Source organism: Pedobacter suwonensis (assembly GCF_044762335.1).
In the GTDB taxonomy this organism is placed as follows: Bacteria; Bacteroidota; Bacteroidia; order Sphingobacteriales; family Sphingobacteriaceae; genus Pedobacter.
In genome coordinates this window covers 230,686-346,028 of record NZ_JBIWEB010000002.1, presented here as the reverse complement: position 1 = coordinate 346,028, position 115,343 = coordinate 230,686, and the positions used below count along the sequence as shown (strand labels likewise).

Genomic DNA, 115,343 nt, shown 5'->3' with positions numbered 1-115,343 from the left:
CAATGCCATAGCAGAACAAATGCAAACCAAACCTGCATCGGTTACAGACATGATCAAAAAACTGGCAGAGAAGGGCCTGATTGATTATGTTAAATACCAGGGCGTTACCTTAACTGAAACAGGAAAAAACACAGCGATAGATATTGTACGTAAACATAGATTATGGGAAGTTTTTTTGGTTGATAAACTAAATTTTAAATGGGATGAGGTGCATGATGTGGCTGAAGAGTTGGAACATATCAAATCAGTTGAACTGATTGAAAGACTAGATGAGTTTTTAGGTTTTCCCAGAGCAGACCCTCATGGCGATCCGATTCCCGATAAAAACAGACGATTTGCCAAAACCCAGTTTATTAAACTTATTGAATTAAAAACAGGCGATTCTGGCACCATTACCGGTGTGAGTCAGCACAGTTCTCCTTTTTTAAAACATTTGGAAAAATTAGGGCTTACCCTCGGCAAACAAATCCAGGTTAGCGATGTTACCGATTTCGACGGTTCGGTTGAGATCCGGATATCCGATAAACAAGTTAATATCAGCAGAGAAGTTGCAAAACATATTTTAATCAGCAGTAATGGCAAAAACTGAATCGCTAAGTGAAGTACATCAAAGCGTAAATACCGATAAAAGGAAAGGCTGGCGTAGAATTCTGGCTTTTATTGGTCCGGCTTATTTAATCAGTGTGGGTTACATGGATCCGGGGAACTGGGCGACAGATTTGGCAGGTGGAAGTAAATTCGGTTACCAGTTAATCTGGGTATTACTGATGTCAAACCTCATTGCGCTACTTTTACAATCGTTAAGTGCCCGTTTAGGTATAGTGAGGGGATTGGATTTGGCGCAGGCTTCTAAACAAGCTTATCCGCGTTGGGCCAATATTCCATTGTTTGCTTTGGCACAAACCGCAATTATTGCCTGCGATCTTGCCGAAATTATCGGGATGGCCATTGGTTTGCAGCTGCTTTTTGGTTTGCCACTAATCTGGGGCATTTCCATTACTATTTTCGACACCATATTGTTGCTGTTTTTGCTCAATAAAGGCATGAGGGCCATGGAAGGTTTTATCGTTTCGATGGTCTTTATCGTGGGTATTTCCTTTTTGGTGGAGATGTTTATTGTAGAACCCTCCCTTAAAGAAGTAGCCAAGGGTTTTGAGCCCTCTATACTCAACGGCGATGCGCTTTATATTGCCATTGGCATTATTGGTGCAACGGTAATGCCACACAACCTCTACCTTCACTCCTCTCTGGTACAAACCAGGAAAATTGAACGGAGCAACCAAGGAATTAAAGAAGCCTTAAAATTTAATCTTATTGATACCACCGTTGCATTAAATCTCGCGTTTTTTGTTAACGCAGCCATTTTGATTCTTGCTGCCGCAGCTTTTTATAAAAATGGTTTACATGAAGTGGCAGAAATTCAGGATGCGCATAAATTACTTTCGAATATTTTTGGCAATGTAGCGCCGACCCTGTTCGCCATCGCGCTGATTGCTGCCGGGCAAAGCTCTACTGTTACCGGAACTTTAGCCGGACAGATTATTATGGAAGGGCACATCAATTTAAGGATTCAACCCTGGTTACGAAGGCTGATTACCCGATTACTGGCCATCATACCTGCGTTTTTCACCATATTGCACTATGGCGACGATGCACTTGGCGGTTTGTTGGTGCTGAGCCAGGTGGTGTTAAGTTTGCAGCTGGGCTTTGCGATCATCCCTTTGATCCATTTTACATCAGATAAAAAACTGATGAAAGATTTCGCCATTAAACCGTGGGTAAAGGTTTTAGCCTGGACAAGTGCCGTCGTGATCATCGCACTCAATGTGAAACTGGTGATGGAAGAAATAAGCGGTTGGGCAAAAGAAGCGAATAACTGGTGGATTTATGCCATTGTAATTCCTGCTTTAATCCTTATTGTGCTTCTCCTGCTCTATGTGTTCTTCCATCCCCTGTTGGAACAGCAAAAAAATGCATCCAGACAAATTGTGCCACATGGTGATGCGCTGGACATTGGCAAAATTGATAAGATTATCTATAAAAAAATTGGAATTGCGGTAGATTTCTCTAAAAATGACCGGAACACCATCAGGCATGCTTTAATTCAGGGGGGCAAAGATGCGCACTATTACCTGATCCATATTGTAGAAACGGCTGCCGCACGCTATCTGGGCAAGGAAGTAATGGACCATGAAACGCAGAGCGATGCGGTTAACCTGGAGCGTTACCGAACCAACCTGGAAGACCTTGGATATGATGCTACACCATTTATTGGCTTTGGAAACACAGGAAAAGCCATCGCCGATATCAGTAACCGAAACGGAATGGAGCTCCTGGTGATGGGTGCACACGGACATAAAGGTTTAAAAGACCTTGTTTTTGGCACTACAGTAGATTCGGTGAGGCACAAAGTGAATATCCCGGTGTTGATTATCAGGTAGATTGTTGAGCGTTGGATTATAATCAAAGCACAGATATGACTGGCGTGTAGCTGTGATTGAAATGATTATTTACCAACTACCGTCAACATTTTTTTGATACCACCATCGCCGGATTGGTACATTAGCAATTTGCCGGCAGGCGAGTATAAATACATTGCCGGATATTGTTTAGGTAAAAATGTTGGAATAAATATCCTTTTTTTATCCTGCAACACCAACACATTTGGTTTTGTATTCAAGCCTTTGGCATACGAATTAAAAAACTGTGGAATGATATAAGCTTCATCCATTGTGATCATATAGATATTAACATCCTTGAACTTGGCATAATTCGCGTTCAGGTTTTTACTTTCCCGCTGGCAGTGCTCACAGGTACAATCAAACAATATAAATAGGTTCTTTTTTCCTTGTTTAATATCGCTGTTTGAAAAAGGTTTTCCATCCAGTTTATAAAAGGTAAACTGCGGCAATAGTGTGGGCTGCTGTGCATTTACCTGAAAAGTTACGGCTAACAATAAGATTAAAAGTAAGTTCCTGAATTTCATTTTAGATATTTTAAGTTCAAACTTAAACCAATAAATACGAACATAACAATATATGCCCTAGCTTTTACAAAGAGATGAATATTTTTTCCAGGAGAAGTCAGATTTTAATATACATTCGCTATGAAACCTGACTTCTCTCTGATGCCAGCACTGTAAATAGAAAATGAAAGCCGGTTTTTTCATGGTTTTTACAAAATAAATTCAGCCTAACGATCGCATTAAGCCCGAAATAAATTAAAACTAAATTATCACACCAATTTTTAAGATATTTGCAGCTGTTAACTGCGAATTACATTAACGGCCTTCATTCCTGGACAGATCGTGATCAGATTTAGTTCAGGAGCTTATAAAAAGATACTGAAACAAATTGAGCATGGTGAGGCGCATTTATAGTTTAAACATTTTGTTTTACATACCGTTGTATATACTACAATAATATACTTATTAAAATTTTGAAAAACGATATCAACATCAAGAATAAAAGAGCATATTTTGATTATAATCTTTTAGATAAATACATAGCCGGGATTGCGCTTTTAGGAACAGAAATAAAAGCAATCAGACAAGGTAAGGCCAATATGACTGATGCATTTTGCATGTTCATTGGTGGGAATCTCTATGTTCGCAACCTCCATATTTCTGAATATAGCCACAGTTCTTTTTACCACCATGATATAAAACGTGACCGGGCATTACTCCTTCAAAAGAAAGAAATCAGAAAACTAAAGCTGAAAGGCGAAGAAAAAGGTTATACCATTGTTCCTTTACGCATTTTTATCAATGAAAGGGGTTTTGCCAAAATGGAAATTGCACTGGCCCAGGGTAAAAAAGAGTTCGACAAACGCGATAGCATTAAAGATAGAGATACCAAGCGTGAGTTAGACAGAGCGATGAAAAGATAGTTTGGAGTTGGGAGTTAAATTGACTCCAAACTCCTATCTCCAAACTCCCAACTGATCTCACCATGCCTGGTCTCCAACCAATGGTACAAATCTAAAAGTATCCAATACAATTTTGTCGTAATCTGTTTCGCTTACACGGATCACCGTAACCATTTTCTGGGTTTTCTCATCACCGACCGGGATCACCAGAATGCCACCAATTTTTAATTGTTTTAATAAAATTTCCGGAACCATTGGCGCACCAGCGGTCACGATTATTTTATCATATGGTGCATGGGCGGCAATCCCTTTGGAACCATCACCGCAATAAAAAGTAGGTCTATACCCCATCCCAGGTAAAACCTGAATGGTTCTGTTGTAAATATTCTCCTGTCTTTCGATGGTAAAAACGGTAGCGCCCAACTCCATTAAAATGCAGGTTTGATAGCCCGATCCTGTTCCGATTTCGAGTACTTTATCTCCTTTTTTAATGTGGAGCAATTCACTTTGGTAAGCAACCGTATAAGGCTGAGATATGGTTTGTCCATCGCCTATGGGGAAAGCAATATCTTTGTAGGCCTGGTTCCAAAACGTTTCGTCAAAAAAGAAATGACGTGGAACTTTACCTATGGCCGCTAATACATTTTCATCTTCAATTCCACGGGACCTTAACAACTCAACCAGTTTTTTTCTAGCTCCACGTTCTCGGTAATTATCAACAAATTTATATGCCATGAGCTTCAAAATTAGCTTTTTTTAACGGTGATTCAAGGTTAAAATAAGAGAATGATTAAATTTGTGAATGGATTGGCTGAGTTTGAGAATGATACATTATCCACATAAAAAGGATTGAAGGAAAGATTGAGAGAAGGATAGAATGAGGGAATCATTGAATGACAGAATTACGGAATGATTGAATTGTAGAATGAGAGATTTATAGAATGAGAGACTGAAAAACCATTCACTTATTCAAAACTTAATCATTCAATCATTTCTAGTACGGATCTACATCTATTTGCGTAAAAATCCCCTTAAATTCTTTAGTGGCATTAAACTGTGTAAGCGTTTCCCTTAACGCATCCTTAACTTTTTGAATAGCGGTGTGCTTATCGGCCTTAATAATGATCTGTTTGATGTAGAGATTACGTACACGGCTTACGAGTGGTTGTTCCGGACCTAAAACACGCTTACCGAATTTTCCTTTTAAAATATTGGCCAGGGTAAGTGCGGCGTGATCCAGAACATGAGAATCTTTATGTTTGATATATAAAAAAATCATCCGTGAAAACGGCGGATAAAGGAATTTCTCGCGCTCCAAAATCTCATCGTTATACATCCCCTCATAATCATTGTTCACTACCTGTTTGATAATCCGGTTTTCAGCGTCATAAGTCTGGATACAAACATTGCCCTGATCGGCTCGTCTGCCTGCCCTGCCCGCAACCTGTGCAAGCAGCTGGAAACTCCTTTCGTAGGCACGAAAATCGGGATAACCTAAAAGCGTATCGGCATTAATTACACCAATCAGGTTCAGGTTGTCGAAATCCAGGCCTTTGGCCACCATCTGCGTACCGATTAAAATATCGGTTTTCTTTTCCTGGAAATCGTTTAAGATCTGCTGTAAACCATTTTTGGTCCTCGTACTGTCCATGTCTAACCGGGCAATAGTAACATCTGGATAAAGTAACCTGAGTTCTTCTTCAATCCGCTCGGTTCCAAAACCTTTTTGCTCTACGTGTACCGATCCACAGGCCGGACAAATATTTATACTGCTCTGCTGGTAACCACAGTAATGGCAATGCAGTTTACCGCTGCTTTTATGATAGGTTAAACTTACATCGCAGTTCACGCATTTTGGAGTATAACCACAGGTAGCGCAGATTAAAATTGTAGCGTAGCCTCTCCTGTTCTGAAACAATACAATCTGCTCTTTTTTTGAAAGAGCCAGATCAATATCTTTGATCAATACGCTCGAAAAATACGAGCTCATTGTTTTTTTCTTCGTTTCTTCTGCAATGCTCACCACCTGTTGGTTAGGAAGCTGAACCCCGCCAAAGCGCTCTTTCATTTCTACAAGGCCGTATTTGCCGTGCAGGGCATTATAATAGCTCTCCAGGGATGGTGTAGCTGAGCCTAAAATAACCTTGGCATGATGCAGATAACCGAGATATATGGCCGCATCACGAGCCTGATAGCGGGGAGCCGGATCATACTGTTTGTAAGAAGGTTCGTGTTCTTCATCAACCACAATCAGTTTCAAGTCTTCAAACGGAAGAAAAACTGCCGAACGCGCACCAAGAATTACTTTATAGGCACCTGTTCTTACCTTGTTCCATATTTCTACCCTTTCGCTATTATTAAACTTAGAATGGTAAACCCCGATAGCATTGCCAAAATAACGTTTAATACGTTCTACAATCTGCGTGGTCAAGGCAATTTCGGGCAACAGAAACAGTACCTGTCCATCTGTATTTTGAATAATTTCTTCAATCAGTTTGATATAAACCTGCGTTTTTCCTGACGCGGTTACGCCATGTAGCAAAACAACTTCTTTTTCCTCAAAATACCGGTTAATCTGCTCCAATGCTTTTTGCTGACTTCCGTTCAGTTCAAAATTGACGCTAAACTCTTCATCATGGGAAGCCAAACGGCTAACCGGCCTTTTCATCACCACAAAAATATCTTTGTCTGTTAAAGCTTTTAATGCCGCCGGCCCACAACTGCTTTCTGCTAAAAGCTGCTCTTTAGCAATGGGCAAATTTGTTTTTCGCAATTTCAGGTAAGCCAATAAAGCGTCTAACTGTTTAGGTGCCTTTTCCAGAACATTAAAAAGCTGCTTCAGATTTTCTTCGTCATTATAAAAATCATTTAAAATAATAAACGATTTGAGCAATGGTTTATATTTCTGTACCACCTCTTCTGCCACCAGCACCAATTCCTTATCCAATAGCTGATTGATGATTGGATATACTGTTTTCTGTCCGAGCAGTTTAGAAACATCATTAACAGTAAGTTTCTGTTGCTGTTTAAGTGCATTGATAATGATTTCCTCTTTATCGGTAAGCACAGACGCCTCATTATAATCATCGCGAAGAACCAGGATGGTTTCACTGGCCAATTTTAAACTGGCCGGCAGGGCAGCCGACATGACATCCCCTTCGTTGCACATATAATAATTGGTCATCCATGTCCAGAATTTAAGCTGCATGGGTGTAATTACAGGCTCGGCATCTACAACGTCAATAATGTATTTAGCCTCATAAACCGTAGGTGGCACCTTGCTGATTGCACTAATTAAAGCCGTATAAATCCGATGCTTTCCAAATTGTACCACTACACGTTTTCCAATGGCAATCTGATCATTTAAATCGAAAGGTACCCGATATGTATAGTTTTTTGCCAACGATAAAGGCAAAATAACTTCCACAAAAAGTGTTTCTCTTTCCGAAAAAATATCGTTTTCGAAAGTATTCATTACTTATCTTTAAATGCTGCAAAAAAGAGCATTATCCATCCCAATACAAACAAAAGCCCACCAATTGGCGTTACCGGACCAATAAATTCGGTAAATCCTAAATGCGTGATGCTTCGCGTAGCCAATAAATATAAAGATCCTGAAAAAAGAATAATCCCAAATGTAAAGCAGAAATATGCAATATTAATAAGCTTGTTCCGATAACGGGCAAAAGTAGAAAGGTATAATAAAGCAAATGTATGATAAAACTGGTAGTCGACACCTTTTTGCCAGATTTCTAATGACGGTCCATCAATTAAAGCTTTTAGTCCATGGGCACCAAATGCCCCCAACAAAACGGCAACAGCACCAAAAAAAGAAGCAGTAAGGATTATTCGTTTATTCATAGTTATTTGCAAGTAGCAGTCGCTAAATTAATAAATTGGCAAAGAACTTCTCACTAATCAATGTAATAAATTAAATTTGTTGCTTAGCAAATGAAAAAAATCGTAATTCTAACAAGTGCATTATTTTTAGGTGTAGCCTTTATGGCATACCTCTATTTTTCGAAATTAGGGATTGATAATGATGCAAAAGACCTGGCGCTGCAGTCAGCAACCAATAATGCAGCACTGGTATTTTCTTTTCGAAACGACAAGGGTTTCTACGATATTCTGGAAGGACAACAACTGATCCAGCAGGTTTTAGGCAAAGATAAAATGAGCCTCTTGAAACAGCTAAAAGCAAACATGATTGATGATAATCTGCTTAACAGGTATCTGAAAGATCAGCAGGTTTATATTAGCTTGCTACCTGACTCCAATAAAACACTTAACTTCCTCATCACCCTACAGATTCAGCCAGAAAAAGACATCAAAAAATTTCATGAACAGTTAAAATTAAAACGGTTAATTACCGAAAATTCAAAGGAACTTTACACCGTTAAGATAAATGATAGCTTACAGGTTTATTTGGGCGTACACAATCAGGTATTAACCGTTTCAACTTCTTTAAAACTAATTAATGATGCCAATATCCGTTTAACTGAAAATCCTTTCACAGAATACATTAAAGAGAATAACCGCGAGATTAAAAACGTACTGGCTAACATTTATATTAATTTTAACCAGGCTCCCTTATTACTAAAAAATATTATTGCGGGTAACATTAATGGAGAAATTGCCCTATTTAATCATCAGAACAGTTATGCTGTACTCAATTATAATTTTAGTAAGGAAAAAATTCTTTTTAACGGGAGTACTGAAATAAAAGATCAGCACAATTACCTTAAGTTATTTGAAAATACCGCTGCACAAAATACATCTATTCAAAATATCCTGCCCGATAATACCGCAAACTATGCATTATATGCTTATGATGATTATGAAAAATGGTTCAGGAAATTAAATGCATGGCAGGAACAGACGAAAATACTTTCAAAAACAAATGCGGTAATCAAAGCAGTAAAGGATAATTACAGAACAGATTTAAACTCCATATTTACTACGTATAGCAAGAATCAGTTTATTCTTTTTCAACTAAGTACGGGCGAAAAACTAGGCGCGGTCTCATTATCGAATGGCGAAAAGACAAAACAGTTATTGTTTGACGTCAGTACAAATTATAACGAAGAAATCAAACTTTTTAAATCAGCCGATATTTTATACAGTTATTTTGGTGAGCCCTTTAAAAAATTCGAGCGGCCTTATTATGTTATTATCGATAATAATTTGGTTGTGGCCAATAATGCAAGTACCATACAGTCATTTTTAAATAACTACAAAAAGAACAGGCTTTTAATACAAACACCTCAATATTTAGCTGCGGCGAACGAGATTTCTACCACTTCTAATGTAAGTTATTACATCAATACCCAAAATTCGGCAGATATTTTCAGGCATAATATTCAACTGAGTTTCTACAGACACTTACGGGCCGACAGTGGTTTAAAAAGTTTCGATACGTTTTGTTACCAGATGACTGCAGATAAAAACAAATTCATTACTAACTTGCTTCTAAACAAATATATACAACCAAAAATACCAGATTCATTAAGTAACCGTTAATAAGGAAACCATCCCAATAAACCCTTTACATGAAGAAACTTTTACTTGCGTTACTGGCAATAGCCAGCTTCGGGATTGCAAATGCACAACAATATGCACTCTATGGCACCAAAACCATGTTCGATGCATTCGAAAACCCATCTCAGAAATCTTTCACCCTGGATTCATCCAGAAAATTTTCTTCCAATTTCTTCTTACCTTATTTCGGAACGAATGCAGCTAACAAGGGAAGTTCTGAATTTGCCGTTAGAAAACTAGCTCAGGAAGGCGTTTTTGATACCAGAAGTTTACCCATTGGCACCGGCGAGGTTAATCATTTTTTTGAAAACAGTAATATCTATTTAGCAACATTCAGGCTTTTCAAATCTTATAAGTATCAGGAAGAAATGGGCTTTTCGTGGCAGATCAGGTCTGATGCCCATGTTGATTATACCAACGAAACTTTGGCCATTTTTGATTCCTTCGAACGGTTTGATAGCAACAAGCTATATACAGGAATTTTTGACACCAAAGGTTACCAGCAAAGTTACCATCAGCTTAGCTTTACCTACCGCGAAAACTGGAACAAAAGGCTTGCATTTGGTTTAAAAGCCAGTGTATTAAGTGGGATACTTTACAATAAGTTAAATATTTATGATTCTAAATTATACATCGATCCTGAGACGGATGCCTTGTTAATTGGCTTGAACGGAACCTACTCGGCCAACTTCTCCGATTTTAATGAAATAAATAAGAAAACCTTCTTTCCAAACTTTAAAAACCCAGGCTTGTCATTTGGTTTTGGGACCAACTATACCACTAAAAAAGGTTTATTTTTAATGGCCAATATCAAAGACTTGGGATTTATCTGGTGGCGCAGCAATACCCAACATACTACCATCGATCAATCAAAAACCATTGAGAATATAGAAAACAACCAATCGAATACCAATCAGAAAATACAAGATATTTTCTTGCAGGCAGAGGAACCCAAAAAATTCCTGGCTCCAACAAATGCTAAATTTGATTTTTTTATGTCTAAAAGTTATGGTTTTTACAAACCTGCTTTGGCCGTTTCAAAAAACCTGTTTTATAAAGGTGGTGATGTTGCATTCGTAAATACTTTTATCGTTAACGATTTTTCAGGAAGCGTAACACCTTTATACAATTTAAATGGTGTTTTTATGGTCGGGCTGCAAGGAAAATACCAGACACCTAACTTTGAGTTGTTTATGGGTACGGATAATCTGGTTTCTACAGGTTACCAAACTTATGGCCTAATTAAAAAAAATGCCTATACAGGCAGGGGGCCTAACGGAGCCTCTTTTTATATGGGCGTAGGTATCAAATTCGGAAATGTGGTGAATCATCCCCAGTTTGCTGACATAATACCGGGTATTAATGATAAAAGTGACGGTGACGGTTTTTTCAAAAGCCTTTTTTCGATTTTTAGAAGAAAGTAGATTTATGCCTGCTGCTTTTTAGATTGGGTAATTACAAAATCTTTAAGGTAAAAAGGCTCAAAGTAGGCTACATCTTCAAAATTGCCGTTATCAAACGCCTCGTTAGCCAAACGCGACATATAGGTAGCAGAATTGAAATTTTCCGCATCAAATTTTGCATTTTGATGTGTTAAAACGGCTGCGCATTTGGCTGCACCATCGCCTAAGAAGGTAATGACGTGATTGGAAAGAAAATTATTAAAACTCGTGTCATCAATAATTTTAGCTTCAGTGGGTATGGATACATTTAACAACGGATCAAAAACTGTTGTATATACTTCCATCCTTCTGGCATCAATCATAGGACAGATTAATCCTGAATAAGCCGGATTTTGAGACAAAAAACCAGCGGCCATCATTTCCAATGTTTCAATCGCGATCAAAGGTTTATCCAGGGCATAACAAAGTCCTTTAGCGGTTGAAACACCAATACGCAGGCCTGTGTAAGATCCAGGGCCTTTACTTACCGCAATGGCATCTAATTCTGGATAGCTTAAGCCTGCTGTTTTCACTACCTCATCAATAAACAGCGTCAAATTTGCTGCATGCAGGTTCTGCCCTTGCTCCTCTTTAAATGAAATTGTTTCACCGTTAACAGATAACGCCACAGAGCATATTGCCGTAGCGGTTTCTATTTGAAGTATTTTAGCCATGGAACAAAGATAAATAAAAATGGAAGATGTAAGAGGAACTATGGAAAATGGGTCCTGAATAGTCCGCAGTCTTGAGTAACGGGTCAATTATTACTTAGAAACGTACCTTCCTGAGCGGAGTCGAAATTGATAGCATTATGCCGTCATCCTGAACGCCATGAAAGGATCTTTATAAAATCGAAACTTGGCCAAATAGATTTCTCTCCTGAAAGTTCGGGACTGCACTTCAGCTGAAAGGTCGACCGCGATTAAGATTGGCGCCAGGAACCGAAAATAACTAATCAACCTATAACAAATGAACCTTACTATGGAACCGGGTCGTGCCCGTGTTTACCCCATGGATGACAACGGCCAATACGTTTTAATGCCAGCCAGCCACCTTTAAACGGACCGTGCTTTTTAATGGCTTCAATGCCATATTGAGAGCAGGTTGGCGTAAAACGGCAATTTGCACCCAACATAGGCGAAATGCCGTATTGATAAATTTTGATCAAACCTAAAAATAACCATCCAAAAATTTTATTGATGAATTTCATTGGGCTTGATTAAATTTTGGAAACGCTTAAAGGTAGCGATCAGTTTCTTCTCGATAAAAGCAAATTCATACTTATCCTTTCCCACAAACTGGATGGAAAACAATAGCAATCCGCGGTCTGCAGGTAAAGAAATGTACAACTGATTCTGTTTATTTAGCCGATAAGCTTCACGGATGCGACGCTTGAGCAGGTTACGATCTACGGCCCGCTTATATCTTCTTTTAGGTACATTGATTACCACCTGCGCTTGCACATCGGTAACAACGTCAACAAAAAGATAAGAAATCCGAAAAGGATATAATAAAAAAGAAGAACCGTTTTTAAACAACAGGTCTAAATATTTCCTGCTGCATAACCGTTCTTCTTTCCTGAATGTGTACATATATTTTTGATTGATAACTGCAGATTTTGATCTGCCAATCCCGAATTAACGGAAAAGCAATCAAAAATTATGCTTTATGCTTGCGTTCGTCAGAAACTGTTAATCTTTTTCTTCCTTTAGCACGACGTGATGCTAATACTCGTCTGCCGTTAGCTGTTGCCATTCTTTCGCGGAAGCCGTGTTTATTTCTTCTCTTTCTTTGCGAAGGTTGGTATGTTCTTTTCATGACTGTATATTATCTATTGTAAAATTAAGAGGTGCAAATATAAAGCGATTTCTCTACAAATGCAAGCGTGACTAATTATTATTTTATATTTAATTGCAAAGCTAAAGAATCTTTTGAAAGCAAGTGCTGAGAAAATACTTTTTGTGAGCCTGAGGGATAATGGCTGATGCTATGCCATTGCAAGACGGAACGCAAAACTAACCATAAATTTAGCTGTTGATGCTTGCCAGATAACCAGCTCAAAGCCCCAGCGCGACCTTCAATTTCACATACCCTGTGTTGCTTACCGGAAGCCAGATATCAGACTTTAACAACACCACATAGCTATCTTTTTCTTTTAGTTCTATTTTAGTTACCTGTGCCAGGTTAATGATGTATGATCGGTGTATCCGGATAAACTGGCTACTATCAAGGGTTTGTTCAAAATAAGCCATGGTTTTGTTTTTATAGAAAGCACCGTCAACAGTACTTAATTTCACGTAATCATCATCAGCCTCTAAGTAGTTAATATCGGCAACCGGAATGATTTTAATTACACCATCTTTTTTAACCACTACCCTATTGTTTTGGGCCGGGCTTAAAGCTGCCGCATCCAGAACAGCTTCTGTATTTTCGGCCTGGTTTAATTTGCCGGCTATTTTTTTGATGGCGGCATCGAAGCGCGATTTATCAATCGGTTTAAGCAAATAATCTACTGCATTAACCTCAAAGGCTTTAATGGCATACTCATCAAAAGCAGTGGTGAAAATTACGGCAGGCTTATCTTCTACCAGTTCGAGCATTTCAAAGCCACTAATTTTAGGCATTTGTATGTCTAGAAAAATTAAATCGGGCTTATGCAAGGTAATGGCTTTCAAACCTTCAAATCCGTCGCCACATTCGGCTACAATTTCTATTTCTGCATGATCTGAAAGGTAATATTTTACAATATCTCTCGCTAAAGGCTCATCATCAATTAGTATTGTCCGGATCATTTTTTTGTGGAATTTTTAGGGTGGTAATATATAAATTATTTGCCTCAATATCGGTTTGTAATAAATGGGTATTTGCAAATAACAGATATAACCTGCGTTTAATGGCACTTAAACCGAATCCTGTCCCGCCTGCAGCTTTCATTTCCGGATCGAAAGGATTTTGAACGCGCAATTGTAAAATATTATATTCAACAGTAACGTCAATTTTGATCGTGATGCCGGCTGAAGTATTATAAAGTCCAAATTTAATGGCATTTTCCACAATAGGTTGCAATAATGTGCCTGGCAAACAAAGTTTTAAAGTATCTTCAGCAACATTTACTTCTACATTTAATCTATGGCTGAACCTCACTTTCTCTATATCAAGGTATAATTGAATATATTCCATTTCTTCCTCTACCGAAACCCATAATTCATCGTCGCGTTTTAGAGTGCCGCGCAGAAAAGAAGCTAATTTCGTAATCATCACGCCAGCTTCTTTTGGATTAACCATGGTGAGTGCAAATACCGAATTTAAACTGTTAAAAAGAAAATGCGGTTGCAACTGGTGCCGGAGCTTATTTAACTCAGCCTCTTTAGCCAAACTTTTCGCTGCAGATAGTCGCTCGTGCGTTTCTGACTGTTCTTCCAACCTATACCATAGTATATTGGCTAATGCGCACCAACCTAAGCACATAAAAGAAATCAGCCCCCTAAAGGCAAAAGAAAAATTATAAAAATCTTTATATTCTTTATAATCTGTAAAGATATAAAGCAAGCCATATTTGGCAGTATAGATAATCACTAATGTGAGCGCCAGTGTAATAATCAGTACATAGAGAATACGTTCATTTTTTGGCTGATAATAACCCAGCATATTGCTTACTCCTATACAGGCCAATGCCAGCAAAAAATTACTGGTTAAGCTATCAGTTATGGCTATCCACCAGGAAAAATTAACTACATAATGTAATCCAGCGGCACAAATTATCGTCCATAGGACTGCTATGGCCAATGATACTTTCTGTATTTGCGGAACGGATAAAGGTCTAGTTGTCAAAATGAGTTTGATTAGTTAATGAATTATTGCGATACGCCAGCTCTTCCAGATATCGTGCAACCGAAGTAGGCTCAACAATTCTGGAACTTACTTCTGCACCATCTTTAAGTGCTGCAACTTCAGATATCCCACCTACACCTAAAAACTTCCATACTATTTTATCTCCCTGGCAATTGTTAATAGAAGAATTAAAATGCATGGCATTCAAATTAGCCTTGCTTAAGGCATGCCTGATACCATCTGCCTGGATTAAACGTATCTGCTCGTTAAACTGTGGCGTATGTTTGCCTTCACCGCAAATTACCTGATAGATACAATTTACTGCAAACCATTTCATAAGGCGTTATTTATCATGAATATTTAGAAACTTTTAATTTCAATTCCACCAAATAAAGCCGTGCCATCTAAAATCAATGTCTTTTTCAGCTCCGAAACCGGTATCACATGCGATCTTTTATCTTCAACACTGCCAAATAATGCTGTTACATTTGATTTTATTGCCCAGTTTTGTGGTACAATCAATTTAATTCCGCCAAAAACGGCCGTTACATCGAGCGATACAGCTTCAGGAAAATCAGCCTGGGTCATTACAATATCTGCGCCTCCAAAAACGGCTGTAACATTTCCACCCTGGAAGTTTTTAGTATATACCGTTTGATGACTACCTCCAAAAACAGCCATTACATCAATCACATCATTGTTATTTATGTTATCCTGGTCTGCAACACTTTCGAATTCAAAATCAGCCTTTTTCTTATCTTTCTTCTTTAGAGACGAGCAATGCTTTGGTTTGATAATTAAAAAGCTACCTACAATCACTAAACCAAGGCCTAACGCATATTTTGACAAATCGATGTCCAGGCCAGGTATACGAATTAAGGTATTATAGGCACCGACTAAAATTAAGACCAGCCATCCTATCCCCTTAAAGTTACGGCGAACGCCGATAAATACGCCCAATAAAATTAAAAAATTAGACCAGCTGAATATCCAACCCGGAATATCTAATCCTATATTGTTTAACAAAAATGCAAGCCCAATAATGATGATGATGAAACCGCTCCAAACCCGTCCTGAGTTGTTAAGCTGGTGATTCTGGTGATTGTTATGATTTAAATTTTCCATTTGTGCTCGTATTTAATAATCCAAAAGTATTGATCAGGTCCCGATCGCCACATAAGCCACATGTAAGAAACCGGCAAACGGCGGTAAGCGACCTTATTTTGTCGGTGAAAATTATTTTGTTATTTTGAAAGCATGAAATTTATACTATTTGTGTTTGTTTTTGCTATTTCTACCGGCCTGTATGCGCAGGAAATAAGCAGCCATTACAAGATCTATCATGTAAAAAAACAAAAATCGATCTCAATAGACGATATTATTGATGATATGGAACATGCTGATGTTTTATTTTTTGGCGAAGACCATAATGATTCTGTAGGACACCACCTAGAAGCGGAACTTTTCAAAAAACTCGATTCAAAATATCCGCGGAAAGTGGCGTTATCCTTAGAGATGTTCCAAACCGATGTACAGCTTGAGGTAGATGAATACTTGGCAGGATTAATCTCAGAAAAGAACTTTGTTAAGGAAAGCAGAGCCTGGGGAAATTATAAAGATTACAGACCTTTAATTGAATATGCCAAACAAAACAGTTTGAAAGTTATCGCGGCAAATGCGGCAGCACGTTACAGCAACGCTGTTACACTTAATGGTTTAACGGTGTTAGAAAAGTTCCCTAAAGCATCGTTCGGCTTTTTACCTCCATTGCCTGTTGATACCGCGCAGGGTAGGTATTATGAAAAATTCACAGCAACCCTGGGCGGGCATAACATGGGCACGATGAAAATTTACCAGACGCAAAATTTATGGGATGCGACCATGTCCTGGTCTATCAATAGGTTTATTAAGGTCAACAAAGGCATTAAGGTTTTACAGCTGAACGGTCGTTTCCACAGCGATGAAAAGCTTGGTACAGTGGCCAAACTCAAAAAACTCAATCCAAAACTGGCAATTTTGAATATCTCGTCGTTTTCTGATGAAAGTTTTGACAATCCCGAATGGGAAAAATTTCGTTCGCTTGGCGATTACATCATCATTACCGACCCAAGGGTCAAAAGAAGTTATTAAAACGAAAAAGCTCCGCATCTGGGATTGGTGAGCGGAGCTTTGTGTTTATGCTTTTGCTTTTAGCAAATCTCTGATTTCTGTTAAAAGCACTTGTTCTTTGGTAGGCGCAGGTGGTGTGGCAACAGCTACTGCTTCCTCTTTCTTTTTCATTCTGTTAATGGTTTTCACCATAATAAAAACAATCAGGGCAAGTAAAAAGAAATTTATCGCAACCGTAATAAAATTTCCATATGCAAATATAGCGGCATCGGGTGCAGCTTTTTTCGCCTCAGCTAATGATGCACCCTTCGGAATTAGCTCTGATCCTTTACCCATGGCAAAATAAATGCTGCTAAAATCGGGTTTGCCAACCATAGCAGCCACCACAGGCATAATCAAATCTTCAATTATACTGGTCACAATCTTACCAAAAGCCCCGCCAATAATAACTCCGACTGCTAAATCGAAAGCATTGCCCTTAATGGCAAACTCTTTAAATTCTTTTACAAACCCCATATTGTATTAGCTTAGTTTTATTTATTTGCTAAAATAGCAAACATAAAACTTAATGCAAACGTTTAGCAAATAATTTTAAAAACCGAACATATCAATAGGCATTTGGGTCAAATCAGCATAATATCTGAAATCTATTGTTTATTTTTGCGCTATTCTTTTTTTATTTACTATGCTAAAACAACATCTACAACAAAAATTATTACAAAAGTTATCGCCGCAACAAATACAGTTTATTAAATTGTTGCAGGTGCCAACCGTTGCTTTAGATACCCGCGTAAAAGAAGAACTTGAAGACAATCCGGCGCTGGAAGATCCAAGTTTAATGACTCAGGACGAGCCAAAAAGCGAATATGATGACTTAAATGATAGTCCTGATGATTACGAACAATCATCAGAAGACACCAGCATGGACGAATTTAATGTAGATGATTATTTGCAGGACGATTCGGCGAACGATTATAGCACCAACTATAATAATGGCGACGACGACGAGGAGAAAAAAGAAATGCCAATTGCCATTGAAAGCACCTTTTTTGAGAGTTTACAGGAGCAATTAGACCTTATACCCTTATCCGATCAGGATTTTATTATCGGTAAACAGATCATTGGCAGTTTGGATGATGACGGCTATTTACGCCGTCCGTTGGGTTCCATGATCGATGACCTTGCTTTTTCTCAGAATGTAATGGTTGAGGAAGAGGATGTATTGGAAATGTTAAAACTGATCCAGGGCTTCGACCCTCCGGGTATTGGCGCAAGAGACCTGAAAGAATGTTTATTGATCCAGTTAAAAAGAAAAGATACAAACAATCCGATTATAGTTAAAGCAATGAATGTTGTAGAAAACTATCTGGACGAGTTTACACGCAAACATTACGATAAATTAGAAAAAAGTTTAGGCTTGGATAGTGAAGAGCTTAAAGATGTAGTAAATGAAATTTTACGTTTAAACCCTAAACCTGGTGATGCCAACCAGGTAACCACAAAGCAGATGCAGATTATTCCTGATTTCCACATCAGCAATAATGATGGTGTTTTGATTCTGACTTTGAATTCAAAAAATGCCCCTGAGCTGAAAGTGAGCAGATCTTACCAGGAAATGTTTGAGCATTATGACAAAACTTCATCTAAAGATAAAAAGTTGAAAGAGGCCGTTCAGTTTGTTAAACAAAAATTAGATTCTGCAAGGTGGTTTATTGATGCGATTAAACAAAGACAACAAACTTTGTTAAAAACAATGAACGCCATTATGCACTACCAGTATGAATATTTCTTAACAGCTGATGAGCGTAAAATGCGCCCGATGATTTTAAAAGATATTGCAGATAAAATCGATATGGATATCTCAACCGTATCGAGGGTGGCAAACTCTAAATATGTACAAACCGAATTTGGTACTTTCCTGTTAAAATCTTTCTTCTCCGAAGCGATACAAACCGAAAATGGTGAAGAAGTTTCGAATAAAGAGGTAAAAAAAATATTAGAAGACTGTATTGGTAACGAAGATAAACGCAAACCTTTGGCAGATGAAAAACTGACCGAAATTTTAAAAGAAAGAGGATATAACATTGCCAGAAGAACAGTTGCCAAATATCGCGAGCAAATGAATATCCCTGTAGCCAGGCTAAGGAAAGAACTTTAGTACAGCTTGGCAGTTTCCGGTTTTTAGTTGACAGCAGATTACCGATTAAAGCTAAACTTGTCCGCCAAATTGCACTACAAAAGAAAAACTTATCATTGTTGATTTGGAAATGAACGGTCCTGTGTGTTTGGCCGCTTCGGACCCGCTTTCCATTCCAAGTCCGCACTCGTTCCTCGCTTACGGGCTTTACATTGCAATCGGGTTTAGGTACAAAGTTTCTGCGTTCTGCAACTCCAAAAGATAACGACTGCCCAGGCCATCTAGCCCCGGCTGCAGCATTACCCTGCAGCAACGAGGTACGAGGAAGCGTAAAAGCGAAAAACGGGAAGATACTTCCTATTTTATACAGGTTTTGCGCTCCAATCAAAAAGCTGAATATTATAGAAATCTGAACACCATTACCACATCTTAATGTAAGAAGGTACTTTATAAATGTTATTCAGCATCAAGCCCAATACGATCTCGTGGCTACCGTTGCTTACCTGGTTCAACTGCGAGGTGGTAAAATCGTAAGAATAAGTCAGATTAACCATCTTTCCAATATTGAAACCTGCCATTGCAGCAAAAGAATCGTCTTTACGGTAGCTTCCGCCTAACCATATTTTATCTTTAAAAGCCAGTTTCAGATTAACATCTACAGAAACGGGGGCAGGCGATACATATTTTACCATAACCGACGGAATGGCTGAAATTTCGTCATCAACAAAAAATTTATATCCTGCGGTAGCGAAATAATGCGGCACCTCTTTACCTAGATTATAATTGTTATCGCCTGTAAAACTTAACTTTTGAGGCAAAATTTGCTGCACAGAAACACCTGCAAACATCCTGGCCCCATATAACCATAATCCTACACTCAAATCAGGTTTAACCTGGTTAATCAATGCCCTGTTCATAACCGGATCTATCGGTGTATCGAAAGTAAGTGCATTTGCATCTAATGCAATACTCGAAATACCTGCTGCCACCCCGGCCGAAAGGTTAAAATTATTACTCAGTTGTAAATGATAAGCATAAGTAACATTGGCATCCAGCCTTTTTATCGGACCGGCTTTATCTAAAACAGCGGTAACTCCCATTCCATGGTGAGGTGGAGACGACATATAATTTTGCGTATAATTCCTGTCCATGGGATTCCCCGTTTGCTCAGGAAAAGCAGTTAAAGCATTGCTCCATAACTGGTTATCGCCCAAGGCCCAGTGTGCTGAAACAAAAGATGTTTGAGGAGCATCTGTAATGCCCGACCATTGCTTACGGTAACCGGCTTTAAAATCAAGGTAGTTCTCAATTCCGGATAACGCCGGATTTAGCAGGTATTGATTAAAAATGTATTGCGTATACTGTGGCTTTTGCTGCGCAAAAACGTTAAGTGATACGAAAAGTGCAAATATGGTGATTAGGTTTTTCAATTTATCTGATTATGGTGAGTGGTCCTGTTATGGTTTTACGTCCATTCTGTGGATTGATAATGTAATAATAAACGCCAACTGGTAACGGTTCATTCTGGTACGTACCGTCAAACGGAACTTTATAACCTTTACTCGAAAATATTTTTAGGCCATTTCTGTTGAAGATATCTACCGTAGCATTTGGGTAAGATTCTAAATATTTAATCATCCAGGTGTCATTGACATTATCGCCGTTTGGCGTAAAGGTGTTAGGTGGATTTAAGGCCTCCAGAACTTTTACCAATACTTTCGAGGTAGCTGAACAACCGTTGGGTTGCGTGGTTGCAGTTAAGGTATACTCTGTGTCTTTATCTGGTGATGCAATCGGATTTAACACATCTGTTTTATCCAAACCGGTTGCCGGCGACCAGCTATATTTCAGATTTATTCCTTCAGCAGTTGCCGGAATTTCAATCTGTCCACCAGCCAGTATGTAAATCAATGTACCTGCATTAGCCACAGGAGATGCATATACCTCGATCGTTTTACTTATTGAAGAAGAACAATCGTTAGCGCCTTTAAAAGTGTAAGTAATGATATGTGATCCAACACCGGCAATTTTCGGATTGAAGGTACCGCCTGCCTTTATGCCATCTCCAGAATATTCACCACTACCTCCCGCCAATTCTTCTCCGGCTTTCTGCCTGGCTTGTGTAATGAGTACCGTTCCATCTGCTTCGCAAACAGCTGACATATCATCAAAAACCAATTGTGGAACCGGTTTTAAGGTAACTCGTTTCTCTACTTCTTTAGCGCATTGTTCTCCGGAATAAGCCACTAGTCTAACATTAAAGCTGCGATCTGAGGTACCTCCAAAGGAATTGTACTGAATTTCTATATCACTATCATCCGGATAAGGAATGGTTTTATAAATACTGGTTTCATTTGGATAATCCCTGTAAATTTCAATTTTCGTAATCCTGCCAGCAAAAACGGTAGATGTATTTTTGATGATGACCTGATCACTCACACAAACATTATTTTTTACAATATCAAAATCTGCCGCGCTAACTTGATCGTTAACTGTGAACGTTAGCACCTTTGACATTTCACAGCCATCTCCATTTTTCACAACCAGAGCTACATTGTAATCACCAGTTTTAGCAGGAGAAAAATAACCATCAAAATCGCTTGATGTTGCGACGGTACTGCCGTTATAAGTAAAGGTCCACTGTGCGGTTAAACCTGTTATGCTTCCATCAGCATTTTTGGATGTATTTTTAAATCTCGCTACACCATCATCCAGACAGAAATCAGGTAATTCAAAATCAGCAGATTGTGGGTTAATTACCGTTACATTTTTGCTTTTCGTTTCGCTTACACATCCTTTATCGCTTTCGGTAGTCAGGGTAATGGTATAAGAACCTGTTGCAGTGTATTGATGAATGGGATGCTTTTCAGTGAAAGGTGCGCTTCCGTCGCCAAAGTTCCAGGTCCACTTTACAATGCTACCCGGATTTTCAATCGTGGAATTTTCGGTTAAAATAATTGGTTTGCCCACACATAAACTTTTCACCTCAAAATCTGATAAAGGTTTCGGGTGGATTAAAATTGGAAATGCAGCAGATGTTGCTGAACATTTTGAATCTGTTGTGGCCGTTAAAACCACGTTGTAAGTACCTGGGCGTTCATAAATATGAATAGGATTCTGCTCTGTTGAAGGAGTACTTCCATCGCCAAAATCCCATAGCCACTGTGTAATGCTCCTGGAGTTTGAATTCGATTTACTCTTATCAGTAAACTGAATGCCGCTTGACTGACAGCCGGTGGCCGGATAGTCAAAATCTGCAGTGGGCTGATTATCAACTGAAAAATCAATAATCAATTCTTCAATGTTACCACAATTATCTGCAGTGGGTTTAGTCGCCACAACTTTAAACTGATAATCGCCGGGGTTAGGATAATTTAGTTGGTTAGGATATTTATACGTGTAATAAGTGTTATTATCATTTGGTCTGGTAAAAGTATTTACAACATCAGGATTTGGATCAATAAAACGCTCTGCGCCCTGAATTTCCCAATCCAACTTTGTGGCCTTGTAGGGTAAATTTATGGTTAAGCTGATGGGTTCTCCCAAACATCCATTGGTTATAGGTTGCGCGGTAACTGTACTGATAGGCTGAAAGGTAAAATTCTGAATGTTGGCGCCTGCAAGATAAGCATATGATTCTACTGATCCATAACCATACGAAATGGCAGAGAAACCGCCGGCAGCTGATAACCTGTGTTGGGGCTGCGTGTCGGTAACGTCAATCACGGCATAGCTAAACACATTGTCAATAGCAACAAAATTACTTACCGGATTACCGTCGAGTCTAAATGAGGCTATGTCTTTGGTTTTAATGATGACATTTAAATAGTATTTTGAAATTTGTGTAGGAACTCTTACCGATTTCAGATCTGAAAAAACGGTAATATTATTTAATGTTTGCTCGACAGGATTAAGCACAGTTATTTCAGGATCGCCTAAAAATGGGCCTCCCTGCCTTGTATCTTGTGCATTGTTTGGGTTGCAGGTTTGTGAAGTCTGGTATTGTGCAACAGAAATAGGCCTGGAACCAGAAATGACATTGGCCTTAGTAGAGAAAAAAGTAACCACCGCACCCTTATTATAAGGGTTAGAAAGTGGAGTGCCATTGGCATCAGTTACACTTCCATTAACGGTTAATGTTGTATTATCTTCGGCAACAATTATCCTCATAATATCAGTATTACCATTTAGGGTATTGTAAAATGGCGCGGTTACAAAATTTCTTCCCCATGCAGCAACCGGAAAAACTTGTTGATAGAGGTTATCTCCTCCACTTGGTGTACGGTTGTTGCCCTCATTACAAAATGCTGCCCAGGTATTTCCTGAAAATACGGCTATCGGACTACAATTCAGAGCTTTAATGTGGCTTCCTGTTAAGTCGCCTACTGATTGATATTGATAAATATCACCTTTATTTAAATTAATAGTGAAGGTCGTATTGGCAGTTCTTGCCCCATTTCTTTCATTCTGTTTGGGCGTAATTTCTATATCTGTATTATCAGCTGTGGCTACAATGGTAAATTGTGAAAACCCTGATTGATTTCCATGATTTTCATAACTGAAGGCATAATATTCCTGCCCAAGTGTATTTGTTGGCAATACCAGGGTACCACCCGTACGGGCATTATTTGAAATAATACTATATAGCGAGATTGCTTTAGAGGTAACTACGTTTATGGCTTTATTGCGCTCAACTACATTCGAGCTGCTCATTAATACGTTGTATGCAGCTGGATCAATTACAAACGGCAGGCAGGTATTGGCTGATATCGTTGCGCCAACCGGAGATACCAGCACTCCTCCAATATAAACTTTATAATCAGTTGCCTGATCTGCTGATAAAAACAACGTTAATCTGGAGTTGTTGCCATCAATATGGCCAGCATAAGGAACATAAAAATCTTTTCCCTTGTTCGATGTATTTTGCGCTAAAGAAAAGAGGCTGGCAGAAAGCAAGAAAAACAAGACCAATAACCAATGCTTATTCATCACCTATCAGCCTAATTTAAAAACGTCACACATGTTTGTTTGATTAGATATGCAATATACTACTAATCAAACTACATGAAAAAAAATTATTGAATTTTAAACATTTTTAAACAGAAAAACCCTGTTTTGTGTAATAAAACGAAGGCTTAGTGTAAAAAATTTTAGGATTCAAATCATTTATCAATGCAACTACATAATAAATAGTCAGTCATTACTTTGATCGGACTGGTCTCCGCTTCCATATTTTTCAGAAAAATCTTTAGCCTTTTCATCTGCCTCAACATCGTTATGGGCTTCAGGCTCCAGATTATCCTCTAAACGGTCGTTCCAATTGTCAAGTCCTTGATCAGGATGTTTGGCATTTTCTTCAGTGAAATTAGATTTTGGCAGATCTTGTTTTTGATTTTCCATCTTGCAACATTTATTAATAATACAGTACCCACAACGGAATGTTTTATCTAAAAAAATTATTTAACAGGTGGCTCATCTTTAGCATCCTTAAATTCTTTAACGCTTTTCCCTAGCCCCTTCATTAATTCGGGTAGTTTTTTACCACCAAAAATAAGGAGGATAACCACTCCGATTAAAATAATTTCCATTGCAGACATATCATGATTTTTTTCACAATATACGTGAATTCTTTTGAATTGGATTGTCAGGATATTGGTTTATAGGAAGATCCTGAAACACGTCCAGGATAACGGAACGAGAAAGAGGACGCTCTTAAAAAACGTTTCTAAGACCTTAAGGAATCCCCTAATGATTATAATTATTTACTGCTTTAAGAATGAAGATTACTACGCCTTTTAAACCAGCAAGGCATTTAAAGTTCGTTTTTTAATTTTTGGTACAGCGCCGTGCCTAATAAATTCGGCAAAACCTTTTAACTGTTTAATAGCCTTAATGGATTCATAGCCCTCATATGATGTTCTGATTTTGTTCAAAAGCATGGTATCCGTTTTAAACAGATCGCCTTCAACCAATATGCCCTTATCCAGAAATCGCTTAATCAGTTCGGCCATTTTTCCATTGGCATATAAATGAAGGGGTAAGTTAAACACATCATCGTTCAGCTTCTCGAAAGCTTCATTAATCCAAGCTACTTCACTTTCTGCATTCACTGCTACTTTACCATCTTTCAGAACAACAGCATTTAAAAATTCGCGGGCGCGCTGACGGGAAATCACCCCAGCATGAACACCATCACGTAAAGTATAATCTAAACGATCGGCACAGAGTGCTGGCAAGGGCTGTTCTAAAATATCAAAGGTGCCATGCAGAATCTGGCCGACATCATATCCATATTTCAACAGTACACCGGGTACTTCCGACTTACATAAAACCTCGGCAAAAACCTTTTCATGATAGTCCTCTTCCGTATTGCCGAAAACATAATCGCCCACATGCGAAAAAGCTGTATGCGAAATATCGTGCAACAGGCCTGCAACCTGTTCCAGTTCTGAACCGCCTAGCATCCTGATCAGCATGGTCACCCCGATGGCATGCTCCAGCCGCGAATGACAGATATCTGGATTGACCAGGAATATCGCACCGCTTTGATGGATCCCACCCAACCTCTTTAAAGCATCGGTATTCAGCAGGTCTGAAAATAACGTAGGCAGTTCCATTTTACCGTATAAAAAATCGTTTATCTTGATCATATTGGCGTGTTTTAACTGATAGGATTATAAAAAACAAAAATACCAAAAAAATTAGCTTTATTACAATAAATTTCCAATTCACTAATCCGTTTAAGCTAAAATAATTAGCCAAGTAATAACTTTCAATTATTTTGAAAGCTATTATTACAATTTCATGATTAAGAAAAAACAGGTCAGCAGAACAAGGCATTTAATTAAACGTTATACTTGTAAAAAACAGCTAATATGGCAACTGCTCAACAAATTAGAAAAGGGTATTTAGATTATGTTTTAACGAATGATGAAAAGCCGAAGTCGGTTTACATTTTTGTAAAAAAACTCAAAATTACTGAGGCCGATTTTTATCAGTTTTTTTCTTCTTTCGAAAGTATCGAAAAAGCGATCTGGTTTGAACTCACATTCGAAACCATTACTAAAATCAAAGCTCAGGAAGTTTGGCTCCAATATACGGCGAGAGAAAAAATGCTTTCTTTCTTTTATAGTTATCTGGAAAATCTGAAGAATGAGCGCAGTTTTGTAATTTATAGCCTAAAGCATCACCGTGGTAAATTTTCTACACCTGACGTTTTGACCGGAGTAAAACCTATTTTTGAAAACTTCGCACAGGAGATTATTGAAGAAGGTTTGGATAGCGGCGAACTTGCGGAACGTCGTTTTCTGAGTAAAAGATATAAAGATGCCTTGTGGGTGCAATTCGCCTTTATTCTAAACTTCTGGATCAATGATGATAGCGAAGGTTTCGAAAAAAGCGACGAAGCCATTGAAAAAGGCATCAATGTTACTTTCGACCTTTTCCAGCATTCGCCAATAGATAATTTATTGGAGTATGGCAAGTTTTTATCAAGGAACGGGAAATTTGCAGAAAAGATGAGGTTTTAAACACCAAATGAAGACACAAAAAACTATTCCGACCACCAAAGTTGAGCGTTCGGCAAAATTCGTTAAAACCGGCATCCAAATCGGCGGTAATTACATTAAACATTATTCAAAAAAACTCTTTAATCCTGATCTCGATCGTGAACAGCTTAATGAGGATAATGCGACCGATATTTATAAATCGCTGAGCGAGCTAAAAGGAAGTGCCTTAAAAATTGCACAAATGCTGAGCATGGATAAAAATATCCTGCCCAAATCCTACGTAGATAAATTTAGCCAATCGCAATACAATGCGCCTCCTCTTTCAGGTCCGTTAATTGTTCGTACCTTTACTAAAAACTTCGGTAAAACTCCTGAAAACATTTTTGATAGTTTTAATTTAAATTCCAGCAACGCGGCCTCTATAGGGCAGGTGCATCAAGCTACGCTTAACGGTAAAAAATTAGCTGTAAAAATACAATATCCGGGCGTTGGCGATAGCATTTCATCTGATTTAAAACTGGTTAAACCTTTTGCATTCCGTTTATTGGGTATGTCTGAAAGGGAATTGAATATTTATATCAAAGAAGTTGAGGAGCGTTTACTCGAAGAAACAGATTATGAACTGGAAGTTAAGCGTTCCATCCAGTTTTCTGAAGCCTGTAAAAACCTTAATCATGTGGTTTTCCCAAAGTATTACCCAGAACTATCGGGAAAGCGCATCATCACGATGGATTGGATTGATGGCCTGCACTTAAAAGAATTTTTGCAAACCAATCCACCTCAGGAACTTCGGAATAAAATAGGCCAGGCATTGTGGGATTTTTATAACTTTCAACAACACCAACTTAGAGCGGTGCACGCAGATCCGCACCCTGGAAATTTTATGATCACGCCTGATGAGAATCTTGGCGTAATTGATTTTGGCTGTATTAAGGAGATGCCGGATGATTTTTATTATCCCTTCTTTTCACTGATTTCTACAGATGTGATCAATGATAAGCGGAAAACAATCGAAGCTTTTAGGAAGCTCAATATGATCCATGCAGACGATTCTGCCGATCAGGTTGAATTTTATTATAAATCGTACAGGGAGATGATCAGTCTTTTTGCCAAGCCTTATACCAGTAAATCATTTGATTTTAGTAAACCTGAATTTTTTGAACAGCTTTATGCATATGGCGAAAAGATTTCTAAAATGCCGGAATTTAAACAAGCCCGCGGGGTAAAACATTTTATCTATGTTAACCGGACTAATTTTGGGTTATATCAGATTTTGCACGAGCTAAAGGCTATTGTACATACAGACACCTATCAACCAACATTACAGAGGTAACGATATGGACAACTAATTTAGTTAGCCGTTAATCGCTATAAAGTAGCGACTTATTTTTCAGGCAAAAACAATATTTAAGGTGCGTTATGTTGCTTAGTTTAAGCAGAGAGATCATGAAGTAAATTTATCTCTCGGGTTTGTGCTGGATTACAGGTATGGGCGATGCTCCGCAGACAGTTGATCATGCGGAGTCTGCTTTACATCTTTAATGCATAACAGAGTTTAAATTAAATACAGCATTAATTACACAAAGCACCGGCAAAATCTTTCGATGCATAAGCGTTGAATATATTTTTTGCAGTTGCTATTGACTCACTCGCTTTTGAATCTGTTTTTATAATCCTTTTTCCATCCATTGATTTTAAAATGCTGCCATCTTTGATATAAAACCGGTATTCTTTTTTAGTCACGTCGCCGATCGCAGGTCCTCCGGTAATTGTTTCAAAACAAAAGATGACCTTGCCAGATTGATAATAATATTCATTTACCCAACTGCCATCGCCTATTGAACCCGACTCTACAATTTTAACAACGGCTTTTCCGTCGAAATAGTAATCCACTACCCCATCCTCCACGCAGCCATCAGCTGCATACGTATGGTGTTCCTTTTTTAGTTTCTTTGAATTGGTATTTTGCACAGCTTCTCTAATCGATAGAATGGCTTGGTCAGCCATTTGTTTGTCCGATGTTAAATTTTGCTGCGATAATCCGGGTTTCCTTATTTGCGCAAATGCCCCGGTTGTTACATTAAAAGACAGTGCAATTAAAACGAGAGTTTTGTAAAAGGTCATATATGTATTTAAATTAACAAATCTTTTGGTAACAAACAATCCGGTAGCCATTAGGTTTACCGTAAAATAAATTTCGCTTCCGAAAGTCCCACAAAAACATGAAGCCTTACTTATCAACCAGTTAAACTATCAATAAAAAGTGTTATTTTTTATGTCAATAAAACAATCTTTATACTTTGATGTTGATTCGTACAAATCAGGTAGCAATATCTCCTCATAAGACATGACTTTTAGAATCACAAATTTCTTTCCAAAAATCTTTATTTTTCTCGGTTTTACACTAATACTTTCTGGTTGCAAAAAGGAGAACGAAGTTTCGCAACCGGATAAGCTCACTTTGCTCAAACAGCAAGTTTCCGGAGAGTGGGAACTTACCGGTGGAGTGTATATCATGTATGATGAGACGGGAAAGATTTCGTACACGGAGAAGCTTCCTTTTGAATCTCCTGCGCCATGGTACGACTTTAGAAACTCGGAAACCCTTTATCTGTCAGACCGATACGGAAGGCAGGCACTTGCATACAAAATTTCTATTGCAGACGACAAAGTGCAAAGAATGGACATTGCCGCTACAGATTTTGATATTGCCAAAACCTTTGAAATTACCAAGATCAATGAAACGAGTATGACCTGGGTAATCGACCAGCGATATGATCATCCCGGACCCGGTTTTGCTTCGCGCGTTTACACGGAATATAACTTCACCAAACGGTAGAAAAATCAACTTTAAGGCCTCATAAGAATATTAACCCGGTTAAGCTTGTAGTAGAAGCGACTATTTTATAAGTGTGAAGGCTAAGCATTTTTCTTTACTATATCTACCATGTGATCGATATCAAATGGTTTTTCGATATAATCATCAGCTTTGCAATCTTCTGCCTGTTGGGGCAAGTTATTTGATGTTGATGTGAGTACGGCAGATACATCTTCTGTTTTGGGATCAGATTTAAGTTCTTTAATTACTTGTGACCCCTTCTTTTTACCTTTAATGTGATCATCCACGATCACCACATCGGGTTCAATTTCATCTATTTTTTCTATAGGCTCGGTTGTTAAAGATGGGGTAACGTCAAACCCCTCCTCTGCTAATACCTCATCCATTATATCAAGGATATCTTTATTATCCTGAACAAGCACAACCTTTTTCTTCATAAATAAACAACCAAATTCTCATTAAAGATAAAAAAAAAGCGCAATCCAAAAATACATCTTAAAATATTTTACAAACCGTTGGTAAATATTTCAGTCATTGGTCTTGAATAAATGTCTGTTCGTCGAATATTATCCATGGCTTGTATAAAAACGCATTTTGGCCTGCAACGTATTTTTATTTCACAACGTCTTATCACCAGAACAACAAATAAAACCTAAATATTTTAAAACCAAATAATTAACATTTAAGCATTACATAAAATATTATGAAAACCTCTATCAAAACCCTGCTCCAAGTTTCACTTACAGTCCTCATTTTGTCTTCAATGATATTTACTTCCAACGTTTATGCCATAAAAAAAGGAACAGATACCAAAATCAAAACATCGGCTTTTAAAAGAATTTATGTAAAAGGCAATATTGAAGTAACCATCATTCAGGGAGGAGGTTATGGTATTTCTTATCCTGATGATGACATGGGAGCAGCAAAAGTTGTACAAAATGGCTACGATTTAAAAATAACCTCAACCGGTACTGAAAAAGCAAAGTTAACGGTATATGTAAATGATTTCTACAGAATTGAAGCTTCAGAGAATACCATTGTTAAAACAGAGGGAAAACTGAATACCAAATATCTGCAAATCTTTTTAAGAGGGAATGCCCAGGCAGAGATCAATACCATTTCAGAAGGTTTGTATACGGTGATTTCAGATCATGCTGATCTAAAATTAAGCGGTTCTACAGATTGCCATACATTGGTAATGGGTAAATCACAAAAATTAACCATAGATAAATTTGCTGCCTTAAAAACCAACATCAGTTCGACAGAAACCGCTGCTTTGGAGCAGGAGTTGGCTGCAATTAAATAAATATAAAAAAACACGCAAATGAAATTAAGGCTTCCTGATTTGATCAGGAAGCATTTTTATTTCCAGGGGATTTTTGGCAGCATAATATTTCGAAAGGTCGTCATTCGTTGAAAACGTAAATCCTAATTCGATAGGACGGCAAATAAGTAAGTCTCTACCAATTCTTTAGATGCCCATCCGATAGCTTATAGGATCAAGCTGAGTATGACACACCGTCAACTTTAATTCTTTTGCCAGCGCTAAATCTGTTATTTGATACAGCCTTTTAAACAACCTGTTTAATGCTGTAATACATTAGCAATTTCCTTTTCGATTGACTTGATCTCTTTAGGCTTAAGTTTTTTAGCCGTATCTGTTTTAGTTGCCGCTTTATCTTCCAGGTACTTTACTCCTACCCTTAAGGCTTTTAAACCTGAAACGCCTTGAAGCTCATCCAATTCAAGCTGTTCCAAATCATCGTTCAAATAACCCTGAACCTGCATGTATTTAATATATTCAATATATTCCTTTGCTTCTTCAGGATTAAAGTAAACCATCGAAATTTTATGCGGCTGGGTTAAACGCTCTGTTGTACCTTTTATCAGCACCTTATCAATACGCTTTTTAACCACTTCATAACGGATGTTATAAGCTCCTTCCACATCGAAGCGGCGCTCATCGTTTCTGAAACTAATATCAATAGCATTTGAATGGATAAAAATCAATTGCGTGGTTTCGAGCGTGCATGGCATCTCGGCAATTAAACTTTTTGACAAACGGGCAATATCAACCATTGAGGTAAGCTGCCACAAACGGATATTTTTCAGGTAAAGCAAATCGAACGGTTTTTCGGGTGCAATATCCTGACCAATGTAAATATCGTATTCTACGCCATCTGTCCTGAACTTGGCAAAATAGCAAGGATAAGAAGCCTGGAGTTTCGACTGCGATTTTTCCAGGTATTGGCTAACTTCGGTATTAATCAGCTGCATAGAAACTTCAAGCTGCCTGCGGTTTTCGAATGCGGCACCGGTTTCTGGCACCACCACTTCGAAATACTGATCTATGAACGCTGTAGTATCAGGATGGTTGGCTTTAATGATAGACAGGAAAGGATAAACCTCCACTTCCAAAAATTCATTCAACTGGCTTTCTTCATTGGAAGAAGCAAAATCGCCTATTCTTTTAATCCAGTCTTTACAGTTGAAAATCAGCTTATCAATAAGCGCTAAAGAAACATTTTTACTAATAAACTTTAAAGTATCAATCAGGGTATTTAACTGTACTTCCAAATCATTTTTTAGCGCCTTGTTACGCTCGGTAGTAGAATTCCGGATATCAATAGCCCCAAAAAGCGGATAAAGATGCCTAAATGTAATGGTTTCGATTTCCTTCAACTTATGATAACCATTATTCTGTTGTAGGAAATGCCAAACGGCCTCGTTAAATTTCCATTGAACCGAAGGCTGCAGCGCAGTAAATTTATCCATCAGGATTTCATCCATCTTGGCATTAAATTCTTCAATGCTGTACTGGAAGAGCTGACCAATCAAAGGCATAGCCGGACGCAACCTTGATAACAACTTATCATCAACGGCTACTTCCTCTTTAGAATATACTTCCAGCACGCCCGCCAACTCTTTATTGTAATAGACAGGCAAAATGGAATAAGAACTAACGCCCGCAGCTTTTAAAACCTTTAAAAAGGGATCTCTTTCTATCTGTTCTTCTTTTATGGCACTTATAAAAATAGAACGCGGGTTTTCCTTGTATTTATCAACCAGGGCATAAAAAACTTCTTCTTCTAAATTAGAAGCTTTTGCTGAATTGATAAGCATGCTTTGAGAAAACTCCTGGTTATCAAATACCAGCTTATTATTAACCGTTAAAAAAGGCATTAAGCCAAATTCCAACTTACTGTTACCACTTAATGTCTTCAGTGCATGTATAACATGGCTGTAAGCTTCTGTTTGATAGTTATGATCAACAAGTGCATCACGAATACCGTCAATAGCGTGCTGTAGTGTTACATCGGTAATAGAAATAATGCTGAAACCTTCGAAATGAAAATCACTTAACGGAAGGTTTTCCAATAAATATTCCAGTTCCGTTTCTTCCTGGAAATGTTTGCTCAAAGCTTCAAAATTAAGTTCAGGCAAATCGCCTTTGTGCATAATTTCGACAAATTTGGTATCTGTTTGGATATTGTAATACTGCGTTAATTTAGTTTCCTGATTAATGTGCGCATAAATAATCTCATTTTTCAGTACTGATGTAAAATTGTAAAAACGACCAAGAATGATGTTGTAAATAAACTTAAGCTGTTTTTTCTCAACAGGCTCGTTATCCTTAGTCACCTTATTTTTAGGATCGTGATCCTTAAAAAAATTATAGAATGCATTGGTACTAAAGAAAATCTGATCTGGAATCGGTGTACTTAATGCCCAAAACAAATCATTTTCATTATCCATTAAGGGTGTTAGGATAGTAAAAATTAATTCTAAGGTATCTTTATATTGAGACAGATCCTCTGGGCTGATGTTGCCCAGCAGCACATCGTCTTTTTCAATTTTTTGAAGTAAAAACCTGTAAAATTCAGATTTAACCGATTTTTCTGTTTTCAGCCTGCTTTTTAAATACTCCACAAGGGGGCGGAAAGACAGAGAAGACTCTACCTGGCAATGTATACATTCGTTTTTATGTATTTGTATGACATTGGTATTCATTGTATAAGTTCTGCTATAGGATAAAAATTATAATTTTCTAATATGTTACTAATCAACTGCAAAGATAGCTACTGCCACATGGGTTGTTAGTCTGCTGAACGTAAATACTTCAGGCAAACATCCATCATACTGTCATTACAAATTTAGTACCTAAAATTGATTGAAACGTATGGATACCAGCCATCTGTTGAATGTCCCATCACAAATCGTACAACTGTGAGTGATGCAGGGGCAAAATAAACCCCGGCTCCTACGCCATGGTGCCATAAATTTGATTTCTCATCACGTTTCCACACCCTGCCCACATCATAAAAACCGAGCAAGCCAACTTGTCCGGGTAAAACATAACTTACTAAATCGCCAAGCTTTGCCCTGAGTTCTAAATTGTTGTAAAACATATGTTCACCAGCGAACCTAAATTGCCTGTAACCTAAAAGATTGCCTTGTCCGCCTAAAAACAAAGCCTGGTAAAATGCAGGTTTACCTATGGTTACACCTCCGCCAAAACGATCGGCAAGAATAAAATTCTTTCTTCCGTCCAGATTTTTATATAATGCTATACTTGCTGTGAACTGTCCATAAGAGTTAGAATACTTATTTACGCCTTTGTAGCCCAAAAGCTTAAAATCTACAAAGCTGCCTAAGGTTGGTAAGAGATCATTATCGCGGGTATTATTGGTAAAGTTTACAAATGCACCGGCAAACATCTTTTCATTTCTAACGGTAAGAGAATCAGAAGAATGCAATAATGATGGGTTTTCGATAAAACGGCCATTGTTATCTTCCTGATTATATTTATAATACTGATATGAAGGACCAACGCTAAAAGTCGATTTAGGGTGGCGCCAGCGGATGGCAGCATCTACCTGATACAGATTAAAGCGTGCACGGTAATACCTGATATTCTCATCGTCGTCGCGGCGTTCGTCAAATGGGGTTTCATTACCTAAACCAAAGAAATTTTGCGTATTATTCGGGGCGAAAGCATCTGCCTTCAACACAAAATCACCTTTACCCAAAGCTTTTAACCATTCCCCTTTATAATTGAACCTAAAGGCTTTTGTAGAGAATGAATGCAGAAAAGAAATGGTTTGCGAATTGCCATAAGGTTGCTTTCTGAAACCAGGGTTGGTCTGTTTATAAATCAAACCCAATAATATTCCGTCATCCTGATTATAACCGGCATTTAATAACCAAGAATTCCGGCGGTACATATCTTTAGGGATGTAGCTGAAATTTGACGTATCGTTTGAAATAATTTTCCGGATCTTATCCTGGTCGCTACCCATGTAAGTTGCTTTGGTGGTCCGCCCGTAAAGCTTTACTGTGCCATTGCTGTTTGCAAAATCGTAAACTTTATTACCCTTGCCACCAATAATCCGCAATTTAATGTTCGAGTTTTTATTATCCAGTATCAGGCTATCATTACCGTTATGCATATATACCCTGATCTCTTTGGTTACCTTAGGATCAAATTTCCGATCAAAAAGCTCATCCTTGATATTACCCTCCTTAGATATTTTATTGATTTTTACACGCAATCCGTTATTAGGAGCATCAGTGATCTGAATCAATTCATTTTTGTTAGTCACCTCAATATCTACAATTCGGTTGAAGAAATGGTAATATTCGTTCATTAATTTTGGCAGCGTAGCAATCCGGTTACGCAGCTGGGCCATAAAGGCATCATGATGTAATGAATAACTAGGTTCTGGCAGTTTTCTCAACGCTTTTTCAAAAACTTCATCGTTATAGTTCGCGCAGAAATCTTTTACAATTTTATCGAATTCCTCCTCGTTTATATTGGCAGTCCAGCGGCTGCTGATTTCTCTTCCTTCCCACAAAAACCAATTGATATCTTTTATGCCACGTTCATAGCCCTGCATCATAGGCAATAAAGAAGAAGATTGCGTGTAACGTTGCAAAAGCCCGTCTGATCTGAAAAATACCTGGTCACGATCTCGTGGCACCGGAGAATAAAGCGAACCATCTTTAGTCTTGGTTTCCTTCCACCGCCACTGGTCTTCATGCCTGTCCCAATCGCCCAATAACACATCAAACGCCCTAGCCCTTACCCAGGCCGGCCCATCTAATCTATTATCGTTATCTTCTGTCAATTTTTTATCCATTTTAGGAGAATTGTCTGATTCTCCCGTAGGTTCCCTTTCTTCAAACAAACACAACGTGTTGGCAAACGCAGGTTCAAATTCGCCCAGGTTATCATCCGGAGAAACCCAACCGATAATGGGGTTGCTATGTGCAATGCCGCCCGCTTCAGCAAGTTCCGGAACTACCAGCGCTGAAAAAGGATGCTGCGCAGACATATTATCTTTTAAAATATCTTTAGCAAAAGTTTCGCGCAATGCTGCAGGCAACAATACCTCCGGAAATTTTTCTACGCTGCGCAATACATATTCTTTACCATTTTTATCTTCTAAACGCAAAGATCGCGATTGGTTACCTCCACCTCGTTTTGTTGCTTTTAAGCCTCCCATCATCTGGGAAATGCGCAGCACAGGTACTTTGGTTTTCGCAGCATATTCCTTGCGGTAATTTTCGCCAAAAATAACGCGGTGAAAACGACCAACGCTATCATATTCCGGCTTTACACGAACAAAAATACTGTCAGCCGTAATCGGTTTATCCCTATTTCGTATCGTTTTAGGTATGGTTTCGAACTTTTTGATGTAACTGTAAACTTTTTTAACACTTGTATCTGAATAAATATAATATTCGTAGCGCATATCGTTGTTATTCAATTGATCGGCCACCACATAACCTTGCTGCATTTCGTGAAACAACGACGTTTTGCCTTCTTTATTTGGTGATACTTTTGACCCTGAACCACTGATTACCTGCAGTTGTTTTCCTTTGATCAACTGAAGGCCATGTTCATGCCCTGCAACATAAGTTACGTTTGGATAATCGCCAAATACCCCGGTAACCGATTTAATCATATCCTTATAAGCCGGATGGTTTAAATCTTCGGGGCTTAATAAAGTAGAACGTAACAAAGGGTAAACAGAACCCAAACCAGGCAAAGGGATGTAAAGATTTTTATTTAAGGAAGTTAACGGGAAAAGATGGTTCCTCAAATTAAAGTAACCACCATGCGGGCCATAACTCTGAAAAGGATGGTGTGATGCCAGCAGGATTACCTTATCTTTGTTTTCAGCCAATAACTCGTCCATTTTTACCAGCACCTCGTCTTTCGTGTGGCAATCACAATCGTCATTTGGATTGGTTTTGTTATATGGAAATAACCACCATTCGCTATCATAAGCAATGATGGTGAGTTTATCTGTTAATTTAATGGCTATTGGATCGGGGCAGCCATTATCTGGGATAAGTTTAAGCAAAGGGTCATTCTGTTCCCTTAGATAATCGCCCTGCGCTTTTATTTTGGCCAGCCCTTTTGGCCCGGATTTATCCCAATCATGGTTGCCGGGAATAAAATAAACCGCAGCGCCCATTTTACGCATCGGTTCGAACTGCGAGCGCAGAATCTTTTTGGTTTCTTCTTCTTCTACACTTCCGGGTAACCCCATCCCGGTTGGATAAATATTATCGCCCAGATATAAAACGGTGGTTTTTTGGGGAAGAATCTGCTTAGCTGCATTTTTTAAATCCTGCATTTGGGCAGCGTTCATCTCGCCTGCATCGCCAAAAAGAATTACACGGTATTTTACATCATCCTGCGCAAAGGCAATGAAGTTAATTAAAAATAAGATGGTAAAAAGGGTAAATCTTTTAATCATAGACTCGGCATTTGTATAAAGGTAGTTATTTTAAAATTTAATTTTTTCCTGGAAATCATTCGTTATGCTGATCCTGGGGCTATCGGATTTATTTCAGCATCTATATAGAAGAAAAGATCCTGAAATACATTCAGGATGACGATCTCCTTAGGATACCACTACCGAAATTTATTTTTTCAACTTAAACATTAAAATATTTCCTGCAGATAGCGTTCCGCCCTCGTTGGAGATGTATAGATTATTATCGCGATCAAAAGCGATGCCTTCTGGCTGGTTAAATAACTGCGGATCCAGGGGATATGTGGCTTTAACCTTGAAATCAGCATCTGTAACGACCAATAGTTTATTTACGGATGAAAGGATGTACCACTCGTTAGTTTGGGGATTTTTAGCCAATGCAGATGGACGGAACCGTGATTTTGAACTTCCGGATGCTTTTTCGATTGCTTTATGTGAGAGGCTAAATTCTCCGGCTGCTGTTAACGAAGCATCATCAGCAACTTTAAACCCATAAATACTGGATGCTTTTGCTTTAGAATCAGCTTTACTATCCTTGGTCAGCACATAAATCATATTGTTTTTTTCATCTGCAGCCAAGCCTTCATATTCGGCTTTTGGTACCAGATCTTTGGTTTTGGTTACATTGCCGGCTTTTGGCTTGCCTAATTCAGCAATTGGGAAGGTATGTAGCTCACCATTGCTTTTTAACACAACGAAATATTTTTTAATAATGGTTACATCTTCATAATCGCCTTTACCACCAAATTTGGTAAATTTTGATTCTTTATCGCCCAAACCCAGATGAAAAAGGTCTCCATCTTCATCCTGAATGGCAAAAACTTCCCTGGGATCGCCATTATGGAATACAATACCTGAAATTTCAAAAAGATTTTGCGGCATATTATATTTTACCGGTTTTGTTAAATCGTAAGGTAAATTCGATTTTTCTGCTCCGCTTACTGATGCAGTTGTACTGTCTGAATCCTTTTTTTTATCCTCGCGGTTACTATTCACACAGGATACGCTAAGAAAAGCTGAAGCGATTAAAAGACCTGAAGCCAAAAGAGTTTTATTGTATTTCATAAGGGTAAAATTTAATGGTTATGTGCCATGGTCTGTGTCCTCACAGACCATCGGTAAAATTACATTATACTAACTTAATCAAGTGGTCTGTGAGGACACAGACCCCGAAGTAGGGGAAAATTTAATTACTTTTTATTTATCCCGTCATTCCCAGCCAAAATTGTCATCTCGACCATCGTGTGCCTGCCCGCACTGGCGGGGAGAGATCTATTATAGTCACCTATCGCCAGGCAGATTCTCCATTGCGCTACGCTTCAGTCGAAATGACGACCTTATCGAGATGACACAGACCCATGCGCATTATGATTTATTTTTCAATAATTGATAAATATCATGTTGAGAGGAAACCAGAACCCCACCAGTTTTTACAGGTATATTATCCATGTTTTCAGCTATACAAACCGCCTGCACGTTATCTTGTTTTTGAATTTCGATAATATCCATTATTTCTTTCTTAATCTGCTCATTGTAAACCGGAAAACAAACTTCAATTCTTCGGTAAATATTCCGGTTCATCCAATCGGCAGAGCCCAAATAAACATCATAATTACCCAGGTTATTAAAAATAAAAACACGTCCGTGTTCCAGATAACGATCTACAATCCGGGTAACTTTGATATTTTCGCTCATTCCTGCTACCCCAGGAATTAGGCGGCAGATGCTCCTTACGATCATGTCGATTTTTACTCCAGCTGAAGAGGCTTCGTAAAGTTTGTTGATCAATACTTTCTCTTCCAGATTATTCATTTTAATGGTAATGCCTGATGGTTTGCCTTGTCTGGCGTGTTCAATTTCCCGATCAATAAGGTTGAGAAAAACCTGCTGTAAGTTAAACTGGGCCACCAGTAAATGATCGAATTTAATCTGATCAGGAGATGAAGGCTTAACCCGTTTAGCCAGAAAAATGAAAAGCAGTTCTACTTCCCGCAGCATTTCTTTATTGGCCGTCATTAAGATGTGATCGGTATAAAAAGCAGCGGTGCTTTCGTTAAAGTTTCCGGTAGCAAACAAACCAGCGTAACGCATTCTATTCCCTATCCGGCGTTTTACAAGGGCTACTTTTGCATGCACTTTAAGCGCGGTGACACTATAAATAATATCAACGCCGGCATCTTTCATTTTTTTTGCCCATTTGATGTTATTGGCCTCATCAAAACGGGCTTTAAGCTCAACCAGAACGGTAACTTTTTTACCGTTCTTTGCTGCGCTGATTAAGGCATTTACAATTTTAGAATCGCTGGCCACACGATAAAGCGTAACATAAATCTCCCTCACTTCGGCATCAATGGCAGCTTCATTAAAAAACCGCAAAACACTATCATAACTCTGGTAAGGCGTGTGTATAATGATGTCGTTTTTATAAATGGCTTCGGTTAACGATCCGTCGATCCGGTCGGTATTACAGATCTTTGGCCAGTTTTGGTTGGACAATTTTGGTAAACTCACCGGAAAGGCCATAAAATCTTTCAGGTTATGATACCGTCCTCCTTCTATCCTGTTTGCCTTTTTCAGGTTAAATAGTTTTTTAAGCAGTTCGAATACATTGTCAGGAATACCGGGTTGGTGAAGAAAACGTGTGGCCAAACCCAAATCGCGTTTCATCAATTGTTTTTCGAGCTGTTCTGATAAATTACCGGGGTATTCATCTTTAAGATCTAATTCTGCATCTCTGGTAATTTTAAAGCTATAACATCCGGTTACTTCCGCCTGCGGAAAAACGCGGTCTAAATGAAAACGTACAATATCATCCAGAAACACCACAAAAGTTTGATCTCCTGATTCTACCTTATAAAAACGCGGCAACTGGCTGGAAGGGATATTTAAAATCACTACTTCGGCATCTTCTTTCGTTTTTAATGTAATCAGAAAGTAAAGCTCATTATTGGAAGGGAAAAAATCGGAGCTGGCATTTAAATACACCGGCTGCAAAAAGGCCATCACCTGACTTAAAAAATACCTTGTAGTACTTTTCTGAATGTCTGACGGAAACGGCTCCCCGTAGATTAAGTTTATTTGATTTTCTTTGAGCAATGGGATCAGATCTGACTGAAGTACCTTACCATAGCGCTGTTGCTGATCAGAAATAAGCTGATTGGCCGCAGTCAATAAATGATCATCAATCCTGATGTCGTTATCTTCTTTGTTGCTCAATTTTTCCAAAGCGAGCAGTACCGGCATCCTTACCCGATAAAATTCATCAAGATTGGAAGAAAAGATAGCTAAAAATTTAATCCGTTCCAGTAGCGGAACGGTGCTTCGCTCTGCCTCCATCAGAATGCGCTCGTTAAACTTTAACCAGCTTAAATCCCGATTAAAAAAAGAGGTTTCTATCAACTGTTCCATTAAAGTTTACCGTAAGCTGCGTAAGCAATTACAAATGCCAATACCGCTGCAATTAAACCAAACATGAAAATATTATAAGCCAGGCGGATAAGTTTATATTTCCGGCCTAATACCACCCCTTGCGAGTATACATCCGTAATTAAGGTGCCGTATAAAAAATCTTTATCGTTCATCACCTTAATCATACCATCGGTATAACTCGGCAAACTCATTTTGTAGAAATTGCCAAAAAACAGGAGGTTTACCTTTTTCTTATCCATATCTTCCTGCGTAAATTCTCCTTTTGGTATGGATGGACGGGTTGATAAAATGGAAACCACTACGCAGGTTAAACTCACCAACAATAAAATAAATGTCGGGATAATCAGGTTGCCATGATCTTCCAGTCGCCTTAACAATAAACTCACGATTAAGGAAAGCATAATTGAATTTACTGTAATGAGGATATGTGCCTTGTTATCGGCCATATCGCTCAACCTCTGGTTATTGGCCGAGGTAATCCTGAACATCGTTTCAATTCCCTTATCTGGTCTGTTGTCTTTATCTTTTTTCTTTTTTTCAGTAACAATAACCGGTGCAAAGTTTTTTGGTTCCTGAAGCTCAGTGTTGATTACTTCCTGTGCCGTTAGTTTGCTTTTCAGTTTTTCGATGTTTTTTTGTTTCTGATCGCTTAACAACAGATTGGCATAATCGGTATGGTAATGGTGCGCTTCCAGAAACTGGATGTCTTTTTTGCGCCAATCTGATTTACTGATATCTTTTTTGTAGATCCGTTCATTTTCTTTATGCATCAACTTCCCTTTTGCACGAAAATCGGCCTGACCTAAATGAAATAAATCTGCATCACAAAGGATTTTATCAATATCATTTTTAGGATTTTGAGGGATTTTGGTAGCCAGTATTGCACTTTTAACCTGATCGCGGATTTCCTGGTTCACCTGATGGCTGGCCAGAAAATCATCTGCCAATTTTGCTCCTTTTGCTTCGTGGTTTAACGCGTCTTCAAAATATCCGGTATCATGAAAATAGGCAGCAACCATTACTGTAAAAAAATCCTGTTCGTTTAACTGGTAGTGATTGGCTATCTGCTGTGCGGCATTTACCACTTCTTGCGTATGTTCCAGGTTGTGATAAACCAAACGCGGATCGCTATGGGTATGGAAATAATTAACCACATGCTTTTCTACATCTTCCTGTAGTTTTTTATAGTTCATGAGCGTATTGTGATTGTGATGATTGGATAGGATGAAAGAAATGCATTTTCTTAAAAATATTTAAAACTGAAAACCTGGATATCATTTATAGAGATAAAATTAAGTTATTTTTTTAAAAACGATACAGATCGGCGCTCAACAATAATAATGCCCTGTTTATTTTACAATCAGATTAAAGCCGCAGCATACAAACCATGTTTTTTATCGTCCAACAGTAAATTCTTAAACAATAAACTTTAGCAAAGGTAGGTGTTCTTTCAGCATGTTACCCGATACATATCTGGTGCAAAAATGCAGCTACTTTTTAATGACGATAATTTTGTGAACCAGTGCCGATGCTGATCCATCGGTAAGTTGCACTACACTACCATTTTTCCAATACTGGGTTACTCCGGATTTTCCATTGCTCCCGTAATAAAGCTGTTTGTAAATGCTGCCTCATATTCTGATTTTATTTTGAAGTTCAACAAAAACAGGTGCATATAGTTTTTCGGTGTTATATATTTATTTTTGGCTAAACGGGGCTTAACTTATTTAATTGTAGATAGCTCATTACGATACGTAAAAACCTGAACTCAATAATTATTTAATTAAAATACTGCCTAATAAACGCCCCATCCCTGGCCGATTCGTAATTACGCTGTCTCAGAAATGATTTTGGAGATTTTTGGCAGAATAATATTTTGAAAGGGCGTCATTCCCATGAAAACAGGAACCACAGAGTGCTCAGTGAAGCTAATCTTAATGCGATAGAACAGCAACTAAATAAGTCCATACCAAAGCATTAAGATGCCCAGTCAAGCTGAGCATGACGACATACCCAAATTTAATTCTCCTGCTATTATTTAATCTGTTATTTTGAGACAGGCTCATCTTTTTAGCTGGAAAGACACTGATATGAATTACCTTCGGTGAGCTCGCAAAGGCTCGGTTCAGGGTGACGGTCTCTTAATCAAAAGCTGATATAAGCTATTTGTTTAACCTACCAAAAAGTAATATTAACGATCAAAATAGGTGTGGAGTATTTTAAATAAAAAACGGAGCGGTTATCCAACCAGCTCCGCTCATCATTAACTAAAAATTAGCAATCTATTGCTATATCTATTTTCTATCTGCAGAAATGTTTTGTTCAATAAAATATTTTGCGAAATAAGCCCGCATTCGTTTTTCGAAATAAAACTTCGCAGCGCCTTCATAGTGGTGATCCTGTCCGGGCAGCACCATTAAATCAAAATCTTTATCGGCCTTGATGAGCGCATCGACCATCCGGTAAGTATTGGCAGGATTTACATTTTCGTCCACTTCGCCGGTGACCAGCATTAAATGGCCTTTCAGATTTTTGGCCAGATCTTCATTGATCGGCATTTTCTTTTCCAGCCCCTGGTAAGTTTCGCCCCAGGTGCGGTTGTATATTCTATTATCGTGGTTTCCTGATGAGGCTACGCCTACTTTATAAAAGTCAGGATATTTACACATGGCGGCCACCGTCATCATGCCCCCACCCGAATGGCCAAAAATGCCTACCTTGTTCAGGTCGATATAGGAAAACCGCTTTGCCAGCTGCTCAATTGCATACTTATCATCGTCTATTCCGCTATCACGAAGGTTACCATAGCCAAATTTGTAATATTCGGCATTGCGTATGGGCGATCCTCCCCTATGGCCAACCGCCATCACGATAAATCCCATTTGTGCCAAAGCGGCATTATTATATTTATCGAGTACGGTAAAATCGTTCCAAACGGTTTCTATCTGAGGACCTGGATAAACCTGCGAGATAACCGGATATTTTTTAGCCGGATCAAAATCAAAAGGTTTCCAGATCAATCCATACAGGTCGGTTATGCCATCTTTAGCTTTTACGGTAAAGGGCTCTGCATTTTTCCATCCATAAGCATATAGATTGCTTACATTTGGCTTTAATACTTCGGCTATCTGTTTCCCGTCAATTTTACGCAATGTAGTTACGGGAGCCATGTCTATACGAGAATAATTATCGACAAAATATTTTCTATCTGGCGAAATATATACCTGGTGGGTGGCATTTTCAGGTGTTAGCAAACGTTCATTTTTGCCACTTAAAGCCACTTTATATAGCATAGCATAGTAAGGATCAATATTTCGTTCCTTACCATAACCATATAGATAAATATCTCCCTTAGCGGTATCGATGGCAGAAATTTTTCCGGCCGTAAAATTGCCTTTGGTAATGCGGTTGAGTAAATGGCCCTCACTGTTGTAACGGTAGTATTGGCCCCAACCTGCTCTGTCGCTCCACCAGATAATTTCCTTTCCTCCTTTTATAAATGAAACATTGAAAAAATCTTCGTTAATAAAGGGTTTGCTGGTTTCCTGTATAATGGAACGAACATTCCCCGTAGCCAGGTCTACTGCACAAAGTTCCATTTCATCCCTGCTGCGCTTACGCCTGATTACGTAAATCTCTTTCGTATTTCCCTGAGCCTCTAAAGTTTCCACCTGCTGATCAGGCCAGCGTTTGAGGTCTACCTTTTTGAAAGAACCGCTCTCGGCATTGCCAATATAAAGTTCATATTGTGCTACGTCCTTATCGCCCGGTAATTCATATTTATAGGTAGATACCCGCGGTCTTGGCGTTACCGCCGAACTGATTACAGACAGGGTAGCTACTTTCCTGGTATCTACCCGTAATGCATAAAAATATTTAGTGCCTAACCATTTTGCATTAGAAGGGTAAGCTTTATCTGTAGTGTATGCACCTTTTTCATCTACACAAAATGAAAAATTAGGTTCTGCATCAAAGCTTAACTGACGTTCTTTTTGCTTATTTACAGTTGGGGCGATGTACAGGTTATGCGCTCTGGCGTAAAGTTCCCAGTTACCATCAGCAGAAACACCAAAACCAACTGTTTTTTTTACCGTACTTTTAACTAACTGTAAAGTAAGCTCCTTCGTTTCATAGTTATAATTGTAAGTTTTTGTACCGTATTTTACCAACACGCTTTTTCCATTGTCTGAAAAATCGGCCCAATACAAGATTTTCTTCTCGTCAACCGCTTCCTTGCTAAGTACTTTCAACTGCCTGATAATTTCAGATTTATCAAAAAGTGCTTGTTTTTTACCCGTTAACATATTCACGATGTAATGCGTGCTTTTCTTGCTGGCGGTTATAACTGAATCGCCTGAAAAACTTATCTGTGCTGTAGTTGAACCGGGTTCATCAGCTATAAACCAAAAATAATTACTGTTTTTAATAAAAAAAGGAATCACCTTGGTTGTGCCAATAAGCTTAGCCAGATTGGGGGCATCAAATTTTTGCGCAGCTTTATAGTTGGCTTGCTGTGCAAAAGCCGCTGCACAGCAAAACAAGCAAGCACACCATAAACTAATTTGCTTTAGGCGCATATCTTTCTTTTAAAGACTGAAACTGTTTAACTAAGTAAGGATTGCTTGAACTTTTCGAGATTTCGTCAGAAAGTACTTCAATTTCTGGAAAATCGTAACCCTTGATTGTTCTGGCGAAAGTATAATAATCGAAAAGGATATGACGGTTATCTTCAGAGAAAGAAGCGAGGTGTTTGATAAATAAATCTGTAACCTTATTAATGTCTTTCTCTCCTGCTGCCATAGCAATGTCCATCATCACTAACAATTGCTTTTTATCTGGCATCTCCATTTTTTTAAGCTGCGATTTGTACACTTCGTATGTTGCTTTATCATAAGGTTTCACCTTTACATAAAATCCATTAAGTGTCCAGGAAACGATCTGCCTGTAAACTGATGACAGCTTTTTATCTACCGTATCTTTGGTATTCTTTGCGGCAAAATCTTTCCAGTTATCCGCCAGGTATTTAAAATTAGGACTAAATAAATCAGAGAGATACATGGTATATCTATTTTGTCCGAATAAGAACCAATTCTCCGGACTGGCTTTTTGTTCGGGCATGAGTGTGGCCATGAATTCGGCATTCAGCTGTTTGGCCTTCGAAATTTCCATCACTTTAATCTTATGCCTGATGTAATTTCTCATAAATTCGGGCGAACGATCTCCACTTTCATACATTGCATTTAACCTTGCCTCTTCACTTGTTCCCAGTCCTTTTCTGGCGTTAGCTATAAAATCTTTCGCCGGCATGCCGCCCACAAATTTGTTTTTGATTTTTCCTTCCACATCTAATACCAGATAGGACGGATAGGCTTCTATCGTAAACATTTTTTTTAGTGCAGGGCCTTCCGCTTTTTCCATATCAACTTTAATGTTGATGAAATTTTTATTGTAAAAATCAGCAACACTATCTTGTGTAAACACATCGGCTTCCATGTGTTTGCAAGGAATGCACCAGGTGGTAAAACAATCTACAAAAACCAATTTGTTTTCAACTTTAGCTTTAGCCAAAGCTTCCTGAAAGGTTAAATGTTCGAAAATGATTTTTTTAGTTTGAGCTTTCGTTGTTATGCTTAATGAAAGCAGTAATAAACCTATAATTAAATTTTTCATTATTTTGCGTTTAGGTCGTTATCCATTAACATCTTCATCAATTGAAAATGATCTTTGCTTAATTGGTTGGTATGAGATTTGGCAATAGCGTCGATGTGTTTGCTTAATGAAGCCATATAACTATTCAATACCACGCTAACTTCATTAAGTCCGGCACTTACTTTATTTTTTCCGTTCAATGCCAGTAAGCTTCTGATGAATGTGGCCTGTATATTACGCTGATAGCTACTTAATGCTATTTTCGAATCGAAATTCATGAATAGATAACGGTCTATATTATCAAAGAGATCCTTCGTTCCGAAAATGCCTTTTTGCCCAGAATTTTCTGCTTCAATTAAATTTTTAATTAAATCGACATTGGTTAAGTAATTAACTACTTTAACTGCAGTTTTTGTCACTAAAGTTTCTGTGTTGGAACCATCGGTAAACTGTGCTCTGTCGTTCCGGGTCCAACTGGGTACTGCTTTCAATACGTTTTGATATAAAAACTCAAACGTGGCCTGCTGCCTTGCTTTGGACACATAACGGATAGGCACATCATTATACCCCTTCATTACGGTATAACGTTCTCTACCGCCAATATTAGGCAACACACTGGTCACATATTGATCGTATGCCATAATAAAATTTGCAGCCAATAACATATAGGTATCTGGTGTATCATCATTCATCTTTGCAGCGATACCATCTAATTCAGGATAAAAAGCCATCAGTTTAGCAATGCCTTTTTGTGCAGCCTCGATATTTTGAGAAGATAGGTCTTCAGCCTGTGCAAGGGGGTTGCTTTTATCTTCTGCAGTGTAAAAGAGCGCAAGGTCAATCTTGCCGTCTTTTAGAAAATTAGGTTTGATCGGTGCATCAGGGAATTGTCTATAGGCCCAGTTGATCGCAAAATGATCGTAAGCGCCAATACCGGGGATAAACAACTTACTGTTAAAACCCTTTGTAGGCACCATCAAGAAATTAAAGTTCAATTCATCAGTGATTGAAGAAGTGAAACCATGGGTCAACACCCATTCTGGACTACTGATCTGCGCTATGTTATAAGCAGTGCTACCTGCGTAATTAGGCAACATACCTAGTGCCTCGGCCATCGCCTGACCCAGCTTAAATTTTAGGATATCAGCCCTTACTGCTGATGAATTGGCATCTTTTTGTATACGTAGATCATATTTACCACATTGTACAAAATATTTTTGTAGTAAGTTGTCAACTACCCGGTCAGAAAAAGTAATCTTTGCCGTTTTAATCTCACCGGTGCGTGGATCTTCGACCGTTTCTACCTCTGGCTTAGCAGCAACGCCACCCCAGGCGATCATGATGGTTCCTTCTTCCATTACCTGCTGCCTGGCCTGCTCCGGAAGTACGACTTTGATGACCTCTTTGAATCCGGCGGTTTCGAAGCATTTATTCCAAGCCAATGCACCTTCCTTAAATGAATTGATCAAAAACTTAGGAACAGATGGGTGGATATAAACGATTATAGGTCTTTCGGGTGCCACCAACCGACTAGACTGATACTTAGCTAAGTCACCAGCAGCAACTTGAACATTCCATTTTCTAATGATGTTCACCTTTTTAGCCGCATAACCGGTTAATCCAAAATCGGTAAAAGATTTGGTGCTGAACCCAATTCTACGGTCGCTGATGCGGATAGGCATATTCTGCGCCGAAAGCTCTTGAAATACCAAAGAGATCTGAAAGGTAAAAGCCTGATCAATAGGCTTGCCATTGTAATCTCTGGAAGATGCGTTTTGAGACCTGTAAACGTTAAACAGTACACCTTTACTAATGGGCACTACTTCTTCTACGGCCGATCTTGAAGGATCTGGATTAGCGATTAAATTATAATTTTTAAACGAAAACAGCTCTCCGCCCTCAATCAACTGCCTCGTAATATCAATGATGTAAGATCCGGAGTCTTTGCCTAGTGCTTCTATTTTAAATGTAGAGCTAATTGGCTGTAAGGTAGAACCAGTTAATAGATTCGCCATAGATTCGTTAGCCACTGCTTGTTCACTATAATCGCTTTTAGTTACAAATAAATTATCGGCATTGCCCTTGCTAAACTGCAGTATTCCTGATGATTTGGCAAGGTTTGCCCCACCATATCGGATGTCGCCCACTACTAGGATATCTTTATTAAATTGCTGCGTGTTAATTTGTAGATAGTACTTATCGTCAAGCTGATAAATTGGGAAGGATCCCGGAATAACTTTCATGTTTTGTTTAAAGAATTTATCAAAGCTTAACGGGCTGCCTGGTTTATTGGTTTGAGCAATCAGCTGTATACTAAAAAGCCAACCCCATACGACTATTGCGAATATTTTTTTCATCTATTTCTTTTTTAGTTTAGGCTTTAAAGCCGCCAAGGCTCTTCGTTTAATGTCTAATCTCACTAAGTTAAATCACTATAACTTACTGCTCATCTTCTTATCAACTGACGGTATTGATCATTTTACTGATAATGACCGAAGATTATTCTGTTATTTTTTTCCCTTCCATTGTGAGATCATGTCTGCAATAGCATTGAGGTGTTCTCTGGAGTTTTTATCTGTTTTAACTTTAAGGGATATCTCACAAGCTGCTGCAACTTTATCAATTTGTTGCTTAATCAAAACCGCTACATCATTTTCATAACTTGCCGGGTTATAAACCGCCGTTAAAAGCAGGCTCACATAGCGTTGTTGTAACATCCTTCGGTATGCAGAAATAGCTTCAGAACTATTTAAATTTGAAAAAAGACCTGTATACATGTCATCGAAAAATTCTGCAACAGTATAGCGTTGTTCTCCTACCATACGTTGGTTTCTGCCGATGGCCGAAAATTTGTAAAAAACCCTGCCCATAAAAGCCCCGTAATCTGCTGCTACTTCGCCCGAAAAAATAAACCTCGTTTTATCTGTGATTTCTTTCGGGAAAAGCCATTGAGGCTCATTGAAATAATAATCGTTAATAAAGGCCATTGCTTCTTTCTGTAAATCTCTGCTTACAGGAACATAATTTGATCTTCCCTCTTCTGTTAGTGCATTATCAGCATATCTTCCACCAATATTTTTTAGTACATGAGCTAAATATTCATTATATCTACTGGCTACGGCGCTGTGCATGCGCTTCATCATGGTATAATTGTCGTCATCATTATCTTCAAGCCATACCGCTAAGTTTTGCATCATTACCTTTAAGTTCTTGATGGCTAAGGTTCCCGCTTTCATCGCGTTGCTGCCCATGTCTTCAGATTGAATTCTTGGATCAAAAAAGTCTCCTTCCGGGAAGTATAGGAATCGGGGATCTTTACGCATTTTGCTCACCCAACGTTTCAGTACTTCTGCATCCTGTTCTGCATTTTGATGTTTAGGAAAAATTTTATAGCCCCACTCAATAGCAAAATCGTCATAAACGCCAATCTTTGGCAATAGTTCTTCTGCTTTGAAACCATCTTCTGGCTGCGCTACATAGTTAAACCTTAGGTAATCCATAATCGACGCACCAAAACCATTTTTAGCAACGAATGAACGTTTACGCACACTGTCTACATCATAGCTGTGGCTACCTGCAAAGTCATGTCGAAGGCCAAGTGTATGCCCCACTTCATGGGTAATTACCATTTGTGCCATTCTGCCCATAATCTCTTCTGACAGCGGTAGTTTTCGGGCTGCAGGATCATTTGCTGCACAATTAACGAAGTACCATCGTTGCAATAAATCGGTTATATTATGAAAAACGGCCACATGTGAGCTGAGAATCTGTCCAGAACGTGGATCAATCACCATCGGTCCGTAAGCATTAGCTGTAGTAGAGGGTTTATAAGAAATGACCGAATAGGCAGGGTTATCTATAGAAAAATCGGGATTTTCTTCCGCAGTTGGCTCCATTTTAGCCACAATGGCATTTTTAAAACCTATCCGTTCAAAAGTTTTCTGCCAGGCATTTACCCCTGCAATAAAATAGGGGCGTAAATAAGCTGGGGTATTTTTATCAATATAATAAACGATTGGAGATGCCGGCTCTACCAGTTCACCCCGATTAAATTTATCGATATCTTGTGGCTTCGGCTCAATTTTCCATCGCGTAGCATAATTTCTGTCCTCAATATTATTAGGATTTTGTGCATAATCTCTGATAGCACGTGCAAAATAACCAACACGCTTATCTGCAAAACGTAACCGCATAGGCTTTGCCGGCAGCAAATACCAACTGGCTCCTACTTCCCAGAATGTAGGTCCGGTCATTTGTTGGGTGTTACCTTGATCTGAACCTTGTTCCGGGGAGCCCATTGCATTTGGTTTAGGCGTCACCGCACCAGCACCATACGCCCTAACAGAACGAAAAACTAAACTGTTAGCAAAACCAGCTACGCCTATAGGACGAGATAGGTTACTTTGGTATGGCCCTAATGATAATTCATCTTTTGCACCGCTGAGCGATAAGAATGGCATATCACTATTCAGTGTATTTGTAATATCGATCAGTACAGCTTTGACATCCTTCGCCACTGGATTAAAAGCTACGATAATTGACGCCACCTTGTTTTTCAAGCTAGCTTCATAGGCACTCTGCTTTGTTGGCTCAATATAGAACTGTGCTTGCTCCATGTTCAGGGTTTCTCTAAATCCTTTGTTAAATTTGAAAACCGCTTCATGTACAACGTCGCCGGCAAAGCCAAAGCGCTTTGAGGGATCTCGCGATACCTGCGCAGAGCCTTTATTAATAACAATCATGGCCAGGATATCTCTGTTAAGCAGAGAATCCGGAACTTCCAGGTAATATTTGTCATCTTGCAGGTACACGTTAAATACACCGGTATATTTAGATGCATTGGATTTGACAAACTTTTGGATTGACGGAAGCTCTGGCATTGTCTGTGCTATTATCGATGCACTTACAAAGAGCTGTCCGATTAGCAACAATTTTTTTAGTAGTTTCATTCACTTTTGTTAAAAGCACTGCCTGTTTTAGGTTGAGCAGGCAATGCTTAATTTATATTAGGTTAGCTTAAAGGCCCCTTGTTGCATTACCGATCGTCTGAAGATCGACACCATATTCATTGATAAAATAGTTTCTCACGATGTTATATCGTCTTTTTATCTGGCCTGCAGTATCTTTAGTAGCATTTAGCATTCCAGCGGGCGTACTATCTGTATTGGCCACCGAAGCATTTAACTGGGGGGTAGAGTAGCTAACCATTGCAGTGATATAGGCGTTCCAATCCAGCTGAGCCGAAATATTTGAGGTACCCATAATTATCCCCCTGGTATAGGCTTGTGCAAGTGTAGTTACATTGCTCATGTAATCGGCACTACTGGCAAAATCTGAAGTTGGTGCAGATAATCCCCTGGCAAAAATGCTTTGCATAAAGATTAGGTTAACCTTGTAAATAAAAGCCCGTTGTTCAGCAGCAGTCATGGAATTTACCGTTGCGTCACCATAATTCACCTGAATGTTGTCATAATTATAAAACGCCGCTATTTTTTTTGTTCCTTTGGTAGCCATGAAAGTCGGCGTAAAAACATAAGTGGTAGAAACAGAATCGACTTTTTTACAAAGCATGATCTTAACCGGGAGATACTGTTTTAGAAATTTATCTGAATAAAAGCCAAACCACTTGCTTTTAATCAGCGCGAGTTGAGATGCGATATATGCCGGATCAGATGCATCCACTTCTGCACCAGCAGACCATACTCCGTTAGTTGATACCGGTTTTTTCCAGCCGGTTGGCGTCCAATACACATCTTTTTCAGAAAACTTATATAGCATATAAGTTCCGTAGTTATTGTAATAATCTGATATGGTCTGATCAAATGCATTATTACCCTGAGGAACTTTATAGGTGTCATCTATACCAGATGGAGCAAGTTGCTCATTTTCTTTTTTACAAGAGGTGATCAGAGTTGCCAGCATCAGGGCAAATAAGATCAAAAAATTCTTTTTCATCATTCTTCTATTTTCTTAATGAGTGCTATTTAGGATTTTGAGAAAGGTCCGGATTATTATTTAAGGCGTTAAATGGAATCGGAAGTGCATAAAGCAAACTGTTTGCAGATAGTGTATAAACAGTAGATACGCCATCGGCACCTGTGAAGCTATGCGTTACCGGAATGGCCCATCTTCTGATATCCTGCCATCTGCAATTACTCTCTAAAGCCATCTCCCTCCTACGCTCCTGCTGATAAAAAGTCAAAAGCGCTTGTGCGTCGGTGATTGATACGGGAACATACGCCGTATTTCTGGTATCGTAGCGATTACTTCTTAAGTAGTTAAGATCGGCAAGCGCTTTGAGCCGATCGGCATCATTCCCAGTTAATATGAATCGCCTGATTAAAGCTTCTGCCCGGTTGAGGTATACTTCAGACACCCGGAAGCCGGTACTTCCACCAACCGAATTTGCAGAAGATTTAGCCGATGCGTACGGTGCGGAACCATTCTTCGTAAAATACATCTGATAGCGTAAATCTCCATAATTGGAGCTGTTCGGTCCCTGTTCATAAAGTGAAATTAAAGACTGTGATGCGCTATATGGAGTTGCAGATCCTCCAGTTATAGTTGGAAAATACGTTCCATCCAATCTGGAATTCCCACCGTGTACCCATAAAACTTCCACATTTCCCGGATCGAAAATACCTGTACCTGAAATCGCATTGTTTGCCGTGAAGAATGATGTTAGCGGTGTTAGCGTACTCTTTTCTGCCAATACCAACTCTGCATAACGAATCACCTGATCCAGGTCTTCATTTCTACCTTTTAACAGATAAAACCTTGATAAAAAAGCATTTGCTGCTGGCGCCATAATTCTATATGGGGTGGTGGCTATGGCATTGTTTTTTAAAAGATCAGCAGCTTCCAGCAAATCTTTTTCAATCTGATCATAGGTTTGTTTTAGTGTTGGCCGCGTAAGTCCGCCATCCCTTATCTGACTGTTTAAAATCAGTGGAACACCCAATGCAGTTTCTGGATTGACACCATTGCCGCTATAGGGTAAGCTGTAGGTGGTAACCAATTTAAAAAGGTAATAAGATCTTAGAAACAAACACTGTCCTTTAATTAAATTCTTTGCTTGCTCCGTACCAGAAACATTTGCCAACTGATCAAGCACAACATTACATCCTTTAATTTTACTATAACAGTTCTCATACAAGTTTGCCCCACCAGGTATGATACTGCCAGCATCAAACATAGCCGGACTAAAGGTGAACATTGCAATGCCATTGTTAAATGGCGTTACATAATTGGCAACAGGTATACCATTTGTAGTGGCCAGTCCATTACTTTGTACATCATCGGTTAGCAGATCCAGATTATCCAATCTTGTGCTGTACGGGTATGCATCGCTGTACATTAGTGCTGCAAGATCATTAGTTGTACTCGGACGCATCTCATCCTGACTATACTCTGTTAGAAATTTTTTACATGAACCGAATACTGCACACAACAATATCAGGAAATATATCATCAACTTTTTCATATACATGCTATAAACTTAAGTTCAAATTAAAAGTAAATGTTCTGGTTCTGGGTTGTTGTCCGATAGCCACCTCTGCATCAAGGCCATTGAAATCTTTACTATTAATGGCAAAAACATTAGATATACCCGCACCGATATTAATGTTCTTGGTTTTTAACCGTTGCACTACAGAAGCGGGAAGCGTATAACTCAAATTGATATTATTGCAACGTAATGCAGTGGCACTAACTACCCGGGCAGTACTATAATTGTACATTTCAAATGGTGTTGGAGCCGTTCCTCCGGAATTAGCTGTTTTTCCTGGCAACATTACTGAAGGAACTGAACTATCCGGTAACCGTGGTACGCTACCATTTGGATTAGATGTAGACCAGCGATCTAACAGCTGACGGGATAAGTTCTGATATTCTGTTGGCAGATTATTTACGAGTGTATATAGCGGAGACAGAAACTTCTTGCCTCCAACCTGCAGGTAAAAGCTCGAACTTAATGTTAACGTTTTATATCGAAAATTCATCCCTAAACCAGATGTAAAATCAGGATCCAGCTTACCTACATACTCCATATAAGACGTTGGATCCTGAGGATCAGCATTTGGCTTTAGAGAAAGATCGAAAGTTGGATAGCCATTTGATGGATCTATACCGGTATATTTAAATGCGTAAAATCCAGATACAGGCCTATCAAGAGCCGTTAGTGTTCCGGTAACCGCTGTTCTCCAGCTCACCAGCTGAGGGCTTACTTTTACAACACTGTTCATATTTTTTGAAGTGTTCAGTGTTACATTCCAGCTGAAATTTTTAGTACGTACCGGAACGAAGCTGGCCGCCACTTCATAGCCTTTATTATTGATTGCTCCACCATTAACAAGCGTATTGGCAACACCGTATTCTAAAGGTACACTCAAACTGGTAATCAATTCGCGCCCACGTTTGTTATAATATTCGAATGAACCTGATATCTTATTGTTAAAAAGGCTAAAATTAAGCCCTAAATTCATGCTTGCATTTTGTTCCCATCGCAAGTCTCCATACGGTAAGGAACTAATGGTAAGTAAACTTTCACCTGTAAAGGTATCGGTCCCACTAGCTGTTGATCCTGTAGGTGTTTTAATAATTAAATCAGGGCTTACATTTGCAGCGATGTTTCTTTGATAGCCAAAGGTACCACTAACGCTCAGGTTGGATAGCCAATATGATTTGTTAAACCATTTTTCATTGGCTATGTTCCATCTCACTCCTCCAGCCCAAACCGGATTAAATTTTTCTCCGGCAAACTGTCCGAAACGGTTTGAACGATCATTCCTTACACTGGCATTTACCACATAACGGCCATCAAAAGTATAACTCGAAGTGAGGTAAAGGCCCATGGTATTCAACAGCCGGTCTGTTATTTTCGGAGAAAATTTGGTCAGGAAATCGTTGTTTGTAACAATTGTACCAACGGAAAAGGTTGTTGGTATAGTTGCAAATGATTTTCCACGATCTCTGAGATATCCTAAAGTAGTATTGGTATAGCCCAGGTATTTTGTGCTGCTCAACTCGTGGCCAAACATGAAGTTAACCACATGTTTTCGGTTAAATACCCTACTGTATGATATGCTATTTCTCCAATTCCATACGGTATTGGTTGCCTGGTCAATACTATATTCACCTCCTACCGGTAACTTACTCTGCCTGTAGCCGGCATCAGTCGGTTTAAAAGTCCCGTAGTTATTATTTCTATAGGTACGGGCTACATATTCTGTTTGCTCTGTGGCATAAGATTCGCCAACGGTAGAGCTAGAACTGTAGCTGTACAGAGACTGAAAATTAAGCCCCTCAATGATCTTATAATTAGCATTAACAAATGAATTAACCGTTAATACCTTATTAGTATTACCTGTCTGGTCTCTTTCATTAAGAATATTATAGGCATAACCAGAAGCATTCGGATAAAACACCAAGCTTCCATCTTGATTTTCAGCTCTTATTGCTCTGTTTGTACCCTTTGCATAGCTATATGGGTCTATCTGGTAAAAGCCATTTGCCTGATTTTTTGATGTTGAAAGGCTAGCATCAATTGTTATTCTGTCTGAAAGCTTAGTACTTAACGAAATTTTTCCGGTTATTGCGGTAGCATCATTCCCCCTGGCTGTTCCAGACGAACTGTTATATCCAAAAGAGGAGTAATAGCGCGTATTTTGGCTGCCACCTGAAATACCGAAATTATGAGCGTTACTAAATGGCACCCGATAAAGTAAATCAAACCAATCGGTGTTGACTGTTTCCATATCTCTCACCCTCGCATTAAACTCATCGGCAGATATCGATTTTTTAAATAAATAATCGTTCAAGGCACCCGCATAACCTACTGTACTGTTCACGTAAGTAGCGGTTAAACCATTGGTAAAGATTTCTCTTGATACTGCTACCCGCTCTTTTGAATTCATCAAGTTTAACTTGTCTGCGGTTACTTTTTCAGTTGTACTAAAGTTTGTTGAGTAATTAATTACAGGCGGCCCTACCCTTCCCTTTTTAGTCGTAATTACAATTACCCCATTTCCTGCCCTGATACCATATATTGCGGTGGCAGAAGCATCTTTTAATACGGTAACGTCTTCAATATCCATCGGATTTAACCAGCGGATTGAATTACCAACGAAGTTTCTGATAAAATCAATGTTATCAGAATTGATCTCGCCATTACTGTTAAGACTTTGCGCCTTAAATGGAAGTGGTTCTTCCTGAATTACTCCATCAACTACCCATATTGGCTCCTGAGAACCTGATAAGGTAGAAGTTCCACGAACACGTACGGTCTGTTTGGTCCCGATAAGGCCACTGGTGTTGGTTACTACCAAACCGGCTAGCTTACCCTGCAAGGCCTGTTCAATAGTATTTACACCGTTTAAATATAAATCTTTAGCGTTTATGGAAGCTGTAGACCCTACTACATCCGATTTTTTCAGGGTCTGATATCCGGTAACTACCATTTCTTCCATTTCTTTAGCCGCCATGGAAAGCGTTACGTCTATTACAGATCGGTTGTTTACAGCTACCTGTTTACTTTCCATACCGACAAATGAGAAGATCAAAGTGGCTGGTTCCTGACTGATTACATCAATTCTATACCTACCCTCTTTATCCGTTGCAGTTTTTACATTTAACTCTTTTGAAAATACAGTAACCCCAGGAAGTGATCGATTTCCGATATCGGTAACCCTTCCCGTAACCAAAAGGTATTTACCGCCTGGTTTCGTTATTGAAGGCCCTACTTCCTGCATAGGTTTGGATTTAATAACAATCGTTTTATTCTTAATGGAATAACTTAGCGGCTGGTCTTTAAAACACGCTGCCAATGCAATTTCGAGAGAAGCATTTTTTACATTTATGGTTACCGGTGTCGTTTCGCTGATATGACTTGAAGTATATACGAAATCGTATCCCGTCTGTTTTCTGATTTCTTTGAAAACATCGACAATTTTGGCATTATTTTTTGAAATAGTTACTGTTTGCGCTTTACTGATACGCAACTGAAAGACAAAAATGGTAAACAAAAGTACGACTACCTTTGCTATAAAGCCCATATTTAGCCCAGTTCGACAGGCGCATGGCCTATCGTACAATGAAATGGATTTTTTCATACATTTGAATGGAATACCACATGCGGGCGCAATGGTATCCTGGTTTGTTTGGTTGTTTGGTTTAGTTGAATATATTCTTCATTATACCGCTCCAAATTTACTGCCGGGGGTGCTTCATCTCACCTCCGGTTCTTATTTAGAACGTAGCGATGTAAAATTTTATGGCATTACAATTACCCTCCTTCCTTCTATTTTAAAACGTACTCCGCCTGTTTCTTCCAGTGATGAAAGCACATCCTGCAAGGGTTTATTTCTGGAAATGGCCCCGCCGAAATTTTCCTTAGTAACCGGCCCATCATAAACTACTTCTATATTATACCAGCGGGCAATATCCTGCATAATCCGTTCAATCCCCTCATTGCTAAACTGAAAATTTCCGTTCTTCCAGGCAATGGCCTCTTCAACATCCACTTTATTGATATGAATAAGTCCATTAATAACAGTTGCCTGCTCGCCGGGAACTATTTTTTTAGCAGTATTACCATCTACCACTTTTACGCTGCCCTCCAGCAATGTTGTTTTAAGTGATGGTTCGCTACTGTAGGCCCTGACGTTAAAATGTGTACCCAATACCTCGATCGCTTTATCGTTAACCGTAATGACAAAAGGCTTTCTTTTTTGAACACCATTAACAGAGGTCTTTACTTTTGCCACTTCAAAATAAGCCTCGCCCTGTAACTTTAAATGCCGCTCAAAGCTGGATGAGAAGTTTGCAGGCAGCACAACACTACTTGAAGCATTAAGCCAAACTTTTGTACCATCTGGCAGTTCTACCTGATAAGTACCGCCATTTGGTGTTTTAATCTCCATCGCTTTGGTCACAGCACTCGTTTTATCTAAAACAATTCCACTTCCATCCATATATTCCAGATCAGCGGAATCAATTTTTAAACCGAGCTTACTGCTGCTTAACTGCAAAATTTTACCGCTTGACAATTTTAACGTAGCTGTATTTGTTCCGGGTACAATCTCCATATTGGCTGGATCAGCAGATCTGAGAAAGCTCAGCCAACCCGATTGGTAAGCCAGAAAGCCAAAAGCGAAGACCAGTATGGCTGCCGCACTTGTAAACCAGATGGGGAAAAATTTAGATTTTAAAGGTTTTATTTCTTCTTTAATCCCAATACCTATTTTGGAATAAATACTTTTTTCCAGCTCATCAAATCCGGTGTAGCTGGTTTCCCGAAGATCGAGTTCTTCATCATTAAATGAAGCATACCATTGCTCGTAGAAGGCTTTTTCTTCAGGCGTAGCAGTTCCTTGTTGCCACTTAAAGGCAATTTCTGGTATGGAGTAGTTTTTGTCGCGTTGATCCAATGGTTTGTTGATTTAACATATAGTCACATCAACAAGGCCTAACCCTACATTAAATTTAAAATAAATTTTATTTTGATAGCAGATACAAAATAAAGGGCAGCCCGGCACCTAATTTACCCCTTAAAATTTTTAGTGCCCTGGTGATGTTGGCTTCGACAGTTTTTTCAGATACATTTAATTCTTCAGCTATTGCGGCGTTAGACTTATAGTCTTCCCTGCTCATTTTAAAAATTAAACGGCATTTGAGTGGGAGCTCATTAATGTGCCTATCCAATTCCTTCCTGAGTTCCCTTTCTGAAAACCATAATTCCGTAGTATCTACACCCTGCTCTGCAATTTCATCAAGTGAATTTTTTCTGCCCTCATTAAAATATCCCCTGCTTTGCTTGTTAATGACCTGGTATTTAGTGGCTGTACTTAAATAAGTATGCAGGCTATACCTGATCTGCAGATTGGCACGCCGTTTCCAGAGACTTAAAAATACTTCCTGTACCACTTCTTCGGCCTCGGCCTGATTAGCCAGGCGATGATAGGCTACCGCAAATACTTTATCCCAAAACCTGCGGTATATTTCCGTAAATGCACCTTGATCGCCATGCTGCAAATGGGAAATTAGCTGGGTATCCGAAAAAGATTCATAGCTATTCATAACCTTAGGGAAAGTTTAAGCAAATTAACTTATAAAACATCAAAAACCAACATACAGCGCCATTATTTCGGCAAAAGTATAGTAATGGCAGAAGAAAACCGGGTTTATGCTAAAAACTTCATATCTATAGGTTTGAAACAGGATTCATTTTATATTTTCCACAGCCCAGAATTACATATCAATGATATGCTAAATTTGCTTTAGGCCTGGTGAAACGACCAGATTAAATTTAGACATTCACATCAATAATTCCTTAAAGTTGCGTATACTCCATATGTCTGGTTACTGATCTCATAAAGTGGGCGCAAAGTAAAGGTGTTATCAGCGTTACGAAGTTTAAAAACATCACTCCCCTCAGGGATCAAATTTTTTAGGATTTCCTGCTTAGTTCCTTTTAAAATAAATTCTGTATCCGTTTCTGCTGCCAAAAGTGTTGGTCCATAAAATATAGCAAATACATTTTCATCATCAGGCATGGTTTTAAGGTAAAAACGGTAGTGAAAAACCAGCTTAATTTGGTCGCCAGCTTTCCAGTTGCGGTTTATGGATAAATAAGTACCCGCACTTGGGCTGTCAGCTTCAAGTTTTCCATTGATATAAACCGCTGTTCCTTCAGCCCAGCCCGGGATAAGAAAATTTAATTTTAAGGCCTTGGCTTTAGCAGATTTAATGGTGAATGTAACCGTAGAATCGGCAGGGAAGTTACCTTCCTGCTGAAGTATAAATTTATGCTCCTTCCAATTTAAAGTAGAAGGCACGTATAAGTTGATCCATACTGCAGCAGCATCATGATAATAAATTCCCTTATTTAGCGATGCAAAAGCTTCAATGGAAGTTCCGTTACAGCACCTGAAGTCGTCATCTTTTAAAAATTTCTTTTCTCTTGGCGAACCAAGCGGCAAGTGGTACACTACCGCGCCTGTATTTCCATTTTGCAGGGCCATTACGGCATTATAAAACGTATTCATATAAGTTTCGGCGTAAGCAGGTTGCTGATCCTGGCAAAACAGGTAACTGGTTAGTTTTTGACTATTATGCGATACACATGATTCTGCAATCTCTTTAGTCATGGTATTGCTTAAATGATCTGGAACGCCCCAATGTTCTGCCGTAAGTGATGTTGGGCTGGTTACATTTGGCCGCGGACCGCTGCTAGAGCCATTGGCATAGGCATGATGGTGCATCAGCATATTCCAGAAGTTTTTCGCCGCATCCAGATACACACTTTCGCCCGTAGTAAACGCACGCTGTGCAAAACCGTTTACCAGAACGAGATGGGTATTGGAGTGCAGCCCCGAAAGGATATCCTGATTTTCGGCCAGCGGACGGAAAAACCAGTCCCTATCAAATAGTTTTGCCAGTACGAGGTGTTCAGGCTTATGAGAGACGTGATACAGGTTATACATCACCTCATTCATCGGACCTACTTCATTGGCCGGATTAGCACCAACCGTGTATAAGATCTTTTCAATGCTTTGTTGATCCAGCCGTGCCATTCGATTTTGCACATAACTGGCCATTTGATTAACCATATCGTAAGCCTTTTCGTTTCCGGTGTGCGTGTAAACATCTAAAAGCCCCTGCATAATTTTATGGTAGGTATAATACGGAGCCCATACATTACCAAATGTTTTTTCGAGGGTATCAAAGTCACGTTCCGGAAAAGCACTCAGGTAACCTTTACCTAAAGCCTGCTGGCATTTATATAATTCATCAACTATATAAATTAGTCTTTGGCGCAATAAAGGGTTTTTATGCTGTTCTACCAAAAGTGCAACTGCAGAAAGGTAATGGCCGGTAAAATGCCCGCGAAGACCGATGTCTGGTGCCTCCCATCCACCTAAAGGCTTTGACTGTGAAGTTAGCCCCGCATTGATTTTAAAATTATGCAAAAGGCGATCGGCATCAAGCGTTAAAAGATAGCGGGTATTCAGTTCTTCACGGCTTTTTATCCATGAAGGGTCTAATCGAACATCATTAGCCTGAAATACAGATACGCCTGGCGCATGATAGGTCGTTTGTGCGCGGATATATTGCGACTGAAATAAACAGGCCATCGAAGAGATGATTATTCCGGAACGTATTTTTTTTACAAACCTTTTTTTTAGAGATATCATCAGCAATTAAAATTATGTTTCTTATTAAACGCGGTTCGATTCTTAAATATTCAGAAAGGTTCGCCGTCAAAGTTGTATCATCAGCATAAAATTGTTATCCCGGGGGATAATTTATTATATACGAACCAATATGAGTGATAGTAGCATTAATGGGAATAAACCTCTACGGGGATCGTCATTGTGAGGTGGCTTTTTCAGCCGCCGAAGCAATCTTTATAGCCAGGATTATTAGCTTGAAAGATTGCTTCGTCGTTCCTTCCCGCAATGACGACTTTTTTAGGGACTCTGTCAATAGTGGCTCAATATTTTATTCTACCACCGCTACAAAACCACCACGTGGCAAACAATTAATTTTAAGCACCTGTCCTTTATGCCATAACTGTGTTTGTGTGTTAAAAGATTTATCATTTTCACCATCCTGGATAATGGTGATATTTGCCTGTTTCTTATTTAAAAAATCTAAACTAAATTGCAATACTTTGGCATCTTCCTCTCCGTTTAATCCGCCGATGTACCATTTGGTGCCGCGTTTTCTCGCCATCACCACATGTTTTCCGGGGAAACCACTTAATAAATGGGTTTCATCCCAGGCGGTAGGCACGGTCTTTAAAAAGTTTTTCGGGGCTTCCGGCAGTGCATAGTAAGCTTCAGGACGGTCTGCAAAATGCTGTAAAGCCGATTCAAAGACAACCGAAAGGGCCAGTTCATGACCGTAAGATGTAATATGTGGATGCTGACTGTTAGAAAAAGTAACCGGCGTATAATCCATCGGGCCAATTACGTTTCTGGTAAAAGGCAAAGTAGCGTTGTGTACCGCAGCTTTGTTGGTCATCACATCTCCGTTATTGTACCATTCAGCGCCAAAAACTGCCTCCACGCTCATCAGATTCGGATAGGTTCTGGACCAACCGCGTGGTATGGTTGCACCGTGGAAATTGACCATCAGGTGGTGGTCTGCGGCATCTTTCAAAATATCAAGATACAACTTCATCATGTCTTGCTGATCACCCGCAAAAAAATCTACTTTGATGCCATAAACCCCTATTTTATTTAACCACTCAAATTCTTTAAAGCGTTTATCGCGTGTACGCATTCTATCAATCGGTGTAGCAGTACACCAATCTGTAGTACCAGAATTGTACCAGATCATGGGTTTAATCCCTTTAAATTTGGCATAGTTAACGGCATCTTCCAGTTTTCCGCCATTGCCCATCGTATCCCATTCCCAATCGATGAGTACGTAAGGCCAGTTCATGGTTTTAGCCAGATCAGTATATTCTACTGCCTTTTGATAATCTTTAGAGCCGTGGTTGTAAGCCCAGTAAATCCAGGCAACAGCTCCCGGTTTGATCCAGTCTTTTTGTGCAATACGACTTGGTTCACTAACATCAGTAATCAGGGTAGATTGTACCACAGTTGCCAGGCTTCCGATCATTACAGTATGCCACTGCGACTTCCATGGCAGCTTACTCACATCACCTTTTTGCTCAAAGCCTTTTCGACCGGCAGCATAGCTCACTTTATATTCATTTAAATCGGCTTTATTGTTCAATTTGGAGGCCGCATTAAACGCACTGTTTCCTGCTTCAGAGATTAAGTACCACACCGGTGCCTGCCTGGATTTAAACAATGCCGGATATGACCACTCCTGCCCTTTTTCACCTTTTCCACTGGTGCTATAAGGATAAAAGTCTTCGTATCCCGGATCATAAGCCTGCGCCCAACGTTCTGTTTGAGCGGGAATATTAAAAGTGGTATATTCATCTTTAATGTTAACGGCTTGATTAGACCATTTGGGCAAAACATACCTGAATGCGATACCATCATTGTAAACCCTGAAAACGATATTCAATAGCTTACCATTAGCGTTTGAAAAAGAAAAGGTACCCTCATTAGCATTATTTTCACAAAGTTTGCGTTTTCCGCTCACCATTTCATAGCGGGTATCAATACGTTTTATTGTTCCGGTGATTTTCAGCGTCAGGTTTTTAAATTGTTCCTGGTCTGTGTACAATCCTAATTGATTATTGGCCATAATGCCCGACCATTTTCCATTGTTTTGGTAATACACCTGAAACCGCGCAGAAGCGGTGGTATCATCCGCGCCTTGTGACTGGTAATCCAAAACCAATTTGATTTTTCCATTAGGAGAAAGAACCGGAAAAGACTGTTTTTTTTGAGCAAATACCACTGTGTTGCCACACCAGGCTAATATGCTACAAAGGATGATAATAATTTTTTTGATCGGAATTCTCATGATTTGTACAGGTTCGTTTGGTGTTTAAATTATTCTGTAACCAGTTGCCAACTGAAAACGGTGCCATCTTTTCTATTGGGTGAAGTACCTGGCCAGTCTGCACCGTATAATTCTCCCGTTTTGGGATCTAGCCCTACAAAGCGGTTGGTTTTTAAGGATAGCAACATACATTGTCCCCTTAACATATCCTGCCACATGAACAGACTGCCCGGTGTTTCATCTTTCATCAAGCGGACATCTGCTGATAAGCCTAAACTGGTAATGGTCAAAAATCCGGTTCCATTAAGCGCCTGAAGGGCAACTTTCCCCTGTCCACGATCCAACACACGGAATTGATAAGCGACATCCAGGTCGTCATTATAAACGCGCCCCGGGCAAAGCATGCCGTGTGGATTTGCCCACAGCTGACGTCTATCAGCGAGATTGGTTAGTGTAATCACTTTCCCCAGCGGCAGATTTTTTGATCGGTCGGCCAAAGGTTCTGTTAACTTAAAATGATCAAATTCGGCATAACCACCCTCTTTTCCTTTGGTGTTGTAAGCAAAAAGCGCATACCGGGTACCTTGAAAGGTTTTAAGTTGATAAGGCATACGGATGCTGTCACCTACATTCTCGAAGGTTTTGCCATCTGTACTGTAACTCAACTGGGCAATATCTTTATCAAAATTACCAAAGGCGCGTAGATAAATACGTGGAGATTTTAATGGTTTATCAATTGTTTTTTGCTGATACTGATCAAACATCCTGAAAATAAGTTTATTCCCCTCGCGGATGATCCCCATCCAGGCATAGGGAATATTCATTAAACCCAGCCCGGCCAGATCGCCATCTTTTAAGTGCTGACCATTCAATTCTACCGTAGCCTCTGATTCTGGCCCTACCCCCCGCTGGGTCAGGGTATTTCTCGCCAAAAGGAAATCTTTTGCCGGTAAAGTGTGCAGGCGCAGGCTTCCCCCCTTCAACTGCCATTTGCGGTCAACAGGATTGTGGTTCCATTGCCAGGCAGAAGCTAACTGCGGTGCGTCGAAATTGTCATTGCGTTGGTAAGGTACCTGTGGAAGATCAGGTTTGGTTACATTGGGTTTAAACCAGGTTCGTGGCGACCTGCCCAGGTTGCCTTCAATGCCATAAAAAGGCCAACCTCCTTTCCAGGTAACAGGCGACAGAAAGGTGGTACGGCCTACTGAACGAAAATCCATCATCGAAAAACCCCACCATTCGCCATTTGGCAGATCGACAATTCCGCCCTGATGCATGGGTACCGAAGCAAAAAGCTGATCACTCTGTTGTACCATGCTCAGTTTTGCATCGGCCGCAGGTAGCGCAGAATCTAACCACATATTTTGGGTAAACCATCCCAGTGAGGTCCCCATGGTTTCTTTCGCACTCACTACCGTAGTTTCATAAGGGCCAATGATATTGGTAGCTCTGGCGCACTGCAACCGGCCATTGTCGGCATTGGTAATGTAATATTTACCGTTGATTTTGTACAGGTGGTTTCCCTCGCCCATGGCATTTCCCTTCGGAATGATTACCCGATCGCTGCCCTCCACAAAACCGCTGAGATCATATTTCAATTCAATTAGCTTAATTTCGCCAACGCCATAAACCACATAGATTTTATCATTTTCAAACAAGACCGAAAGGTCGTAAATATGGCGTTTAAGCTGGTGTTGTTTCCATGGCCCGGCAGGATTTGTAGCCGTAAAAACCTGTAATCCATGTTTATTTATATTGGAAAAAATATAAAAAACACCTTTATGGTAGCGGATACAGGGTGCCCATATGCCTTGGCCGTAAGCTTCTTTTCCGTCTGTAAGATTAAATTCTGCGCCCTGCTGAAAACGATCCATTGCATAACTGATCACTTTCCAGTTAACCAGGTCTTTAGAATGCAGCACCGGTAATCCCGGTACACTGTGCATGGTGGTACCGGTGAGGTAAAAGTCATCCCCTAGACGAATCAGATCCGGATCAGAGAACTCGTCATAAAAAAGCGGATTGGTATAGGTACCATTTCCATTATCTGCCGTCCAGGATTGTGCGTTCAGCATTAGCGACCACAACAAGCCCAGGAAAGTTAAAACATAAATTCGCAACAAGTTTTGTGATCCAGAACGAACCAACCAACCTAATACGGCCTGGGTATCCAGATACATCGTTTTGCTATTGTCCATAATCATAATGAAGATAATCTACATCAATATAACCTCCCTTAGCTAAAGGATTAAAATTATAAATGGCTATCCGGTCGCCGCGGTAAAATCCCCACTGTAGTTGATAAGGCTCACCAAAAGTTTTGAATACTTTACCATCCGAACTGTAACTAAATGTACTTTTACCATCCAGGCCCCAAACCGATCGCAACCAGATATCATTACCTTTAATTTCAGGGCCAGGCATAGCTTGATTTTTAGTGCCGAATACCAGCTTTTTTACCTGACCAGCACACTCGAAACCGAGCGTTGCATATTGAGGCGCACCAAAATGCGACAAACCGGCTTTTTGGCCATCGGCCATTCCACGCAAATCAAACTTTACGGTGACGGTATTTTTAGATGTGCGGTAAACCCTTTGGGTTAAGGTATTGCCAGCAAAAAGAATATGATCTTTTAACGGTTTAAAGGAATGCAGGCGCAACCAGCCTTTTCTTTCGGATAAAGACCATTGATCTTTTTTTGGCTGATAGTTCCATTCCCATTGTGGCTGAATGGTTTTGGCATCAAAATCATCACTACTTTGCGGATGTGTTTTGCGGGTTGATTTTACCGGCATAGGCGCCGACCATACCATTTCTCCGATACCATTGGCATTAGGCTTTCCGATTACCGGCCATCCTTCCATCCAGGTTACAGGAAGCAGACTTAGAATCCTTCCGGACCAATCGCCCGAACCATGATGGGTTAAGAAGTACCAGCCTCCGGTTTGGGTTTGTACCAATCCGCCCTGATTGGGTTCGTTAAACTCAGGTTGCCCTTCGCTCAGCTGCCTAGGCGCTTCATAAGGTCCCCAGATGTTTTTAGACCGTTCCATCATTAAAACGCGAACGTTATTGCGTACCTCACTAAAAAGGTGATAATAATAGCCGTTGATTTTGTACAGCTTATTGGCTTCACTCCCATTAGATTGGTAAATTACTTTATCTGAATCTTTGATCAATGATTTGCCATCGGCCGTCATTTTAAAAAGATGAATTTTATAGCCATCAGCAAAGTGGGTTCCGATCAGATAACCCTGGCCATCTTCATCCCAGAAAGGGCAGCAATCATCCCAACCTTTTTCGGCCCATACCCGGTGTAAAGGTTCCCATGGGCCCTCTGGCTTAGCTGCAGAACTCATAAAATAACCTTCATCCGGATCGCCAAAATAAATCCAGAAACGTTTGTTGTGATAACGGATGGCACCTGCCCAGATTCCTTTCCCATAACGGTTCATCTGGGTATAATTCATCGCAGGCGAAATTGTACTGATATCTTTAACAGCATGCCCCAGTATCTGCCAGTTTACCAGATCTTTCGATTTCAGGATCACAAACCCCGGTGAATATTGAAAGGTGGAGGATACCGCATAATAGTAGCCGCCAACACGGATGCAATCTACATCGCTGTAATCGCCAGGTAAAATTGGATTGCGGTAGGTGCCATTGCCCTGATCTCCCCATTGTGTCCAGTTGCCCCAGGCGGGTACAGCAACCGGAGATTGTGCGAAAGTAAAAGTATATAAACATAGCGTAACAAAAAGCAGCGTAATTACATGCTTTGGTATCACTTCATTAGCAACCATATAACGACTTGAATTAGTCATTCCTGCACCAAAACGGTATATGAATGATGTGTTTTAACAATTTAATGAGTAAGAATGTGGTCAGGCTCCCTTCATTTCAGCATGAGAGCTGCCAATTCACTTCGCGAGCCTAATATTATTTATACAATAGCTCCATGAATTTTAAATACATAGGCAATAGCGCCTGGTGCCTGTTCAGGAAGCTTAATTTTTAATCCCTCAGCGGTTTGTTCAAATTCAATTGATCCGGGATAACCCAATAAACTTACCTTTTGTATTTTATTGACTTTATTTGATGCGAGGCTTTCTATAAAAGCTGTCCGATCTGAAGGCCAGCCCAGCATAGCCGCATATAAATCTTTACCTTTTGTGGTAAAACGGAAATCTTTAGGCCCAAATGCGGCGCCACCTTCATTAAAACCTTGCGCACTTAGTGGCTTAGCTGATGCAATTGCCGGGCCTTCGCCGAACGAAGTCCATGGGCGGCTACTGTAAATGCATTCACTGTTTCGCTGCATCCAATCGGCTATGCCTTCTACTATAGCACGTTCTTTTTCATCTATTGAGCCATTACCCCTTACCGGGATATTCAGCATCAGATTACCATTTTTGCTTACCACATCCAGTAGCATATGGATAACCGTTTTAGCATCTTTGTACCAATTGTTATCGTAAAAAGCACGCTCGTAATGCCAAGTACCAATGCAGGTATCGGTTTGGAAAGGTTCTGCAGCGATAGCATTGGTTTGTCCACGCTCAATGTCCCATACCATACATTTACGTTGTTGCTCGTCTAATACCTTACCGAATAAAACCGCTTCCAACTTGCCGTATTTCTTGATGCTTTGATTGTACATGTGTGCAGCAATCCGTAATCCAACATCGCTGATCGGATATAATGGCAATACGGTATCGTCAAAATAAATCACATCCGCCCCATATTTATCTAAAAGTTCAATGGTGCGTTTATAAAATTTTTCGCAGTAGGCTTTTGAAGGTATAGATGCGCCATTTCCCCATGCCCATTGACTATGAATCATCCCATTATCTTCACTGTTTTTACTCAGCGGATGATTCTGTTCATAAAGCTCCTGAGGGTCGAATCCTTCCCACCATTTTCCTTTGCCGTCTGCCTTGGTCACTTTTCCATCGTAAGGAATGCCTGCCATCGGCCCATGTTTATCCGCACGTTGTGCGGTTTCCATCCAGCTCCAGGCATGGGCTGCGTGCACACTTACACCAAAACGGAGATCATTATTTTTAGCTGCCTTTGCCCAACCGGCGATGATGTCCTTTTTAGGACCGATCTTTGTTGAATTCCATTTTTGATGTGTGCTGTTAAACATATCAAAGTTATCATGGTGGTTGGCCATAGCCATAAAATATTTGGCCCCTGCTTTTTTATATAAACTAACCAGTTCTTCAGGATTCCATTGATCTGCTTTCCATTCGTTAATCACATCCTTAAAACCAAATTTTGAGGGGTGTCCATATTTTTTAACATGAAAATTATATTTGGCACTACCCTCCATGTACATTTCACGGGCATACCAATCGCCGGCTTCAGGTTGGCACTGCGGTCCCCAATGTGCCCACATGCCAAATTTGGCATCGCGAAACCATTCAGGTGTTTTATATTGTGCAAGTGAATCCCAGGTAGGTTTAAACGGGCCAGCTGCATAAGGTGCGTTAAGCAGTTGCCCTGCGTAACTTTTAGACAAGTATAGCGATGATAAGCTCAAAGCCATGCCTTTAATTAAGGTTCTTCTTTTCATATTGTGTTGTGTTGTGTTGGTTTTTTTGAATAGCCCTATTCAGCAACCATAAGGCTCTGCTAATCGGCTCGATATATCTGGTTAAAAAATGAGGTATCATAAGATACCTGTATACCAACCAAAATTAGTTGACTTTGAACTAAAAAAATTAAATAAATAAGACTTTTTTTTGTACAAATCCGACATTTTAAATTTTACAGCATTACTTTAAATGCAATTTATTTGAAGAATCGTCTGAAATTCGGTCAAGAAACCCGGTTAAAACGCAGCTTTGTCTTTTATCGTTTACGAACAAGTTGGTTACCGGATAAATTTGATAATCTTGACCTTGCGATTGAATACTTCCCTTTGATGAAAGAGTATATGATAAATATATCCTGCTTTTAGCACACTAACATTTTAAATTGTAGAATAGCGCCAAATCCGTAAAAGTAAAGTACATTTGTACAGTTAAATCCGTATAATTGCAGTTGGCTACAGGCATATCATCCACATTTGCAAAAAAACACCTGAAAATATTAAATGGTTACCTGATCAACTCTCTTCATTACTAACAATAATCGATGTCAACACCTTTATTCGCCAGCGACAATGATCTTCTAACGGCTTTAAAAGCGGGAAGAAGCGGCGCGTATAAGGAAATTTATGACCGTTACTGGCAATTACTATACCGCTTCTCGCGTAAGATGCTGCAGGATGAAAATGTGGCCAAAGATGTGGTACAGGAAGTTTTTACCATTTTATGGGCCAAAAGAGAAAGCCAAAATGCAAACGTACCACTTGCCGCCTATTTATATACGCTTACGCGAAACCGGATTCTTGATCTGGTAAAACGCACAAAAGTAGAAAACAGGTACCTGGAATCTTTAGCCAGTTTTATACAGCTTAATCATGCCACGCCTGACCGCCTGTATATTGAAAAAGAACTTTACGACCAGATTGAGCGCGAAATTCAGCACTTACCTGAAAAGATGCGACGGATATTTGAAATGAGCCGCAAGGAATATAAATCCAACCAGGAGATTGCAGATGAACTGCAGATTTCAAATAAAACAGTTAAAAATCAGCTGAGCACTGCTTTAAAAACCCTCAGAAACAAGCTGGGCGATTCCATGAACACCTATCTTATCTTTTTTTAATTTTTTTTTCATTTTGCATGGGACTTTCGTCCTACTTAGTCGTTAAGCCAGTATCTACTGACCAAAAATGACTGAAGACCAAACTAAATATACTCAGGAGCTGCTTGACCGTTATAATGCGGGTAACTGTACAGCAGAAGAGGAAATCCAGGTAGAAGCCTGGTTTAATGCCTATGCCAATACCATCGATGATGTTGAGCAACCGGAAGATATGGAACTTATCGGACAGGAAATCTGGGCGAAACTTCCGGCAACCCAGGTTTCAATAAAGCGGAAGTTATGGCCAAAATTTGCGGCAGCTGCTGCAGTAATCCTGGTGTTGATAGGTCTTTTTAAGCTTTATGAACGCAACTCAAATCAGGAGCTGCAATTGGTGCAAAACAAAAAAGAACAAATTGCGCCAGGTACTTTTGGCGCTACTTTAACGCTGGCCGATGGAAAGCAAATCAGGTTAAGCCAATTAAAAAACGGTGTTTTTGCCGAAGAAGCTGGTGTAAAAATTACGAAGACAGCCAAAGGCGAGTTGATTTACCAGATTAAAGATGAAACTTCCAATGCGTTAAAAACAAATACCCTGACTACGGCAAAGGGAGAAACCTTTAAGGTTGAACTTCCTGACGGATCTTCTGTATGGTTAAATGCAGCTTCCAGCCTTACTTACACCACCAACCTGGCTAATGCAGCAATCAGGAAGGTTAAACTCAGCGGAGAAGCTTATTTTAAAGTGGCTCATGATCAGGAACATCCCTTCATCGTAACTACCCGGGGGCATGATATTAAGGTATTGGGAACAGAATTCAATGTGAGTTCTTATGAAAATGACGATGCGGAAATAACCACCTTGGTACAGGGAAAAATTAGCATGAATACTTCCAAAGATCAGGTTATCCTGACACCAGGCGAAAAAGGGACCGTGCGCAATGGAAGCATTGAAAAGGCTACCGCCAATATTGAGGCCGCAACTGGTTGGAAAAATAACGAATTCGTATTCGCCAGTCAGGATATCAGGTCCATTATGAAACTTATCGCGCGGTGGTATGATGTAAACATTATTTACGAAGGTGAAATACCATCAGAGAAAATCAGTGGTAGCATATCAAGATTTGCAGACATCCATAGTGTATTCAACATCCTTCAGGCTACCGGAACCGTTAAGATCAAAACCACAGGTAACCGTGTAGTGGTATCGGCTATGTAATAAATTTAATTTAACTCATGAGAATAAAGAATATAAATATACAACATATGATAAAAAGCTAACCAAAAGACCAGCATCCTATTTTTTGTAAACTGTAAAAATTTATAGGATCAAACTACGAATCAACCCATTCAACTAACAAACCAAAACTAACTTAATGAAGACCAATAAAATGGCCGTGCATCGTGTTGCATGTCCCAGAATTATGCGGGTATCTACCTTGTTCCATTTCCTGCTCATCCTATCTTTTTTGCAGGTTAGCGCTTACACCTTTGCACAACGGATTACACTAAGCGTTTCAAACCAACCGCTTTCGGAAGTTTTCCGGATGATTAAAAGCCAGACTGGCTATAACTTTGTTTATTCTGATAAAATCATCTCAGATGCTAAACAGATCAGTGTAAATCTGAAAGACCAATCCATTGACATCGCACTGAAATCTATTTTAGGTCCACAAGGTATTACCTATACCATTCAGGATAAAACCGTTATACTCACCAGTAAAGTGCAGCAGAACGATGAAATCGACGGCGTAGTTAGAGACCGTAAAACAGGCAATCCATTACCAGGTGTAGTTGTTTCTATAAAGGGTACTAAATTCCAGACCCAGACAGATAACAATGGCCGTTTCAAACTCAACATGCCCGCAAATGCGAAAGCTCTGGAGTTTCGGTATATAGGTTATAAAATAGCCGAAGTTGAAATCAGGAATGAACGACATTTTATAACTTTTTTGGAAGAACAGGCCGTAAGCTTAGATGAAACTGTGGTTAACGGTATATTTACGCAACGCAAAGAGAATTTTACCGGTGCAGCAAATACCCTAACGGGTGCAGAACTTAAAAGGGTAAGTGCCAACAGCGTATTTGCGGCTATTGGGGCCCTTGATCCATCGTTCAGAATAGTACCTAACAATGTTACCGGTGGTAACATTAACCAGTTGCCCAATATTCAACTCCGTGGTGAAAATTCTTTTCCTAACCTTTCCGGGCAATTGTCATCTATTCCTACACTTCCACTCTTGATTTTAGATGGTTTTGAAGTAAACCTGCAACGGATTACAGACCTTGACATAAATTTGATCAGGAGTGTGACACTACTTAAAGACGCCTCTGCTACAGCACTTTATGGATCAAGAGGTGCTAATGGCGTTATTGTAATCACAACCATTACCCCTGTTGCCGGTAAACTGCAGGTGAATGTGACCCACGATTTTCGACTCACAACACCAGATCTTTCGGTATATCATCTGCTTAATTCCGAGCAAAAGCTTGATTTTGAAAAACGGGTAGGCCTATATACCTCCTCATCAAACCTTTTGCAAACCAGTTTAGATATGCTTTACAACGAACGTTATAAAGCCTATACCAAAGGTGTAAATACAGATTGGTTGTCTATCCCCACCCAAAATGGATATAGTAACCGGACTTCTGTTTATGCTCAGGGCGGTGATACCGTTATCCGCTATGCGCTCCAGGTATCAGGTGATTTTCAATCGGGTGTAATGAAAGGTCAGGACCGTACAAACTATTCAGGTCAATTTGATTTAAACTATTTTAAAAAGAAATTTGAGTTCAGGAATTCCCTCCGTGTTTTCCAAAATAAATCTAATGAATCCCCATATGGCAATTTTGCTGATTATGTAGGGATGAACCCTTATTGGGCACCTTATGACAACAATGGTAACGCAAAGAAAATGCTAGAAGACCTGAATTTTGTTGGATTCAACTATCAAACAGCAAGTCCGCTTTACGATGCTACCCTGCATTCTATTAACAGTGCCAATTATTTTGGAATTTCCAATAATTTTAGCGCACGCTATAAGCCAACACAGTCGATGTATATTGAGAGCAGTTTAAGCATCAACAAACAAAGCGGTGGAAGCGATTTATTTTACTCTGCACAGAGTCCAAGGTTTAATAATGTGGCTGATCTGAACCTGAAAGGAAGTTATGATCTTGGTACCAATAACAGTATGGGCTATGAAAGTTTAACTACTGCAAACTGGAATGCCATATTTGGTAAACACCAGCTGTTCTCCAACGTAGGTTTAAATTTATCTCGCAACACGTCATCTTATAACACCTTTTCTGCAACTGGCTTATTGACAGATCAGTTAGATGACATACTTTATGCCACACAGTATAGTGGCCGGCCGGTGGGTGATGAAAATACGATCAGCCGTGTAGGTTTGCTCTACAGCGGAAATTACATCTATGACGATCGCTTTCTGGCTAGTGTTTCCTACAGAAGGGATGGTTCTTCCCAATACGGTAATGAAAAACGTTTTGGTACATTTTGGTCTGTAGGTGCAGGCTGGAATATCCATAATGAATCTTTCTTTCAAAAAAGCGACCTCGTTAACCGATTGAAAATTAGAGGAAGTTACGGTTCTACCGGTTCGCTCAATGTCCCGTCTTATGCCTCTCAATTCAGGTATAATGTAAATGCAGGAACTGCTTACTATGGTAACGTGGGCGCTACGCTTGCTGGCATGGGGAACGAATTTCTAAGCTGGCAGGATGTGCTGAAAGCCAACATCGGGCTTGATGCTGATTTGTTTCAAAACCGTTTAAACCTGAGGTTTGAATTTTACAGGGAGAATACAAAAAATGCGGTCACACAAATTACCCTTGCCCCTTCAGCCGGATTTAATTCTTATACCGAAAACTATGGAGAATTACTCAATAAAGGTTTAGAATTTTACGCCAGATATACTATTCTGCAAAATCCATTTACACGTACGTTATGGACAGTTAACGTAAACGGATTTACCAATAGAAACTCGCTTAGAAAAATTTCAAACGCGTTACAGTCATCAAACAATTTATTGAATAATGGAAATCCAAATCAGGTGAAACCAAATCTTCAACTGGTAGAAGGACAGTCGATAAATACCATTTTTGCTGTACGTTCATTGGGCATAGATGCAACTACTGGTTCAGAGGTATTTCTAACGAAATCGGGAGAAACCACCCTGGATTGGAATGTAGCAGATAAAGTACCTGTAGGAATCAGTCAGCCACTCTGGAACGGCAACTTTGGCACAGGCTTTTCGCACATGGGTTTTGAGCTGAATCTGATCTTCAACTACCAATTCGGAGGACAAATGTACAACCAAACTTTAGTAGAACGTGTAGAATCAGTTAATCCAAAATTTAATGTAGACCAGAGAGCTTATGACCTGGGTTGGGCAAAACCGGGCGATGTCAGTCAATTCAGAAGGATCACGGCCAATCCAACTCAAACCAAGCTTACGTCGAGATTTGTACAAGATGACAACAACCTGATTTTGAGCGCTGCATCATTAGGTTATACTTTTTACAAAAAACAGTTTTTGGAAAAAATTGGCTTGCGCAGTTTGCAGGTCACGGCCATTACCAACGACCTTTTTAGGGTAAGTTCTATACAGGTAGAACGTGGTACCAGCAACCCATTTGCCAGAACATATTCCTTAACATTAAGAGCAGGTTTTTAATTAAGCGACATGAACTATAAAAAATTCTTAGCCATATTGGTTTGTTTAACCGCTATGCTAACGTCATGCAAAAAATATCTTGACGTAAATCCAAAATCATCCATTTCTGAAAACCAGCTATTTAATTCCGAATTAGGCTTTCAACAGGCTTTAGATGGTGTATATTCACTATTTGCTTCTCAAAACCTGTTTGGCGACAACCTGACTATGGGTTTTACATCAGCCCTGGCACAGAATTACAATATCCCGGTTAACTCCAGATTTTACGATACTGCTAAATTCAACTTCAACTCACAGGAAGTGACTGAATTTGGCAATTCGATCTGGAGCAATGGATATAATGCAATTGCCGGTGCCAACAAGGTGATCCAAAATACGGAAAAGCGACGGGATGTATTAAGTACTTCCGCTTACAGCCGGATTCGTGGTGAGGCAGTGGCTCTGCGTGCTTATATGCACTTCGAACTCCTTCGGCTATTTGGACCCGAATATGTAAGTGGGCTTACAAAAAAAGCCATTCCTTATAAAAAAGAGGTGAACCAATATACCGTGATGCCTTCAACCACACAAAATACGGTGTTAGCTATACTTGCCGACCTGAATGAGGCCGAACAGCTTTTAGCAACATCTGACCCGATCTTGAGCGGCCAGGCCAACCGCAGCATCAAGATGAATTATTATGCGGTTAAAGCCTTGCAGGCTAGGGTCTATCTTTTTTCTGGTGATAAAAGCAAAGCCTTTGCAGCGGCGAAGTTTGTGGTTGATGCCAATAAATTCCCCTTTGTAACCTTTAGTAATGCCACTGCTGCTGCCGAAGCTAGAGACCGGATCTACATTACCGAACAAATTTTTGGGCTGAGGGTAGCTAATCTCAGAGGCTGGGCAGATCCTGGCTATTTTCGCGGTGCTTCCAATATGCGCCGTTCTTCTAGTGATTACCAAACACTTTATGAAACAAGGTCTGGTGGCAGTACAGATATCCGCTATTTAGCTAGAATTGAAGTAGATAACAGTAATAGTGTAGGTTTTGTATTTCCTTCTAAATTCTGGCAAACTTATCCTGGCACGGCCCCTTCTGAGGATCGTCTGGATCAATTAGTGCCTATGATCAGGCTGGCAGAAATGTATTTCATTCTGGCCGAATGTGCTTCTTCTACGGCAGATGGCATCAATTACTTGAACATGGTACGTGAAAACAGGAACATCACACCATTGCCCACCAATCTTAGCCAGACCAATTTAAACAATGAGATTACCAAAGAATACCAAAAGGAATTTCATGCAGAAGGGCAACTATTCTATTATTATAAACGAAAAAGTATCACACGGATGCAGTTCATGACCTCAGATATTCCGCTATCTAATTATGTATTGCCTATTCCTGATCAAGAATTAGAGTTTAATCCAAATTACAACTAAACAAATGAAATACTTAACGATATTATTTTTGCTGGTTTTTGCAATAGGATGCAAAAAAGACGATATACCCACATTTGAAGGCCGTGATGGTATTAGCTTTTTTATTGATTATTACGAAAACCCCGATAGCACCAATTATTCATTCGCCTTACAGCCAACAGCTAAAACAAAAGATACCATATTCATCAAAATGCGTTTGGTAGGGAAACCTTCCAGTGTGGCGCGTGGCATTAAATTAAAGGCATTGCCTGGATCAACTGCCCGGCCTAATATCGATTACATTTTGCCTGAAGTTAAGTTGCCGGCCAATGCACTTTTTGTAAACTATCCGTTGGTCATTTTCAATACACCAGAAATGCTGACGCAAAATTTTCAACTGGTACTTGGTGTTGATCCTGGGAGTGAACTGGTTCCTGGTGCGCCGGGAATAGCGGTAGACCTTTCCAAAAATCTCGCGAAAATGAAAGTCAACATCACTAATCAACTGATAGAGCCTGATTATTGGCAAAATTTGAGCTTCTTTTTCGGAAATTTTAGTGTGGTAAAATTCAAGTTTATGATCAAAGTAACCGGACTTACCAATTTCGACCCTCAGGTAGTTGGTTTTAGTGACATATTCCTGATCCAGGTAAATCTGAAAAAAGCACTTTCGGATTATGTTCAGTTGAACGGTCCTCTTATTGATGAATTCGGTAACCAAATTACATTCTAAGTCATGTTAAAAATAAAATATTGCATTTGCTTATTATTGATATGCTGTGCCACGTTATGGTCTTGCAAAAAAAGTCAGGACTTCAATTATAAAGAACTAAACGAACTGGAAATTAAAGACAATGCAACCCTGTCTATCGTTCAGTTTGATACACTTAAAATTGATCCGCAGATTACCCAAAGTAAACCTGCTGGCGAAGGGTTTACCTATCAATGGAAAATTTATCCTTACGCTCCTGTTGACGGGATTGATGCAAAAGTTCTGGCGACGTCAAAGGCATTAAATGCTGTGATCAGTTATCCACCGTTAAAGGATGGTTATAACCTGGAATATAAAGTTACGAATTCGGCTACGGGTGTATCTACCTTTAAGGTTTATAATATACGCGTAGCTAGTGCATTTGGCAAAGGATGGCTGGTTAGCAACACGACTTCAGGTAATGCACAATTAGGCTTTATCCGTACAGACTACAAAGTATTTTATAACCCGGCCGGCGCTGTAAATCAAACCACGTTTCCGGGAAATGCTGTTGCTGCTAATCTTTTCTATAATAGTGACGGGAGCCGCTTTGGGCTAAGTTTTTTTACCGATAAGGGAAGTTACCGCTTTGGTGCAAACGATTTTCTGATATCGGGAAAATCGATCATCAGTTTTACACCGGTGAAAGACAAATTTGCATTTAGTGTATCAAAGTTTACAACCGAAGAATATTTGATTAATGATGGAAGCCTTTACGCAGCCTCCATGCTTAACGACCCTGCAAATGTCACCTATTCTGCAAGGTTAGAAGGAGATTATAACCTCTTTCCCAAAGTAATCACCAGCGCTTTATTTTCTACCTATTTTTATGATAACAAGTACAAACGCTTTATGTATGTTCCATTTGGAAGCTTTAGTTTAATACCAACTTTTGGCTCTTCTTCTGCTGCTTTTAATATTGGAGATACGCGTATGTTGATGGTAGGCGCTATGGATGGTGTCAAAACAAACTCATCAGAAGATTTTTTCTTCATCATGCAGGATACCAATGGCGATCGCTTTCTGTATTCATTATCGGGTGCATCGCCACGCCTCAATCAAAAAATATTGAACAGCCCGGAGATTGCCTCTGCTAAATCATTTGCTGCTTCCCTTACATTGAGGCAGATATATTACGCTACAGATAACAGTATTTACCTGTATGATATCCTGGCAAATTCAGCAAAACTGTTTTACACATTCCCATCCGGTACCCAAATCAAACAAATCCAGCTGGATCAGACGGATAGCAAAACCCTGGTGGTTGCCGCCAACCAGGCCACCGGGGGTTCAGTATACTTCTTCAAGATCAGCAATCTGGGTACGCTTGTTAACGGAAGCTACGATCAGCGAATAGATGGCTTCGGCGAGATTTCAACCATAAGCTATCGAAGAGCCAATTAAATAAATTAATCTACTAAAAAAGAAAACGCATATGTTTCGTAAAACCATCATTTGTTTAAGCCTCGGGGTAAGCTGTTTTACCCAACTCTTTGCGCAAAGTACCCGTGATTTTAAAAAAGAGCTGGAAGGGCTAAAAAGTATTCAGGATACTGTGGTACTCCATCAAAAGCTTTCAGCGCTCGCAACCGGATCTGAAGAAGACCTAACGCTACTTGCTCAATATGGGCTTGAGAAAGGCTGGTCCAGTAGCCAATGGGATGAATTCGCGGCGAAACGCATGCCCAAAGAACAATTTGCATTTAATAAAGCACAAGAAAAGTTTTTTGCAGAAAAGGACCTGAATAAAAAGCTCGCCATATTGTCTTCCATCAAAAAACAGTTCCCGAACCAGAAATACGGCTATAACTATGCCCTATTGGCTGGAGATTATGCCAGAACTGGCAACTTTAGTCAGGCCATGGCCTATTTACAAAAAACAACAGACCAGGATCGTTTAATGGCCTGGTCTCAACTGGCTTTGGTAAATGACCCTAAAATATCAAAACAGGTTACCCTACGTGTAAACCAAACCTTGTTGCAAAAAAACTTGCCTGCCGAAGAGCGAGTTACGCTTCTGAATATGAAGCGATATCTTTTGGAACAAAAACAGGATTATAAAAATGCCGCCGTTATTGCAAAAAAGATATTGGATCTGAATCAAAATCCTACCCAAAATGAGATTGATCACTATCATATTTTATTAAGCAAAAGTGGTAACTATCAGGCTGCGTTTCCAGCTCTGGAAAAAATGATCAATAAAGAGATAGAGGATGAAGAAATCAAGACTGAATATAAAAAGGCTTACCAGTTCATGTATCCGAAAAGGGATGTAAAAGCGCATCTTGATTCTATCCAGAATGGCAGGGTACAACAATATGAAGCCAAATACAAGAATTACAATGGTGAAAACCTGATCAAAGAAAAAGCACCGGAATTTGAACTGCTGGATGCTAACGGCAAAACCGTATCAATGAAAGATTTTAAAGATAAAATCATGGTGATTGATTTTTGGGCCACCTGGTGCATGCCTTGCAAAGCTGCGCTGCCGGGGATGCAGCTATTGGTAGATAAATACCAAAACGATCCGGAGGTAAAATTTCTCTTTATCCATACGAAAGAGATCACCGGCGAATCTTTTAATAAGGTAAGAGACCAATCACTTTCTTATTTTAAAGCACACGATTTTACACTCCCACTTTATGTAGATTTAAAGGATAAGGATACTAAAACCAATAAAGTGGCCGAGCAATTTAAGGTGACCGGAATACCTCATAAAGTGCTTGTCGATCGTGATGGTTTTATCCGTTTAAACAGTGTAGGATTTAACGGTTCAACTCCTGACCTCGTAGCAGAAATGAGCGCCGTTATCGAAAAGCTAAAAAAATCAAACTAATAAAGAACAAACAGTGAAGAACAAAATTTATCTTCTTTTAATGTTTCTGGTATTTATAATGAATAGCCAGTTGCAAGCACAAATGCGATTAAGCGGCCAGTTGGGTGGTACAAATGCGGATAGCATATCTTTGACCTATAAACTTAATGGGAAAACAAATGAAAAACGGATACCTGTCAAAAACGGGGTATTCACCATAACGGTACCAAGTGATACACCGGCTATGGCAAACTTGAAACTTCCCTTTCAAGGGCAAAGTTTTGATTATCCTTTTTTTGCAGAACCTGGTAACCTCCAACTGCGCGGAAGTGTAGAGAATCTGGATTCCATTATGAAAATCAGCATTACAGGTGCCCCTACTCAAAATGCATTTAATTCTTACATTAGAGCGAGGATGTTGCTGATTAAACAAGCCGATAGCCTGGATGTGCTAATGGCCAGTGGCCGCGCAGATTCTACTGTAGTGAAACCCCAGCTGTTTAAAATCGGACAAATGATTTCGAGTGGCCTGGCTGAACAGTACATCAAAAATAATCCGAAAAACTATGTAAGCCTGCACCTGCTAAATTTACTGATCGGTTCCAGAATAGATTACGACAAGGCAAATGCGCTTTTTCAGGGCATTGATAAATCCCTTCGTGCATCTTCAGCAGGTATGTCCGTAAAAAAAGACCTCTCTGTTTTACAACTCTCGGCAACGGGAAAACCACTGAAATCGTTTAGCATTCCAGATATGAACGGTAAAATGGTTACTTTGGACGATTATAAAAGTAAAATTGTACTGGTAGATTTCTGGGCAAGCTGGTGCGTACCCTGCAGACGAGAAAACCCTAATTTGTTAGAAAACTATAATAAATATCATGCAAAAGGATTTGATATCCTGGGCATCTCGTGTGATAATGATGTTGACAAATGGGAAAAAGCCGTAAATGAAGATAATCTTCCCTGGAAACAGGTTAGAGATTGGGAAATCTTGAAATACTATGGCTTACACTCTATTCCTTCCAACTTCCTTCTGGATGGTAACGGCAATATATTGGCCATAAACCTTAGAGGTGAGGAACTCACGCAAAAATTAGATCAAATCTTCGCTAAAAAATGAGCAATCGTTTTAAAATAGCTTGCCTGCTTTTACTCTTTTGCAATCTGGTGGCAAAAACGCGGGCACAGCAAGAGATCAGGTCTGCCAAAAAAATAGAAAGTTTGTTGTGTAAAACAAACTTAGAGGTGGTTGATGCCTGTATCAAATTGGTAATCAGGGATACAGTGTCAGATCGAGATTTTGGCGGGTTTAGTGCGGTAATTGTCACTTCCGATGGCACCATTTTAACTGCAGCTCATTCCGTTGAACCTAATCACCGGTACCGGGTAGAATTTCCAAACGGGCAGAAAGGGGTCGCAGTTGCTTTGGGAAAAATTGCCTTGAGCGATGAAAAGCAACAGTTCGATCTGGCGATGCTTAAAATGGAAGGCAAAGGCCCATGGCCTTTCGTAACAATGGCTGATAGTAGGAACCTGGTTGTAGGAGAAGGCTGCCTGGCCATCTCCTACCCTGGCAGTTTTTTTCAAACCAAGCCGAACTTGCGTTTCGGGCGTATTACAAAATTGGATGCTGGTGATGGCTTTTTGCAATCAACCTGTAAAATGGAACCTGGAGATTCAGGAGGTGGTCTTTTTGACCTGCAAGGCAAATTGATTGGTATCCGCGATAAAGTTCAGCTCAGTGAGAACGAAAATTTCGATATCCCGGTTAATCAGTTCCGCCGGTATTGGAGTGCCTTGCAAAAAACAATCAATTACCGCCGGTTACCAATAGCAGACACACTTACACCCGTACCGGCAAACAAACGTTTTACGGTAGCTCCTCCTGCTCATTTTTCACAGCTGAGACTTAAATTTCCAGACCAGGTTATCACCGTACACAGTACAAAGGGCAATGCGCAACAGCAAATCCTGGCCACCGCAATAAACCTGGATCAAAAAGGTCGGCCATCCGTACTATGGCTTAGTAAAAGTTCTATGCTTGGGGAACAGCCCTGGATGATGTACAATGGTGTAAAAATGCAATTAAATGTAATAAGCCGTGATCCTGAAAACGACCTGGTACTGTTAAGTCCAGCTGATGGCGTGAACAATTTTAAGGGTATAAAAACGGGTAAAGTTAAGTACAAACCAATAATTACCAATAACCTGGGAAAGTTTTTATACTCACAGGTAGATCCTGAGGGCTGTAAATTAGGCATTGTCAGCACTGGAGAAATTCAGCTACCGCTACTTTTTAGCCGTGCGCAATTGGGTGCATTGGTGTTTGAAGAAGCTGGTAAAATAATGGTGAAAGATATTGCGCTTAACTACCCTGCTGATCAGGTGCTAAAAATTGGTGATCAGATCATATCCATAAACGGAAAAGAGGTACCTAACGAAAAGGTTTACCAGCAAGAAATGAACCGTCTGCTTATGGGCGATCATCTTACTTTGGGGGTCATTAGAAACCATAAAACCTCAACAGTTGATCTTGATTTTAAGGAAAGAACAACGCGCGACATCACCCTAAACTACAAAGGGAAAAGAAGTTTACGCTCAGACGGGTTTCAAAAAGTATTTGTTCAGGACGCCGCCATCCGATCGGATGAGTGCGGAGGAGCTGTTTTCGATGGCGATGGAAACTTTATGGGCATTAACATTGCCAGGCACAGCCGGACAGCTACCATCATTTTACCCCTGGATGTGATTAAAAAGTCAATCGCAAAGATGTTGGATTCAACAAAAAGCTAAACATGTTAGCTCATCAATAAAAACGTGAACGTGCTAAATTCATATCATCAATACATGCGAAAGCCTCCATTTATTGGGGCTTTTGTTGTTTACAGGCTTTTCTAAAATGTGTTACTTCGCAATAATAAAGGTTAAATGCACTCGCAAATCAAAGGAAAAACGATTAATATCGGAATAGTGATAAAAAATGTCGGTTTCAGATAATTTCTAACCATGCTAGGAGATTATATTTGAAAATAAGATCAACCCCATTTAACCCCTAACATTAAGGACATTTATTTTGATTACGTTATAATCTTTTTCGAATGAAACTAAACTTTACGACCAGTTTCCTAAGCATTTCAATTCTATTTAACATCAGCTTAGGTTGTGCTCAAAACAAAAATACTACTGTACCTGAAATTCCCAATAATAAAACCTTATGGTATACAGCACCTGCAAAAGTATGGGAAGAAGCTCTACCTATTGGAAACGGGCAGTTTGGTGCCATGATTTTTGGCAACCCGCTAAATGAGCGGCTTCAGCTTAACGAAATAACGCTATGGTCTGAACATCCTCAACCTGATGCAGACCGTGAGGGGGCCTATCAATATCTGGATACAATTAGGAAAACTATCCGCAACAAAGATTATCAAAAGGCACAACAGTTAACCCGCGATCATTTTACTTCTCCATCGCCTTATAACGCTTCTTATCAAACATTAGGTGATTTAAACATGAAGTTTAAACTACCTGATAACAAACCGGTAAGCAATTACCGCCGCTGGCTGAATATAGATCAAGCAACTGCCGGCGTCTCTTTTTCAGTTGATGGCACACAATATCAGCGCGAGCTATTTTCCAGTGCCGCAGATAAAGCAATCATCCAGCGTTTAACGGCATCAAAAAAAGGTAGCCTGAGTGTCCAATTGGGTTTAAACAGGATAGAGCGTGCGCAAACCCGTTTTGTGGCGCCAAACAAACTCATCATGACCGGAAACGCCGGAGGTAAATTAACTTACGAAGTACAACTTACGATTTTAAACAGTGGTGGTACAATAAAAGCATCAGGCAATGAATTAGCAGTAGAAAACGCTGACGAATTACTGATTTTGATGACTGCCGGAACCTCTTATGTGCTTGATTATGCAAAGTTGTTTCAGGGTAAGAACCCCCATTCCGCGGTTTCGCAACAAATGGCCAATGCCCTGACCAAATCGTATCCGGTGCTGAAACAAAATCACATCAGAGAATACCAAAAATACTTTTATAGGGTAAATTTTGAATTAGGATCGAATAAAGAACCTGATCTACCGACTGATCAGCGGCTTAAAAATTATGGGAATGGATTGGCCGATCCTGCTTTCGCTACACTTTTTTATCAATACGGCAGATATTTGCTGATTTCATCCAGTCGGCCAGACAACATACTCCCTTCTAACTCTCAGGGTTTATGGGGCGATGGACTTGATCTACCCTGGAAATGTGATTATAAATCAAACATTAACTATGAGATGAATTACTGGCCTGCCGAACAAAGCAATCTGTCAGAAATGCACCTTCCCATGATCAGGCTTACCCAAACCCTGGTAGCGCCCGGAACCAAAACTGCTCAAACCTATTACGGTCCACAAACGCCCGGCTGGTTTTATGGTTATACCACCAACGGCTGGGGCTGGACCAGCCCGGGAGCAGATTTACCATGGGGCGTTTTTAATGGCGGTAGCGGCTGGGCATGCCAGCATTTATGGGAACACTATGCTTTCACCAGAGACAAGGCTTACCTGAAAAGTATTTATCCTACCTTGAAAGGTGCTGCAGAATTTTATATGGCTACCATGATAAAAGATGATAAAGGCTTCCTCATTACCTCCCCTTCCACCTCACCCGAAAATTACTTTATTACGGATGATAAAAAGAGTAGTAGCGTTACAGAAGGTGCAACGATGGAAAAATCAATCATCTGGGATCTGCTAAACAACGTATCCCAAGCGGCTTCAGCACTGAATGACGATAAAGCCTTTCGAAACCGGGTGCTAAAAATCCGCGATCAGATCAGCCCGCTAAAAATCGGCAAAGCCGGGCAGTTAATGGAATGGAACGAAGACTGGGACCTGAACACTAATGATCCTCACCACCGTCATGTTTCGCATTTATTTGCCTTACACCCCGGAAGGCAGATTACGGCATTAGGTACGCCTGAACTGGCGAACGCCGCCAGAAAAACGCTTGAGTTAAGAGGAGATGACGGAACCGGATGGTCTATAGCTTGGAAAGAAAACTTCTGGGCAAGGTTAAGGGATGGGGATCATGCGCATAAGCTGCTATCCAATCAACTGCGTGCCACTTACCAAACCGAAACCATCATGGCAGATGCCGGAGGCACCTACCCCAATCTTTTCGATGCTCATCCACCCTTCCAGATCGATGGAAATTTTGGAGCTGTATCAGGCATGACTGAAATGCTGTTACAAAGTATGGAAACATACACCAATGCAAATGGCCGGGATGCTTACATCCTTGATTTATTACCGGCACTGCCAACTGCCTGGCCGAGCGGAAAAATTACCGGACTTAAAGCCAGAGGCGGTTTTGAAGTATCACTTAAATGGAAGGACGGAAAACTGCACAGCGGAACCATCAAATCATTAACTGGAGAACCCTTTAAAATCAGGACTTCAAACCAGATAAAAATTAAAGGGGCAAATGCAATAGCCAGAAAGGCAGATGGTAACTTTATGTATAGTATGCAATCTAAAAAAGGTATAACCTACTCATTTTTATCAATGTAACGGACATTTTTTTTTTTTGCATATGCCTTTTACAATTTTTGAACAAAATAACGGTTATTCCTTATCCCTTTATTGAATGATAATTTATCGGATCATTTTAACAGGAATAACCCACTACTTATTGCTTTTTACTTACGGCGTGGGCTCGCCTCTGCTACCGACTACAAACCAGTTCAGGTTTGCCACCGCCGAAAGTTTACTTTTTTTACATCAAAAAGAAAAAAAATATAGCCGTCTTCCGTAAATTTTAGGTTTTTAGAGCTATCGTCATTCCCACCTAAATTCGATAGCGATCAAATGCAAACCATTTAATGTTAGTGAATACCTAAGATAAAAACCTGAGCTCGATTAATAATCTCCGCTGAAGATGCTAGTGCGGTGATCGACAATCTCGGCCTAAAACCATCAATACTTCAACCAGTTTCCTACTCGGGCAGTTCAGCACTGACACTTCCAAAATATGTGAGAAAACCTCAGAAAACTAAGGAACTTAAGGGAATAGACCTCTTTTTTCATTGGACAGGCAACAGCCCGGATGCGCTTGCAGCGAAACTTAAAACGATCGAAACAGCAGGACTTGAGCTTTCGATGATTACCAATAGGGGAATTAAGGTTTGGCCTGGTGGATTTCCGGAAACTTTCTGTACTGATCATTGGAGATGCCGATTCATGCCCGCTAAAGATACCTTTATTGACCAGAGAAAAATTATTGGCTTGTTTCTTACTGCCACTTTGGCTGGACTCGAGTTAATCAAAACGGAAAACCTTTATGCCTTTGACGGTGTAGATGCATTTTCTCTTGGCCAGGGACAGTAGCTAACATAAAACATTCAATTTTTAAAAAATCAAAGCTACGAACGCTTTAGCATCGGATCGGAGAAAAAATAAACAGCTACGCGGTTATTATTTTCAAACTTTAACAGTCTACCAAAATACACCCTTTTCGCGAGCATAGTTCGGGTGAATACGTAGTCAATAAAAGCTAACCAACATCAAATTTTAAAATAATATGCAACACACCAATCAGTTTACACTTATCCAGGGAAAGTTTACCGTGGAAGACGCAAAATCAATTTTATTTAACTTTTATAATACCAAAATTAATTTCCATAATTTGCAGCTTATCGCAATTCATGAAGGTAAACCAGGAGACGCCAGTGAGATTGAGCAAAAAGTTTCCGCACTAAAACAGGTGAAACAGGAAATCTCTTCACTATTGTCGGCACCAGACTTTGCCAACCAGTTGCTGGAAATCGAAGGTCATATTACTATAAAACGATAGTAAGTTTGTTTTGGCTATTATTCAAAAAGAAATCTGCATTATTTAGCTCATCTTACATAAAATCGAAGTTGCCAGATTTTCACCGACATATCAAACAATATATTTTTGTAAGGTCGAGCTTAAGACGGTGTTATGACCAGGATTAACCAGTTCAGTATAGATCATGATTACCTTGCTGAACTGGTTAATCATCGCCCTGTCATCATCTAAAATCTTTTCTTTAACCAATTGACCATGAGCTTCATGGCTACATCTGAAAAGCCGGTTTTGATCGTAACCTGATTTCGATTATTAATATTGCCTCTCCGTTAGCTTATATCGGCTTTTTGATTAAGAGGCCGTCACCCTGATCCGATAACCATCGGATTCATTTCAAGGTCTCTCCTGCTAAAAACAAGAGAGAACTACAAATAAACAGGTAAAAGGAGGATATCCAAAAAGGCCGGACATCCTTCGCAAAAGTTACTTATGATTAGAGTTTGATCTTGCAGCATGAATTATCATTTTGCTACAATACCTGATACTGAAACATCTGTTAAACCGATATCACCTTGCTTCAAAAAGCTAATGCGTATATACCGCCCGGAAACATCTAATTTATCGATAAACTGATGATCCATGCTTTTCTCACTGTCCGAAAAATCTTTTAACATTTTCCAATCATTACGACTGTCACTTACTTCTACCTTAAATCTACATTTATTTGATGCGGGAAATTGAATTTGAATTTCTTTAATAACAACTTTTTTTTCCATATCCAATACCCAATTTGGGGATTGGTCTTCATTTCTAGGTTTCCACCACGAAGACTTCTCTCCATCAGCCGCCAATCCCGAACTGAAGCCTTCAGCAGAACTGCTGGCAAAGGTTGGGTTGTTTCTGCCAAATACCTGCAATTGATCTTGCTGATCTGATCTCTTGAATGGAATATAAGGTCTGTCTTTAGTTTTATTCTCAGAACGATAAGCATAATTTCCTATAAATTCTATATTAATTTCTGCAGATTTCAATCCTGATGACGTGGCCCGGATAGTTGTTTTACCTGCATACCATGATCTGAGGGCGATAGCGGCTTGTCCGTCCAGTATACGGATATCACTTTTTTCATTAAAAAGAATAGTGGTGCCTGTCGGAAATTCTCCGGGGCCAGAAACGATTTCTAATTTTACGTCTGGACTGTTACTTAATGGGTGGCCTGAAGCATCAACAACGGTCACTTTTACATGTACATCATCTGTACCGTCTGTACCGACTATTTTTTGATCAGTTTCCAGGCGTAGTGCTGCAGCAGTTCCTGCCTTTGGCCATTCAGGAGGAGCAATACCTAAATAGTGGTTACGGTACCAATACCAGGCACGCTTTGGTATCCTGAAATAATCAATAATTCCTAGTTTTGCCATCGATTCTCCTGCAATAGAGCCATGATCAAATGCACACCAAAGAGACTGACCTGAACGCCAAGGATATTGCGGTTCGCCATTGGCATTGGCCAAATCTCCCCATCCGGGAGCATATTCCCCAGGTCTGTTTGCAAAAGTACCTCCATACTCTGAAACAACACTTGGGATACCGGGATTCTGAAAAGCCGCTATAGAAGCTCCATCACCATTATAACCGGCAATATCTCCAATTTTATCAATACGCATGTCATCAATAGGCCGTTGTGCACCTCCTACAGCTGCAGGCCTGCCCGGATCTTCCCGATGCACCACTCCTACCAGGTTTTTAAGTAAGTTGCGCATCGGAACCAGTGTATTCTTAGACGTAAAAAAGGGCTCATTAGAAACACTCCATACTACTATTGAAGGATGATTTCTGTTGATGCGAATCATTTCTTTCAGTTCTTGTTCAGCACTACGGTTGAAGGCGGCAGTGTCTGATGTATTTTCAGGATAAGAATGCGTATTCCAGTATCCTTCAGGTGCACGGTCACTTCCACCAATACCCCAAAAATTGTTTTCGGACCAAAATAGGATTCCTGTTTTGTCGCAAGCCTCTGCAAACGCAGGATCATGAGGATAGTGAGAGCCCCTAATAAAATTGAAGCCTGCATCTTTAACCATTTTTACATCTCTGAAAATAGCACGGTTGGTGACTGCATCACCCCACCCGGCCTGATCCTGGTGAACATTAGCCCCACGAAGATAGAGGTGCTCGCCGTTAAGAAAAAAACCCTGATCTGCTGTCCAGCGAAAAAAACGGATTCCAAACGATTGTTGTTGTTCATCTATTTTTTTATCATTCAGGTAAACTGTTGTACTCGCACTATAAAGATAGGGATGATCAGGATGCCAAAGTAATGGCTTTTTGATTAAATCAGACAATTGTTTGATTTTGTTAAAACCCGTTTTTGCCACTATATTAACAGTCATCACTTGCACCTGTTTGAGATTTGGATCAAACAGTTTAGTTTCTATTTTTAGTTTTTGTGCTTTTGAAGTCGTATTGTTGATTTCCGTTTGCACCTCAACATTCGCCTGATCTTTCGTTACCTGCGGAGTGTTGATGTAAGTTCCACACCAATCAACATGTACCGCATCTTTGAAAACGAGTTTAACATCTCTATAAATTCCACCAGAAAACACATGTTCTCCGGCGCGGGGAGCAAGATCAGCTTTCCAAAGGTTGTTCACCCTTATGTCAACGGTATTTTTTCCTGACTTAAGCTGCTTGCTAATGTCTATCGAAAAACCTGTATAACCGCCCTTATGTGCCCCGGATTTTATGCCATTGACAAAAATTTCTGCTTCCTGAAATACGCCTTCAAATTCAAGAAAAACCTTTTTACTGTTTTTTATCTGCGGTTCAAGGTTGAAATTTTTCTGATAATGGCCATAGCCTACATAAAAATCCGGAGACATAAAGTAAGGAATGCTAAACGAATGCGGAATTCCAACCGATGACCATTGCGAAGTATTAAGATTTTTTATTTCCTTGTCTTCAATTTTTTCCGGTTTAAATTTCCAGTCTCTATTCCAGTTTAATGTTGTTCGGCCTACTTTGTTTATATGATATTCAGATGTAAGTTTTTGCGCAGGGCTTGTTTGTATCAAGAAACAGTTCAGCAGTAGAAGAAGAATAAGGTTCCGAAAAAGAGGCTTTGAAGAAGTAGAATTGAACATCGTTAAAGTACCGCTGAAACAAAAATTTGGTTTCATTTGTGTGGATTTGTTGGATAAAGGATAGTGTATTCGGTTTAGTGCAAGGCATAATTAACAGATATGTCTTTAATGCACATTAATTCTGATTGATTAAAAATATTCACGAAGACTGTGCTCCTCTTTTTAAAAGTTAGTTTGATAAAAGTGAAACAGCCGTTACCCTCCAATATTGATTGCCGCTTTGCATCGTGGAGAGGAAACCTAAAGATACTGCCTGTGACTGTGTAAGGGTAAATGGTACCTGAATCACCTCATCGGTATAGAGTTTAGAACTAAAGCGCTTAAAACTTAATGCAGTTGACAAAGAAGATATATCTGGAAGGGTGTTTCCTGATGCTACCACCACATAAACAGGATCGAGAGCTTCTGTATAATTATTAACCTGGAAGATATAGTTGCCTGCCGGGAGTGTAACTGTCTGATAAATTTTTCCATTGATAATGTTTGGAGAACCACTCCAGCCAGATTCCATTACCAGTGATCCGCCACTGTCTGTGGCATAACCTCCATAACCAGAGTGATTGATAACAGTTGCATTCGTTACCCAGGGTGCAGCTAGTATTCCCCACCTGTTTCCATCAAATGCGCCACGTGTAAAAGGTCCGGTGTTGGAAATATACAGTTTAGTAACATCTGCTTTCACACTTCGGCTCTGATAATCAGTGTAAAATTGATCAATTGCTGTAGCTTCCGGAAGAAAGGCTGTACGGTAACTGAGCGATTTGCCTATTTTAAAGTTTGGCAACCTGGTAACCATAGCAGTAGGCGAGGATACAACCAATGTATCATGAGTTTTATCATTGTTGTCTGCATATCTGATATGCATAAATTTAACACCCGCATCCTTATTTACATCTGCCCATATAATTAAAGCAGAACCATCGGGCTGAATGGCTGCATCACTTATTCCGCGGTTAAGCAGCGAACTTTGATAAAGCGCTCCGTACACATTTGCCGCAATGTTAACAGGTATAGAAATATGGCCTTCCGTATCACTTGTCCTCACCTCAAAACTGGCTATACCTTCCGGCAAATTTGAAATAATGGTTTTTACGGTATCCACATTCTTGGTTCTTTTTACCGGTACCACTATTGAGTCTTGCCTTGAGTTCCAATATACTGTATATTTAGTAATCTTTGGATCTGATGTAAAGAGCCCGGTAAGCATTACCCTGTTTTTTCCGGCAAAAGCTTTTAGAGAATCTATTTTACCAGGGTAAATAATCGGGCCGTTTTTCTGATATATATTTTTGTAATCGTCCATTTTCGAGCAGGAAAACAGCAGAAAAAGAAGGAGGACATTTATGGTATATATTATATTTTTTTTAAGTGTCATTTTTTTAATTTTAGAATTTATCAATTAAAGTAATAGTTCTTGTTGAGCAATTATTGCTACATCAAATTGGATCTGCTTAAGCTTTATTGTCCCCAAAGCGTAAATTCATCAATACTCATAAAATAAGACCCTTGCCAGTTACGTAAATTACGAAGGCGGATATAGCGATATGAACCAAGACCGGGCTGAAAATCGAATTGCCAGCCAGACCGGGCTAGGCTTTGATCTGCCCCAGTTTCTGTACCATAAGGGCTACCAGATGGCTTGGCTACCGAAAATGTTCCCAATTTTGACCATGAGGCATCGAGTGCCCCTGATGTGTTCGGACTATTTGACCCCCATATTTCAAAATCCCGGGGATTACCCCTTACATAAAAATTATTCATTTCATTATGCGGATTGATACTCATCCTGCTAAATACATGTGCTTCGCCGAGATCAAGCGTAATCATTTGAGGTGTAGATGCAACTTCAACCGTAAACATTAAGTTTGGCCAGTTCTCCGTTAATACGCCATTATAAATATTTCTGACATCAGTTTGTCCTGGCAACAACATCTCTGCATCTCCGGGTAAAACCAGGTTGCTCCATTTATTTTTAGGTAACAACTGCTCAAACAGAGGGGTCAGCGTTACAAACAAAGTATCAGAGTGGTTCAGCCATCTATCGCGCACAACAAAACCGAATTTTCTTTTTTTGGCCTGTTGTCCCCGTATGGAGCCAGTGATTACCTTAGTATTTCTATAAATATTATCGAGTGATGCTGTTTTGACATATTCACCATTTCCTGCTGTATCTACCATAGTTACAATAGCTAAATTATCAGCCGCCGGGTTATTACAGGTAAGATTAAAACCTCCGAAAGTTGCAGTAATCTTTAAAGATCTGCGGGCGATCACAAAAGACGGAACCAGAGGGTTAACAGTTACTTCCGTTGCTGCTGAGGCGATTTCGCTGGAATTTACCGCATAAAGTTTAACCTTGTGCGCAAGCGTATCCGCAAAACCATCTAGTGTTAGTGTATTGGTGTATCGCGAAGCGATATTAACCTTTTCTATCCCGGGAGCTATTTCGTAAACAGCTTTAACGTAAGACAAGTCATGATCAGAAGGTAAACTATAGGTGAGTGTAGCTTTACCGTTGCTGCTTACCGACGTAACATTGGTAACCGCGCCAGGTGCATTACTATTGGTTAAGGTTGGTTTATTCAGTAATTCGCGTTTACAGCCCATATTTAACAGCAACAAGCAAATGCCCACAAGCAAAACGATGTTAGTTGTTTTTTTCATTTTAATTTTTTTGAATGTATGATTAGATTTTTTCAATCACCAGTTTGGGTTTTGAACCAGATTTTCATTAACCAGCAGGTTGTTTTCCTGAATAGGCGTTAAATAATCACGTGGTACAATGAAATGTCTCGAATAGAATGTAGTTTCACGATAATATAGATCAGCATCGGTCTGCCTGATATCCCAACCGGTAATATTGCCATTCAATTCCTGCCCTGCCTTTTTCCATCGTAACAAATCCCAGTAGCGCTGACCTTCGAAAGAAAGTTCAATTCCTCTCTCTTGCTGAATAATCAGGCGCATCCCTTCTTTAGTTGTAAATTTTGTAGGGTTTGTGCTAAAGTTCGACCATGCAGTTTGAACAGTTTGTAAGCCCGATCTTGCCCGTATTCGGTTCACATACTCGTATACATCAGCAGTTGGTCCCTGAAATTCATTTAATGCTTCTGCATAAAGCAGATATAAGTCTGCCAAACGCATTTCTGGCCATGCATAGTTTTGAAATTGATAGTTAGACCATTCGAAATGCCAGTTCAACAGTTTTTTCATATAATAACCTGTTATGGGATTAGCCGAAGTTGCACCATATTGACCTACTTTCGATTCAAGATGCCAGGTATTTTCATCGCTTAGCGAAGGGCTATTAGCCATATACCAAACACCCCCATCAAACCCAAGGCTGGCGTAGAATCGCGGTTCCCTGTCAAAGTTTAATCTTGCTGTCTGGTAATTTTCGGCGATATCGAATCTTTCATCGTGTGTTCCTGTTCTCAGCACTTCTATTTTCGAAAAATCAAGGGTTTTATCTTCACCAATAGGAACACCATTTTTAGTGTAAAATAATTTGGCCATTTTTAAGGTTGGTCCTAATTGTATATTATACGCAGCCTTGGTTGCATTCGCAGGGTCGTACTGACCAGCACTGATGGATTGGATCAGATTTGTGTTATTATTGGTTGTTAAGCCCCAGATCAATTCACTATTCCAGCTTTCACTCACTGCATTACGGAAACTCATTTCTGTTGTTGTAGTAGCGCTTAAAGGAACCAGTTGTGCAGGAAAAGTATATAGCTTTATATTTGCCGAATTACAGATATCAATAGCGGCTTTGCAAGCGTCAGCTGCTTTTTTCCATTTTTGTGGATCGTAGGAAGGGTTGAATAAAGCAACACCATCTTTATCCTTAAAAGAATTATAGTCTGAATTTCCGTTAAACAAGGGGCTGGCCGCCATAGTAAGCAGGCGTGCTTTCATACTGAGCGCTACAGGTTGTGTGATCCTTCCAAGTTCCGTCGTTTTATTTAAAATGGTTAAGGGTAGTTTTTTTGCGGCTGTATCCAGTAACAAGGAGATATAATCTACTACAGCATCTACCGGCTGGCGCTTCACCCTAATTTCACTGATTGGGGCATCAACTGATATATTTTTATCAATGATAGGAACCGGCCCATACGATCTCAATAAAATAAAGTGATAAAATGCCTTCAAAAACTGTGCTTCTCCTATCCAACGCCTGCGCAAGTCGGCATCAAGATCAGGCACTTTACTGGTATTGCTAATATTCTCAATAAATATATTACAGTCTCTTATTGCTTTGTACATAGATGGCACACCGTTATATCCCTCCATATAATTAGCCCGTGGCGAAACCGTATTTTGTTCTCCGCGTGCAATTCTCAGCACTACATCATCAAACCTTAGAGCCGGAAAATCCATCCATATTTCATCACCTGCAATCAGGCCCGGATTATATTGCGGATTGGATTGAGCTGGTAAATAACCATATAAGGTGAAAAGGTATTTTTCAGCCTCATTTTTTGCCGTAAAAGCATTATCAATCGTTGCAATGTTATCTGGTACAACATCCAGATAGGACTTTTTACACGATGAACAAAACAAAGCCAAAAGTAAAAGAAGCAGAAATGTATATTTTTTATATAAGTGCATTACAGAAGTATACGAGGCAAAATCAAATTGGATACCGCGCTGTTTACTGTTTTTTTTTCTATTTTTCATAATGATCCATTTATCTGATTAAATTAAAACCCTGCTAAAATCCCTATGTTGAACACTCTCTGAACAGGATAACCCAGCCCGGAGGTACCCATTTCAGGATCCCATAATTTAAAGGAACTGAAACGAAGCAGGTTTAAACCATTAACATATATGCGGCTATTGGCTAAACCCAATTTTTTTAAAAGTTTTGACGACATATTATAGCCCAGCTCCACAGATTTTAAACGAAGGAATGAACCGTTTTGCAGCCACCAGGAAGAAACCTGATTATTATTATAAGATAATGTAGGGCTTAAACGCGGCCAGAATGCGTAAGAATTGCGGTTATCTTCTGACCAGTGATCGTCTGCAATAATTTGCAAGAGGCCATTCTGATTACCACCATTGAGATAGAAAGGAGTAGTATTGGATGAATTGATAACGAATGATGATCGGGCAGATCCCTGGAAGAAAGCAGAAAGATCAAAATTCTTATAGCCCACAGAAAAACCAGCGCCGTAAATAATTTCTGGTGTTGTTGGAAAACCCATTGGAACGAAGTCCGAATTGGTAATTTTGCCATCTCCGTTGATATCTCGGTACTTGATATCGCCTGCACCGTACTCACCAAAACTTTGGATCGGCGAGTTTGCCACTTCCACATCATCAATAAAGAGTCTTTCTGCTACAAGTCCATAAATCTGGCCTAAAGAATTTCCTACGCGAGAGAGATTTTTCAGATTGTCTGGATAAATCGGTTCTTCATTAGCCAATAATTTATTTTTAGCATAGGTAAGTGTACCCCTTGCCTGTATCCACATCGAATTATTAAAAGAGTGATGATAATCAAGGGCTAAATCAATACCCCTGCTCAATACTTCCCCCACATTCGCTGAAACATCCGCCTGAAGGCCTAATGATGACGGTAAAGTATTTCGTACCATCAGAATGTTGTTTCGTTTTTGCTGGTAAGCATCCATCGTTATGGTAAAATCTTTAAACATTACCATATCAAGACCAAGGTTTAACTGTTTTGATTTCTCCCAGGTTATACTGCGGTTTTCGTAACGGTTAATGGCAACCGATGGCCGGCTATAGTTGTAATTGGTTCCAAAATTTCCATTTGTACCACCGTTCAGGTTTACATCAGACAGGTAAAAAAAGCGGTCATTGGCATCACCAATCTGATCATTACCCACCAAACCATATGTGAATCTGAATTTAAGCTGACTGATGGTATTTGTCAAAGGTTTGAAAAACTTTTCATTTGATACAATCCAGCCCCCACCGATTGACGGGAAAAAACCAAAGCGATGATTGGCCGCAAAACGTTCAGAACCATTATATCCAAAATCGAACTCGAACAGATAACGATTATCATAACCGTAAGTAAACCTTCCAGACATTCCCTGGTTTCTGGATGGAAGTGATAATTGTAGAGAAGAAGCATTACCGGTAAGGTAATTTCTGATCGTACCAATTAACATTCCAACAACATTATGCTTCTCTACGAAAGTATGGGAATAATTTAAGGCAAATTCAGCATAAATGGTGCTGTTTACTGTATTTGTGCCTGGATTGTAAGTCAGGTATTCGGTTGGAATGGAGCCAGGCGATCCCGGGTTACCGTCATTTAATAGGGATATACCTGAAAATTGACCATTTAATATATTTGAGGTGTAATAATAAGGACTATACTGCCGTGCCACAGAAAATTGAGCATAACGTGTGGTATATGTCATCAGCCTCGCGGATAAACCTGGAACTAATTCGTCCATGCTCTGCTTTAAACTTAGTTGTGCAGTAAGCGTACTGGTATTTGTGGCCTGATACCCCGATAGGGATTGTGCGTAAGGGTTGACATACAAACCTCCGGCAGGATTGACCGCATTACCAAACAATGGATGAGTGGCGTAAGGAAGGTAACTGCTGGGATAAATGGCAGGAAAGGCTACAGGATTGCTGTATAATGCATTGCTAAATACAGCAGATCCCCCGCCAATTGGTCCGTTATAGTTATCGAATTGCCCTTTAAGACTTACTAACGCTTCTGTACTTTTCGTAAAATTTAAGGTGATATTAGAAAGTAAAGAATATGAATTCAGTTTAATGTTATTATTAAAATTGTTCAGCTCGTTGTTCTTGAGTATACCATTATCTGTATTATAAGTCATTGCCAGATAATATTTTGCCCTTTCCGATCCGCCAGAGGCATTCATATTAAATCTGCGGTTTGAGGTATAATCCTTAATTAACTCATGGATCCAGTTGTTGTTCGGATATAGGTAAGGGTTATCTCCTGCTGCGGTATGGTCAATTTTATTTTGTGAATATGGTAATGATCCAAGTGGATTTCTGGTCAATACTGCTTCATTGGCCAGATTCATATAAGTAATATTATCTGCCAGTGCAAAGTTTTGGGTATTGGTGGATATAGAATTTTCAAGGCGAAAATTAAATTTTGTGCGGCCTTGTCCACCTGTTTTGGTCGCAATCAGAATGACGCCGTTTGCCCCCCTGGCACCATAGAGAGATGAAGCTGCAGCATCTTTAAGTACCGAAAAACCTGAAATATCATCAGGCTGTAACCGGGCAAGATCTGTTGTAGTAGATTCTATACCATCAATCAGAATTAATGGATCTACTTTACCTGCACCAAATGTTCCGACACCCCGAACAAAAAACTGGGCATTATCAGCACCTGGCTCTCCGCTGCGCTGATAAGAGATTACACCGGGAATACGACCGGCCAGCATGGTGGTAAGATTACTGGTTGGTCCTTTAATTTCTTTCGGATTGATAGAGGTAACTGAACCCACTAAAGTAGTTTTCTTTTGTGTTCCGTAAGCCACTACAACACTCACTTCATTAAGTTCATTTGATTTGCCAGTAAGACGAACGTTAATAATCGATTCGCCTTTAACTGCAATTTCCTGCGTTTCGTACCCTATCAACTTGAAAACAAGTGTATCCTGATGATCCGGTACACTGATTTTATACCGGCCATCGGGATCAGTACTTGCCCCTGTTTTTGTACCCTTTAGCAGAACAGTTACTGATGGTAAGGGCTGGTTTTTTTCGTCTGTAACCCTTCCTGTTACAGTGTGTTTGAAGAAATTAAGTGTTTTCTTTTCAATTGTGGAAGGAATAATTACCGCAGCACTAGCGTTATTTGTTTTGTTTTTATCGGCTTTTGTAAAGTGTGCGTAAGATTGATTTTGTAAGAACAAGATTAAGAAAAGTGCAAAGGCAGCACCTTTTATCCTTGTCCATGGAATTGCTTTGCGTAGAAAATAATTCATAAAACGACCTGGTTTTTTTTAAAATTCAGAACATAAAATCTCGTTTGGCTACAAACCTATTGTGGTTAATCTGAATTGAAGAGTTAGGTGTTATCCTTAATAAAGGAAGTATATAATTTGGTTAGTTTCCCGATAAGACCGGGGTTGTTTGGTATGTTTCGGCTGAGGTGTTACTACTATAGTATCATCTCTCATTGGTTAGTTTGCTTTAGTCTGAAGACATCAATTCGAGGTTGAATTGAATTAGTTATTCCTGATTAAGATGTTGACGATAAGCGAATGTCGTGGTAATAATTAAACCATAAGAGGGACAATTGTAGCAATGAAGGGGGGGTAAAAGGATAATTTTACCGTTTAAGTTAGATTTATTATCTATTGATATACGGAAGTTGACTTATACGGTTTAATTTATAATAGGAAAGGTTTGGCCTTTTTCAAACCTTATATTAAAGTATAATAAACACTTCAGCAAATAAGCGCTTATAGACCTATATCACATGAGTTCGATTATTCCTTTAGCTACTGAATGGTTCACAATCAAATTAGGAATGACGATCTCCCGCAGACTACCATTTTGCCAAAAAGATTTGTGTTTTGTATTGATATGAAATAACTATCCGTAAGAATGACAATTTAAAAATGATGTCCCTCTTCTGCGAAAAGATGCTGACCGCCCAGGTATCGTTATATTTTGGAAAAAAAACCATTAGTTATCCAAACCTGTATCAATTGTAGATAGATAAAAGTCTGAAAAAAAATTGCGAATTAAATGAATCCTAATGAGACATGTGCTTAACTTTTAGCACGTTTGTTGCCAATAATGGGATTTAAATGCTGGTTTTCAACATATTTCCCCCGGTATTTACGAATAAAGTCAGAGGGATTCATTCCAAAAAGCTTATTGAACTGCTCGCGAAAATACCTGAGATCCTGAAAGCCGATTTGATAGGCTATTTCTTTAACCTGCATTTCCGTCTGGATCATTAGTTCAGCACCTTTCCTCAGCCTGATATACCTGATAAATTCTATACTGGAAAGCCCCGATATAGATTTGATTTTTCTGGAAAGCGTGGTGCGCGTCATGCACATTTCTTCGGTAAAAATTTTCATCGAAAATTCTTCATCCTCCAGATGGGCCTCTACAACTGCAATGCATTTTGATAGAAAAGCACCAAACTCTTCAGGAATTTTAAGGGTATTATTTCTTAATGTAATTTCGTTGAAAAAATATTTTTTTAATGTGCTTCTTCCTTTTAAAATACTTTTTATTCTGGCTATTAACAAATCACTTTCAAAAGGTTTGGTAATATAATCCTCTGCTCCGCATTCAATCCCTTTTAATTTAATCTCGGGAGAAGTACTGCCGGTGAGCAGAATTACAGGAATATGGCTAAAAGAGGGCGATTCTTTTATCTTTGAGCAGAACTCCATGCCGGTGGTGCCGCGCATGATCACATCACATACGATCAGATCAGGTTCATTTTCCAGAACGATTTCAAATCCTCGTTGAGTGTTGTCAGCTTCAAAAATAATAAAGGTATCTTCCAAAATTTCGCGGATGTAATTCCGCATTTCGTCATCATCATCAATTAAAAGCAAAACCGGCTTTTCGCTAATTATATCACTCATCAGGCCCATTACATGCGCATCTGCTTTTGGCTGATTCTGATCTACCTGATTGCTGCTATCGATCATCAATTCTTTCAGCATGGGGTTTAAGCTTCTTTTAACATTAGGTAGCTCTGGTTTTATAGCACCTGCAGCTTCAACAGTTTTAGGCAGGCTCACATAAAAAACTGTTCCTTTTCCAATTTCACTGGTATAAATTAGATCTCCGTGATGTAATTCCACATATTTTTTGGCGAGGTAAAGTCCTATCCCAAATCCACTTTCTGAAGCAGATTCCTGACCATCTTGCGGCAATCTGTAAAACTTTTTAAATAGCTTGTCACCGGTATCTTTTGGTATACCACGACCTGTATCTGCAATGATAATCTGAATATCCGTATCTGTTTCTTTCAAGGTCAGACTGACAGATCCATGCGGAGAGGTGTATTTTATTGCGTTAGAAAGAATATTAAATAAGATCAGTTCCAGCTTTTCACGATCGGCAAGAATGTTAGTTATGACATCTGGACTCTTGAATTGATAATTGATATCTTTGGATTTGACCTGGTTGATGAAACATAGAAAAACCTCATGGCAAGTCTCCTTAATATCGATAAGCTGGGGCTGAAAGGCCAAAATTTCATCGTCGGTGCTACGAAAAAGCAACAATTGATCAACAAGACTCAACATTCGCTGGGCATTTCGATATACTGTACTAAGGTCTACCAGCTCCGGGTTATCTCCGTTTACCTGCAATAACTTTTTGACTGGATTAACAATTAAAGTAATTGGTGTCCTCAATTCATGCGAAATATTTGTAAAAAACTCAATTTTTTTATCAGTGAGCTCTCTTTCAAATTTAATATCATATTTAAGTTTTGTCTGCTTTTTTTGATAATGGTAATAGGCATAAATAACTAAGAAGCATAAGATCAGATAAATGATATACGCCCACCATGTTCTGTACCATGGCGGAAAAACCGTAATATCAATCACCCGCTCCTGCTTATTCCAGATCCCAGATGCGTTGGTGGATTTAATTTTGAGCCGGTAATGCCCTTCGTTTAAATGAGAATAGTTTACCGTTCGTTGTGCATTAACATAATTCCATGCTTTGTCTCTTCCTTCAAGAAAGTAAGCATACTTTATTTTTTCGGGTAATGAGTATTCCAGCGCTACATAATCAACCGATAATACGGCTTTATTATATGGCAACTCGAGTTTACTGACAGTATGTAAATTATTGGCACCAGATACAAACTCGCTTCTGGTATCAATAGTGGTATTGGAAACCCTCAACTCAGATAACAGCAACGGAGGAAAATCATGAGATTCCACTAAACTATCGGGAGAAAATATATTAAATCCTTTGATGCCGCCAAACATGAGCTCGCCCGTACTGAGATGGGCAGAAGCATTAAAGTAAAACTGATTTGATTGCAAGCCATCTGCTGCATAAAAATTTTGAATTTTACCCGTCTTTGGATTTATTTTTGATAAGCCATTGCAAGTGCTGGTCCATATATTTCCTTTAGCATCTTCCTCTATATTAAGTACCTTATTATTGCATAAACCATTAACTTCCGTATAGTTTAAGAACTTATTTTTCAAAACATCATAACACATCAGCCCACGTCCATAAGTTCCAATCCATAACATCCCAGATCGTGCTTTATAGATCGATCTGACTGCTGTACCTAAATGAATTGTTTTATCTATCCCTTTATTTTTATTGGCATGTAAAAGGCTATTAAAACTCCCAAGCCATAAATTTTCCTTATCATCATCGGTGATGGTAATAATATCCTCATTTACAGAAAACGGGGCGGGCATAAAAGTATGCAGAACATCATTATAGATGAATAAGGCATTCTTTTCTTTCCCATTTTCTACTCCGCGAAGTACCGTCGCCCACAGCTGGACCTTTTGGTCGTTATATAGTTTCCAAACGCAATTAAATTTGTTTCTTGACTGAAACGGAACAGCCTCAAATTTATGGCTTTCTGCATTGTATTTAGCTACACCGTGCCGGTATGTTGCCAGGTATATTTCATTTTGGTGATTAACCACACTGGTGATGCAATTGTCATTTAAATCTCCGCTTTGATAGGTAAAATTTTTAAATGAATTGGTTTTTCTCATCCATAAACTAAGTCCTCCACCATCTGTCCCGATCCAGATATCCTTATTTTTATCTTCACAAAATGAAAACGTAAAATTATTAGCCAGGCTGTTTGTCTTGTAAGGAATTTTAGCATAGGTTCGGAATTTGTGTTTTTTTGCGTCTAGAATATCAATCCCCCCTCTAAAAGTGCCGATCCATTTTCTCGATTGCTCATCTTCAAAAAAAGTGTATAAATTATTGCTGGATAAAGAGAAGCCATCATCATGCTTTTTAAATATAGCATAACTTCCATCTACATTGATTTTGATGATCCCTTCCCCATCAGTCATTACCCACAGGATGTTTTTACGATCCAGAAAGCAATTGGTAATTTTAGCATTATTTACCTCTGTTTCTTTGGCAATAAATTTAGCATATTCGCCTTTACTGATCTGATAATGGTATAATCCTGAAGTGGTCCCCACCCATAGCCATCCCCTACCATCGTTCTGAATGGATACAACAGGTTGCTGAGGTTTATATACTTGTACAAAAGCCTTTTGTATTTCATCATATCTGCATAAACCGAATTTATCAGTTGCAACCCAAAGGTTATTTCTATCACTCAGGTCGATGGCGTTTACTGAGTAGTTAAATGTTTTATTGTGGTAGTTTAAAACAGGGATTTGTACAGCTTCCTTTGATCCGGAGTTGAAGAATAAGCATCCGGAAACATCCGTTCCCACAAACAGATTTCCTTTCTGATCTTTTTTAATATCATTTATCCAATTATTTACAGGCAATTTCCTACCCGCGAAATTTTTAAATGTAACGTTTGAGAATTTTAAAGTCTTATGATCTAAGACAGCCAATCCTGCTTGGGTACCTACCCATATATTTCCGTAGTGATCATCATTTAACGCCATAATGATATCGTTAGGAAGCGAATTCGGATTCCCGAACCGGTGCCTGAATATATCAAATTTATATCCATCATATCGGTTTAACCCATCTAAGGTGCCAAACCACATGAATCCCAATTTGTCTTTAAAGATGGTGGTAACTGTATTATTTGATAAGCCCTGTTCGATTCCGAGGTTAGAAAACTGCTGCGCTGGCGCGTTTAATGGATTTAGATAAGAAAGCGTAAAGAAAACACCGTATATAATAAGCTTAGCGATCTCTTTACGCATTATTCTTTTCATTGATATGATTAAACGATAAGCTAGAAAATAAAAAGAAATACCTTAAATCATAGCTGTTTGGAGATTAAAGATACAATTATTTATTATCGGATGGTAATAATTCAATCAGAAGGTCTTATAAACCGTAGAAATCAACCCTATTTAAAATCGGTTCCAGTAGCCACCTCCATAGCCTTTTTAATTTAAATTTAAAAAAATAAGGCCGGCGCAATCCTGCTCACCGACCTATAATCATTAACTAATCTAAAATTTTTTCTTCAGCCAATTGACCATGAGCTTCATGGCTACATCTGAAAAGCCGGTTTTGATCGTAGGAATTTCAGCCTGGTTACAGGTAACACAGGGTAAAAACAAATGATTTAAATTGGGGATCAGCACCGTTTCTACATCGGTATTTCCACCCTGCCGCGAATATTCTTTCCAATGCAACAGGTTTTCTTTTCCGGCCACCATGAAGTCACGGTCACCATTTAAAGCCAATACAGGCACCTTAATCTGTGCAAGTGTTTTTACCGCATGATATTGAATAAAAAAGCGGTACCATGAACTGGTAGCCATTTTCACATAACTGTATACGGGAAAGCGGAAGTGATCAAAAGGTTGGTTTAACGTTTTGAAATAAGCATCATCTTTTACCTTCCACAGGTTATAGGTTTCATTTAATTTTGCCTCCATATTGGCTGAGTCTGCATACTTGTAGGCCGTTTGAAACATCAGTTCATTGATCTGATTAGAACGGGCTTTGTCGTAATCGGGAAGTTGCGAGTTTGCAACCAAATCTCTATTCTGTCGAATCAAGGCATCTAATCCGTTTGAAGCTAAACCGGCAATACTGATCAGAAAAGCTACATGTTTACTTTTTGCCGCTGCAATGCTGATGGCCATGCCCCCTTCACTATGCCCCAGCAAACCGATCTTTTTGGCTTTAATTTCTTTACGGCCGCGTAGATAGCCTACCGCAGCAAGGGCGTCATTAGCAAAATCGAGTGTAGTAGCCTGCTCGTAAACACCGCTGGTTTTTCCAACGCCCCGATCATCAAGCCGGAGTACAGCATAACCGTTTTTGGATAACCCGTCTGCGATATCGAGAAAAATCTTGTGCCCACCCATCGTACCATTACGATCTTGTTTTCCCGTACCCGAAACGATTACAATAGCCGTAAATGGTCCCTTACCCGACGGAATGGTTAAGGTGCCACCGTAAGTGATGCTGTCTTTTGCCGAACTAAAGATTACGTCTTCTGAACGATAACTTTGCGCATATGTAAAATGACCACATAACAATAGCACAATTAAGGAGATGATTTTTCTTTCCATTAGTTTGCGCTTTTGGTCAGTTCAATCAGGCTTGAAATTTCATCGGCCAGGGCCGTCGCGCTCCCTCCGTATCCAATGGAAATAAACCTTAAATAGCCGTTTCGATCAATAATCAGCTTTTGCGGAATACCCGAAATAGTGAAGGTCTTGGCCACACGACTGAATACTTCATCATTGGTTTTAGCACCTTCGGTTTGGTTATCAAACAAAACCTTAAAAGGATATTGATTATCTTTGATGTATTTAGCTACTTCTGCCTGGAAGCCAGCTTTATATTCTTCAGTATCCACAAAAAGAAAAACCACATCCGGATCGTTTTTATACTTCTCTACGGCCAGTTTCATACCGGGGAAAGAAGCTTTACAGGGTACACACCAGGTGGCCCAAAAGTCCATTACAACCGTTTTTCCCTTAAGCCCGGCCAGGGTAACCGTATTTCCTTTCAGATCTTTCATGCTCCATGCAGGCATTTCCTTTTTAATCATCCTGGCTTTTAGTTCTTCATGATTTTTCTGCAAATCTGCAGGATTTTTAAGTGATTCTACGTAAGCTTCAAAACCGGAAGCTGATTTTTTCCGTTTGATGTATAAAGCTTTGAGCATGGTCGTCATTTCAGTAGAACTTTGATTTTCGAACATGCTTTTGATCAGCAGTTTTTCGAGTTCAGCACTTTTACCCAGTTTTTGAAGGGCAATGGCCTGCTCATTATTGATCGCAGCCTGCTTATAATGCTGAATTTGTTGGGCCTCTTGTGTAATGCGAAGCGCCTGAGCATAAAGACCAGCCTTATTTAGTAAACCAGCGTATACCCTTGACACATTAAGTACAAAAAGCCGCTGATATTCTTTCTGCCATTCTATTGGCGAGAGGTAAGCCATACTTTCCGGCTGATGCATTTTGAAGTATTCAAATCTTTTCACCAAAAGATCTGAATATTCCTTTAAACGGTTCAGATTTCCTTTGTCATAAGGGATCTGGATCAGCTTATAATATACATTTGGCAGGGATTCGAACGTTAAAGAATCTACATAATGCGCTACTTCATTGCCGTTCGGATGTTGCATGGCACCAAACACCATGATATTTTGATAAACCATGCCATAACTGATGCGATTCTGGGCATCTATTTCCGGGCTGCTTTGATATTCGGGGAAATCTTCCAGAAACCTTTCTGAGGCAGCCAAAATTGTAGCGATATCACGGCTTTGTCCAATCTTTTTATAGGCAGCTATTCGGGCGAGGCTTCCTTTTGGAAAACGTTGCGCCCAGACTTTTTCAATAGAATCAGCCAGATTTTTATCATTTAAAAGATATTGTGCTATCCGGCGTCCGTTGAACAAGTCCAGTTCACTAGCCTCAGGCCTTTTCAAGTAAGCCATTACCCGCTGTAAACGCGGCGTTGCACTTTCTTTATAAGTGTTTTTTAAGGCTGAAGCGTAGAGATAAGCCAGCATAGACTTTGATGGCTGGTTGTAACTGATTTCCTGGTTAAGCCAATGATAGGTAGCAGAATCGCTGATGCCTTCAAATTTGATATAATTCGGGATATCCATGCCATATTTTGGTGAACGGGCCATGCCCCAACCGGCATAGCCACCCGGAGCAATCAGCCCTTTACGCTTAGCGTCAGATAACATCACAAAATAGCCCTGGTCCCTATTGTTATCGGTAAGTTCTCCGGAAGTAAATTTAAAACCCAAAAAACCACAATCTGCGGACACATTAAAGGTGGCCCTCCAAAGATTTTGAACGCTTTCCAATTTTAGGTCAGCAGCTTTCCATTTGTAATTAATATACTGGTAAACAACTGCACTTACCTGCTTTTTACCCGATAATACGGTCTGCGAAGCATCGTAAGTAATGGTTAAGGCCTTACCACTTTCAGGCCTTTCAGGAAATACCTTAAACGCTGCCGGAGATTGCGCAAAAACAGCAAGGGAGAACGCCAGTAAAATGTGCAGAAACAAGATTTTTTTTAACATGTTTTTAATTAAGTGAGATTTTACTATGGGTATAAATGTCATCCTGAGGGATAATTTATTTTATAAAAATTAATATAAATGACAGTAGGTTTTAATGGAAATAAATCTTTTTGAGGATCGTCATTGCGAGAAGGCTTTTTCAGCCGACAGCCTGCCCCGACTTTACGGGGAAGCAATCTTTATAGCAAGAATCTCTAGCATGATAGATTGCTTCGTCGTTTCTCCTCGCAATGACGCCCTTTTTTGGATGCTGTCAATGGTAGCTTGTCGAAAGACGCAATTTTAATTTTTATAAGGCGTTTCGACAGGCTCAACATGACAAATCAGATTTAAAATTACATCCTCATATCATTTATAATAATTATGGATTGGGTTCCAGTTCAGGGTTTAATGAACGGAAATATTCAGCAATTGGAAATACATATTGGTTACTGTTTGGTGCCAGCGTATACGTGGTGCCGTTAAATACACGTGTGTAAGTTCGCTGAAAATTCGTTTGATTAGTTAACCTGCGCATATCCCACCAGCGAAGCGAAATACCAAAAAATTCACGTCGGCGCTCATCAATCACCTTGTTCAGGGCGTCATTCGCATCAGTAGCCGTTAAGGGTGTATAATCTGCAGTTTTAAATCTTTTAACCCGAAGGTTGTTTACCGAGATCATTGCATTGGTCGCATCATTGGCACGTGCATAAGCTTCAGCACGGATCAGCATCATCTCCGGCACAGAAGGCCCTTCATTACGGGTCTCTCCTATCGCACGTTCTTTGGTGTAAACCCTGCCAGTCAAGCTGGGGGATATGGTTGCTGCCGGCGTGGTAAAGAACGCGTAACGCTGATCTTTAGTACCTAGTAAATTGAACCACTCGTCACTAGGTTTTAATACAGTAGGAAAAAAGTTCAAAGAACTGTTAACCGGTACCTTGGATAACAGAATTTCAGGATCTGTGATTCTTCTGGGGTAATTTGCACTGCTCACAGTTGTGATCGTTGACAAATCGTTCAGGGTACTTCTCAATTTAAGGGCTTCATCAGCATATTTGCCAGCATTTGCATAATCGTTCATCATCAGGTAACAACGGGCCAGTTCGCCATAGGCCGAAGCTTTTGAAGGAAGGGTATTATAGGCTTGCGTTTCTGGAAGCGCCGGGAGTGCTTTAGTAAGGTCACTAATGATCTGGTTATACACCTCCTGTACAGAGGCACGGTTTAGCTTCTGACTCAGGGTTTGTACCAGGATTAAGGGTACACCCAAATCAGTTCCTGCAGTTGCGGCATTGTAGGGTTTGGCATAGGTATTTACCAGGTTCAGGTAAGTATCTGCGCGGTGTACCAGTGCCTCAGCGGTTAAAGCATCTTTTTCCGCCTGAGTGCCGTCGCTGCCGGGCAATTCATTAATGATGGTATTACAGTTCAAAACATTATTGTACAGACGGATCCAGTTTGGATCTTGTTCAATATTTGATCCTAAAGGATAAATCACCGGCTGCCAGGTATAGCTGGCTACAAGATAATTGTAATTCAGCGATCCTGAAAGTGCTGTTTGTTGCGCCGCATCATTGAGATTGATATCCGACGAAGCGAAATCAGACAGGTTAGCTACCGTTTCAAAATTAGAAGTATTGTTTAACAGATAACGGTAATTGATGGTTTGATTGGGTACCAGCTGTCCCTGGGTTTTAATATCAACAAACTTCTTACATCCGGCCAATGTGGCAGTAGCTAAAAGAAAAGTAAGGATTTTATATTTTGGATTCATTATCGTTGTTGGTTAAAAGTTCACATTAAGGGATAAGTTATAAGATAACGGTGAAGGAAGTCCCAATGTAGAGGAATTTAAACTGCCTGCAAAATCAGGATCAAGGCCTTCTTTGTTGGCCTTCCAAATTAAACCTAGATTTCTTACCGAGAAGCCCACATCGGCAGCCCTCATAAATTTTAATTTTTCTACCGGAATCTGGTAACTCAGGGATAACTCACGCAATCGGATATAATCACCCTTTAATACGTTAATGTCTGATTGCTGATAGCGCAATAAACTGGTTGGTGCGAAAGCACCTGCTGCACCTGGTACATTGGTAAAGGCCTCATCACCTGCTTTGGTCCAACGTCTGGTGATATCTTCATGCAGATCATACTTGGTACCCTGGCGGGAAGAAGGATAGGCAGAAATGGTTGGGCGCATGAAAACGTTGCCAAATTGGTAAGTAGCTACCGCCATTAAGGTAAATGCTTTGTACCGGAATGAGGTATTAAAACTACCAAAATATGGTGGGGTTTTACGGCCCGCATAGGCTAAGGCATCAATAGAGGTTACATTCTGATTGGCGGCAACCTTGTTTCCATTCTGGTCGTATACCTGTGTTAATCCGTTGGCATCTAATCCAGCATTGCGGAACACAAATATTTTATCCGATGCATAACCATCTAAAGGAACCCCGCCGAATGCCGGGTTAGAAAAAAAGGAAGAATTGACAACAAAACGCGTATCGGTTATCTTGTTTGTATTATAGGCAAAATTCAGCCCGGCGTTCCACTCATAATCTTTCTCGCGGATCATAGTGCCATTCAGGCTAAATTCCATACCATGCCCCGATAAAGAAGCGGTGTTTCTAAAAATACTGGTAAAACCATAGGTTCCGTTAATCGGGAACTCGTAAAACAGGTCTTTCCCCCTTTTGCTGTACACATCTACCGAACCCGACAAACGGTTATCCCATAACGCAAAATCAATTCCTAAGTTGGCCACATTTGTTTTCTCCCATCTTAACTCCGGATTGGCAGGTGCTATAATACTGGCATTCGGTAAGCCGGTAGCAACATCGCCAGAACCTAAACTGATCCAGGTAAAGGGATAAGTGTTTGTGGAGATATTTCCATTTACGCCATAAGTTGCGCGCAAACTCAAGCTGCTTAGCCAATTTTCATGTTGTAAAAAGGATTCTTTTTTGGCATCCCATTTTAAACCGGAAGACCAAAGCGGCGTAGCACGGAATTTACGATCTACCCCAAAGTTATTGTAATCATCATAACGCACACTTCCTGAAAGGGTATATTTTCCTTTATAGGTATAGGCAGCGTTACTGTAGTAGGAAAGGTACCTTCTTACCTTATCCTGTTGTGTTGGATTACCTGCCAAGCCCTGGTTAAAACCCTGAACGGTGGCATAAGGTGTAAAGAAATTTACCGCTCTGGAAATCCCGTTTCCGGTATTGTAACCATAAAGCACATTTGTTCCCTGCCCTGCTTTGGTTTGACGGATCTCAGAACCGGCAATCATGGTTAATTGGTGATCATTGCCCAAAGTACGGTCGTAGTTTAACTGCCCTCTTAAGGTATAGTTGTTATTACTACCATTGATATTGCTTAAGATCCCACTACCAGGTGCCAGTCCTATGCTGTTTGCCGCTCTGCCTGAAGTAGGTATCGGGGTGTAGGTGTTTACCAAATTGCGGTAATAAAAAGTTGATTCGTTATAATAGTTTTTGGTATAACCAAAGCTCCTTTCATTGGCAAAAAGAGCATTTGCAGATAAACCTTTAAAGATGGGGACATTCAGGTTCAGGTTGAAATTATAATTGTTTTCATTTTGTGAGTTGTCTACATTATCCATCTCATCAAGAACGTTGTATTTCCAGTTCAGGAAACCCTGGTTTTGCAGGTTCTCTACCCAGCCGGCGTAATAAGCGGTAGAATAAGCCACGCGGTTGCCGTTGGCATCTACGAATTGATTATAAGGCATAAAGGTACTGGCCGATGGCGAGAGCAGGTTGGTAAGGCTTACTGCACCGGTTTTATATTTAAAAAAGGAGGCCCTGAAATTTGCAGATAATGTGGCTACTTTAAACAATTTGAAATTATTGTTCATTGCTAAAGTTAAACGCTGGCCTTCAGTCCCTTTAGTATAAGGATTTTCTTTACTGTAAGAAGCAGAATAGAAATAATCACTGCTCTTACCTCCGCCACTTACCGAAAGGTTGTATTGCTGGTTATTTGAAGGACGCAAAAGGTAATTATCTATTTGCGAACGGTTATCTCTGGCGCTCAGGCGGCCGATGGCTGCATCATAGGCGGCTTGAGTAATCGTTCCGGCTTTTAATTTAAAAGTCAGGTCGGTTGCTTCAGCAACAGGGCCACTTAAAGCAGAGGTTGCACTGGGCGCAAAAATTAAATTTTTGGCCACTAAGTCTTGCTCATAAGCAATTGTCTGTGCAGCATTCATCATTTTGAGGTAACCCAAATCCGGACGATTGGCTATGGCAGCCGTCATAGAGAAACTGATGGTTGGTGCCTGCGCGGTTTTACCTTTTTTTGTGGTAATTACAATTACCCCATTTGCAGCACGTGTTCCCCATATAGAAGCTGCCGCAGCATCTTTCAAAAACGAAATATTGGCAATATCATTTGGGTTGATAGTTGCTAAATCTAATTCCATAATGGCACCATCTACTACTACCAGCGGAAAGCTTTCTCCTTTAAGGGTATTATTGCCCCTGATTTCCATGTTGTAATCAGCCCTACCTAATGCGCGGGTTGAAGAATTGATCCCTTGCTGCGTAGTCCCATAAGTAAACATGTTGTCAGAGTTTAAGGTAACCTTTAATCCAGGCACCAGTGATTCTAAACGCTGTACCACGTTCGGGGTAGGGATTTTTTTCAGGTCTTCTGCCGTTACTCCAGATGCTGCTCCGGTTGACCGCTCTTTAGGTAAAACCTGGTAACCATTGGAAACGATGTTTACATCCTGCAATTGATTGCCTCCCGCAGGCGTAAGCGATACGTTGAGATTTGCGGTATTGGTTGTTACCGGTAAGTTACTGGTTTGGTAACCCAGATAAGAAAAACTAACAGACGTAGTCGTATTTGGTACAAAAATCGAATACTTTCCGTTTCCGTCGGTAGTAACTGCCCTGTTAGATCCGTTGGATTTGATGGTAACGCCAGGCAGCGGATTACTGTTTTCATCCGTAACCTGTCCGGAGATGTAAAATTCGTTACTGCTGTTGTTGCTTGCGCTTCCCTCAGGCAGGTTAGTCTGGGCATTTATGCCAAGGCCTTTTGCGTCTCGGCTCACAATGGTATAATTTCCCTCGCTTACATAAAGGAATAATAAATTGTTAGGATATAATACATTTTTTAGCGCTTCATCTACCGATTTGGCCTTCAAACTTGCCGTAGATGCTGTTCTTCCCTGTACAATACTGTGTTCGTAAGCAAACTTGGTTTTGTATTTTTTCGAAATGGCATCAAGTGCCTGTTGCAGGCTGATTTGCTGATCTTGCGCAGCCGCATGGAATGCAGCACCAAAAGCCAGCAATACCACCAGTAGAAAATAAAGGGGTCTGGTAAAGTTTTTGTTCATGTTTGATTAGTTTGGTTGTTTGTTGATAATATGGGCCGGCATTTATCTGCGTCTGAGATAAATAACCTTGCCTTGTTTTTGGATATTTACATTTAAAATATGGCTCAGGGTAAAGAGCAAGCCCTCTTCGCTTTTGATTGAGATGCTGCCATCAATCTTTTTCTCACCAAGTGCCGGATCATCCAGAATCACCCGGTACCCATAAACATCTTCGAAATTTCGCAGGATTTCGTTAACCGTGGTTTGGTTAACGATTAAACGACCATCTGTCCAGGCTGATTGCTGTAACGAACCTCGTTTTTCTACCGTTAGCAAACCGTTGCGACTATTTACCTGTACCACATTGCCAGGAAACATCTGGTAATGCTGTCCGGTTTTTACAGCCCGTACCCGCACACTACCTTCAACCAGGGCAACATGAGCCATACCACGTCTTTCCTTTATATTAAACGTGGTACCTAAAACCTGCACTTCTATAGTCCTGGTCTCTGCCTTAAATAATTCGCCGGCTTTGATATGAGCGGTGTTATGATTGAGGTGTTTGACTTTGAAATAGGCTTCCCCCTCCAGTTTAACTGCCCTGTTTTCTTTCCACGCATAAGCCCGTGGATAACTCAAGGTAGAGTTGGCATTTAAAATCACCTCAGAACCATCTGGCAGCGCAATCTTTTTTTGTTCACCAAAAGCCGTATGAATACTCACGGTAGAATTCAGGAACCAGCCGATAAATAATGCCACGATTAAACTGGCGGCCAGCCCTCCTGCCCAAAAGTATTTTTGCCTGCTGATTTTTATTTTTCTTTGTCCCTTTGCGATAGACTGATGAATGGCTGTTAACAGGTTTTCTTCTAAATGGATAGAAGTTTTAAAAGGCTTTGGACTGAGCATTAGTCGCAGCTGCAATTCCGCATCCGAAAATGCATCAAGGTTTTGCGGTTGTGCCTTCTGCCAGTTTTCCCAGAAAAGCCTATCTTCTGGCAGCTGATATTTTACATAACGCAAAAAACCGGGATTTTCTAAAAAATCGCTTGTTGTAAAGGTAGTATAGTTGTGTTTGGTCATAAAACAGTGTGACCAATGATGGCCATACGATTATACAAACAAGAAAGAAAAGGAAATTACCCCATGGAAATTAAATTATTTTAAAAATATTTTCCATAGGTAAAGAATGGCTTGGCAGCGTTATAAATAAAGGCCATCTGATTACTTCACTTAGATATGCCATTTATGGAGCTTGTTTAATTCCAGTAATAACAATACCAATGAGGTCTTATCTACTTTCATAATCTCGCGCAAAGCATCTAATGCCCTTGCACTAAGCTTGTAGGTACCCTTGGTAGTCAGATCCATAATTTCTGCAATCTGGCTATAATCCAGTTCTTCAAAATATTTGAGGTAAATAATTTCTTTTTGCCTGGGTGTTAGCTGATTCATGGCTGCTGCCAGTTGTACAGCCTTTTGGTTCATTTCCTCTTTGCGGATATAGGCAGATTCCAGGGTGAAGTTTAAATCAAAAAGATATTCGTCGCTTGCTTCCACTTTCTCGTATTTCGATTCCTTTGTCCGGTGGTTAACGATGGTATTGCGAAGGGCAGCGAGCAGATAATAGCGGATTTGCGTTGTTGGATTGAGTGTTTTTCGGTTTTCCCAAAGTTTAACGAAAAGGTTGTGCAGACAATCTTTCACCTCATCTTCCTGACGGAGCATGCGCATTCCATATTGGTATAATGACTGAAAATGCACCTTATAGATTTGATCCAGGGCATCTTCCTCGCCATTAAGTAAGCGGGACCAAAGGGCAGTATCCGAAAGTTCAGGATTCAAGTTTGACTGTTGATAACCAAAGATACAACTCCTTTGTAAAAAAGGAATTTAAGAGGGAATTCTTTTTTGGCGAGTGTAACTCCCAGAAACAACGTGCTCATTATTTATTCAGCACTTGACATGTTAAAAGCCAGTTGATGATTTTAGTTATAATCCACACAATAAGCATTTAAAATTTATGCTCAACTTTACCTTATGCATAATCGTAAATATCATGTACGTTTATTTACTTAAATCCAGCATCAATGAACTTTACAGCTGAGTTTTAAGGCGTATTTTTATCCTTAACAAAATAATAGTCACAGTATAGCCACTTGAGACCACGTTGGGCGATGTTTATCAAAGGCTTATGTATATTTTAATGTTGCTATTCCACATTTCCTTTATAGACCACCTGATCTTTAAGGTAGAGAATTGATTTCTTCGCATCATAACGGTAAGTACCATTTCCATAAATCAAATCTCCAGTTTTATTTAAAAGTACGGAGTGCTGATCATCATCTGGCAGAAACAACTCTACTTTAGCCTGGTCATCACTTATCAGCACAAAAGCGCTGATCACCTCCCTGTCCTTTTCATTAGCTACCGGATTTAATCGAAAACCAACATTGAAAATTTGTATACAATCATTTTTCAATTTGCTCCAGGTATATCCGGCTGAGCCTATACATCCATGCCCGTCCTGATCAGCTCCGACATTTACTGTATCTTGCTTACCTTTCTGTTCCGATTTGCCGGCTCTTCCTCCACAGGCCAAGAATAACATCATTCCAATGGCTACTATCGCTAATCTGTTCATATCAATTAGTTTAGATTCCTGACATAAACAATAAATATGCCATCTAAAATCTTATTTCCTCAAGAAACGCCGATTATAGGCAAGATCGCAACCGCAGCAGCACCAATAACAACTCATGAATGGAGTTAATTTTTAGCGTAAACAGATGCCAAACAAAATGAGAAATTGTTTTAATTACGTTTGGCATCTGATAGAGCGCCAGATTTTATTTTAAGGCTGAGAACTTGTACAATAATACCCCATGTGCCGGCACTTTTAGCTTTATTTTTGAGGTGTTAGCATCTCCTGTAGCTATTTGCTTCTGTCTCCATAAATCTCTTACGCTAAAACGACCTTTTAACCCCAATTTTTTAAAATCTGCATAATCCATATCTACAGGCTCTGTTCCGAAATTGCAGAAACCAACAGCCTTTCCCCCGTCTTCCAGCTCTTTAACGTAAATCCTTAAATCGCCAATAATTTGCAAACAAACGCCCTGTTTCCCAAGCGGATCCTGATTAATCTCAATTACCTCGTCATTGGTAAGCAGGTTTAGGGTGAAATCATCCAGTTTTTCCATATCACATCCTATTAATAAAGGCGCTGCAAACATGCTCCATAAGCTGATGTGTAAATATTGTTCATCTGGTTTTAACTTGCTTGGGTGAGGATTTCCCCAACCAACCTGGTCCACTACCAGCATATCAGGATCGTTCCAGTTGCCTGGTTTGGCGTAAGGGGCCGCCTGATCTTGTGCCAGCGCAATACTTTTCACGCTAGACCAGGTGTCGGTAATATCGTTAGTCGTTCTCCAGGCACTTCCATGTACCGAATCGCCCCATTTCCAAACATCAGACATGCCGTACTGGCATAAACTAAAAACAATATCCCTCGGCTGCGCACGTAAATAATCTCCCATCATTTGAAATGGTTTTACAGCGGTATTTAATTTTTCGCCACCTTTATAAGATAGCGACGAAACTTTATACGGGTCATTATCCGGCAAACCATCAATTACGTTACCATAGCTGCACCAGTCATACTTTAGGTAATCAAAACCCCATTCGGCATAGCTTTTGGCATCGTTTTTTTCATAACCGTAACTACCGGCACAGCCTCCGCAAGTCCATGGTCCGGGACTAGAATACAAACCGATTTTCAACCCCAGATGATGTACATAATCAGCAAGACCTTTCATGTCCGGAAATCTCTTGTTGGTTATGATATTTCCTGCCTCATCGCGGAATTTACCCTGTAAGTCAGGGTCTTTTGAATCGCGGCTGTTTTGCCAAAAGTCGTCAATGTTGATG

At 39.7% G+C, this 115,343-nt stretch carries 76 protein-coding genes (2 of these 76 only partly in view); 23 read left to right on the top strand and 53 right to left on the bottom strand.

From position 1 onward, the window contains the following. Positions 1-589: the 3' portion of a metal-dependent transcriptional regulator gene (locus tag ACIQXP_RS04955; protein WP_293742519.1), read on the top strand. The gene continues 74 nt to the left of window position 1, outside the view; the window shows 589 of its 663 coding nt (coding positions 75-663); its start codon lies beyond the left edge, outside the window; its stop codon occupies positions 587-589. Continuing rightward, entirely contained in the window at positions 576-2,441 is a 1,866-nt protein-coding gene (locus ACIQXP_RS04950) for an Nramp family divalent metal transporter (RefSeq protein ID WP_387504694.1), read from the top strand. Before ACIQXP_RS04955 ends, ACIQXP_RS04950 begins: the two co-directional genes overlap by 14 nt. Positions 2,442-2,506: 65 nt before the next feature. Here the strand turns inward: ACIQXP_RS04950 and ACIQXP_RS04945 are convergent, their stop codons facing one another. Then, positions 2,507-2,986, bottom strand: coding sequence for a TlpA family protein disulfide reductase (locus ACIQXP_RS04945; RefSeq protein ID WP_293742517.1), 480 nt, complete (start codon positions 2,984-2,986; stop codon positions 2,507-2,509). A gap of 452 nt (positions 2,987-3,438) precedes the next feature. Between ACIQXP_RS04945 and smpB the strand changes: the two genes are divergently transcribed. Then, the gene (smpB, locus tag ACIQXP_RS04940; RefSeq protein WP_293742516.1) at positions 3,439-3,888 is read left to right on the top strand and encodes an SsrA-binding protein; all 450 of its coding nucleotides are present in this window, start codon (positions 3,439-3,441) and stop codon (positions 3,886-3,888) included. A 57-nt stretch (positions 3,889-3,945) separates the two neighbouring features. Here smpB and ACIQXP_RS04935 read toward each other — a convergent pair whose 3' ends face one another. The 3 genes from ACIQXP_RS04935 to ACIQXP_RS04925 all read right to left on the bottom strand — a co-directional run bounded on the left by ACIQXP_RS04935 (position 3,946) and on the right by ACIQXP_RS04925 (position 7,728). Continuing rightward, complete coding sequence (locus ACIQXP_RS04935) at positions 3,946-4,602, bottom strand: protein-L-isoaspartate(D-aspartate) O-methyltransferase (RefSeq protein WP_090980213.1); 657 nt, start codon at positions 4,600-4,602, stop codon at positions 3,946-3,948. A gap of 259 nt (positions 4,603-4,861) precedes the next feature. Beyond that, positions 4,862-7,342, bottom strand: a complete 2,481-nt coding sequence (gene priA / locus ACIQXP_RS04930) for a replication restart helicase PriA (protein WP_387504693.1) — start codon at positions 7,340-7,342, stop codon at positions 4,862-4,864. Continuing rightward, complete coding sequence (locus tag ACIQXP_RS04925; RefSeq protein WP_090980217.1) at positions 7,342-7,728, bottom strand: DUF423 domain-containing protein; 387 nt, start codon at positions 7,726-7,728, stop codon at positions 7,342-7,344. The genes priA and ACIQXP_RS04925 overlap by 1 nt, the downstream gene beginning before the upstream one ends. A gap of 90 nt (positions 7,729-7,818) precedes the next feature. Between ACIQXP_RS04925 and ACIQXP_RS04920 the strand changes: the two genes are divergently transcribed. Both ACIQXP_RS04920 and ACIQXP_RS04915 read left to right on the top strand, forming a co-directional pair. Beyond that, positions 7,819-9,387 (top strand): hypothetical protein, encoded by a 1,569-nt coding sequence (locus ACIQXP_RS04920; RefSeq protein ID WP_387504692.1) that lies wholly within the window; start codon positions 7,819-7,821, stop codon positions 9,385-9,387. A 29-nt stretch (positions 9,388-9,416) separates the two neighbouring features. Continuing rightward, positions 9,417-10,829, top strand: coding sequence for a DUF5723 family protein (locus tag ACIQXP_RS04915; protein WP_387504691.1), 1,413 nt, complete (start codon positions 9,417-9,419; stop codon positions 10,827-10,829). Between the two features lie 2 nt (positions 10,830-10,831). Here ACIQXP_RS04915 and tsaB read toward each other — a convergent pair whose 3' ends face one another. The 8 genes from tsaB to ACIQXP_RS04875 form a co-directional block, all read right to left on the bottom strand. Next, complete coding sequence (gene tsaB, locus ACIQXP_RS04910; protein ID WP_293742511.1) at positions 10,832-11,521, bottom strand: tRNA (adenosine(37)-N6)-threonylcarbamoyltransferase complex dimerization subunit type 1 TsaB; 690 nt, start codon at positions 11,519-11,521, stop codon at positions 10,832-10,834. Between the two features lie 305 nt (positions 11,522-11,826). Continuing rightward, positions 11,827-12,057, bottom strand: a complete 231-nt coding sequence (gene yidD, locus ACIQXP_RS04905) for a membrane protein insertion efficiency factor YidD (RefSeq protein ID WP_145861089.1) — start codon at positions 12,055-12,057, stop codon at positions 11,827-11,829. Next, positions 12,041-12,439: a ribonuclease P protein component gene (locus ACIQXP_RS04900; RefSeq protein WP_293742509.1), complete on the bottom strand. Its 399-nt coding sequence runs from the start codon at positions 12,437-12,439 to the stop codon at positions 12,041-12,043. The genes yidD and ACIQXP_RS04900 overlap by 17 nt, the downstream gene beginning before the upstream one ends. Positions 12,440-12,506: 67 nt before the next feature. Then, positions 12,507-12,665, bottom strand: a complete 159-nt coding sequence (rpmH, locus tag ACIQXP_RS04895) for a 50S ribosomal protein L34 (protein ID WP_010601723.1) — start codon at positions 12,663-12,665, stop codon at positions 12,507-12,509. Positions 12,666-12,904: 239 nt separating this feature from the next. Then, a complete protein-coding gene (locus tag ACIQXP_RS04890) occupies positions 12,905-13,639 on the bottom strand; it encodes a LytR/AlgR family response regulator transcription factor (protein WP_387504690.1) in 735 nt (244 codons plus the stop codon). Further along, positions 13,617-14,678, bottom strand: coding sequence for a sensor histidine kinase (locus ACIQXP_RS04885; protein WP_244278715.1), 1,062 nt, complete (start codon positions 14,676-14,678; stop codon positions 13,617-13,619). The genes ACIQXP_RS04890 and ACIQXP_RS04885 overlap by 23 nt, the downstream gene beginning before the upstream one ends. Beyond that, positions 14,668-15,015 (bottom strand): DUF4288 domain-containing protein, encoded by a 348-nt coding sequence (locus ACIQXP_RS04880; RefSeq protein WP_387504689.1) that lies wholly within the window; start codon positions 15,013-15,015, stop codon positions 14,668-14,670. The genes ACIQXP_RS04885 and ACIQXP_RS04880 overlap by 11 nt, the downstream gene beginning before the upstream one ends. Before the next feature lie 23 nt (positions 15,016-15,038). Further along, the gene (locus ACIQXP_RS04875; RefSeq protein WP_387504688.1) at positions 15,039-15,803 is read right to left on the bottom strand and encodes a LiaF transmembrane domain-containing protein; all 765 of its coding nucleotides are present in this window, start codon (positions 15,801-15,803) and stop codon (positions 15,039-15,041) included. Between the two features lie 132 nt (positions 15,804-15,935). On the opposite strand from ACIQXP_RS04875, the gene ACIQXP_RS04870 reads away from it, so the two are divergent. Next, positions 15,936-16,808 (top strand): ChaN family lipoprotein, encoded by an 873-nt coding sequence (locus ACIQXP_RS04870; protein WP_387504687.1) that lies wholly within the window; start codon positions 15,936-15,938, stop codon positions 16,806-16,808. Between the two features lie 45 nt (positions 16,809-16,853). Here the strand turns inward: ACIQXP_RS04870 and mscL are convergent, their stop codons facing one another. Next, positions 16,854-17,303 carry a large conductance mechanosensitive channel protein MscL gene (gene mscL / locus ACIQXP_RS04865; RefSeq protein ID WP_387504686.1) on the bottom strand — a complete coding sequence of 150 codons (450 nt, stop codon included), beginning with the start codon at positions 17,301-17,303 and terminating at the stop codon, positions 16,854-16,856. A gap of 169 nt (positions 17,304-17,472) precedes the next feature. On the opposite strand from mscL, the gene rpoN reads away from it, so the two are divergent. Next, positions 17,473-18,945 (top strand): RNA polymerase factor sigma-54, encoded by a 1,473-nt coding sequence (gene rpoN / locus ACIQXP_RS04860; RefSeq protein WP_387504685.1) that lies wholly within the window; start codon positions 17,473-17,475, stop codon positions 18,943-18,945. Between the two features lie 398 nt (positions 18,946-19,343). Here rpoN and ACIQXP_RS04855 read toward each other — a convergent pair whose 3' ends face one another. The 5 genes from ACIQXP_RS04855 to ACIQXP_RS04835 all read right to left on the bottom strand — a co-directional run bounded on the left by ACIQXP_RS04855 (position 19,344) and on the right by ACIQXP_RS04835 (position 25,574). After that, positions 19,344-20,354 (bottom strand): PorP/SprF family type IX secretion system membrane protein, encoded by a 1,011-nt coding sequence (locus ACIQXP_RS04855; protein ID WP_293742501.1) that lies wholly within the window; start codon positions 20,352-20,354, stop codon positions 19,344-19,346. 1 nt (position 20,355) lies between these two features. Beyond that, positions 20,356-23,913 carry a PKD domain-containing protein gene (locus ACIQXP_RS04850; RefSeq protein ID WP_387504684.1) on the bottom strand — a complete coding sequence of 1,186 codons (3,558 nt, stop codon included), beginning with the start codon at positions 23,911-23,913 and terminating at the stop codon, positions 20,356-20,358. A gap of 204 nt (positions 23,914-24,117) precedes the next feature. Further along, entirely contained in the window at positions 24,118-24,324 is a 207-nt protein-coding gene (locus tag ACIQXP_RS04845; RefSeq protein WP_293742499.1) for a hypothetical protein, read from the bottom strand. Between the two features lie 56 nt (positions 24,325-24,380). After that, positions 24,381-24,512, bottom strand: coding sequence for a Sec-independent protein translocase subunit TatA/TatB (locus ACIQXP_RS04840; protein WP_387504683.1), 132 nt, complete (start codon positions 24,510-24,512; stop codon positions 24,381-24,383). A 207-nt stretch (positions 24,513-24,719) separates the two neighbouring features. Next, positions 24,720-25,574 carry an HD domain-containing protein gene (locus ACIQXP_RS04835; protein WP_293742497.1) on the bottom strand — a complete coding sequence of 285 codons (855 nt, stop codon included), beginning with the start codon at positions 25,572-25,574 and terminating at the stop codon, positions 24,720-24,722. Positions 25,575-25,799: 225 nt separating this feature from the next. Here ACIQXP_RS04835 and ACIQXP_RS04830 point away from each other — a divergent pair, with 225 nt between their 5' ends. Both ACIQXP_RS04830 and ACIQXP_RS04825 read left to right on the top strand, forming a co-directional pair. After that, positions 25,800-26,453, top strand: a complete 654-nt coding sequence (locus tag ACIQXP_RS04830) for a TetR family transcriptional regulator C-terminal domain-containing protein (protein ID WP_387504682.1) — start codon at positions 25,800-25,802, stop codon at positions 26,451-26,453. A gap of 7 nt (positions 26,454-26,460) precedes the next feature. Next, positions 26,461-27,765, top strand: coding sequence for an ABC1 kinase family protein (locus ACIQXP_RS04825; protein WP_387504681.1), 1,305 nt, complete (start codon positions 26,461-26,463; stop codon positions 27,763-27,765). Between the two features lie 239 nt (positions 27,766-28,004). Here the strand turns inward: ACIQXP_RS04825 and ACIQXP_RS04820 are convergent, their stop codons facing one another. Beyond that, positions 28,005-28,556 carry a hypothetical protein gene (locus ACIQXP_RS04820; protein WP_293742494.1) on the bottom strand — a complete coding sequence of 184 codons (552 nt, stop codon included), beginning with the start codon at positions 28,554-28,556 and terminating at the stop codon, positions 28,005-28,007. A 223-nt stretch (positions 28,557-28,779) separates the two neighbouring features. Here ACIQXP_RS04820 and ACIQXP_RS04815 point away from each other — a divergent pair, with 223 nt between their 5' ends. After that, positions 28,780-29,271, top strand: a complete 492-nt coding sequence (locus tag ACIQXP_RS04815) for a hypothetical protein (protein ID WP_293742493.1) — start codon at positions 28,780-28,782, stop codon at positions 29,269-29,271. Between the two features lie 80 nt (positions 29,272-29,351). On the opposite strand, the gene ACIQXP_RS04810 is transcribed toward ACIQXP_RS04815, so the two are convergent. After that, the gene (locus ACIQXP_RS04810; protein WP_090980259.1) at positions 29,352-29,708 is read right to left on the bottom strand and encodes a response regulator; all 357 of its coding nucleotides are present in this window, start codon (positions 29,706-29,708) and stop codon (positions 29,352-29,354) included. A 266-nt stretch (positions 29,709-29,974) separates the two neighbouring features. Between ACIQXP_RS04810 and ACIQXP_RS04805 the strand changes: the two genes are divergently transcribed. Next, the gene (locus ACIQXP_RS04805) at positions 29,975-30,577 is read left to right on the top strand and encodes a GIN domain-containing protein (protein WP_293742492.1); all 603 of its coding nucleotides are present in this window, start codon (positions 29,975-29,977) and stop codon (positions 30,575-30,577) included. Between the two features lie 278 nt (positions 30,578-30,855). Here ACIQXP_RS04805 and ACIQXP_RS04800 read toward each other — a convergent pair whose 3' ends face one another. The 19 genes from ACIQXP_RS04800 to ACIQXP_RS04710 form a co-directional block, all read right to left on the bottom strand. Continuing rightward, positions 30,856-33,282 (bottom strand): GAF domain-containing protein, encoded by a 2,427-nt coding sequence (locus ACIQXP_RS04800; RefSeq protein ID WP_387504680.1) that lies wholly within the window; start codon positions 33,280-33,282, stop codon positions 30,856-30,858. Positions 33,283-33,425: 143 nt separating this feature from the next. Beyond that, a complete protein-coding gene (locus ACIQXP_RS04795; RefSeq protein WP_387504679.1) occupies positions 33,426-37,040 on the bottom strand; it encodes a BamA/TamA family outer membrane protein in 3,615 nt (1,204 codons plus the stop codon). A gap of 168 nt (positions 37,041-37,208) precedes the next feature. Next, positions 37,209-38,123: an SdiA-regulated domain-containing protein gene (locus ACIQXP_RS04790; protein WP_387504678.1), complete on the bottom strand. Its 915-nt coding sequence runs from the start codon at positions 38,121-38,123 to the stop codon at positions 37,209-37,211. Positions 38,124-38,423: 300 nt separating this feature from the next. After that, entirely contained in the window at positions 38,424-40,466 is a 2,043-nt protein-coding gene (ppk1, locus tag ACIQXP_RS04785; RefSeq protein ID WP_293742488.1) for a polyphosphate kinase 1, read from the bottom strand. Next, positions 40,466-41,680, bottom strand: a complete 1,215-nt coding sequence (locus tag ACIQXP_RS04780) for a Pycsar system effector family protein (protein ID WP_293742487.1) — start codon at positions 41,678-41,680, stop codon at positions 40,466-40,468. The genes ppk1 and ACIQXP_RS04780 overlap by 1 nt, the downstream gene beginning before the upstream one ends. A gap of 1,101 nt (positions 41,681-42,781) precedes the next feature. Further along, complete coding sequence (locus tag ACIQXP_RS04775; RefSeq protein ID WP_387504677.1) at positions 42,782-45,064, bottom strand: S9 family peptidase; 2,283 nt, start codon at positions 45,062-45,064, stop codon at positions 42,782-42,784. Further along, positions 45,045-46,157 carry a thioredoxin family protein gene (locus ACIQXP_RS04770; RefSeq protein ID WP_387504676.1) on the bottom strand — a complete coding sequence of 371 codons (1,113 nt, stop codon included), beginning with the start codon at positions 46,155-46,157 and terminating at the stop codon, positions 45,045-45,047. The genes ACIQXP_RS04775 and ACIQXP_RS04770 overlap by 20 nt, the downstream gene beginning before the upstream one ends. After that, the gene (locus tag ACIQXP_RS04765) at positions 46,157-48,493 is read right to left on the bottom strand and encodes a DUF5117 and DUF5118 domain-containing protein (RefSeq protein ID WP_387504675.1); all 2,337 of its coding nucleotides are present in this window, start codon (positions 48,491-48,493) and stop codon (positions 46,157-46,159) included. The genes ACIQXP_RS04770 and ACIQXP_RS04765 overlap by 1 nt, the downstream gene beginning before the upstream one ends. A gap of 150 nt (positions 48,494-48,643) precedes the next feature. Beyond that, positions 48,644-51,085: a zinc-dependent metalloprotease gene (locus tag ACIQXP_RS04760; protein ID WP_387504674.1), complete on the bottom strand. Its 2,442-nt coding sequence runs from the start codon at positions 51,083-51,085 to the stop codon at positions 48,644-48,646. A 67-nt stretch (positions 51,086-51,152) separates the two neighbouring features. Next, entirely contained in the window at positions 51,153-52,094 is a 942-nt protein-coding gene (locus ACIQXP_RS04755) for a putative zinc-binding metallopeptidase (protein WP_387504673.1), read from the bottom strand. A gap of 22 nt (positions 52,095-52,116) precedes the next feature. Continuing rightward, the gene (locus ACIQXP_RS04750; protein ID WP_387504672.1) at positions 52,117-53,619 is read right to left on the bottom strand and encodes a RagB/SusD family nutrient uptake outer membrane protein; all 1,503 of its coding nucleotides are present in this window, start codon (positions 53,617-53,619) and stop codon (positions 52,117-52,119) included. 7 nt (positions 53,620-53,626) lie between these two features. Next, positions 53,627-57,187 (bottom strand): SusC/RagA family TonB-linked outer membrane protein, encoded by a 3,561-nt coding sequence (locus tag ACIQXP_RS04745; protein ID WP_387504671.1) that lies wholly within the window; start codon positions 57,185-57,187, stop codon positions 53,627-53,629. A 216-nt stretch (positions 57,188-57,403) separates the two neighbouring features. After that, a complete protein-coding gene (locus ACIQXP_RS04740) occupies positions 57,404-58,561 on the bottom strand; it encodes a FecR family protein (protein WP_387504670.1) in 1,158 nt (385 codons plus the stop codon). Positions 58,562-58,628: 67 nt separating this feature from the next. Next, positions 58,629-59,210 (bottom strand): RNA polymerase sigma factor, encoded by a 582-nt coding sequence (locus ACIQXP_RS04735; RefSeq protein WP_387504669.1) that lies wholly within the window; start codon positions 59,208-59,210, stop codon positions 58,629-58,631. A gap of 242 nt (positions 59,211-59,452) precedes the next feature. Further along, on the bottom strand, positions 59,453-61,267 hold the full coding sequence (locus ACIQXP_RS04730; RefSeq protein ID WP_387504668.1) for a beta-L-arabinofuranosidase domain-containing protein: 1,815 nt from the start codon (positions 61,265-61,267) through the stop codon (positions 59,453-59,455). Between the two features lie 367 nt (positions 61,268-61,634). Then, a complete protein-coding gene (locus ACIQXP_RS04725) occupies positions 61,635-63,584 on the bottom strand; it encodes a glycoside hydrolase family 97 protein (protein ID WP_387504667.1) in 1,950 nt (649 codons plus the stop codon). A 29-nt stretch (positions 63,585-63,613) separates the two neighbouring features. Next, positions 63,614-65,761, bottom strand: a complete 2,148-nt coding sequence (locus ACIQXP_RS04720) for a glycoside hydrolase family 43 protein (RefSeq protein ID WP_387504666.1) — start codon at positions 65,759-65,761, stop codon at positions 63,614-63,616. Then, positions 65,751-67,388 carry a glycoside hydrolase family 43 protein gene (locus tag ACIQXP_RS04715; RefSeq protein ID WP_387504665.1) on the bottom strand — a complete coding sequence of 546 codons (1,638 nt, stop codon included), beginning with the start codon at positions 67,386-67,388 and terminating at the stop codon, positions 65,751-65,753. Before ACIQXP_RS04715 ends, ACIQXP_RS04720 begins: the two co-directional genes overlap by 11 nt. A 119-nt stretch (positions 67,389-67,507) precedes the next feature. Then, positions 67,508-69,142 (bottom strand): alpha-L-fucosidase, encoded by a 1,635-nt coding sequence (locus ACIQXP_RS04710; RefSeq protein WP_387504664.1) that lies wholly within the window; start codon positions 69,140-69,142, stop codon positions 67,508-67,510. Between the two features lie 563 nt (positions 69,143-69,705). On the opposite strand from ACIQXP_RS04710, the gene ACIQXP_RS04705 reads away from it, so the two are divergent. The 12 genes from ACIQXP_RS04705 (at position 69,706) to ACIQXP_RS04650 (ending at position 86,770) form a co-directional block, all read left to right on the top strand. After that, positions 69,706-70,281 (top strand): RNA polymerase sigma factor, encoded by a 576-nt coding sequence (locus ACIQXP_RS04705; RefSeq protein ID WP_387504663.1) that lies wholly within the window; start codon positions 69,706-69,708, stop codon positions 70,279-70,281. Positions 70,282-70,348: 67 nt separating this feature from the next. Next, entirely contained in the window at positions 70,349-71,479 is a 1,131-nt protein-coding gene (locus tag ACIQXP_RS04700; RefSeq protein ID WP_387504662.1) for a FecR family protein, read from the top strand. A gap of 157 nt (positions 71,480-71,636) precedes the next feature. After that, the gene (locus ACIQXP_RS04695; protein WP_387504661.1) at positions 71,637-74,957 is read left to right on the top strand and encodes a SusC/RagA family TonB-linked outer membrane protein; all 3,321 of its coding nucleotides are present in this window, start codon (positions 71,637-71,639) and stop codon (positions 74,955-74,957) included. A gap of 9 nt (positions 74,958-74,966) precedes the next feature. Further along, positions 74,967-76,376: a RagB/SusD family nutrient uptake outer membrane protein gene (locus ACIQXP_RS04690; protein ID WP_387504660.1), complete on the top strand. Its 1,410-nt coding sequence runs from the start codon at positions 74,967-74,969 to the stop codon at positions 76,374-76,376. 4 nt (positions 76,377-76,380) lie between these two features. After that, positions 76,381-77,088 carry a DUF4843 domain-containing protein gene (locus ACIQXP_RS04685; protein WP_387504659.1) on the top strand — a complete coding sequence of 236 codons (708 nt, stop codon included), beginning with the start codon at positions 76,381-76,383 and terminating at the stop codon, positions 77,086-77,088. A 3-nt stretch (positions 77,089-77,091) separates the two neighbouring features. Continuing rightward, positions 77,092-78,510, top strand: a complete 1,419-nt coding sequence (locus tag ACIQXP_RS04680; RefSeq protein WP_387504657.1) for a PKD-like family lipoprotein — start codon at positions 77,092-77,094, stop codon at positions 78,508-78,510. 31 nt (positions 78,511-78,541) lie between these two features. Continuing rightward, positions 78,542-79,942 (top strand): redoxin domain-containing protein, encoded by a 1,401-nt coding sequence (locus ACIQXP_RS04675; RefSeq protein WP_387504656.1) that lies wholly within the window; start codon positions 78,542-78,544, stop codon positions 79,940-79,942. A gap of 13 nt (positions 79,943-79,955) precedes the next feature. Then, on the top strand, positions 79,956-81,044 hold the full coding sequence (locus ACIQXP_RS04670) for a redoxin domain-containing protein (protein ID WP_391527741.1): 1,089 nt from the start codon (positions 79,956-79,958) through the stop codon (positions 81,042-81,044). Next, entirely contained in the window at positions 81,041-82,717 is a 1,677-nt protein-coding gene (locus ACIQXP_RS04665) for a trypsin-like peptidase domain-containing protein (protein WP_387504653.1), read from the top strand. The genes ACIQXP_RS04670 and ACIQXP_RS04665 overlap by 4 nt, the downstream gene beginning before the upstream one ends. A gap of 305 nt (positions 82,718-83,022) precedes the next feature. Then, on the top strand, positions 83,023-85,488 hold the full coding sequence (locus tag ACIQXP_RS04660; protein ID WP_387504652.1) for a glycoside hydrolase family 95 protein: 2,466 nt from the start codon (positions 83,023-83,025) through the stop codon (positions 85,486-85,488). Positions 85,489-85,950: 462 nt separating this feature from the next. Next, entirely contained in the window at positions 85,951-86,304 is a 354-nt protein-coding gene (locus ACIQXP_RS04655) for a hypothetical protein (RefSeq protein WP_387504651.1), read from the top strand. A gap of 193 nt (positions 86,305-86,497) precedes the next feature. Continuing rightward, complete coding sequence (locus ACIQXP_RS04650; protein ID WP_293742460.1) at positions 86,498-86,770, top strand: hypothetical protein; 273 nt, start codon at positions 86,498-86,500, stop codon at positions 86,768-86,770. Positions 86,771-87,270: 500 nt separating this feature from the next. Here ACIQXP_RS04650 and ACIQXP_RS04645 read toward each other — a convergent pair whose 3' ends face one another. The 14 genes from ACIQXP_RS04645 to ACIQXP_RS04580 all read right to left on the bottom strand — a co-directional run. Beyond that, a complete protein-coding gene (locus ACIQXP_RS04645) occupies positions 87,271-89,928 on the bottom strand; it encodes a glycoside hydrolase family 2 protein (protein WP_387504650.1) in 2,658 nt (885 codons plus the stop codon). 133 nt (positions 89,929-90,061) lie between these two features. After that, positions 90,062-91,195 carry a DUF4998 domain-containing protein gene (locus tag ACIQXP_RS04640; protein ID WP_293742458.1) on the bottom strand — a complete coding sequence of 378 codons (1,134 nt, stop codon included), beginning with the start codon at positions 91,193-91,195 and terminating at the stop codon, positions 90,062-90,064. A 155-nt stretch (positions 91,196-91,350) separates the two neighbouring features. Next, positions 91,351-92,556: a DUF5000 domain-containing lipoprotein gene (locus ACIQXP_RS04635; protein ID WP_387504649.1), complete on the bottom strand. Its 1,206-nt coding sequence runs from the start codon at positions 92,554-92,556 to the stop codon at positions 91,351-91,353. Positions 92,557-92,592: 36 nt separating this feature from the next. Continuing rightward, the gene (locus ACIQXP_RS04630; protein WP_387504647.1) at positions 92,593-94,572 is read right to left on the bottom strand and encodes a RagB/SusD family nutrient uptake outer membrane protein; all 1,980 of its coding nucleotides are present in this window, start codon (positions 94,570-94,572) and stop codon (positions 92,593-92,595) included. A gap of 23 nt (positions 94,573-94,595) precedes the next feature. Then, on the bottom strand, positions 94,596-97,853 hold the full coding sequence (locus ACIQXP_RS04625) for a SusC/RagA family TonB-linked outer membrane protein (RefSeq protein ID WP_387504646.1): 3,258 nt from the start codon (positions 97,851-97,853) through the stop codon (positions 94,596-94,598). Positions 97,854-98,645: 792 nt separating this feature from the next. After that, positions 98,646-102,770, bottom strand: a complete 4,125-nt coding sequence (locus ACIQXP_RS04620; RefSeq protein ID WP_387504645.1) for a two-component regulator propeller domain-containing protein — start codon at positions 102,768-102,770, stop codon at positions 98,646-98,648. A gap of 243 nt (positions 102,771-103,013) precedes the next feature. Further along, the gene (locus tag ACIQXP_RS04615; protein WP_387504644.1) at positions 103,014-104,087 is read right to left on the bottom strand and encodes an alpha/beta hydrolase family protein; all 1,074 of its coding nucleotides are present in this window, start codon (positions 104,085-104,087) and stop codon (positions 103,014-103,016) included. Then, entirely contained in the window at positions 104,087-106,069 is a 1,983-nt protein-coding gene (locus tag ACIQXP_RS04610) for a TlpA family protein disulfide reductase (protein WP_387504643.1), read from the bottom strand. Before ACIQXP_RS04610 ends, ACIQXP_RS04615 begins: the two co-directional genes overlap by 1 nt. A 361-nt stretch (positions 106,070-106,430) precedes the next feature. Then, positions 106,431-107,828, bottom strand: coding sequence for a RagB/SusD family nutrient uptake outer membrane protein (locus tag ACIQXP_RS04605; RefSeq protein WP_387504642.1), 1,398 nt, complete (start codon positions 107,826-107,828; stop codon positions 106,431-106,433). 12 nt (positions 107,829-107,840) lie between these two features. Next, positions 107,841-111,431 (bottom strand): SusC/RagA family TonB-linked outer membrane protein, encoded by a 3,591-nt coding sequence (locus ACIQXP_RS04600; protein ID WP_387504641.1) that lies wholly within the window; start codon positions 111,429-111,431, stop codon positions 107,841-107,843. 42 nt (positions 111,432-111,473) lie between these two features. Beyond that, positions 111,474-112,493 (bottom strand): FecR family protein, encoded by a 1,020-nt coding sequence (locus tag ACIQXP_RS04595; RefSeq protein WP_293742449.1) that lies wholly within the window; start codon positions 112,491-112,493, stop codon positions 111,474-111,476. A gap of 150 nt (positions 112,494-112,643) precedes the next feature. After that, positions 112,644-113,255 carry an RNA polymerase sigma factor gene (locus tag ACIQXP_RS04590; RefSeq protein WP_293742448.1) on the bottom strand — a complete coding sequence of 204 codons (612 nt, stop codon included), beginning with the start codon at positions 113,253-113,255 and terminating at the stop codon, positions 112,644-112,646. A 367-nt stretch (positions 113,256-113,622) separates the two neighbouring features. Then, entirely contained in the window at positions 113,623-114,054 is a 432-nt protein-coding gene (locus ACIQXP_RS04585) for a hypothetical protein (RefSeq protein ID WP_293742447.1), read from the bottom strand. A gap of 205 nt (positions 114,055-114,259) precedes the next feature. After that, positions 114,260-115,343 carry the 3' portion of an NPCBM/NEW2 domain-containing protein gene (locus ACIQXP_RS04580; protein WP_387504640.1) on the bottom strand. 950 nt of this gene lie beyond the right edge of the window, so only the last 1,084 of its 2,034 coding nucleotides appear in the window; its start codon lies off the right edge, out of view — the gene reads right to left on this strand; the stop codon is at positions 114,260-114,262.

Coding starts and splice junctions, on each gene's coding strand:
- mscL (WP_387504686.1), bottom strand. CDS start 17,303: ATGGGGTTTGTAAAAGAATTTAAAGAGTTTGCCATTAAGGGCAATGCT.
- ACIQXP_RS04715 (WP_387504665.1), bottom strand. CDS start 67,388: ATGACTAATTCAAGTCGTTATATGGTTGCTAATGAAGTGATACCAAAG.
- ACIQXP_RS04765 (WP_387504675.1), bottom strand. CDS start 48,493: ATGAAAAAAATATTCGCAATAGTCGTATGGGGTTGGCTTTTTAGTATA.
- ACIQXP_RS04605 (WP_387504642.1), bottom strand. CDS start 107,828: ATGAATCCAAAATATAAAATCCTTACTTTTCTTTTAGCTACTGCCACA.
- priA (WP_387504693.1), bottom strand. CDS start 7,342: ATGAATACTTTCGAAAACGATATTTTTTCGGAAAGAGAAACACTTTTT.
- ACIQXP_RS04695 (WP_387504661.1), top strand. CDS start 71,637: ATGAAGACCAATAAAATGGCCGTGCATCGTGTTGCATGTCCCAGAATT.
- ACIQXP_RS04840 (WP_387504683.1), bottom strand. CDS start 24,512: ATGGAAATTATTTTAATCGGAGTGGTTATCCTCCTTATTTTTGGTGGT.
- ACIQXP_RS04720 (WP_387504666.1), bottom strand. CDS start 65,761: ATGGACAATAGCAAAACGATGTATCTGGATACCCAGGCCGTATTAGGT.
- ACIQXP_RS04780 (WP_293742487.1), bottom strand. CDS start 41,680: ATGAACTATAAAAAACTACAGGAAGATGTAGAAAAGCATGTGGTTAAT.
- ACIQXP_RS04700 (WP_387504662.1), top strand. CDS start 70,349: ATGACTGAAGACCAAACTAAATATACTCAGGAGCTGCTTGACCGTTAT.
- ACIQXP_RS04835 (WP_293742497.1), bottom strand. CDS start 25,574: ATGATCAAGATAAACGATTTTTTATACGGTAAAATGGAACTGCCTACG.
- ACIQXP_RS04650 (WP_293742460.1), top strand. CDS start 86,498: ATGCAACACACCAATCAGTTTACACTTATCCAGGGAAAGTTTACCGTG.
- ACIQXP_RS04830 (WP_387504682.1), top strand. CDS start 25,800: ATGGCAACTGCTCAACAAATTAGAAAAGGGTATTTAGATTATGTTTTA.
- ACIQXP_RS04725 (WP_387504667.1), bottom strand. CDS start 63,584: ATGAGAATTCCGATCAAAAAAATTATTATCATCCTTTGTAGCATATTA.
- rpoN (WP_387504685.1), top strand. CDS start 17,473: ATGCTAAAACAACATCTACAACAAAAATTATTACAAAAGTTATCGCCG.
- ACIQXP_RS04735 (WP_387504669.1), bottom strand. CDS start 59,210: ATGAATAGCTATGAATCTTTTTCGGATACCCAGCTAATTTCCCATTTG.
- ACIQXP_RS04600 (WP_387504641.1), bottom strand. CDS start 111,431: ATGAACAAAAACTTTACCAGACCCCTTTATTTTCTACTGGTGGTATTG.
- ACIQXP_RS04620 (WP_387504645.1), bottom strand. CDS start 102,770: ATGAAAAGAATAATGCGTAAAGAGATCGCTAAGCTTATTATATACGGT.
- ACIQXP_RS04675 (WP_387504656.1), top strand. CDS start 78,542: ATGTTTCGTAAAACCATCATTTGTTTAAGCCTCGGGGTAAGCTGTTTT.
- ACIQXP_RS04870 (WP_387504687.1), top strand. CDS start 15,936: ATGAAATTTATACTATTTGTGTTTGTTTTTGCTATTTCTACCGGCCTG.
- ACIQXP_RS04680 (WP_387504657.1), top strand. CDS start 77,092: ATGTTAAAAATAAAATATTGCATTTGCTTATTATTGATATGCTGTGCC.
- ACIQXP_RS04585 (WP_293742447.1), bottom strand. CDS start 114,054: ATGAACAGATTAGCGATAGTAGCCATTGGAATGATGTTATTCTTGGCC.
- yidD (WP_145861089.1), bottom strand. CDS start 12,057: ATGAAATTCATCAATAAAATTTTTGGATGGTTATTTTTAGGTTTGATC.
- ACIQXP_RS04630 (WP_387504647.1), bottom strand. CDS start 94,572: ATGAAAAATAGAAAAAAAAACAGTAAACAGCGCGGTATCCAATTTGAT.
- ACIQXP_RS04950 (WP_387504694.1), top strand. CDS start 576: ATGGCAAAAACTGAATCGCTAAGTGAAGTACATCAAAGCGTAAATACC.
- ACIQXP_RS04645 (WP_387504650.1), bottom strand. CDS start 89,928: ATGAAACCAAATTTTTGTTTCAGCGGTACTTTAACGATGTTCAATTCT.
- rpmH (WP_010601723.1), bottom strand. CDS start 12,665: ATGAAAAGAACATACCAACCTTCGCAAAGAAAGAGAAGAAATAAACAC.
- ACIQXP_RS04610 (WP_387504643.1), bottom strand. CDS start 106,069: ATGTTAAAAAAAATCTTGTTTCTGCACATTTTACTGGCGTTCTCCCTT.
- ACIQXP_RS04665 (WP_387504653.1), top strand. CDS start 81,041: ATGAGCAATCGTTTTAAAATAGCTTGCCTGCTTTTACTCTTTTGCAAT.
- ACIQXP_RS04750 (WP_387504672.1), bottom strand. CDS start 53,619: ATGAAAAAGTTGATGATATATTTCCTGATATTGTTGTGTGCAGTATTC.
- ACIQXP_RS04810 (WP_090980259.1), bottom strand. CDS start 29,708: ATGAAGAAAAAGGTTGTGCTTGTTCAGGATAATAAAGATATCCTTGAT.
- ACIQXP_RS04795 (WP_387504679.1), bottom strand. CDS start 37,040: ATGATTAAAAGATTTACCCTTTTTACCATCTTATTTTTAATTAACTTC.
- ACIQXP_RS04745 (WP_387504671.1), bottom strand. CDS start 57,187: ATGGGCTTTATAGCAAAGGTAGTCGTACTTTTGTTTACCATTTTTGTC.
- ACIQXP_RS04925 (WP_090980217.1), bottom strand. CDS start 7,728: ATGAATAAACGAATAATCCTTACTGCTTCTTTTTTTGGTGCTGTTGCC.
- ACIQXP_RS04760 (WP_387504674.1), bottom strand. CDS start 51,085: ATGAAACTACTAAAAAAATTGTTGCTAATCGGACAGCTCTTTGTAAGT.
- ACIQXP_RS04920 (WP_387504692.1), top strand. CDS start 7,819: ATGAAAAAAATCGTAATTCTAACAAGTGCATTATTTTTAGGTGTAGCC.
- ACIQXP_RS04690 (WP_387504660.1), top strand. CDS start 74,967: ATGAACTATAAAAAATTCTTAGCCATATTGGTTTGTTTAACCGCTATG.
- ACIQXP_RS04800 (WP_387504680.1), bottom strand. CDS start 33,282: ATGAATACCAATGTCATACAAATACATAAAAACGAATGTATACATTGC.
- ACIQXP_RS04770 (WP_387504676.1), bottom strand. CDS start 46,157: ATGAAAAATTTAATTATAGGTTTATTACTGCTTTCATTAAGCATAACA.
- ACIQXP_RS04775 (WP_387504677.1), bottom strand. CDS start 45,064: ATGCGCCTAAAGCAAATTAGTTTATGGTGTGCTTGCTTGTTTTGCTGT.
- ACIQXP_RS04900 (WP_293742509.1), bottom strand. CDS start 12,439: ATGTACACATTCAGGAAAGAAGAACGGTTATGCAGCAGGAAATATTTA.
- ACIQXP_RS04890 (WP_387504690.1), bottom strand. CDS start 13,639: ATGATCCGGACAATACTAATTGATGATGAGCCTTTAGCGAGAGATATT.
- ACIQXP_RS04815 (WP_293742493.1), top strand. CDS start 28,780: ATGACTTTTAGAATCACAAATTTCTTTCCAAAAATCTTTATTTTTCTC.
- ACIQXP_RS04845 (WP_293742499.1), bottom strand. CDS start 24,324: ATGGAAAATCAAAAACAAGATCTGCCAAAATCTAATTTCACTGAAGAA.
- ACIQXP_RS04875 (WP_387504688.1), bottom strand. CDS start 15,803: ATGGAAAATTTAAATCATAACAATCACCAGAATCACCAGCTTAACAAC.
- ACIQXP_RS04945 (WP_293742517.1), bottom strand. CDS start 2,986: ATGAAATTCAGGAACTTACTTTTAATCTTATTGTTAGCCGTAACTTTT.
- ACIQXP_RS04710 (WP_387504664.1), bottom strand. CDS start 69,142: ATGAAAAGAAGAACCTTAATTAAAGGCATGGCTTTGAGCTTATCATCG.
- ACIQXP_RS04850 (WP_387504684.1), bottom strand. CDS start 23,913: ATGAATAAGCATTGGTTATTGGTCTTGTTTTTCTTGCTTTCTGCCAGC.
- ACIQXP_RS04915 (WP_387504691.1), top strand. CDS start 9,417: ATGAAGAAACTTTTACTTGCGTTACTGGCAATAGCCAGCTTCGGGATT.
- ACIQXP_RS04595 (WP_293742449.1), bottom strand. CDS start 112,493: ATGACCAAACACAACTATACTACCTTTACAACAAGCGATTTTTTAGAA.
- ACIQXP_RS04825 (WP_387504681.1), top strand. CDS start 26,461: ATGAAGACACAAAAAACTATTCCGACCACCAAAGTTGAGCGTTCGGCA.
- ACIQXP_RS04790 (WP_387504678.1), bottom strand. CDS start 38,123: ATGAAATACAATAAAACTCTTTTGGCTTCAGGTCTTTTAATCGCTTCA.
- ACIQXP_RS04705 (WP_387504663.1), top strand. CDS start 69,706: ATGTCAACACCTTTATTCGCCAGCGACAATGATCTTCTAACGGCTTTA.
- ACIQXP_RS04730 (WP_387504668.1), bottom strand. CDS start 61,267: ATGGCCTGTTTATTTCAGTCGCAATATATCCGCGCACAAACGACCTAT.
- ACIQXP_RS04640 (WP_293742458.1), bottom strand. CDS start 91,195: ATGGACGATTACAAAAATATATATCAGAAAAACGGCCCGATTATTTAC.
- ACIQXP_RS04660 (WP_387504652.1), top strand. CDS start 83,023: ATGAAACTAAACTTTACGACCAGTTTCCTAAGCATTTCAATTCTATTT.
- ACIQXP_RS04880 (WP_387504689.1), bottom strand. CDS start 15,015: ATGAAATGGTTTGCAGTAAATTGTATCTATCAGGTAATTTGCGGTGAA.
- ACIQXP_RS04805 (WP_293742492.1), top strand. CDS start 29,975: ATGAAAACCTCTATCAAAACCCTGCTCCAAGTTTCACTTACAGTCCTC.
- ACIQXP_RS04935 (WP_090980213.1), bottom strand. CDS start 4,602: ATGGCATATAAATTTGTTGATAATTACCGAGAACGTGGAGCTAGAAAA.
- ACIQXP_RS04635 (WP_387504649.1), bottom strand. CDS start 92,556: ATGAAAAAAACAACTAACATCGTTTTGCTTGTGGGCATTTGCTTGTTG.
- ACIQXP_RS04685 (WP_387504659.1), top strand. CDS start 76,381: ATGAAATACTTAACGATATTATTTTTGCTGGTTTTTGCAATAGGATGC.
- ACIQXP_RS04755 (WP_387504673.1), bottom strand. CDS start 52,094: ATGATGAAAAAGAATTTTTTGATCTTATTTGCCCTGATGCTGGCAACT.
- ACIQXP_RS04615 (WP_387504644.1), bottom strand. CDS start 104,087: ATGGAAAGAAAAATCATCTCCTTAATTGTGCTATTGTTATGTGGTCAT.
- ppk1 (WP_293742488.1), bottom strand. CDS start 40,466: ATGGAACAGTTGATAGAAACCTCTTTTTTTAATCGGGATTTAAGCTGG.
- ACIQXP_RS04820 (WP_293742494.1), bottom strand. CDS start 28,556: ATGACCTTTTACAAAACTCTCGTTTTAATTGCACTGTCTTTTAATGTA.
- tsaB (WP_293742511.1), bottom strand. CDS start 11,521: ATGGCTAAAATACTTCAAATAGAAACCGCTACGGCAATATGCTCTGTG.
- ACIQXP_RS04625 (WP_387504646.1), bottom strand. CDS start 97,853: ATGAATTATTTTCTACGCAAAGCAATTCCATGGACAAGGATAAAAGGT.